Source organism: Streptomyces sp. NPDC048057 (genome assembly GCF_040653095.1).
In the GTDB taxonomy this organism is placed as follows: Bacteria; Actinomycetota; Actinomycetes; order Streptomycetales; family Streptomycetaceae; genus Streptomyces.
Window position 1 is genome coordinate 113,879 of sequence record NZ_JBEZNF010000003.1, and the last position, 112,148, is coordinate 226,026.

Here is a 112,148-nt window from a genome sequence, read left to right on the forward strand (position 1 = left end):
GGCGTAGGGGGCGTACGCCTCGCCCCGGGTGGCCTGTCCGACGACCGCGTCCGCGGCGTCGACGACGTCGATCCATTCCTGGTCAGAGCTCATGGCCCCATTCCACCACCGGGGCGCGGCGCCCGACCCGTTGACTTGTTACCGGGCCGTACCGAGGATCGGGACCGACATCGGACAAGGGTGGAATCCATGGCGTACGACGCTGACGTGATCGTGATCGGGGCGGGGCTCGCGGGGCTGGTGGCCACTGCCGAACTCGTCGCCGCCGGGCGCACGGTCATCCTCCTCGACCAGGAGCCCGAACGGTCGATGGGCGGTCAGGCCCACTGGTCCTTCGGAGGGCTGTTCCTGGTCGACTCGCCCGAGCAGCGCCGCATGCGGATCAGGGACAGCCGGGACCTCGCCTACCAGGACTGGCTCGGCACGGCCGGCTTCGACCGCGAGGAGGACCGCTGGCCCCGCCAGTGGGCCGCGGCGTACGTCGACTTCGCGGCGGGCGAGAAACGGGCCTGGCTGCGCCAGCGGGGCGTGCGGTTCTTCCCCGTCGTCGGCTGGGCCGAACGCGGCGGCTACGACGCCACCGGACACGGCAACTCGGTGCCCCGCTTCCACATCACCTGGGGCACCGGACCCGGCCTGGTCGCCCCCTTCGAGCAGCGGGTGCGCGAGGGCATGGCCCGCGGGCTGGTCCGCCCGGCGTTCCGGCACCGGGTCACCGGCCTCGGCACCAACGGGGGCGTCCTCGACACCGTCAGCGGCGAGGTGCTGGAGCCCTCGGACGCCGAACGCGGCACCGCCAGCAGCCGTGAGGTCGTGGGCGCCTTCGAGTTCCGCGCCCAGGCCGTGATCGTCGCCTCGGGCGGCATCGGCGGCAACCACGAACTGGTCCGCGCCCAGTGGCCCGGCCGCCTCGGCGCCCCGCCGCGCAAGCTGCTCTCCGGCGTGCCCGCCCACGTCGACGGACTGATGCTCGGCATCGCCGAGCGCGCCGGCGCCAGCCACGTCAACCGCGACCGGATGTGGCACTACACCGAGGGCATCGAGAACTGGAACCCGATCTGGGCCCGGCACGGCATCCGCATTCTGCCCGGGCCCTCGTCGCTCTGGCTGGACGCGCGCGGCCGGCGGCTGCCCGTCCCCCTCTTCCCCGGCTTCGACACCCTCGGCACCCTCGAACACATCGTGAAGTCGGGGTACGACCACACCTGGTTCGTGCTCGACCAGAAGATCATCGGCAAGGAGTTCGCCCTCTCCGGATCCGAGCAGAACCCGGACCTGACGGGGAAGTCGGTGCGCGGGGTGTTCGACCGCGCCCGCACCGACGTGCCGGGGCCGGTCCGGGCCTTCATGGAGCACGGCGCGGACTTCGTCGTCGAGAAGGACCTCGCCGCGCTGGTCCGCGGCATGAACGCGCTCACCGGGGAACCGCTGATCGAGGAGGCGGAGCTGCGCCGGGAGATCGAGGCCAGGGACCGTGAGATCCGCAACCCCTTCACCAAGGACCTCCAGGTGACGGCGGTGCGCGGCGCGCGCAGGTACCTCGGCGACCGGCTGATCCGCACGGCCGCGCCGCACCGCATCCTCGACCCGGCGGCCGGGCCGCTGATCGCGGTCCGTCTGAGCGTCCTCACCCGCAAGTCGCTGGGCGGTCTGGAGACCGATCTGTCGTCCCGGGTGCTGGGCGAGGACGGCGCCCCGGTGAGCGGTCTGTACGCGGCGGGCGAGGCGGCCGGCTTCGGCGGCGGCGGCGTCCACGGCTACCGCTCCCTGGAGGGCACCTTCCTCGGCGGCTGCCTCTTCTCGGGCCGCGCGGCGGGACGGGCCGCGGCGAAGGCGGTGGGCTGAGCGGGCCCGTCGCCCTGGCCGTACTCGGTACGACATGCGGACGTCCCGCGGTGGGCCACCCCACCGCGGGACGTCCGACGCTTCCGGCTCCCGTGCCTACAGCACCAGCGACAGCAGCAGGATGAAGACGATGCCGACGACCGAGATGATCGTCTCCATCACCGACCAGGTCTTGATCGTCTGGCCGACGTTCATGCCGAAGTACTCCTTCACCAGCCAGAAACCGGCGTCGTTGACGTGGCTGAAGAAGAGGGAGCCCGCGCCGATCGCCAGCACCAGCAGCGCCGACTCGGTCGTCGACATCCCGGTGGCCAGCGGCGCCACCAGACCTGCCGCGGAGATCGTCGCCACGGTCGCCGAACCGGTCGCCAGTCGGATGGCCACCGCGATCAGCCAGGCCAGCAGCAGCGTCGGGATCGCCCAGTCCTCGGAGAAGTCCAGGATCATCTGTCCGACGCCGACGTCGATCAGGGTCTGCTTGAAACCGCCACCGGCACCCACGATCATCAGCACGCCCGCGATCGGGGCGAGCGACTTCTCGACGGTGGAGGAGATCCGCTCCTTGGTGAAGCCCGCGGCGCGGCCCAGCGTGAAGAGTCCGACGAGGACCGCGGCCAGCAGCGCGATCAGCGGCGAGCCGATCACGTCCGTGACCTTCTGCACCGGGTTCGACGGGTCGTCGACGACGATCTCGACGAGCGCGTTCGACAGCATCAGGACGACGGGCAGCAGCACCGTGAAGACGGTCGCGCCGAAGCCGGGGCGCCGGTCCAGCTCCTCCGAGGGCCGGGCCGGGATCATCGTCTCGGGCGCCGGGATGTCCACCCAGCGGGCCGCGTACTTGGCGAAGAGCGGGCCGGCGATGATCACGGTGGGGATGGAGACCAGCACGCCGAGGCCGAGCGTGACGCCCAGGTTGGCGTCGAGCGCGTCGATCGCGACCAGCGGACCGGGGTGCGGCGGGATCAGTCCGTGCATCACCGACAGACCGGCCAGCGCCGGGATGCCTATCCGCATCAGGGAGTAGTTGCCGCGCTTGGCGACCATCAGCACCACCGGGATCAGCAGCACGATGCCGACCTCGAAGAAGAGCGGCAGCCCGATCACCGAGGCGATCAGCACCATCGCCCAGGGCATCGTCGAGCCCTTCGCCCTGGCGAGGATGGTGTCGACGATCTGGTCACCGCCGCCGGAGTCGGCGAGGAGCTTGCCGAGGATCGCCCCGAGCGCGATGAGCACGCCCACGCCGGCGACCGTGGAGCCGAGGCCCTTGGAGAAGGACTCGATGGCCTTGCCGAGCGGCGCGCCCGCGAAGGCCCCGAGCGCCAGCGACCCGATGGTCAGCGCCAGGAAGGCGTGCAGTTTGAACTTGGTGATGAGCAGCACGATGACGGCGATGCCGGCGAGCACGGCGATGCCGAGCTGGGCGTTGCCGGCCGAGGTGATCGGCGCCAGCGGGTCCGCTGCCAGCGTCTCGACGCTGAGACTGGTCACGGTGGTTCCTTACAGACGTACGGGGGATCTACGGGTGGGGACGGGGGTGCGGTGGATGCGGGGGCGCGCGTGCGCGCGGGAGCGGTCAGCGCTCCAGGGACCGCAGCGCGGCGAGTGCCCGCGCGGTGATCTCCTGCGGCGTACCGGACACGTCGACGGTCACGCCCGCCTCGTCCGGCTCCAGCGGCTGGAGCGTCGCGAACTGCGAGTCCAGCAGCGCGGTCGGCATGAAGTGCCCCTTGCGCTCGGCCATCCGGCGCTCGATGAGCTCGCGGTCGCCGGCGAGGTGGAGGAAGACGGCGCCCGGTGCGGCGGCCCGCAGCCGGTCCCGGTAGGAGCGCTTCAGCGCGGAGCTGGAGACCACCCCGCCGAGCTCCGCCCGACCGTGCGCCCACTGCCCGATCGCATCGAGCCAGGGCCAGCGGTCCGCGTCCTGAAGCGGCGTTCCGGCGGACATCTTGGCGATGTTCGCCGGCGGATGGAAGTCGTCGCCCTCGGCGTACGGGACGCCGAGGTCGGCGGCGAGCAGGGGACCGATCGTGGTCTTGCCGGTCCCTGCCACGCCCATCACCACGACGACGTGTGGGGTGCTCATCTACGTGCCTCGCTGTCTGACGTCCACCTCGGTGTCGACCTCGGTGTCGACCTCGGTGTCGACAGTGGTGTCGCGACACTGAAACCCATTAGGTATGACTTATTCAAGAGGGTGAGATCTAAACGTCATATTTATTGGGTGTGATCCTCGCCCCGTAGGCTGGCCCCATGACCACAGCGGGCCAGGGCCTCCATACACACGTGCTGGACACCCTGGGCCTGGAGATCACCGCGGGCGAGTCCCCGCAGGGGAGCGTGCTGCGCACCGACGAGATCGCCCAGCGCTTCGAGGTGTCGCGGACGGTGGTCCGCGAGGTCGTCCGCGTCCTGGAGTCGATGCGGCTGGTGGAGTCCCGGCGCCGGGTCGGCGTGACCGTGCGCCCCATCGAGGAGTGGAACGTCTACGACCCGCGCGTCATCCGCTGGCGGCTCGCCGGCGCCGACCGCCCCCGCCAACTGCGCTCGCTGACCGTGCTGCGCTGTGCGATCGAGCCGGTCGCGGCCGGGCTCGCGGCCCGCAACGCCACCGCCGAGCAGTGCGCCGAACTCACCGCGTGCGCCCTCGGCATGGTCGCCACCTCGCGCGGACAGCAGTTGGACGCGTACCTGCGGCACGACGTCGCCTTCCACCGGATCGTGCTGAACGCCTCCGGCAACGAGATGTTCGCGCGGCTGGGCGACGTGGTGGCCGCGATCCTCACCGGGCGCACCCACCACCAGGTCATGTTCGACGACCCCGACCCCGCGGCCGTCACCCTGCACGTGCAGGTCGCCGAGGCGGTGCGCGAGGGCGACGCGGAGCGGGCCGAGCGGGTCACCCGCGAGATCACCGTGGGCGCCCTCGCCGAACTGGACGTCCTGGCACCCGACGTCGTCGCCCCGCCCCGGGCCTGACCTCCCCTGCGGCCGCCCCGCCCCGGCGAGGGTCGGCCGTGTTGGCCGGGTCGGTCGTGCCGGTGAGATCGTGATTTACTGCCACCTTGGTTTACAGGTGCGCAACCTCAGATCTCCCTCAGATCTATCGCTGAGTGACCTGGAACACAGCTAAGTTCGCAGGCATGCGTCGATGAAGTGTCGTCGGGCAGGCATGTCCCGGCGTACTTGGCGTCCCCCCATCGGAAGTCAGGGCCCGGCGCGCGACCAGCCCCCGCACCCTCACGAAGGCGAACCCATCCCCCCATGAGTGATCGCACCATCACGTCCGCGGACGCGGACGCCGGGGCCACGGCGACCGGCTCCCCCCAGACCTCCACCCACGTGGACGCCGGAGACGCCGGATACAGCAAGGACCTCAAGTCCCGGCACATCAACATGATCGCCATCGGTGGTGCGATCGGTACGGGACTCTTCCTCGGCGCCGGCGGCCGGCTCGCGGAAGCCGGCCCCTCCCTGGCGATCGCCTACGCCGTCTGCGGCGTCTTCGCCTTCTTCGTCGTCCGCGCACTCGGCGAACTGGTGCTCTACCGGCCCTCGTCCGGCGCCTTCGTCTCGTACGCCCGTGAGTTCATGGGCGAGAAGGGCGCCTACACGGCCGGCTGGCTGTACTTCCTGAACTGGTCCACCACCTGTGTGGCCGACATCACGGCCGCCGCGACCTACGCCCACTTCTGGTCGATGTTCAGCGACGTCCCACAGTGGATCCTGGCGCTCATCGCCCTCGCGGTCGTCCTCGCCGCGAACCTCATCTCGGTGAAGTATTTTGGCGAAACCGAGTTCTGGTTCGCGATCATCAAGGTCGCGGCCCTGCTCGCCTTCATGCTCGTCGGCATCTTCCTGCTGGTCACCCAGCAGGACGTGGGCGGTCACCAGCCCGGCTTCGGCACCGTCGCCGACAACGGCGGCATCTTCCCCGTCGGCATGCTCCCGATGCTGCTGGTGATCCAGGGCGTCGTCTTCGCCTACGCCTCCGTCGAGCTCTGCGGCGTCGCGGCCGGCGAGACCGCCAACCCGGCGAAGGTCATGCCCCGTGCCATCAACTCGATCATGTGGCGCGTCGGCATCTTCTACGTCGGCTCGGTCGTGCTGCTGGCGCTGCTGCTGCCGTACACCGCCTACTCCGGCGACGAGAGCCCCTTCGTCACCGTGATGGACAAGCTGGGCGTCCCGGGCGCCGCCGGCGTGATGAACCTGGTCGTGCTCACCGCCGCGCTCTCCAGCCTCAACGCCGGCCTGTACTCCACCGCGCGCATCCTGCGCTCCATGTCGATGGCCGGCTCCGCACCCCGCTTCACCGGTCGGATGAACAAGGGCCAGGTGCCGTACGGCGGCGTCCTGCTGACCGCCGCCTTCGGCGTCGCGGGCGTGGGCCTCAACTACGTCATGCCCGGCCAGGCGTTCGAGATCGTGCTCAACTTCGCCTCCATCGGCATCCTCGGCACCTGGAGCATGATCATGATCTGCTCCCTGCTGTTCTGGCGCCGTGCGAAGGAGGGCAAGCTCAGCCGGCCCTCCTACCAGCTGCCCTGGGCCCCGTACACCCAGATCGTCACGATCTGCTTCCTCGCCTGCGTCGTCGTGCTGATGTGGTGGGGTGGCGGCGTCGGCCGCACCACCGTGATGTTCCTGCCGCTGATCGCCGCGGCCCTGGTCGGCGGGTGGTACGTGGTCCGCGGCCGGGTGAACGCGATCGCGGCGGAGCGTGAACGATCCTGAGCCGGCGTCCGTGAGGTAGATCGAGCAGGGCTCGTGGAGTCGGCGGACTCCACGAGCCCTGCTCGCTGCCGTCAGCTGGATCAATGGGGTCCCCCCCCCACGCCCTTCGGGCGTAGGGGGAGGGGTCAGTGCCCGCCGTGACCTCCGCCGTGGTCGAACTTCAGCACCTCGGGCGGCAGCACGACGAAGGGCCGCATCATGCCCATGTCCTCGTGCTCCAGCAGATGGCAGTGGTACATGAACCGGCCGTACGCCCCGTCGAAGTGGCCCATCACCCGCACCAGCTCGGCCGACCTGACCTGGAAGACGTCCTTCCAGCCCCGCTCGTTCGGCGGCACCTCCCGGGGGCGTCCGGCATCGTGCGCGACCGGCCGCCGGGTGCCGCCGAGCGCCGGGTCGAAGCCCGAGACCTCGTACGACTCCCGGGCCAGCACCTGGAAGTCCGCCAGGTGGATGTGCATCGGGTGCACCGGCGCGCCCAGGTTGAGGAAGGACCACTGCTCGAACGCCCCCTCGCCGACGGTGAAGCCCAGGCCGTCGTTGAAGGTGCGGGAGATCCTCCGGTACGTCTTCAAGGCGCCGTCCGAGCCGCGGAGCTGGAGCGCGCCCGCGGCCGGGACGTGCGGATCGACGGTCGGCACCTCGACCATCTCCCATATCTCCGGGTGCCCTCCGCCGCCGACGGTCCCGGGCGGGGTGAGCACCACCAGCCGGTGCCCGTGGTGCAGATCGTCGTGGGCGTACCGCCGGAAGGAGCCCGAGAGCACCTTCGGCAGCACGAAGCCGCCGCGCGCATCGGGCCCGGGCCGTGCTTCCGGCCCGCCCCGCACCTCGGCGGGACGACCGCCGCGCTTGCCCACCCGGAACTCCATGACCTGCGGATACGGGATGTTGTCCGCCAGGTCCGCGACGCCCGAGGGCTGATTGCGCCCCTTGTTCACCAGCCGCAGCCGGCGCCCGGCCAGCTTCCGGAAGTCCACCAGCAGGTCGAACCGCTCGGCGGGCGCGACCGACAGCGGCGCACCGGCCGCGAAGTCCACCGGGACCGGGCGGGGCAGCAGCCCGCCGTCGCTGCCGATCTGGTGCACCACGCCCGGCACCGGCTGGTCGTCCTCGTCGACCAGGACCAGGTTGTAGATGCGCGCGTTCGACGCGTTCAGCAGCCGGAAGCGGTACCAGTCGGGGGCCACGTCCAGATGCGGCCAGATCGTGCCGTTCACCGTCGAGTACGGGCCGACGAAGGGCGTCGTCACCGGCCGGCCCGTCTCCGGGTGGCTGGGAACGACGATCACGGTCTTGTGCAGCAGCCGGCCGTTGAGCCGGCCGTCGTCGTCGGTGTCCAGATTGCGGTCGGCGAGGACCAGCGGCACCTCGCGGTCCCCGGCCGGCAGCCCGAGCGCGTCCTCCTCGTCGTCCCGCACCAGATAGGTGCCGACCAGGCCCGCGTACACGTTGAAGCGGGTGACGTGCATCGCGTGGTCGTGGTACCACCAGTGGACCGCCTGGTGGTCGTTCGGGTACTCGGACAGCTGGGCGTCGCCGAAGCCGACGGAATTGTCCGCCCAGCCGTCGTTCCCCCCGCCGGTCTGGGCGCCGTGCAGATGCGTCACCGACCAGGCCGGCAGCGCCGCCACGTCCTCGCTGGGCTTGACGCCGTCCCGCCCCGGGCGGTTGTGGGGGAGGGGCTGGCCCGCGGTGCGCGCCACCTCCACCGCGGTGACGGGGTACGTGCTGCCGCGCGGGATGCGGTTGGTCCAGGCGATCCGGACGCGCTGGCCGCGCCGCACCTCGATCGTCGGCCCGGGGAACTCGCCGTCGTACCCCCACACCAGGGTCGGCGGCAGCTCCGAGTGCAGTCGCACCCAGGCGGGGCGCAGGGCGACCTCGACCTCCTGGGTGACCTCGGTGACCGCCGGGCGCAGCATGCGCGGCACGGTCAGGGCGTCCACGAACGGCGTTAACTCCTGGCCGGCTTCCGTCGCTTCCCGTAGGTCCTCCTCCGTCGCTGCCGGTGCCCCGACGGTCTCCATCGTCTCCGTCATGTTCCATCCCCCGTTTCCTGACTTCTCACGAAACTCGCGCTCTTGGTGAGAACTGCTCTCACAGCAGATGACTTGTGGCCCTCTGCCGGAGTTTCTGATTCCGCCAAAGGTGGCGCGAAACGTTCGCTCACCGTCCGAAGTGCACCTGATGGCCCCGGTCCGCACCTCCTGCCCACCCGGTCCGCACTCGTCCGTAGATGGTCCGTACAGTCAGTCCGTGCGGCGCGTGCGGATCACCGCGACACGCCCGCGCGACGGTCCATAGTGGTGCTGGAACCCCAGCGCGAAGAAGGGCGGATGTCGATGTCTCAGCAGGTCCTCGGTGTGATCGCACCGGGCAAGGACGAGCCGGTGCGGGTGGAGACGATCGTGGTCCCCGACCCCGGCCCGGGCGAGGCCGTGGTGAAGGTGCAGGCGTGCGGCGTCTGCCACACGGACCTGCACTACAAGCAGGGCGGCATCAACGACGACTTCCCCTTCCTGCTCGGCCACGAAGCTGCCGGCGTGGTGGAGTCCGTCGGACCCGACGTCACCGACGTGGCCCCCGGCGACTTCGTCGTCCTCAACTGGCGTGCCGTCTGCGGGCACTGCCGGGCCTGTCTGCGCGGACGCCCCTGGTACTGCTTCGACACCCACAACGCCCGCCAGAAGATGACCCTCGCCGACAGCGGCAAGGAGCTGAGCCCCGCCCTCGGCATCGGTGCCTTCGCCGAGAAGACCCTGGTGGCCGCGGGCCAGTGCACCAAGGTCGACCCCGCCGTCGCCCCGTCCGTCGCCGGCCTCCTCGGCTGCGGCGTGATGGCCGGCATCGGCGCCGCCATCAACACCGGCGGCGTCACCCGCGGCGACACCGTGGCGGTCATCGGCTGCGGCGGCGTGGGGGACGCGGCCGTCGTGGGCGCCCGCCTCGCCGGCGCGGCCCGGATCATCGCCGTCGACATCGACGACCGCAAGCTGGAGACGGCGCAGACGATGGGCGCCACCCACACCGTCAACTCCCGCTCCACCGACCCCGTCGAGGCGATCCGCGAGCTGACCGGCGGCTTCGGCGCGGATGTCGTCATCGAGGCGGTCGGCCGCCCCGAGACGTACCGCCAGGCGTTCTACGCGCGCGACCTCGCCGGCACCGTGGTCCTCGTCGGCGTCCCCACCCCCGAGATGAAGCTGGAGCTGCCGCTGCTCGACGTCTTCGGCCGCGGTGGCGCGCTGAAGTCGTCCTGGTACGGCGACTGCCTGCCCTCCCGGGACTTCCCGATGCTCATCGACCTGCACCAGCAGGGCCGCATCGACCTCGGGGCGTTCGTCACCGAGACCATCGGCCTCGGCGACGTCGAGCAGGCGTTCGCCCGGATGCACGAGGGCGACGTGCTGCGTTCGGTCGTGGTCCTGTGAGCGCGCGCATCGACCACCTGGTCACCTCCGGCACCTTCTCCCTCGACGGCGGCACCTGGGACGTCGACAACAACGTCTGGATCGTCGGCGACGACGAGGAGGCGATCGTCATCGACGCCGCCCACGACGCCGCCGCCATCGAGACGGCGCTCGCCGGACGCACCCTGCGGGCGATCGTGTGCACCCACGCCCACGACGACCACATCGACGCGGCCCCCGCGCTCGCCGCCGCCACCGGCACGCCGATCCTGCTGCACCCCGACGACCTGCCGCTGTGGAAGCTGACCCACCCCGACCGCGCCCCCGACGGCGAACTCGCCGACGGCCAGCGGATCACCGTCGCCGGCACGGAACTGACCGTGCTGCACACCCCCGGCCACGCCCCGGGCGCGATCTGTCTGTACGCCCCCGACCTGGCCACCGTCTTCACCGGCGACACCCTCTTCGCCGGCGGCCCGGGCGCCACCGGCCGCTCCTTCAGCCACTTCCCCACGATCGTCGACTCGATCCGCGGCAAGCTGCTGACCCTGCCGCCGGCGACCGAGGTCCGCACCGGCCACGGCGACGGCACCACCATCGCCGCGGAGGCGCCCCACCTCGACGAGTGGATTCAGCGCGGCCACTGAGCCAGCGCCAGCCGGCTCTCGAAGCGGAACGGCTCACCGGTCACCGGATCGGTGAACGCCAACACGCGCGCGAGCAACTGGAGGGGCCGGGCGTAGTCGTCCGGCGCCGACTCCTGGACGACCGGATACAGCGGATCGTCCAGGAGCGGCACCCCCAGCGCGTTCATGTGCACCCGCAGCTGGTGCGTCCGCCCGGTCACCGGCACCAGCCGGTACCGCCCCAGCCCGCCCCGCCGCTCCACCAGCGCGATCCGACTCTCGCTGTTCGCCTCCCCGGCCACCTCCCGGGCCGTGAGCACCCCGCGCTCCTTCACGATCCGGCTCCGCACCGTCCGCGGCAGCTCGACCCCCGGGTCGTACGCCGCCACCCCCTCGTACTCCTTCACCACCCGTCGGTTCCGGAACAAGGTCTGGTACGCCCCCCGGTCCCGCGCGTGCACCACGCACAGCACGAGCCCCGCGGTCAGCCGGTCCAACCGGTGCGCCGGCTGCAACTCCGGCAGCCCCAGCTCCCGCCGCAACCGCGCCTGCACCGTCTCCCGCACGTGCTGCCCGCGCGGCGTGGTGGCGAGGAAGTGCGGCTTGTCCACGACCACGATCCGCTCGTCCCGCCACACCACCCCCACCTCGAACGGCACCCGCTCCTCGTCCCCGAACCCCCGGTGAAACCACAGATACCGCCCCGCCTCATAGGACTCACCCCCGTCCACACCCCCCTCAACCCCCACCACGCCCCCCGCGGCGAGCAACGCCGCCGCCCGCTCCACCCCGTACCGCGACGCCAGGTAGTCCCCCACGGTCCCCCAAGCTCCGTCGGGGTCCTGGGGCAGCCGCACCCGCACGGGATCGATCCCGTCACGCGGGGGCAGGGGGGATGCCGGCGGCTTCCTTCTCCGTGTCACGCCGGCGACACTACCGAGCGGACTTCCGCTCCGACGGCGTCGGTGCCGGGCGCGACGACGATGGTCACAGGGATCCCCACAGCAGCCGGAAAACCAAAAAACCCCAGGTTACCTGGGGTTTTCTTAAGTGTCCGAGGGGGGACTTGAACTCTTCCCTTGGGCACCAGCACTCTAAGCCCCTGACCAGGGGAAACGCTGGCAACGCGCCGTATTGCTTGACAGATTCTATGGGTCATGCGTTGCCAGCGTTTCCGCCCGTTTCGGACCGCTGCGGGTCACGCGCGGGTCATACGCGGGTCATGCGGTCCAGAGCCCACGCCGGGGCGTAGATACAAGAGCGCTCCCGCCACTCACGGCGGGAGCGCGCCCATTCCTGCTGAACCAGCTAACCAAGCTCACCACTCCTCAGCGCGTTGACGAAGGTGGACCACTGCACTGCACTGTAGGTCTGCTGCCCGGCCCCAAGGTCCTTGCTGTCCCGCACGGCCATCCCATACGTGCCGGCGGGCGCTACCTCGACGCAGTTGCCGTTGGCCGCGCTGTAGGAACTCTTCCGCCAGGGGCCGTGGGTTCGAGGGGTGCTCATGTTCCTTCTCCCTTTATTTCCTTCATGACCTGATGAATCAGGTCCAACGAGTCCGCGGGGTTCTTCGCCGCAGCCCTCAAGTGATCAAAGATCTCGCCGTAGGCGGTGCGCTCACCGGGCTCGTCCATGTAGAGAGTTCCCGTCTGGGTCTCGACGCACACGATGTCGGTCTCGCGCTCGCTGGGGAACTGGAGGACCACGAAGGCTCCAGCAAGACCAGCGTGGGCACCTGCACTGTGCGGCAGGACTTGGATGGTCACGTGCGGGAGGGCCGTCATCGTCTCCAGGTGCGCGAGCTGCTTCAGCATCACGGCGGCGCCTCCGACCGTCTGCCGGATTGCCGACTCACCGATGATCGCCCACAGGCGTGGCGGTTCGTCGCCCGTCAACTTCGCACTTCGGTCCAGCTTGATCTTGACCAAGCTCTGGATGTCCGCCGGAGGCAGGATCGCGGGATTGGCCCCGATGACCGCGTGAGCGTACTCAGGCGTCTGAAGGAGCCCCGGAAGAACGATCGGCTCGAAGTTACGGATCTCCTTCGCAGTCGCCTCCAGCTCGATGAAGTCGGCGTATTCCCGAGGCAACGAGTCGAGATACCGCTGCCACCACCCCGCCTTCCGCGCCTCCCTGGCCGCGGCAACGAAGTGGTCGACCTGGGCGGGGTCGTCCACCCCGTACACGTGCAACAAGGCTCGGAGGTCGTTGAGCGAGACCTTGTTTTCACCCGACTCGATGCGGCTCAGCTTCGGTCTGGAGAAGCCCATGTCCTGCGCGACGGCGTCAGCCTTGAGCCCCTTGGCCTCGCGCAGTTTGCGCAGGTCGGCGCCAAGTCGGCGACTCCGTACCGTACTCGCCATCCTTGGCTCCCCTCCGTCGACTGCACACAGTTTGCCCGACCTCGCCGGGTCGGGACCACTCAACCAAATCTGCACCAGTGCAGATTGAGCACTTGCCATGCGTACTGGCGCAGGTCTACCTTGTGCATGTCGGTAACACCTTGTGGTGACCACTTGACTCTCCGCTTCATCGCGGCAGCCGCGTGCCGTCTCGGAGGAGCGGCAGGGGGGAAATACACGTGCACTTATCCGCCTTCGGGGGGCGCGTTGCCTGACTCACCCAGCACCACTCCTGGACTTCGCATCCCCATCACGCGGGCCGCAGGCGAACTTTTCTGCCTGACATTCGGACCGCCTAACGACCCGAGGCGCGAACTGGTAAGTCCCGCCCAACTGATGACCTTGGTCACGGATGGCGCGGAAATCTTGGGAATGAGCGTTGGGCCACCGATCCAGCCCCGAGGAAGCTAGTCGGAGCTGATTCGGCCCCACCTTGCGGTATGGGAGGTTGGCTGGTGTCGTCTTTCGTCTGGCGAAGTTACAGCTTTCTCGCTAGTAGAGAAGCCCCTCGGTTCGCGCGGAAGTCTCTTCGTAACGCATTAGATGCGTGGGAATGCGATGTTGATGTCGCCGAGACGGCTGAACTCCTCGCCTCGGAAGTGGTCACCAACGTGATCCTCCACGCTAAGACCACGCGACGGGTACAGATCGACTTCGGCGTCGCCGAGGACGAGTTCACCTTCGCGGTTGTCGACAGCAACCCCATGCCGCCCCAGGCCCGACAGGGCTGTGACGAGCGCTCAACCAGTGGTCGCGGCCTGCCGCTGCTGATGGGCATGTCATCGGACTTCGGGTACCGGTCGGCCGGGGGTGGGAAGGTCGTCTTCTTCCGCCTCAAGGTTCAGCCGATCCCTGTACATGTGTTTCAGCGTGAACTGTGCAGCGCGTTCCCGCCCAGTCCGCACGTACGCCTTGCGTCACTCCGTGGGGGGCCGGATGCTGATTGATACAAGCTCCGTTCGCCAGTCGGGTTCCAACCAGCCGCACGCGCATCACTGCGAGGCGTTCGCCGTATTCCCGAGCGAGCAGAGTCAATTCTCTGAACTGACCTGGCTGGACCAGGCTCTCGTTCCCAGCACCTTCCAAGCGGTCGAATGGCTATGCAGCGCCCTCCAGTCCATTGCCCGCGATCTCCATGGGCCGGTTCAGCAGAAGGCGAGGCTCTGGCTCGACCTCCCGGAGGGCCGAAGCACCGCAGCGTCGCGGCTGTACTCCGGTGAGGGGTTCAAATTCGAGGCCCCGGATTCGAACGGCACGGTCTACTTCCTGTCGGTCTCGCCGGAATGCCGCTCGACCCGGCCGAGGAGATACGACGCATCGCACGCCCCCGTACCTCGTCGGGTCACCGACGACTTCTTTCTCCGCCCCGGCGTGAGCCCTGTCGCCCCGGAACCGGGGCGGGCTCGAAGCAGACCTGCCGGCCGGGGCGGTCTTCTGCCAGTCACCTTCGCCCGCGCGGCGCACACCGTGCCGTGGCGCCCCTGAGCACCCTGCCGAGTACGGCCGTCGACCGAATCCGTCATGAGGGCACGGACGCGTGATGACGCTGCCGATTCGGCAGGGCAAGAGCCCGCCCCCCCGCTCGATGCCGCCGAGGGGCCGGCCGCCCGTGACGGAGCGGCCTGCCCCGGCTCCCGCCGGGGGCGGTCCAGCACACCCCTTCCGGGGTGTGGACGAACACCGAGAGATCGGAGACCAACATGCCGAGCACCATCGACCCGGCCACGGAGACGGAGGACCGGGACTCCGAGGCGTCCCGCTGCGGGGGGCTGGTTCGGGCCCGCCGTGACATCCATGTGGCCCGCGACCGCAACAGTCTCCTCGGGGACGGCGGCGGAACCGGCCGCAGTGACGGCAACGACTAGCGAGGAAGCTCCCCTTGTCGCCTTTTAGCCTGGCGACGCACCTCGGCCAGGAGAACTTCCTGGCCGAGGTGCTGCATCGCCAACACCTCCACATCCCCGGCGCCATCAGCGCCCCTCAGCAAATGCTGACCTGGGACGGGGTCAACGAGATCATCGGCACCCATCGCCTGGAGCCGCCACGGATGCGGCTGACGATCCATGGCGAGCCGATCCCCCTGCACCGGTACGCCGAGGCCGTGACCACGAGCCGGAACACCGTGTGGCACAGGGTCCACCCCGCAAGGCTCCATACGTGCCTTGCAGAAGGCGCTTCTCTGGTCCTCGACTCGATGGACGAGATCTGCGGATCACTCGGCAGCGCCGCCATCGAGATGGAACGACTGCTCCGCACCCGAGTGCAGACCAACGTCTACGCCTCGTTAAAGCCGCTTCCCGGATTCAAGACCCACTGGGACGACCACGATGTCATCGTGATCCAACTCGACGGCAAGAAGCACTGGAAGATCTACGGGCCGACCAGGCCAGCCCCCTTGTTCCGGGACGCTGTCGACCCGGAGGAGCCGACCGGGGGCCCGCTGGAGGAGCTGACCCTTGAGCCCGGCGACCTCCTGTACCTACCGCGAGGGTGGTGGCATTCCGTCACGGCCACCGAGGGCGTTCCGTCCCTCCACGCCACCTTCGGCCTCATGCCCGCGACAGGGGCCCACCTTCTCGGTTGGATCACCGACGCACTTCGCGGAGAGGAGATCTTCCGTATGGACCTACCCATCCACCGGCCCGAGAGTGAGCAGAAGGAGCACGTACAGCGCCTCGCGGGCCGGGTCACCGAGTTCTTCGACGGAATTCAGTTGCTCCGGCGCTACGTGGAGAACCGCGACAGGACGGCGCTCAACCGACTGCGAACGAGCCTGCCCCACGTCTCGGAGATCCCGCGAGATCCCGGCCTTCGCGTTCAGCTCCTCACGGGCAGGCCCGTGCTGGACGAGTCGCGGCCGGACGGCGTGCTGTTCCGGGCCTGTAGCAAGGAATGGGACCTGGATCCCGCAGTCAGCCCTCTGCTGCATGCTCTGATCGACGCCGGGCCGGGGTCAATCTCCCTGGGCGAACTGGTGAAGGCATCAGGGCTCACCCTCTCGGGCGTGGTGGAAGTGGTCCAGAATCTCGTAGACGGCCAGGCCGCCGCAGTCGGGAGGGACCTGCCGTGATGGCGCGACTCGGACTCGGCACCTACCGCATCAAGCCGAACGCGGTCAGGCGCATGGTGGCCGTCGCGGGGGACAACCCTGACACGGCCTGGGTGGACACTGCTCCGAACTACCTCGACAACAGCGCGCACTCGCTCTTGAGGAACCCGCTCGGGCAGCCGGAGATCAGCGTCTCCACGAAGGTCGGGTACGTCGGCAAGTCGATGGCGGAAGCGGCCCAGAAGGACGGGTCACTCCCGACGTCGCTGGTCTCGGGCCACTGCCTCAACCCCGCCTACGTCGGGTGGCAATGCGATCGGAATCGTGCGGAGTTGGGCCGGGAGCAACTGGATCTGGTCTTTGCGCACAACCCGGAGATCAGCAACCTCGATCCGTATGACGCGCTGCGCGGCGCCTTCACGGCACTGGAGGAACAAGTCGCCGCGGGGCACATCAGCGCCTACGGGGTGGCGACCTGGAGCGGGTTCGACAGCGACCTGTTCAACGTTCCCGAGCTGGACAGCCTGGCGGCGGAGGTCGCCGGTACCCGCGATCACCACTGTCGGGCGATCCAGCTCCCGGTCTCCCTCGTCAACGCGGCCCCGATCGAGCAAGCGCTCACCGGGCAGGGCCCCGTGGCCGATGCGGCTCACCTGGGTTGGGAGGTCTACGCTTCGTCACCGCTCCACGGCGGTGCGCTGCCGGAGATCGTGACGCCCGAACTGAGGGACCTCATCGACCGGCGACTCAGTCCGGCCGAGGCCAGCATTCTCGTCGCTGGCTCCTGTCCCGGGGTGAGTAGAGTCCTCCTCTCCACTTCCAGCGTGACGCACTGGTACGAGGCCCGCGGTGCCCTCAACCAGCCGCTCACCGCTTCGACGCTAGCGAGGGTGCTCGATGTACTCGCCTCCGACTGACCCCCGGGTCGAGCTGAAGATGCGCAGTGCCTTCACTCGGTCCACCGCGAAGTTCGGTGTGACCGTCTCCGGTGATCTCACCTGGGGGTGGCTCGGCCGATCGCTCAGTGGCCGGGTGCACCACCCTCAGCAAGGCGACTGCTGGCTGAGGCTGCTCGGCGCCCCGCCGAGCAGGGCCACGGGCAAGCTGTGGGAGGGCACGAGGGTGGCCGCGGAACTGTTCGACGGACGAGTAAACAAACCGCGGATGATCGCATCTGCCACGCACGTACGGGACGGATACGCCTACCTTGCGGAACTGTCCGAGGCGGTCAACGAGCCCGTATGTTCCGACGAACCGGTGCTCAGACAGCCGCTGCAACTCCCGGGCAGATGGTGGGCCGCCCTGCGCAACGACCTCGACACCGTTGCGCGAAGCACCACGGACCGTGTCGCGGTCCGCCAGGAGTGGATCGACCGTTCGGTCCCCCGATTCCTCGGTATCGATGCCCCGCAGATCGAGGTCTGGACCGTGGCCCACGGCGATCTCCACCTGGCCAACATCACCATGACCACCCCCTTCCTGCTCGACTGGGAGGGGTTCGGACTGGCACCGCGAGGCTACGACGAGGCCCTGCTCGCCGCGTACGGCTGCCAGGTCCCGGGGTTCATCAGGAAGGTTTTTGAGGTCTTCCCCACGTTGCAGAGCGAGGACGGCCAAGCCGCCCTCCTGGTGGTGATCGCCGACCTGATGCAGTCAGTTTCCCGGGGCGATCACCCGGAGCTTGCTCCGGCGCTCCACGAGCTGGCCCGCACCTGCATCTGACGGACCGTCACATTCCGGTAAAACGGCGGTCTCCACCGACACCGGTCGTGCTGCCCACCCGGAGACATTCCCGGATGGTTGGCACGGCCGGGTTCCGCACCGCCAGCCGGGAACAGAACCGGCAGAACGAAAGCAGCCCCCATGGCCTCCTACACCTACGCCGGCCTCCCCGTCCCCTACATCACCCGATGGGAGCACGAGCGCACGATCTTCCCCGATCTGATCAACACGCCGGGGCGTGTCACGCGCCTCGGTTTCGCCGACGAATCGATGTACGACCGCGATAGCCACGACGTCCTGTGGCTGCGGCAGACCCTCCAGCCCGGCAAGGGGCGGGCCGTCTTCGAGGACGTCCACGCACTGCGGCAGCGGCGGGCGGTGCTCGACCTGCTGTGTCAGATCTGCGGAGTCCCCACGTACCAGGCCGAGCGGCAGCTCTGGGTCGTCGCGGGGGCGGGAGGAGTACCCATCCGCGAAGACGAGGTGACCTCCTCTCCGCCCGTGTGCCCGCCGTGCGCCCCCAAGGCCATCCAATACTGTCCGCGCCTCCGCCGGGGACACGCGGCTGCCTGGGTGCGAAGGCCGTACGGCTGGGGCGTAGAAGCCTTCCTCTTCGAGCCTGGCACTCTCCGGGCGATCAGCAAAGAACCCCAGCAGATCCGCTACGAGGACCCGATGGCGCCCTGGGCGGTCGCCTACCGCGCCCTCACCTCTTTGCGCGAGTGCACCCCGGTGGACATCAGAGAACTCGACACCTCGGGATGACTCCCGGCCCCGGACCGCGCAGAGCCGGCCGCGCGGAAGAGTAGCTACAGGCCGATACCCGACAGCTTCGACATGCGCGTGAGGGTCGGATTAGCCCGCCGGTGCAGTGACGAGAGCACGCGGAACACTTCCCTGCCCATGGGATGGATGCGCGCCATCTGCGGGGCGGTGTCCCACGCGATGCCCAGATGCTTCAACGCCCCGTCGCGGTCCCCGATGTCGAGCTGGGCGCGCGCCACGCTGATATAGGTCGGGGCCACCCGGGTAGCGGGAAGGCCCTCCAGCGCGGCAGGCAAGTCGTCCAGGAGTTCCAGCGCGTCCCGCGGCCGGCCGAGATCGACATATGTCGCCAACCTGTGCAGGACGGTGTTCTGCGGGCCGACCGTCAGGCCCAGCACCCAAGTATCGCGGCTGCCGAGCCCTTCCGCCGACGAGGCCGCCGAACGGATGTGGCGCGCGGCTTCCCGCCGAGCTTCCTTCTTGTCGGGAAGCCGTCCCGCCAGCGTCATGCCGCGCAGAGTGAGAACGTTGACCGCCGTATCCCGGGCCTGCCCGCTGAGAGCCCGCTCCGCCTCCGACACGGCGTGATCGATCACGTCGAGCCCCCGCTCGACGTCCCCGAAGTTCAGATAGGTGCCGGCGCGGTCCCGGGCCGCGACTGCGAGGGCCAGCGGGGTGGGCCGCTGCTCCACCGCCCACCGCTGCCGGGCGACCGCCAGCTCGGCGAGGTCCATCCACCGATACCGGGCCGCGATCCAGTAGACCGTGCTGTAGACCTGGCACAGTGCCGCCCACGCCGCATCGGTGTTGGCCGTCAGGGCGTTGGTCGTCGCGTTCCGAAGCAGTCCGGGGAGCGCTTCCAGAAGCTGAACGACCTTCACGTCCTTCCGGAACCCGTGCGCAAGGGCCATCTCCGCACCGAGCTGGCCCTCCGGGAGCCGTGTCCCGCCGGGAACGTCGTAGTCGCGCAGCGCGGCTCGCAGGTCGGTGAGCGACTGCGCCCCGGTCTCTGCGACAGTCGCCTTGCCCATGACCTCGGCCATGGTGATACCCATGGCCCGGCCGACCACGGCGGCCACCGCTGGCGTCAGAGTCCGGTCCCCCACCTCGATCTTGGCCAGCAGGGAGAGCGAGATGTTCGCCCGCTGCGCCAACTGCTTCTGCGTCAGGCACCGGGCCTTCCGCAGTAGGGCCAGGTTCTCACCGGGCGCGAGGCCGGTCGCGCCCCCGTCTGGGGTAGTACTCATGGGCTAAGTCTTCCTCACGAAGTCGCGGCTACTCTCCATGCTCGCAGGCGCCCAGGCCCCAAGAGCCCGGTGTGCATTTCCTGTGCAACTTACGCGTCCAGCAATGAGGTTGACTAAACGTCAGAGGCAGTCGGGAGACAACAGCAGGCGGGCGTGATGGTCCAGCTACTGACCTGGGAGCAGGGCGCGGCGGTTTACGACACCAAGGCGCAACTCGTCGGCAATGTCCATGAGCAGCACGGGCACGTCGTGACTATCAGACGCCCGTCCGGGTTCACCTGGAGTGCGCCCGCTGTGTTCCTGCGCATCGCAACCGATTGGGAGCGACACCAGCTCCAGGCGCTCGACGCACACCACGGCCGCGCAACCGGCCGCACCGCGCTGATCCTCTACCTCCGGCGTATCAACCGCGCTAGCGATCCCGCAGCACGGACGTCTCGAACTCCCGGCTCCCCGGATCGGCCCCGTGAGTAGCCAGTCCGGGGAGTCGGGTCACGACACCCGGTTCCAGCGCTCGGCCGGCTCCCTCACGCCGACCGGGAGGTACAGCCCCACCTGTACGCCGCTCGCGCCGGAACCGGGGCAGTTCCCCGCCCCCCGCTCGACGCCGCCACGGGCCCCGTTCGCCCTCACTCAGGGCGGGCGACCCGGCTCGCGCGGAAGGCGGGTTCCAGAGCACCACCCATTCCACAGAGAAAGGGCAAGGTCATGGAAACCACCAAGGAACTGCTCGTCACCCGCTTCGGCGGCGACGAGGACGACAGCGACGGCAAGGGCGGAAACGAAAGTGGCGGCTGCGGCGACGGGCAGGGCTGCGGCCGACGCTGATCCGCTAGTCTCCGCACACCAGTGAACGAAGGGCGGTCCCGTTCCCGGGGCCGCCCTTCTCGGGTTGGAGGAAAGATCGTTGGCATCACCAGTCCACCACCATGCTTACGTCTGGGTCGGCAGTGGTAGCGACTACGGGACGGATTCTCTGCGCAGACCGACGAACCCGCAGTTCAGCTCACTGTCCATCGCCCCCATCGAGCCCGCGAACTGGCTCCTCAAGTCCCCAAAGATGATCAGAGGGACTTTCACCGAAGAGGGGCCCGCCATCGCGTGGTACGAAGAAACGATCAGGAACTACGCCCCCCAGTTCGACTCGCACCATGCGAGGTCGGACGAGTCGATCGGGGTCTATCTCGCAGGCGCGCGGGACTCCCTCGCCAACCGGCGGGACGCAGTCGGCGGATGGTGGATCAACGGAGGATCGTCCTTCTGTTCGGTCCAACTCGTCGCCTGCCCGAACTTCTTCCGGCCTGAGCACGGATGCCCGCAGCCGCCGCAGTGAAGCCAGCCCCCTGAGCGGATGCCCCGGGCCCGCCGAGGGGGCGTCGACCCACGCAGAGCGGGGGCCGGGAACGGCCCCCGCTCTTTCAGCCCACCTTCTCGTCATCCTTGAGCTTGCCCGCTAGCGCCGCCTTGTCGTAGGCGGCCCGTACAGCGTTGGGGATACGGGCCCGCGGCGCGACCTTGTGCCCGGCCCGCTCCGCCCAAAGACGGATCTTATCCCGGTCCGCAGGGGTGGTCTTCGGTTCCTCGGCAGGCCGGACACCAATCCCTTCGAGGACCGTGATGAGCCCGGCCGCGGCCTCTTCCCTTTTCGAGGCCGCCTCGGCGAGATCCCTCTCGGCCGCCTCGTATGCCTCGAACAGCTTCTCCACCGTTCGCTGCTGCTCCTCATCGATTTCGACCAAACCCACGTAGGGCCGACCGAGGACCGATGCGAACTCCATCTTGATGACGGGCGTCAACTTCACGTGCGCACCCTCCTGACCTGACCGGTACTTAAGTCGAGCTAACCATACGCTCAAACCCTCTGCAAGCTGTATGGATGTCAACTTGTAAACATGATTTGAAAGTGTTCACTAATTTACCTCGAATGATTTCTGGAAAACATTTTCAGCATCATTTCCCAGCCAGACGACGCGGCTGATTCCGGCCGCCTCGACAAGGGTCCAGCAGGCGGGGCAGGGCTCTCTCGTGGAGTACAGGGTCGCTCCGCGAAGCTCATGCGGCGGGCACCTCCGGATCGCGTTCCGCTCGGCGTGGTCGCTGATGCAGTTGCTGTAATCACTGTCCCTGGGGCACTCCTCCAGAGACAGCTTGCCCCGGGGGCAGGCACCCCGTGACGCGCAGCCCGGCACACCGGCCGGGGCTCCGTTGTATCCGGTCTTGATGACCTCGTTGCGATGGTCGACCAGCAGGGCGCCAACCTGGGAGCGGACGCAGTCGGCTCGCGTGGATGCCCACTGCGCGCCCGCGAGGAAGTACGTGTCCCAGTCGGGCCGGGACGGCTTCGAGTTCAAGATGGTCTCCGTGTTGTGCAGCGCCGATCACGCGGCAACCGCGTATGTCTCGGGGTGCCGGCGGCGGTCGTCGGCCAGCGCCTGGTCGGGATGCTCCCGGTAGTAGTCGTCGTGCCGGGTGAGGGTGTCGACGCCCTTCATATAGAGGGATCCCCAGGACGTACCGCCGCGGTCCGGGTCGGTGGGGATCTCCAGCCCGCGCACCGTCTCCCGCATCAGCTCATCGGCCATCCGGGCGGCGGTGTCGGCATGCTCGGCCGGTACCGAGAACAGCACCTCGTCGTGGATCGGGAGGAGGAGATGGGGGGTGAGCCGGGCGTGATGGAGCCGGATGAGAGCCCGGCACGTGACGTCACGGCTACCGGACTGGACGAAGTAGTTGGTGCCCCGGAAAGCGAACCGCTTCTCCACATACAGGCGTCGGCCGGAAGGCGTGGTGACGTACCCGGCCCGGCGGGCCACGCTGGTCATCTCCTTCATGAAGCGGGCGACGCCCGGGTAGGTCTCCATGAAGATCTCCATGATGCGCTCGGCCTCGGCCTTCGAGATACCGGCCTGCTCCGCCAGAGCGCCGGGGCCGCCGCCGAACACGATCAGGAAGTTGGTCATCTTGCCGATCTTCCGGCTGACGCCCGCCGCGTCTGCGGTGATCTGGTGCAGATCCTCGCCGTCACGAAAGGCGTTGAGCATTCGGCGGTCGTTCGCGTAGGCGGCGAGGAACCGCAGTTCCATGTTGACGTAGTCGGTCGAGAGGATGATCTCGCCCTCGTTGGCGACGAAGCAGGCTCTGATCTCCCAGTCCCCGGCAGGAAGCGTCTGGGCGGGGATGCCCTGGATACTCTGGCGGGCCGTGCGCGCCTGGATGGAGTTGATCGACGGGTGCACCCGCCCGGAGGAGTCCACGGACTCCAGGAAGGAACGCAGCCACGTTGCGCGCTTCTTCCTCGCGGCCTTGGCCTGGTGAATCGTTTCTGCAAGCTCATCGCCCGCTTCCCTGCGGGCGTCGAGAAACCGTTTGTCGATCTTGCGGTTCCCGGTGGGAGTGCGGTCGAACCGGTGGACACCCCGGGCTTCGAAGGCATCGGCGCACTGCTCGGTACTCCAAGGGTTCCCGCACCCCAGCTCTTGGGCGCGCTGGGTCCAGCGGCTCTCTTCGAGCGCGAGTCGGGCCTCCAGGCGCAGGGTGTAGTCCCGGTCCAGCCGGATACCGGCCCGGCTCATCAACGCGCAGACCTCAGCCACCTTGTGCTCGAACTCGACCAGATTCATCGGCGGGATGCCGGGGCCGATCTCGGTCTTCCGATAGACCGTGCTGGGCAGCTTGGCGATGAGACGCCGACCGAGCCGGAAGGCGAGGACGGGGTCAAGTCCGGCGTACGCGAGAAAGCCGCCGTGGTCCCACGGGACCTTCTTCCACACCTCGGCCTTGGTGGCCTTGAGGGACTTGGCGATCTCCGTCATGGAGCCCTTGACCCGGGCTGCCACGCCGCTGTCGACATGGTGTTTTGTGAGCGCGGCAAGACTGTGCCCGACTCCGCCGTCCGCTTCCCCGCGGCTGTCCACGAGGTGCGCGACGATCTTCGTGTCCAGCACCTTGGGCCAGATCTCTTCCACCGTGAGATCGGTCGTGGCATCGAGGGCGAGCGCATCGTAGGTGCCGTGGTGGAAGATCAGTTTCTCTGCGTGGCGGATGGCTCCGACCGCTGCCGCCAGCAGCTCGGTGCCCAGCTCGACGGGCACGACGTAGCTCGTGTCCTCGGTACCGAACTGCACCAGCCGGAGACGGAAACTCTCGGACCACCAGTCCAGACCCGTGGTCTCCACGTCACAGCCGAGAGCGGCCCGGTGGCGTCGGACCCAGCGCACGAACTCCTCTATGTCCTGTGCGCGTTCGAGCACGTTGATGACAACCGGCGTGTCGGCAACCTTCACGCACATGCGGATCATCTGAAGTGGTTCTCCAAACCCCAAAAAAGAAGGGGCCCGCCGAAGCGGGCCCCTATGTATGTCAAGTGCTAGTGCGCGGTGAAGCGGCCTCGCTCGTCGCGGCGGGGAACCCTTCGCTGGAGCTTTCGAAAGTCCTCTTCGAGCTGGGCGTAGGCGTGTTCCAGGTCACGCTTCTCGGCGAGGAGACGGCTGTACGCGCCGCGCAGGCGGGGGTTGAGGAGGTACATGTCACTTCTCCGCGGTCGTGGGGTGGACGTGAATGGCCCTGGTGTGGCCGTGGTTGATGCGGTGACTGACGCCGCCCGCCTCGTAGATGAGGGTGGCTTCCCGTTCGTAGACGACTTCGCCGTGGAACTCGTCCACCGTGCTGTCGGGGTACTCAACGAAGATCGCAGCATCGGTCACTCGGTACCCCCGGAGACCATGCGGTCGATGAAGGCGACGGCGATCTCCTCGGCTACGCCCTCGCTGAAACCGGCGGCTCGGGCGTGCTTCTTCAGCTCGCCGCCCTTGGTGATGACCTGGGCGATCACCTCGGTGGCCTCGTTCATCTGTGCGTCCAAAATGTTGAAGCCTGCCTGCCGCAGGTACTCGGCGAACTCGTCGGGGTCGGGCAGGGTGCTAGACACGTGTCATCTCCAGGTGGACGCGATGGGACTTGAGTGCGCGGTCGAGCTGCTGGTGCAGTTTCTCGGCCGCTTCGAGGGTGAGGTGGACGGTTGTATCGGAGGTGGACGTCCCGTCGCCGCGATAGGTGCCGGTGACGGCCACGGTCGCCCTGCCGGCGGTGTCGATCCGCGGGTGGGCCTCGGCGTCTTGGTGGACGAGGGCCCGCTCCTCCCGGATCTCGGCAAGGCCCGCGAGCAGCCAGCCGGGCATGGCGTTGTTGAAGCTCACCGGCGCTCCCCCCTGGAGTCCTTGTTCTGGCGGGCTCCGAGGACGACCCCCGCTGAGAGTAGGAACAGGAAAGCGATGTTGGCGCCGACGAGGATGGCGATGAGGGTGTTCACGCGGCCTCCCCGAAGAAGCGCAGCAGCCGGTCAAGGGACTGTTCGCCCTTGATCTTGCGCTGGCCGTTGCAGATGGTCGGCGCGATGGTCACGCCCTCGGCGGCGAGGTCTTCAGGGGAGCGGGTCTGTGCGTTGATGAACAGGATGTCCTTCCCGGTCCGTTCGGCGGCGGTGATCGCCAGCGGCTTGGTCGCCTCGCACGGGCCGCAGTCGGGCAGGTAGTAGAACTTGATCAAGAGGTCTCCTTGGGGGTTATGAACCGGCTGGACACGTCGCAGCGCTCTCCGGCGACGAAAACGGCGGCGTCGAGTTCGTGTCCGTACCGGGAGAACAGGCCGCGGAGGATGCGGCGGACATGCTGGTCGTCGCGGGCGAACCGGAACTCGGCACCGTTGTTCCAGCCCCAGCGGGACGAGTACACGATGAAGCGGGGGAGGTGGGGGGTCTCGCTCACGGGGCCACCCGCCCGTGCTTGTCGAAGGCCGCGAACGCCTCGGGCGCGACCTCCCGCGCCAGCTCCTCCACCAGGCCAGCGGCCTGGTCGATCTCGTACAGGGGGTACGTCGGCACAGTCGTTGCCTCGGTGACCCGGCGCAGGGACAGGAAGTTCATGAGCGAGCGCGCGTTCACGGTCCAGTAGAACGAGGTGTAGAGCGACAGCGGGAGAACGTTGCGGGCGACCTCGCGGGCGACGCCAAGGGCGAGCTGGTCTTCGTACGCGGTCCACGCCGTCTCGGCGACCTGGCGGTGCGCGACACGCGAGTGCCGGGCCTGCGTGACGGTGCCCGGCTCGAACCGATACGCCCCGGGCTTGCCGAGCTGCGTCATCGGTCGGCCCTCGGCGGGCTCGTAGAAAACGGGCTCCAGGACCGTGTACCGGCCAGACACCTCATTGAAGCTGCTGACGCGGTGACGGAACCACTCGCGAGCCACGAACAAAGGCACGCCGATCTTGAACTGGAGCACGGCGGCCTCGAAGGGGCTGCCGTGGCGGTCCCTCATAAGGAAGTTGATCAGCCCGCCGTCCCTAACCGGGTCTCCGGTCTTGGAGCCGGAGGACACTCGGGCCGCGCGGACGATGCTGTGGTCTCCGCCCATGGCGTCGATCAGCTCGACGCCCATGTCTGATCGGAAACGGATCGTGCTCAATGTGAACCTCTCGACGGGGGCCCGGCACTCGGCCGGGCCCCGATACGGCGTCTGCCCCTACTTGGCCCGGTAGCTCCCGTCCTTCTGACGCCACAGGGGCGGGCACTGATCGGACTTCTGGACGCCCTGCGGGGCGCCGCAGAACTGAGCGGCCCAGGTCCCGCCGTCCTTGAAGTTGCGGCGGCCGTGCTCGCAGATGTACTCGCCCGCGTCTGCGGGCGTCGTCTGGTGCTGGACCTTGCCGCCCGCGAACTTCGGCTGCCCCTTCGGCGTCTCCGGCGCGATGTGCTGGGCCCGCATGTAGCCCGCGGCCTTGGCTGTCAGGTCGATCAGGCCCACATCCTGCATGGCGACCAGGAGGTCACGGCCGCGCTCGGCGGTCTCCACAGCCGTCGCCCCGTACACGGCCGGGGTCAGCCACTCGCCACTGAACTTGTCGCTCGCCTTGAGAGTGAAGCCGATCTTGAAGGGGTTCGGGGCGGCTGCCACGGCCGCTGGCACTTCCGAGTTGACGGTCCCCGGCACGGCGGGAGTCTCGGACGGAGCGGGATCGAACGGGTTGTACGTCATAGTTTCTCCTCGTCAGTATGTATGTGAAGTGGAAGGGCTGGTGGAGCTACTTGATCGGGCACGCTCCCTGGGCGCAGTCGACGTCGACCGCGTCCCCGGACTCCTTTGCCGTGGCGGCGGCGAACTCGGCCTCGTTGATCCGCTCGTAGGGCGCCTGGGCGTAACTCCCTTCGGGGAGCACGGTCGTGCCCTTGATATCGGGCAGGTACTTGAGCAGCGCTGCACGAAGCTGGTCCCGGCTCACCTTCGCGGGGTCGAAGTTGACAGTGAACGAGATGGCGGAATCCACGAACGCCCGCTGGTAGGCAGCCTGTACGGCGAGCATTTGCTCCACGGTCAGGTCGTCAGCGCTCTCCACCAGGTCCCCGGCCTCCCGCCAGCCCAGGCCCAAGTTGACGACTTCCTGAATCAGAGCGTCCTCGGTCGGGATGGTGACGACCTTGGTGAACGGGGCATAGAGGCAGTCTTCGACGTGATAGCCCCGCTCCTCATAAGCCTTGAGCTGCCCCACCTGCTTGGGGTCGATGGCCGAGTAGCGGATCCGGCGGCGGAACCACTTCCCGTAGATGGGGTGCAGCCCCTCGGACACACCGCTGAGCTTGGCCACCGAGCCGGTGGGGGCGATCGTCGTGAGCTTGACCGGTACCGGGATCCGCAGCTCACGGGCGTACTTTTCTGCGGTCTCCCTGACGTGCTGATACAGCTCCTTGAGCAGGTGCTCCATCCAGGAATCCGGGATCTCGGAGAACTTCAAACCGTTGAGCACCGCGTACCACTGCACCCCCATATGCCCCAGCCCGATGCGGCGGTCCCGCTCCATCACTTCCTTCTGCTTCGGATAGGTGATGTCGCCGTACGTTGCCCGGATCAGGTACCGCGTCATGAGGCGGTGAGCCTCGAACAGCCTGTCCTCGTCCTCGGGCCGCCACAGCGCACCGAGGTTGACATGCCCCAGGGTGCACGACCCCATTTCGGGGAGCGGCTGTTCGCCGCAGGGGTTGGTGGCCACGGTGGCGTTGGGTTCGTCCCGGTTGGACAGCTCCTCGTTCCAGAAGCCGGGCTCGCCGTTCACGTACATGGCGTCCAGCACGGCGTCGAAGACCTGCGCGGCGGACTCCGCAGCGTCATCACCGCGGCCGACCTCGCGCACGAAGTCGCCGTCAGTGATCACCGAGAGGTTCGTCGTCCACATCCCGCCGCTCTTCTTCGCGTTGATGAAGTCCATGATCTCGTGATCGGTCCAGTGCATCATCGACATGCGGGCGGAGCGGCGGTTACCTCCGGAGACCACGCACTCGGCAACAAGGTGGTCGATCTGCATAGCCTCCAGCCCCGACACCGGACGACGGGCGGAGCCAGCCGAGTTCATAACCCGCCCAACCTCGACCAAGAGCTTCACGAGCGGGAGAGGGCCGCTCGCGGTCCCACCGAAGGACCGCAGCACCGCCCCTGCCGGGCGGACCCGTGACACGTCGTAGACACGCTTGCGGTTCCTCACATCGGGACGGAGGAAGGTCTCGATGAGATCCACCAGTGCCGACGCCCAGCCCTCGCGGGAATCTTCCACGGTGTAGGCGCCGGGCCATCCGGCCGCGTACTCCGCAGACAGGTAGCCCGCTTCGGTGAGGGCCTGGTGGTCCTGGTGCTCGGGGGCACAGACGATGTGCACTTCCAGCTCCTGCTTCACCGTCTCTGCCGGCTGGGCGTCGCGGCCGTACCGAGAGCCGACACCTCCGCCCTCCATCAGCCGCATGAAGGTGAACTCGACATGATCGGCAAGACCGGCGGACCAGGGCGCGACGTGGCAGTTGTAGAGGAACTGACGGCCCGGGACTCCGGAGGCCCACAGGTGACGGCCGGCAGGAACGATTTCAAGACTGGTCAGCATCTCGACCAGAGCCTCGGCCTCGCCGGGCTCGATGTGTCGTTCGTCCACCAGCTCGATGTTGCCGCGCACGACACGCGCAACGGTCTGCGGCCAGGTCTCCAGCGTCCCGTCCGGGAGAGGACGGGCGTAGGTGCGCTGGTAGACCTCGCGGCCGGTCTGGGTCATCTTCACGCGGATACTCCTTGGTCTGGGTGTCCTGCTGATGTTCGTAGTCGTCCGCGTCGCGCAGATCCCCCCACGGGGTCAGCCAGCGGTCATCCGGCATAGGCCATCCCGCTGGTCAACCGAGCATGCGCGCTGCTGACGGCCCGACGACTGCCAGGACCGTCGTGGTCGGCGCGGGATACCGCGGCGCGCCCGTTCATCCGGAGCGTCAGGGCCTCGACAGCCCGGAACAGTTCCTTGCGCTCGCCGCCGTCGAGGGCGTCGCCATCGACGTAACGGCGGACGAGGATGCCCCTCTGAGCGGGGGTGAGCTGACGCATCCCGCGCTCCAGGTCGATCCGGTCGTCCACGGTCACGCGGACAGCGAAGTCGGACTTGGACCGGCGCCCGGTGGAGAGGGCGTTGAGCTGAGCCTCGAACATGCTGCTCCGCTCCTCGCGGCACAGGAGCCCACCAGCCAGCAGTTTGCGGACGTGGTCCGTGGTGTAGGTGAAGGTGCCGTGGAACTGCCGGTGCCGGGAGACCTCCCCGGCGGCGACCTGATTCGCCATGATGAGCAGGGCCCTGAACACAGGCCCGTTGCCGTGGACGTCGCCGGAGTCGAGCAGCTTGCGGGCGGCACCCTCGGACCGGATGAATCGCTCCATCACCCCCTGGGTGAGGTCGTCCGGCTCGACGGATCCGGGGAACTTGCGGGCCACGGCTCGCCCAGCCCTGACCGATGCCGTGTAGAGCTTGTCCCACTCGTCGGCGGTGATCTCGTGCATTCTCTTCTTTCTCTATGTATGACAAGCCCGGGAGCTGCGAGAGGTCACGCCGCGCGGACGAAGTGACCTTGCGCGTTGCGCGCGAGAGCCCCGTAGCGCTGGCCCTCGACCACGAACGAGCCGTCGTCCTCGACGGGGATCGCGTACGGCGTCGCGCCATACTGGCCGCCGTAGAGGACACCGAAGCCCCGCTGCCAGTTCGCGGGACCGCCCTGGAGATAGGTCATCTTGCGCGGATCGCAGAGGTGCCCGACCTCGAACCCGTAGGTCACCTTGAACTTGCCCCCGTAGCCGGTACTCGTCGGGCAGACGGCGAGCTTGTGGGTGTGCCCCATGACCAGCGACTTACCCGCCTTCACAGCCTTGGAGGCTGCGGTTCGGCCCGGGATGGGGCTCATGCCCTTGCTCTCATGTCCGTGGATCGCCACCCATCCGGGCGCGATCGGGTGATAGGCCGGCAGCAGCTCGACGCCGAAGCCGTCGAAGTCCAGGAGCTGATCGACATCGAAGTGCTTGGCGTCCGCGAGGGCCGGTGCGTTCTTCGCCAGATACGTCCGCGGCCGGAGGTCGTGGTTGCCTTCGAGCACTCCGACCGGCCCGTCGTAGACATCCCGCAGCGGGGCGAGGAACTTCCGCTTCGCATAGTCGGAGTCCCGCAGGACGTTGGTCTGGAACTCGGTCCGGGTTCCGGTGTTCCACCGGCTCGGCTCCGGGTAGTCCATCAGGTCGCCGATCTGGATCACGGCGTCCGGCTGGTAGTCCCCCACGAAGTTGATGACGTTCCGGAGGGCCCGCGAGTCCTCGTAGGGCATTTGCGTGTCGCTGATAACGACGATGCGTCGCATTACTTACTCCTCGCAATCTCTCGGTCGATGTAGAACCGCGCCTTCTGAAGGTCCTGAACTGTCTTGTCCGAGTCCTTCAACCCGGCTCTCCAGAGGTACTTGACGGCGTTTCCAAGATTGAAGTTCATGTGCTCCGTGACCTGGATGCACTCCACTCCGCTCGGGTGGCTGGTGTAGTGGGAGGGGTGGTTCACCGCATCCCGCTCCCCTTCGCCCATGTATGACAAGCCCGGTACCGCTCGACGTACCGACGTCCTGGACGTACGCCACTCCCTGTACGGGCGGCCCGGTTCGGGCCTGATGGCGAGCCTCATGATTTCCTGCGCCCGGGTCAGCGGACGGCCGTTGTCGTCCTTCACTTGCCCACCTTGTTGAGTACGGCCTCCGGCCCGAGGCTCCGGAAGGTCTTGTTCACGTCCAGCCCCTTGTCCATCGGGACGATCAGGCCGCTCGGAATACGGGCGGCCACCTGCTCGGCGAAGTTCCGGCCCGCGTCGTCGCCCTGGGCTAGGATCCAGACGCGCTTGTACCCGACGAACAGCTTGTCGAAGTGCCCCTTCCAGCCGTTGACGCCCGGGATCCCCACGGTCGGGATGCCGCACTGCGCGCTCGTCCAGGTGTCGGGCTCGCCTTCACAGACCGCGATCTCGTCGGAAGCCTCTTGAATCGCCAGCGTGTTGTAGATCCGGTGAGTGTCGCCGGCCATGCTCTGGACCTTGCCGTGACCTACATGGATCTCGTCGTCTCGGAAGGACCCGTCCTCGTGCTTCACGCACTCCGGGCGCACGCACCGGAACCGGATCGACATCACCGACCAGGCGCCGAGGGCTCCCCGGCGCAGGTACGGGATAGCGACGCATCCGCGGTACTGCTCAAGACCGCGCGGTACCGAACCGTCGCCGACGTACCCCAGACGAAACCTTTCCACCGTCGACGGGGCGAGGCCGCGATGGCTGACCAAATACTCTTCGGCCGGAGACCCGCCCACCTGGCTGTAGAAGACTTTCGTCGCGTCCATCAGCCAGCTCTTCCGCTCGTTGCTGAGCCTCACGGAAGGTGCACCTGTCTTTCTTCATGATGATCGAATAGGCCGAGCCTCTGAATCCGCAAGCCTGGCAACACACTGCGCCCTCGTCGTAGTTGACGCTCGCGCTCGGCGTATGCTCGACGTGCGCGGGGCACAGGCATGACACCCATCCCGGCCGGTAGACAGGCGGAACCCACTGCGGGTAGTAGCGGAGGAGGACCGCGCCGATCGGGCCGGGAACGGCGTCAGGACCGCGGCGCGCGAAGCGGGCCATGACCAGCCTCTCTGTAGCGCACCGTCACCGGGAACCGGCGATGAGCCTCGCTCATGAGGGACCAGGTCGGATCCAGGGCTCCTGATGGAACCCGGTCCAGCCGCTGGCTGACCCCCGACCGGGATGGACCAGTTGTTTCGTTCTGCATCATGCCCTCCGTATGAATGACAAGTCAGAGTCAGTAGGAAGCCGAGAACGGGTCACCGGATCGTTCTTCCTGAAACTTGAAGTGACGCTGGAAGGTCACATTTACCGGAGCCTCAGTCATCCCTTTGAGCAGGGTCGTCATGATGAGTGCGATCTCGTGAACCTTTTGGTCACACAGGCCCGCATCGACGCTAACGACGAAGCTTGCACGCGGTGTTGCCTTCATCTTCACTATGACTTCCGAATCGTATGTATGTCAAGTCGATTTGTTGTGGAAGCGCTTCCCGAGGATCTGGACCGCAGGCGGATTCTCCAGGTAGGCCGCCGCCGCGCGAGCGATGGCGGGATCATCGCGGAGACCTCTCGCCAGGAGCTGCCGATTGCATCGCGCACAGCACAGACCCCGCACGATGCCCGTCCTGTGGCAGTGGTCCACGTCGAGCCGCCGGGCCCGTGACTGCTGGCAGATGGCGCAGACTCCGCCCTGAGCCGACAGGAGGCGCTCGTACTCACCGGGGCCGAGGCCGTAGGTCGACTGGACCCGGGCCGCGTGCGCCGACTGGGAGCGTGTCTTCTTCTGGCAAGGCAGGCAGATCCGCCCGCGGGGGCCCGTGAAGAACCGCACGGCCCGGCACCGGCCGCAGCGGGAGCACAGCCGCGTGCTCGTTCTGCACGCCCCCATCAGTAGGTCACCGTCGAAAACGCCGTGTCCGTGATCTGCATGGTGTCGCCATCGAAGCCCAGCTCTACGAAGGTCTGCCCGCTCGGATCGCTCCGCCCGGCCCGGTCCTTCACCTTGCTCACCCCAAGGGTGTTGCCGTCTGGCTTGTGCAGCGTGAGCACTAGTGCCGGAACGCGGGTGATCTGCCCCTTTACCCCGGACATCGGAATCGGGGCGCCTCCATCGTTGTGCGGGCCCGTGGCGTGGTGCAGGCCGGCCACGTGGGCGCCGGTCGTCCTCGCCATGTCGCTGGCCCAGTCCATCAGGCTCTCCAGCCCGCCGAAGGGGTCGTCATCGTTCGCGCTGGTGCCTCCGCGGATATTCGTGATGTTGTCCAGGACGATCATGTGGGCGTCCTCGCCGTACAGCTCGTACCAGGCGGCAACGGTGTCCTCGATGTCATCGATCGTCGGTGAGGCGGCGTAATCGAACCGGACGGGCACATCCAACTGCCCGGCGTACGGGCTGATGTCGTTGCGGCGCACTGCGGCCGTCGACACCGCCATCGGAGTGCCGGTGAGGATCGAGATCGCCCGCGAGATCTGAATGTCCGCCGACGAGTCGGCCGAGAAGTAGATGGTCGGGATCGGACAGGCAGCCTTGAGGATCCTGGCCAGCGTGAAGGCCGACTTCCCGATGCCGCCGGCGGCCACGGTCAGCGAGAGCTGACCACGGAGGAAGCGGGTCCCCGCCTGCTCCAGGGCCTTGAAGGCCGGAGGCAGGGGCTCCCCGGAGTTCCCCCGCGCCCGAATCGATTGACTGAGCGTATACATATTCCTACCCGAGTATCTATATCCGCGATTGGCTGGGGGAAGTCGCCTGCTCCAGCACGGTCATTCGCCGCGTGAGCTGCTTCAGCTCCTCAACCAGGTCCGCGATGCGGTCATCCATGTCCGCCTGGAGGCAGACCAAGAGCCGAGCGTGTTCGGCATCCATGCCTCTTTGCGTCACGATCGCATCACCATCCGGACAGTGACGCCGGGCGACCGCGGCAGCCGAATCCGTATCGCAGTTAGACACCATCGCGGATGTGATGTGGTGAACGAAATCCCTGATCATATGCCCCCCTGGGCATTCCTTCCCGCCTCCGTTCATGACGGAAGACGGGCTCCATGGAGCCGAGTTGGTGTGCTCGGCTCGCCCCTCTGAATTATTGACGACCGGCGACCGGAACGACGTTTCCGGAACCGCAGTTCCGGAGGGCTCGTTCCGGAGGGCCCGTTCCCGAACGATCACTCCGGGTACTCGACAGTCGACCCCTTTCTCGTCCCTTTGCGATTCAAAGGCCACCCCTTTGCGATCAAGGAGGGAGCTGACGTACCGTCCCATCTGCTTATCCCGTAAACGAGAGGAACCAGGTGTCGCACGAGATCAATCCGCTGAATCCCCATACAGCGGAAGCACCTGACCCCACATCAGGGCTGCCGCGCTTCCTCCGGGCCTGGCGCGCGGCTGCGGGGCAGAAGATGGGGCAGAAGCGCCCCATGTCCCAAGCCCTCGTCGCAGCCCGCTGCGGGATGACCGACCGGTGGTACCGGGACCTCGAAAAGGGGTACGCGCCCCGTCCCGACCGTGACGTCATGGAGCGCCTGGCGGACGCCCTGCTCCTTGAGCCGGACCAGCGGCTGACCCTCTTCCTCTACACCATCGGGTGCAACCCCCCGGCCGGCGTCACCGCCGCCCCCGACTACGACAGCCCGGAGCACCGGGCCATCCAGCTCGTCCTCGACCAGCAGGATCCGCGGCCGGCCTACGTCTCCGACGCGGACTGGAACATCGTCGCGTTCAATCGCGCGATGGGCGAGTGGTGGCCCTGGACCACCGAGGACGGCGCCAACCTGATGCGCTGGGGACTCATCAACCCGCAGTCGCGTGGACAACTGGTGAGCTGGGACTCGCACGCCCGTGTCTACCTGAGCATGATCCGGCTGGAACTGGCCAGGAAGCGCCCAGGGAGCATCCTCCCGAAGATCCTGGAAGAAGCCCTCGAAGACCCGATCGTACGTGGCTTCTGGAACGAGGACACCACCGTCCTGGCGAACCGCGATGGACACCACTTCCGGCTTCGGCTTCCCCGTTTCCAGCAGGAAATCGACATCATCTCTCAGGTCTTCGTTCCTGCGAAGTACGACAACCTTCGGCTGGTACTCCTGACGTGGCCGGACGAGGACGAGAGCCCCTTCGGGTTCAACGTCCCACCTGCCACCTTCCTCATCTGACACGTCTCCAGCAAAGAATCACCGCCATGGCCCCCTACGTTTTCCCTTGTCGACTTCGCTGGTCAGACATGGACATGAACCGGCACATCAACAACGCGTTGCACTCCACGTTCCTGGAGGAAGCCCGGCTGTCAATGTTCGCCGACCTCGTCCCAGAAGATCCCCGCGTCCGGCTGGTCAACAACTTCGTTGTCGCCGAGCAGTCGATGAAGTTCACCAGACAGCTCGTCTACCGGCCGGAACCGATCTCCGTCGTCTTGTCGGTGAGTGAAGTCAGAGCTGCGGCCTTCACTCTCGAATGCGAGATTCGTGATGAGCAACACGCCTATCTGACGGCGAAAACGCTGATCGTGGCATTCGATCTGGCAATGAACAGCGTGCGGCGACTGACCGACAGCGAGCTTCGATCGCTGTCCCAGTACCAGCTCTAGATTGACGCGAATCGGCAACTCCGCTGGACTGGGCATCGCGCACATGTCTCCGGCGCGGGTGTGGGGGTGTAGTTTCCGGACTTCACCCCCTCATCCATTTCCCTAAACCGATCCACGACGGAGTCCCGGTCGACACCGAGCTTCCGAGCCCTGCTCGGTCGTCCCGTCTTCCCGGACCAGTAGTCCCCGATCCGGCACTCCACTCCGTACTCCAGCTCCAACGCGAGAGCGTAGGTGTCGAGCTGGAACGTGTCGTCCATCGTCGGCAGGACACCCGTTTTGATGTCCCGGACAACCGGACCATGCTTCGAGTGGTCGATGACCTGATCGATATACCCGACGACCGGCACGCCGTCGATCTCGATATCGAAGCGCTGCTCGATGGCCGGGACACCGTCCGGCGACTTCCAGACCACCTCGTCGGGGTGCTTCTCGTACCAGGCCACGTACCGCTCAACCTGCTCCCGGCCAAGATGCCACCGCCGTTCCAGGTCGGCGAACCCCGGATACGGCCCGCTGGCCTGCCAACCATCCTCGGCCGGCTCAGCCGCCAGGGCTGCATTCGCCATCCGGACATACACCCGCCCGAACACCTCCTGGGCCGCAGCGACGGACATGACCCGCTCACTCCGCTCCCACTCCTCGGCTGCCGCGTGCACCGCCACCCCCTGCGCCAGCCAGGCGGCCTGAAGCTCCGGCTCGCGGGCGATCCGCGTGAGGAAGTAGCCATAGGGACACTGTTCGTACTGCTTGACCTGAGATACCGAACGTGGCCGTGTCCGGTACGCCTCGGCGCGCGCCTCGACCGTCGTGGGCATCGGGAACTCCATTCCGTCGTATGTATGTCAAGTCGCAAGGGTGAAGCAGGCCCCCGAAGGGGCCTGGCTCCGCAGTGAGGTTGAGGCTCAACTCCGCCCCAGTGCTTCCTCGATCCTCTCCCAGCTCAGCACCCGGCGCTGTTCCTCGGTAGGCGTGCCGTGCGGGCGGACGACCATGTCGCCATCGGATTCCACTCGGTCATCGAGGCGCCATCCCCCGCAGTGCGCGAGCGATGTGCCGGTTTCCGCCGGGTCGTACACGATGACGTACTCGCGCGACAGGGTGCCCCACCAGCTCAGCAGTACATCCCGTCGTTCATCGCTCAGCCCCGTTGGCCCCGCGAGCACGTACTTGATGTGGTTCGTCAGGTTGTTGTAGAGCTGGCACTTGCGGTGCCGGTCCGCCACCGTGAACGGCCGGATCCGCGGGATTGCCGTACGGAACGGCTGAGCGAGTTGTGTCGCCTCACCCTTGATGTGGTGGTACACGCCCTGCCGAGTGATCCCGAACAGGTCCGCGATGTCCTGCACCGACAGTGTCGGCGTGTCGGTTCGCAGTCGCCTGATGGAGTCAGGGCTTGCGCCCTCCACGGCCATCCGCCGCAGGGAGGTGATCCTTGCCGCGGAGGCACCCTTCGCCTTGAGCTTTTCGAAGAGCGCTTCACGCTTCTCGTCTGCACTCTGGTTCATGGATCGACTCTATTCACTTGATATATGTGTGTCAAAAGACACCATTGCCACCCCTCCCCACTTTCCGACTTCTCCACGCCAATAGCGGAACTGCGACGTGCAGAGCAGCCCAGGCGTACGGGTGGATCCCGAAGGAGATAGCCGCGATTACTCCTGCGACTACGGCAGCCGCGGAAACGGTTCCCGCGTCGACGTTGTGGCGCGCGAAGTAGTACGCGACCACAATGCAGGCGGGAGCGGACCAGGCCAGTGCTTTCACTTGCCCTCTCACTTTCAAGCTACGCAACCCGGATATGTATGTCAAGTTGGGCGGGGAGGGGTTACCTCCCCGCCCTGACTACCCGTAGACGCGTGTCGAGAACTTCACCCAGAGCAGGGTGCCCCATGCCTCTTCGATCTGCGCAAGGGCACGGTCACGGTCATCGGGAGCCGAGATCGAGACGGCCGCCAGCTCGGTGCCTCCTGCGGAGTAGAGGACCGCACGATCCGCGCCCCGAGTCCAGCAGGCGAAGGACATGGAACCCGAGTCGTTGACCCGGTCCTGGAAGTACACGACGAGCTGGGCGAAGCCGGACTCGTACTGCCGGTCCAGGAACTCCGGCCCCCCGCTCATGGCTCCACCCGCTTGAGCACCGCACGGGCGGGGGCCCACCAGACACGGGACGCCAGGGTGCAGTTGAGCAGGACATCGCGGCTGTCCGCGTCCCAGACCTCGTAGCGTCCCTCACCGGTGTAGGAGACACCTGCCAGCACCACGGGTTCCGCCGGCGCCTTGCTCCGGATCCCTCCCCGGCCCCCGAAGTGGATCCGGAGCTGATGGTTCGACGGCCCGACCCCCGGGACCTCCCGCAGCGGAGTGTTCCGCCAGACTCCGGGATCGAACTCATCCTGCTTCTTCGATTCGGCTTCCATCCTGTTCCTGTTCCTGTTGGTCAACCCGCGCCAGTACACGGGTATGTCGTCTAGTACGTGAAGCCCAGGGGCCTTGATCTGGCCGGTGCACACACCGCAGTCGCATTCGTGACAGCAGCGGGGGCACAGCAGTACATCGCAATAGGGATCCGGCCCGTGATAGTGCCCCGGGTCCGGATCCGGGCACTCCCACGACTCGCATGTCCGGTCCAGATCGACGGGATGGACGAGATGATCCCGGGTCCCGGGGAGACCATGGACCAGGGCCTCCCCGGGGCACGAGAAGCGGGAGGCCAGGACGGCGCCCTCACTGGAGAACGCCGCCCGACACCTACGGCATTGGAGGCGGCCCTCCGGACGCCGCCTGACGGTGTGATTCACAGCCCGGATGCGATGAGCCTGGCGAAACGGGCCTGGTGCTCCTCCGGGACGAAGGGCATAGCGACCCCTACCACGTCCCAGGTCGTCGTGGTCTTGGCGGCCCGGTTGGGGACCTTGACCTCCCTCACGATCCGGAGGGCCTGGTCCCCGCTGTGACCTTCGAGGTGTACGCCCCGAGGCAGGTGAGCGGCCCAATCTGCGGGGATCAAGACGGGCTCACCGTTCACCCTGCCAACCTGCTGGAATCGGCCTCTGGCCATACACCCCCAGGCGGTCCAGCGGATCCGCTTCCACGTACCGGCCTGCTCGCCCGAAAGTTTCGCCATCTGCCGTTGTATTGCTGCCTGGTCCGGTCGGACACTCCCTGCGGTCGGCACTGCGGGGCGTGTGGCCTTCAGTTCATACATGCCGTCGCCATCCACGCCACGCGGCACTCGCACGGACAACTTGGACACGTCCCACAGCACACGGTTGTCGGTGACGTAGGGCCCGGCGAATCGGACGGCGCACGGACTGATCATGAGATCGAAGAGGCGACCACTCAACGCGGATCGCCCTTCGGCAGGGCAGCCGCGAAGCAGGCGTCATCACTCATGAGCGCATGTCGCTGCACCAGCTCGGCATTGCGCCCCATCAGTTCACGCAGCAGCGTGCTCACCTCCCGGTGCTCCTGGTCTAGGGCCGCGAGTCTCCGGGAACGCTGGTATCGGGCGAACTCGACAGCCTTCTCCTGGACGAGGACCGCATTCTGCCGGTGCAGCTCGACCAGGTCCCGCACGACGGTCCGGGTCGTGTCACGGGCGCCTGCTGGGGCTTCCTCGACTCCTCCGTGCTGGTTGGGCCGACACACCCGGAAGCTCTCCGTGTCGACGCTCCCCGGGCGCCAGACCAGCCCCCCATCCAGCGCCACTCCGTTGACGACCAGGCTGCCCTGGCCATCTCCGTGCCATGAGGGCTTCCCCCCGTAGGTGATGGAGAAGGCCGACGGAAGAAACTCCCACTTTCGTTGGATCGGTCTACCGCTCCGGGACCAGTCCCGCTCCACCACGGGCTCGTCGTAGTAAGGCAGAACCTGCACCCGGCCGGAGACGCGATTACCGGTCAGCTCGTACTCCGTGATCCACGGTTGAGACTCCGGCCCCTTTGTCCGCCGGGCACGGACGCCTCCCGGGAGCGTTCCGACGAGGGCGCCCTCCTCGCGTTCTTCCGTCACTTGATCTCCCTGACTCTCATGGTGTGGAACGGGTCGTTCAGCTCCCAGTCGCCGTGATCGGCGCAGTAGGCCGTGGATAGAAAACGCGGATTCCCGTAGCGCTCCATGTCGATCCACCTGGTTGCCGGGCCGTCGCAGCCCCACTGATTGCAGCCGACGACACCCCCCTCCAGCTTTGCGTAATGCTGCACGTTCCCCTTGGTTCCACCCTTTCTCATGTCGCCTGCTCCGCCCGCTTGAGAGTCATCGCAGGGAAACCGATACCTCCGCCATACATGCGCTGGGCGTTCCTGTCACGGGTGCGCAGAACGAAGTTCCGGCTGCCGTTCTCCCACTCGATGACCTCCACCACGCGGAAGTTGATGGGATGGCCCTTCTCGTCCGACATCACCCCGCCAGTCATGTTCCGGAGATACACGCGGTCCCCCTCCGAGTACTCGCTCACGCCTCCAACTCCTCGACCTCGGTGTCCGGGAGGACCGTCACGAAATTCTGTCGAGAAGGTGACGCCATCAGATCCTTGTCGACGTGCAGCCGTATCGCGTCGATCCGCTTCAAGTTCCACTGCGTCTTCACCAGCCGTGGGGCTCCAACGACGTACCCCTCACGGGTTACGTTCCAGCCCCGGGTGTCATGCCCAGTGACCCGGATGCGGTCGCCGATCTCCAACTTGCTTGCTTTCACCGGTACCAAACGTCCTTTCCTCTTTGATCCTTCTGCGTTACGTACTGCGTCCAGGTTTCGACCGTCCGCCCGTGAACCCCGAAGGGGGGCACGTCCCCGGCTACCCCCACCAGGGCGCCAGCCGGGAGGAGTGCGCGTCGAACTCCGCCCTGACCTCTTGCAGGCACTTCCAGCAGCGGCCAAGGGCTTCGTCACTGGCCACGTATCGCCGCCTTCGCTCTCTCCTCGAACAGCACTTCCGAAACGCCGAGGGCTGCCGCCCACGCCGGCCACGTCGTGTAGGAGGGGACCCGGTGGGCGTTCAGGACTCTGCTGACGTTGTAGACCGCCGTGCCCACCGCCGCACTCAGGTCGTTGACGGCACCCGACCGAGGGATGTCCAGCGGGTACCCGGCTCGCAGAGCCCGGCTCCGAACCCACCGGGCGAACTCCTCGTACTCTGCCGCATTGCGTATCACTTCAGATCAGCCCTTCTTGATTCGCACGTTCTCGATGGGGACAACTTCCAGGTCTCTGCATTCCTCGATGAATGTCTGGCGAGGAAGACCATAGTTCCGAGGCTTTATCACCACAGCGGTGATATGGGCCTTCTTCATAGGATTGGCGGAGTAGACGGCGCCCACAACAATGCCGTCGAAGATGTGCCGGTGCGCTCGATAAGCGACCTTCACGCCGTGCCGGATTCTCCGGCTGGATGGCGGGCTTCCCTTCATGTTCTCCGGCCCTTTCCGAACGCTTCCTCGCGCTCCTCGTCTGTGAACTCACTGATCAACTCGGCCATCTGATCGAGCTGTTCGCGTACCACGGCACACCAGGCCCCGGTCTCTCGATTGCACTCTCCGCACGAGGGGGCATCCATGTGCACCTGCTGTTCCCCACAGAGTCGGCGGAACTTTCTCACCTCGTCCGTCGAGGCTCGCCACGATGAAAGAACCTCTGGGTACAGGACCCGCGACCTGTTCACAATTCCCTCGCGGAGTTCGGCCGCATCTTCGGGGGTCCTGCTCGACGGAATCGGAGGCAAGCCCGCCCCTGCCGCCTGTGCATGTCGAAAATACTCGGCACGAGCCGCTGAAACCTCGGCGGTCGTGAAGTGGTCCCGGTGCAATTCCATCAGCCGTACTACCGCCATGCACCAAGCCGCCGCGTCCGCACCTACGCCACGAGTCTCGATCACCAATCCCACCACGTCCTTACCTCTTCCGGTGAATCCTCGTAATGCTCCCTGATCACATCATCCAATTTGCCTCCAGGAGCAGGGTGAAACATTTGGTAGACGATTGCGCATACTGTCAGACCCAGAAGGTCACGATCCCGATCGCCAAGGTCCAATCCGTCCAAGACGACGTCGGCCCCCTCGTTGACGGCTTGCTCGATACGCTCTTTCGTCAGCATCAGACACGACCCTCGTGATAGATGTCCCGCTCGATCCCTCTCAGGAGTCGCCAGGCGTCTTCCGCGCCGATCTCCACGGTGAATTCCTGATCAATCGCATCAGCGGTGTCGACATCAGGGGTGTCTACGACCCACTTCAACTCGATGCCTCGGCAGGTCGATTCCACGGACAGGGTGTGACGCCACTGTCCCTCCTTGCCCACCCAGAATTCACGGATACATCCCTCGTCAATTCCAGAGCCCTCTTCGACCACTACGGTCGCCAGCTCTCTCACACCCGCTCCAGTTCGCAATCCGGGACGATGCCCAGATCCCTCAGTACCTGATCGTGCATTCCGTTGTCAGCAACCCAAGTCCAGTCCTTCCCGACTGTTCCGGGATCGGACGTCCAGCACAGCATGTAGTTGGCGGATGCGGTGCGGGAATCAGAGCAGATCCGCTTGGCCTCCTCCCGCTGCACTTGCCAGAGCACACGCTTTAGCGAGGGTCGGGAATTCCGGCTGACGATGAACACATACACGAAATCGCTCTGGTCTTTCACATTCCGATTTGCCACTAGAGAACCATCTCTTCACGTTGCGCGAATGAAGCCATCTCTTCGAGGAGTTCCAGAGCCACCAGCTCGGAACGTGTTTCTCCGGCATTCCATTCGTACGCCCGAATGATGAACTTCGCTGCGGCTTCGGGGACTCGGCATACGTGGGCTTCGTTCTGGCAGTGCCCGCAGTACACGTCATCGTCCAGACCTATGGCATAGCCGCTTGGGGTGTTCCCAAGATCCATGCGACAGTCAGAGCACTCGACCGTGCCGGTCCAGTGGTTGACTCTCATTGCTCCTCCCATGCTGGCAACAGGCAACCAACTCGCGCGTCATTCCAGGCGAATTCTGTCGACGGACCGGGCTCGCCCTGGTCCTGCTCCAAGAGGCGGATTACGAGATCATCACCCAGGCATTTCGTCATGAGGTGCCTGTATGCCCTCATGAAAGCAGCACTATCGTCGGTACCTGCCGCCACAACCGTCCAGAGGCCCATTTCGGGATTGCCGGGAACGTCGAATGTGAAGGTGAAAGAGGCGCAACGGTAATGGGCGCCATCGAGCTTCTTTCCCGCATCCCATTTAGCGCAAGGGCGTATGAAGAATCCTTCCCGACTCTGCGGAAACTGCTCCGTTTTGAAGTGGGCCGCAGTCATGCCGCCACCGGCACTCGGGTTCTGATCTTGACTACGTCCGCAACATCGAAACCTGTCGAGTCATCGAAATATGAGGCGAGCTGATCTACATCCATCTCGTTCAACAGCTCCCGCGCAACCTCCCCGGCTTCTTCGCGGTCCTCCGCGTCGACCTCGATAACATAATTGACGGACTCCGTGAGCCAGACCCGATGCTTAGCCACGGAACCAGTCCTTTCCACCCGCGCCGTAGATGATTCGATGCACGGCGGAGTCCAATTCGCCATCCGCTTTCTCACCGCACTCGGAGCACGCGACCACGTAGTTACCCTCGGAGAAACCGAAAACCGAGAGGACCGGATTTCCGTCGCCGCCCTTGTCGATATTCAGCCATCCCATGGCGCTTGCCTCGATGACTCCAGTGCAGCCCTCGGCGGCACACACAAAGACACTCTCAGGTGTCTCGACCTCATTGACGTAAGGCACTGTATCTGCTTTCGATGAAGGGATTTCAGGGTGGACTGACAGTCCATGACCAGTCACCCCCGAAGGGGTGTCCGATCAAAGCTCGTCAGGCCGAGAAACGGTCAATCTGAAACGTCAGGACAACAGGGAAGTCGATATTCACGCTATGACCGGCGACTCCGGGAGCCCATTCCTGGCGCATCATGACCTGCCCCGCAAGGAAGTTGCTAGAAAAGGCTGCCGCCTGATGGACGCAAGGGAACTCCACATCCACCCGCCCATGCCGGTCCTCCCCGTGGAGTACTCCTTTATATTTCACTGCCACCGACTTGATTGCTTCCAGGCCCACAGGGCTACCCCATCCTCTTTTCGATGTACACCACTTTGGGTACCGCTTCTGTCGCGTAGCCCAGTTCCCGGAGTTCGCAGAGAACGGCCGTTCCAGCACCCCAGGCATGAAGTCGTGACCACCCCTCTGCGAGATACCAGCCCATGACCAGAGAATGAACCTGATCGTCGGACCGCACATAGAAGGTGTCGTCCTTGACAACAATCCGATAGGCCTCCATTAGCAATACACGACCTTCCCCGCCCCGCAGTCCCAGATGGATATCTCGCCCCGGGTGCGGCCAGCCTCCAGGGCCCGCCCCCGGTCGGCGATGTTCTCGGAGACATCGAGATAGAGAGTCCCGTCCTCCACCCATGAGCCGAACCACAAGGAATCGCTACCGGCGACCCGCAGGACGTGTTCAGCGACGAAGGATGCGATCACCGCAGTGGACCCGTCCCACCCCTTGATGACCCTTTCGCATCCCGGGGTCGCCACCATGAACCCGGTAACCGGATTCGCCCTACTGCGAGCCCACGTGAAACCCCCGCAGGTCATCGTCTCGTTTGCGACATGCTCTAGCGTCAGCACTTACAACCCCTCCCGTGCTCTATGTATGTAAAGTCTCAGGCCGCAAGAAGCGAGTCGATACGACCTCGGTGCGCCGTCGCGGCGGCGCTGATCGCAGATATCCCGAAGAAGGCTCCCGACACCTTGCGCTCAAGCCGGTCGAGAAGGAGGGCGGTAACCGCCTCGGCCCACGCCTGATCGGCGATCTCTTTGTCTACCCACTCCACATGGGCAAGCGTTGCACCGGAGTCCTGGCAGGTGTATCGAGCCATCTTGTAGGGCTCGCCCCATGCTGTTTCATGCCGCTCAATCATGATGTCGTGAGCGGGAACCCACCGGGAGATGCGGGCACTCAGTTCCATGAGGCCCCGGTCGCCGTAGATCAGCGTCCAGCTCTTCAGTCCGTCGTCGTGCTCATTCACAGTGCACCTTCAGGTCTATGTATGTCAAGTCAAAACTTGAGCGGAATGGTCGTCGAGGGATTCACCCTCTCGATGGTCCGCAGTGTCTGCCCTATTCGCTAGGCCGCTCCGTGCGGCTGTCGTTGCGTCGTTGGCGACAACCAGAACATTAGGCGCCGGTTCGTATGTATGACAAGTCGCAATGGTCTGATCGATAGGGGAGGGGGGTACTCATGGGTATCTATCGACGCAGAGAAACCGCAGGTCAGAACCGGTCACCCCTCCTTCTTTGTGCACTGGATCACAGTGCGGGCAACGGCCTGCATCCGCCCCGTTCGCACCCCCTGAGTACCGCCACCCGCTACCGCCACATAACCAGCGGGACGCACCGCGAACGGCCACCCGGACAAGCGGCGCCCGCCACTGGACGGCCCGGCATCCACGCACCGCGCCCGCACGCCACTACACGCCGGGTGCGACAGGGGTGCGCACGCGGCGCGGTATCCGCTGCCGCGCCTACCGCTGGTCAGTGCGCGTACTCGCGCACGCCTCGCGGACTACGGGCGACATGGGTGCAGGCGGGCCGAATGAGTGCGTGATCGAACGCGATGCGATCACTTCAGCCGTTCGATTGTTGAGCGTTTCAACTTCGACCTAAATCATTAAGGATCGAACGGTTCGAGCTGCAACATTTCAGTGCGGAAAAAATTTCGGAGTGAAGGGCATGGAGGGCGGGGGGTGCCTCCGATCGCACTCTCACCCCGACCGATGCGTCATAGAGGCTCACTTTCTGTACGAGTCCATGAACGTAGAGCAGCCTCGATATTCACTCTCCGTGCTTATGCATCCCCGACCGAAACGGCAACCTGGCCGCCCTGTGCCTCCGCCAGTACTTCCCCAGCTCAGCCGCGGAGCGACACCTTCGGACCCAGTCCGGGAGGCGAGTGAACCGGATCACATCTACGAGGTGTCGGCCGCGGCCCCGCTCGACGCGGCCCCTCTACCTAGGTGAGGGAGAGAGTGAGCCCGGCGAGCGAACGACCGAACCCGGACTCATCCAAGCCGCCCCCCAAGGGCGGCCTCTCATGGGACCTCAAGGCAGCCCTCCAAGGGGCTGCCTCGCAGGGGAAAAGAAACGGACTCATCCCTGTCGGTCGAGTCCGCAAAGAAAAGAAGGGACCCCTAGGGCCCCTTTCGGGAAACCAAAAAACAAAGAAAGTACCCCTGGGAGGTACCTTGCCCTGGACTCCTCCCACCTCCGGGTGGGACTCCTCTACGGCGTCGGCCTACCGAGGCGTCTGGGGCCGCCTTCGGTCGCTCGCCTGGCGGCGGGACTCCGGACTGTGCCAGCACTTCCGCTACGACACCGGCCTCCCGTGCCTCGCGGCCGGCGCGGCAGTCGACCACATCGTCCCGGTCTCTCAGGGCGGCCTCACCCGGCTCGACAACGCCCAGGTGCTCTGCCACCACCACCACGTTGAGAAGACCGCCCGGGAGGCTGCGGCGGGGCGGCGCAGGGCTCGCGCGGCCCGGAACCCCCCGGCCCGCGGTAAACGAATACCCGGCGGTCTCAACTAGCCCGTGTCCCACCTCACATCCTGCGCCCGCCTCACGAAGGCCGTTGCGGCCCCTCTTTATAGGTGAGGGAGAAACACCTCCTTCGCGGGCGAGGTCCGGATTGAGTTCGACAGACACTCGCTCATCAGTGAGCCCGTGAGGGCGATGCCGCGGTTGAGGCCCCCAGTTGAGCATCCCGCTCCTGGGGGCTTCCCGCCGACAGACGTAAGGACGGACATGGGCAAGACGCGCGCTGCGCTCTCCTTCGATGACCGGGCGGATCGTCTGCTGCGGGCCCAGGCCCGGCAGCGGCGCGAGGACCACCAGCTCGACCACGACGAACGTAGGCCCGGCAAGCCGGCGCTCTCCGCCGACGAGTTCTGGGGCTCGGCCCACGACCCCCAGGAGGGTGCCTGATGGCGCGCAACGGGCCCTCTGGTCCGGCACCGAAGCGCCCGGAGGAACGACGCCGACGCAACAAGAGCGGTGTCGAGGTCCAGGTCACGCCCCAGCACTACCGGAACGTCGCGGCTGCCCGTGACGGGCTGGACGAGACATGGCATCCGATTGCCCAGCAACTCTGGCGGTCCTTCGGGAACAGCCCGCAGGCGTTCTACTTCGAGCCCTCGGACTGGGCCCAGCTCCGATACGTCATCGAGGCGGCGCACGCGTCCCTCAGCCGTTACGAGGACCGGATGAGTGTGGACAGTCTCACCTCGGTCGTTCAGGCCCTGGAGGACTTCCTCACCACGGAGGCAACCCGGCGCCGCGTCCGCGTGGCCGTCGAGCCCGGCCCGATCGAGTGGCCGGAGCCCCCGGGGCACTGGGGCGACATCCCGTCGCGCTGGTTCCTGAGCCTGCGGGACAGCGGGCAGAGCGCGTTCTACACGCCGACCGATGTCGCCTTCGCGGTGTACGTCGCCGAGGCGATGCATCGGCATTTGGCCCCGGGGGTCCGCATGTCCGGGCGGATGCTCTCGACAGTGATCAAGGCGTGTTCCCTACTCCTCACGACGGAGGCCAGCCGGCGGATCGCGCGGATGGAGCTGACGACGGTGGAGTCCCGCGACATCGACACGCAAGTCACGGCCCTGATGGAGAAGTACGCGAGCGCGATCTAGGAGCACAGCAGTGGTGTGGGACGGAACCTTCGACTGGCGGCAAGACACCAGCGTCTACACCCGGTGCTGGTCCCTGTTCATCAGGCCGGACCGGGAGATCAGGGTCGCCACCGCTGCCGTACTCGACCACGGAACACAGCTCGTCCTGCACAACGACGGCTTCGCGCCGCCCTTCACGGAGTCGATCATCGCCGTCCGCGACCAGGGCGACGGAGAGAAAAACATCGCCGCTGCCAAGCAGCTCGGCGAGCGCTTGGTGAAGGCGCTCTACCAGTAAGGAGGGGCGTGGAAGCCGTCCTGACCATCCGGGACGACTACGTGCCCCAGTGCGGTCCCTGCAAGACCTTCGACGTCCGGATGTGCGAGCACCGCACCCTCGGCTGGGGCATCCTGCGCTGGGCCCGCGAGAACTTCCGGGAGGACTGGGAGTACACCCCTTCCCAGGTGCGGACCATTCTCCGCTGGTACGAGGTTGATGAGCACGGCAAGTTCGTCTGGACGACGGGCTGCCTCCAGCTCGCCAAGGGCACGGGCAAGGGGCCCTTCTTCGCCACCCTGGCGGCGATCGAGTTCCTGGGCCCGGTGCGCTTCAGTCACTTCGATGAGCAGGGCCGCGCGGTCGGCCGGCACGCCGACGAGCCCTGGGTGCAGCTCTACGCCGTCTCAATCGACCAGGTCAAGAACGTCACTCTGACGCTTCACAGCCTGTTCCACCCCGACGCAATGGCCCAGTACAACATCGACCCCGGCCAGGAGCGATACCACGCCCGGCACCCGGACGGCACTTTCTGTCTCCTGGAGGCGAAGACCGCCTCCTACCGGTCCGCGGAAGGCGGCCGGCCGTCGGCTCTGTTCATGGACGAGACGTGGCACTGGAACGAGAGCACGGGCGGCCATCACGTCTACACCACCGCCTCCGCCAACGCGGCCAAGGTCGGCGGCCGGATCCTGATGGCGACCAACGCGTACATTGTCGGCGAGGACAGCGTCGCAGAGCGCGTCCATACCGCATGGCAGCGGCAGCAGGACGGTAAGCAGCGCAGAACCGGTCTCTACTACGAGGCCCGGAGCGCTGACCCGGACTTCGACATCGAGGACGAGGCTTCCCTCCGCGCCGCCCTCAAGGCCGCTTACGGAGATGCCCACTGGGTCGACTTCGATGCCATCGTGGATCAGTGCTACTCGGGTGTCATCACCACCGATGAGATCCTGCGTAAATACTGCAATCTGGTCACAGCGTCCGAGGACGCCCTGATCGATCCGGTGGCCTGGGGCAAATGCCGGATCGACTCCGAGCTGCGTCCGGGCGACATGATCACATTGGGTCTGGACGGCGGCGAAGCCGACGACGCGACAGCTCTGGTAGCGACCCGTGTCAGGGACTCCTTCATCCAGCCCATCGGCATCTGGGAGAAGCCGGACGGCCCCGAGGGTAAATCCTGGCGAGTGGACAAGGACCAGGTCGCCGAGATGGTGGACTGGGCCTTTCGCACCTACCGCGTTCAAGCGTTCTTCAGCGATGTCGCGTTCTGGGAGACGTACGTGGCTGAGTGGTCGGAGAAGTACGGCCCGCGACTCCTGGTGAAGCCTTCCGGGCGGTCGCACGTCGCCTACGACATGCGAGGAAACCAACGTGAGATCACCGTGGCGAACATGTCTCTCGTGGGCGCCATCGAACAGCAGAAGGTCTACCACAGTGGGCACTTCGGCCTGAAGCGGCACGTAGAGAACACCAAGAAGCGGCACAACCAGTACGGGATCAGCTTCGGCAAAGCTTCCCGGGATTCGAAATACAAAGTGGACGGCTACGCTGCCGCCCTCCTCTCAATCATCGCCCGGACACGGCTGATGGAGTCCGGAAAGTACAAGGTGCCCAGCCCTGTAGCAACTCTCCGCACTGTGGGGGGTTTCTAGGAAAGGGCACTTACTACTTGACGAAGACGAACGAAGCGCTCTTTCCCAGCCAGATCACCGACTTCGCCGAGCGCATCACCTATGCGCTGAAGCAGATCGAGAAGGACTATAAGCCGCTCTCGCTCATCGACCGATACACGCGCGGATTGCACACCGCGCCATACGTCCCACGCAAGGCGAACCCCGAGTTCAAGGAACTCGTCAAACGGTCGATCCACAACCTGATCCCGCTTCTGGTGGACGCCCCGACGAACGCCCTGAGCGTGGAGGGATACCGTCGGCCCGACGTGACTGGCAACCCCGGCGAATGGAGACACTGGCAGCGCAACAGGATGGACCAGCGCCAGGCCCTCGTGCACCGTGCGGCGATCGAGACAGGCCAGTCATACGCCTCGGTGACACCGAGCCTGCTCGACCCGAAGGTCCCGGAGATCAGGGCCTACCACCCCATGCGCCTCTTCGCCGGATACGACGACCCCGTCTTCGACGCCTTCCCGATGTACGCGCTCTACATCGAGAACAACACGTACTCGGAAAAGGAACCGACCAGGGCCCGCTTCTGGGACGACCAGATGGTGTACGACCTAGTCCTCGGCGGCACGGAACCGGAGATCGCGAACAAGCGGGCCCACGGCCTCGGCGTCTGCCCGGTCGTGCGCTTCACGCCGAAAATGGACCTGACGGGGCGCGTCACGGGGATGGTCGAGGGGATCATCCCGTACCAGAACAAGTTGAACCAAATGTTCTTGTCCCTGCTGATAGCCCAGCACTACACCGGCTTCGCCATCCGGACAGCGACCGGCCTCAGCCCGGTTGAGCGCGTGGACGAGCACGGGATGCCGGTCCTGGACCAGGACGGCCAGCCCACGTTCGTGCCTCCGGTTCTCGACCCGTCCACGATGCTGGTGAGCCCCAGCCCGGAGACCCGCTTCGGGCAGCTACCGGCCGCCCCCACCGGGGAGTTCCTGGACGCTATCGAGCTGACGACGAGGCACATGTGCGCGGTCACGGAGACCCCACCGCACTACCTCCTGTCGGGCAAGCTGGCGAACCTCTCCGCGGACGCCCTCGCGGCGGCGGAGAGCGCGTTCCAGAGGAAGATCGACGAGATCCGGAACTCCTTCGGTGAGTCCTGGGAGCTGGTGCTCCGCCTCTGCGCGCTGGTCTCCGGCGATCAGACCGGGTACGAGGTCGAGGACGCACAGGTCCAGTGGGCCGACAAGGGCAACCGGTCCCTGGCGCAGGCTGTCGACGCGGGCCTCAAGTTGACTCAAATGGCGGTCCCGGTCGACATTGTCCTCACCAAGATCCCCGGATTTTCACAGCAGGACGTCGACCTCGTACGCGACCGCTTGGGAGAAGACCTCCTCACGCCCCAGGGGCAGGCGGCGATAGGGAAGCAGGACTTGAGCAGCGCCGAACAACCGCCGGACGAGGCGAAGGCCGCGGCGCTGGCCACCCCGGGCGGCAAGCCGAAGGGCTCCAAAAGGCCGGGATCGGGAAAGACCACTACCGGCCCCGGACGGACCGCACGGTCCAGGGGCAGGGTGAGAGCCGATGAGCCGGCAGCTTGATACGGAGAAGGCCCTCGACCTCTACCGGCAGGGCCAGGAACGGCTTGGGCTGCACGCCAAGACGGCGGCCTACACGGCAGTGATGAGCACCAAGCCGAGTGAGATCATGCGCGACCCCAACCTGTTCACGCGGGAGCTGCACGCGCAGCTCTCCGATCTGCGGGGCCGGTCCCGGAGTCTGGCTGTCGCCCTGTATCAGCTCCTCCGGCTGATCTGGACCGGCAGGATCCTGGACGACGGATACGGAACCCGTTGGTCCCGTGGCGACCTCTGGGACCGACTTCATGAAGGCGCGGGTCTGGAGAGGCCGCAGCGCGGCGGCGTGCCGGCCGAGGTCGACAGCGATCCAGCCCCGTGGACGCAGACCGCCCCGTTCGACCGGGACGACACCCGATCCCAGGTGACCGATGCCGTGATCGAGAAGGTCAAGAAGGCCCAGCGGCGCCCGCAGCGGAAATCCGCGGACGCTGATGTCCTGACGCTGGAGGCCCTGGACGAGCTGGACGGACTTCTCGAAGAGATCGCCAACACCGTCCGGGGCCATGCGCAGAAGCTCGTCGCGGACGGCGGACGGGAGACCATCGTGACCGCGGCCCAGCAAGATCGCCGTGCCCTGCGCTGGATGCGCGTTCCGGAGGCCGACGCGTGCGGGTTCTGCCTCATGGTCGCCTCCCGTGGCGCCGTGTACGCCTCCAAGAAGTCAGGAGGCGGCATCAAGGGCGGCGAGTTCCATCTCAACTGTCAGTGCGACACGGCTCCGATCTTCTCGAATCGGTACGAGTACCCCGACGCGGTGAAGCGGGCCCGGACGCTCTGGAAGGACTCCAAGGCCACCAGCGCGGCGGACTTCAGCACGTACATCGACCAGATCCGAAAGGGAGAAGAACCGTGAGCGAGGAAAACACCACAGCCCCCGCGGACGACGCGGAAACCGGAACCGAGGAAGCGGCTCCCGCCGAGGAGCCGCAGAGCGAGACGGAGACCCCGTCTGAGTCCGTCGAGGAGGCCAGGGAGCCGGACGACAGTCCGGCGCCGGACTTCCAGGAACGGTACGAGGCGCTGGCGGCACAGCTCGACGCCCTCACCGCGAAGCTCTCGGACGCGCCTGCCCACTCAGGAGCGGACGAGGCCCGCGACGAGCTGGCGGCAGCGACCGCACGCGTTGCCGACGTCGAGCGCCAGCTCCTACGCCAGACCGTCGCTCACCAGTTCTCACTCCCGGCGGAACTGGCGGACCGCCTTCAGGGGAACGACCACGAGTCGATCAGCGCAGACGCCAAGGCCCTGGCTGCGGTACTTCACACTCCCCGAGGACTCGGCAAGGGCGGCCTCAATCCGTCCGAGCCCGCCTTCGACGCCAAGCAACTGGTCCAGGCGTACCGCCGGGGTGTCAATGGCGGGCTCTGAAAACAGCCCTCCGACTTGACATACATAAGTCAGAGCTTGACAGCCGCACCGCCCCCTCTCGGCTGGGAGGGGGCTTTCTTTATGCCCTAGGAGCCCCACCCTGACTATCACGTCCCCCGCAGATCGCCAGTTCATCAACGCTGACAAGCTTGTCGCTGCATCCCTCGCCAATCTGGAGGCAGCCACTGTTCTGGCCGCCACCGTTCAGAAGCAGGCCAGCGAGCAGTTCGATGGCACGGTCGGACAGGCCGTCTCCATCCGCCGACCTTTCATGCTCGACGGCAACCAGGAAGGTCTTCTTCCCGGTGTCGGTGAGCGACCTGACGGCAAGATCGCAGTCGAGTCGAAGAAGGAGAGCGTCCTCAACATCACGCTCGACCAGCATGTCTACAGCGCCGTGCAGCTCACCGACGCGGAACTCTCCCTGGAGATCGCCGACTTCGCCTCGCAGGTCGCTCTCCCGCAGACGGACGCTGTGGTCAACCGGCTGGAGCGCATCGTGGCGTCGGCGCTGGAACAGTTCTCCCCGGCCGAGAAGACGACTGCGGGCAAGCTCGTCATCGAGCATGCCCCCGGTGATTACCTTGACATTGCCCAGAAGATCCGCTTTCAGATCTCCTTCATGGCCGCGGAGCTGACCGCCAACAACATCCCGGGCGGCGGTCGCTTCCTCGTCCTGGGCGCCAACGTCGCGGGCCTGCTGATGAACGACCCCAACCTCACCCGGGTCTCCGAAGCTGGCACCGACACCGCACTCCGTGAGGCCGTGATCGGCAAGCTCTACGGCTTCACGCTGATCCAGTCGAACCACATCGACCCGGACTCCCTGTACGCATACCACCCGTCCGCGGTCCAGCTCGTCACCCGGGCCCCAATCGTTCCGCCCAGCGTGACCTTCGGTGCCTCGCAGTCCCAGGCCGGCTATGCGCTCCGCTGGATCCGCGACTACATGTCCGAGACCGCCTCCGAGCGGAGCTTCTTCTCCGCCTACTGCGGCATCGCGGTTGTGGACGACACCTACCGCGACAAGCGGACCGGCAAGGTCCAGCCCGCCAAGAAGGTGATCCGCGGCATCAAGGCCAAGGTCGAGCTGAAGCCCACCACCGTGGCGGCAGCGCCGGCCACCGTCAAGTAACCCGACGAGGGGGCCTCTCCCTTCGGAGGGGCCCTCCTTCCGTTCCCGAGGAGGAGCCATGTGCGAGCCCCTGGGCACGCTCTCGGACCTTGAAGCCCGCATGGGCCAGCCCCTCGCGGTCCCCGCCGAGCAGGCGCAGGCGCGGGCAGCAATCACGGACGCTTCGGACATCGTCCGCGCGTACGGAAGTCCGCACTGGGGCTGCGCAGCGGGAGGACGTTCAGTCCCTGTGCCCCCGGCTGTCCGCGCGGTCACTCTGGCCATGGCCGAGCGCCGGATGCGGAACCCCGAGAACTACGTGAGCGAGGGTGCCGGCGAGTACCAGTACCGGTACGCCGAGCAGGGCGCGAACGGGTTCGCCCCGTCACGGGCGGAGGTCATGCTCATCGAGAAGCTGGCCAACAAGTACGGGGTCCGGACGCTCGACGTGATCCGCGCCGTCCAGATCAACAACCGGAACGCGTTCCCCTACGAGGAGAACGCCAGCTCCGTCATCAGCACCGAGTAGCAGGAGGTTCATGGGCATCATCGACCGACCTCCCGTCGAAGTGGTGGTGTACGAGTACGCCGAGGAGGACGACGGCTACGGCGGAACCGCGCCGGGCCGCGGCCGGGCACACCGGATACGGGTGTTCGCCCAGCCGATCGACGCCGACGACAACAGCTCCCAAGGCTGGTCGGAACCCGCGCGCTACAAGCTGATCGCACGTGATCTTCCCGGGTTCCGATGGTCCACCGTCGAGTTCGAGGGCCGCACCTGGAGTGTCAGCGAGTACCCGCGAATCCACCGCGGTTCGTCACGAACGGCGTTCGCCTCCGTTGTGATCGAGAGGAGGGGCGGCCATGGGCTACGTCGACAAGGACATCAATAGAATCGTGGCCGATCTCCCCGGTGTGACTGCGACCCTCAAGGAGGGCGCGGAACGCCAGAAGGCCAAGATCATGGCCAAGGCGACCGGACACGTCGAGACGGGATGGCTGATCAGCCACATCGACATACGCCGCCACAGCAGGGGCTATGCGATTGTCTTCACCGACCCCAACATCATCTCCATCAACTACGGCCACTGGCTCCGGGAGACCAAGCGCGGACCGACGATCCGCTGGGTCGACGGCATCCACATCATCGAGGAGGGGCTGAGCTGAGCTGACCTCCTTCCTTCTCCCTGATTCGGAAGCCATCGTCACCGAGGCCGTACAGCACTACTTGGAGCGCGACTTCGGCGTCCGGCCCTCGATCCATGTGATCATGCCGAACGACTGGTACGACCGGTTCCCTCTCGTCGTCATCCGGCGAAGCTCCGGTACAGCCCGTGTCCCGGCCCACCTGGACGCGGGTGTGTTCACCGTCCACGCCGTCCACTCCACCCGGCGGGACGCTTCACTCCTCGCCCGCCAGGTCCGAGCCGCCCTGCTGGCCGCCTGTGCGGAGCGATTCCGTTCACCTACCGAGCCGGGGCACCCGGGACTGTCCCACGCCCGGGAGGTCACCGGGCCTCTGTACTCGCCCGGCGATTCCCAGTTCGTACACCCGGACGTGCACCGGTTCGTGGCCTCGTACATGGTCTACACCCACCGGTGAGGGGTCCGCCCAAAGAATCCAAAAAACAAAGTAAGGGGCTCCCCGGGACGGGTGGGCCCCTTCTTCCGTTGGCCCGAGTCGGGCTGGAAGGAGGCTCTTTGCCTACCACCGAGGAACTGAAGCCCCTGCACTACGCGCTCGCGCCGAAGACCGGGTACGTCTACGTCGCTCCGGTGAACACCCCTCCGCCCAAGTTTCCCTTCGAGCCGGACGGCCGTGACATCGCCTTCACCTACAAGGAGGGGCTTACCGAGGTCGCCGCCAAGTGGGTGTCCATCGGCAATACGTCGCTGGAGAACGGGATCGAGATGTCGGTGGAGGGGGATGACCCGGAGACCCTGGGCACCTGGCAGGTGCCGGCACTGGAGGTGACCTCCCCTCCGAAGTCGTACTCGATGACGATCAACCTGGCGGACATCTCCCTGGAGACTCTGAAGCTCTACTACGGAGCGGGAGACTCCTCGGTGGTCGGCGGCCAGTTCGTCATCCCCAACACGGCCACCCCCGCGGACCGGGCCGTCTACATCATCGGCACGGACGGCAGGCACGCCGTGGCCTGGTACTACCCGTCCACGCGCATCATCGGCTCGGACTCCATCACGCTCGACCCTGCCGCGCTGACCGAGGTGCCGGTACGGGCATCCATCGTCGCGGGACGGGCCTACGCCGACCTGGACGTGGACAACAAGATCGTCCCGGGCTCGGAGAAGAACGGTCTCGGCCGGGTCTACCCGAAGGTCCGTCTCCCCGAGGTCATCTGACCTCAACAGCCCCGCAGGGCACCCCAGCCACCCCCAGGAGCGTTCCTCCCTTTCCGCTCCTGGGGGTCCATCACTTGACGTACATGAAAGGGAGGAAGTCATCATTGAAAGGGAGAAACATTGGCGATTCTAGACTTCAAGACCCTACTGGACGATGCCGCGAAGGCGCCGGCCGTCGAGCTGAAGGACCTCAAGGGCGGGGTGATCAAGCTCCGGCGTTTCGAGCATCTTCCCGGGTCCGATTTCAAGAACGTCCTCACGTACATCGACATCATCCAGGACGAGAAGGTTTCCGAAGGCGGAAAGATCGACGCCATGGACCGGTGCCTCATCGCCGCGGCAGACCGTAAGGACGCCTTCAAGGAGGCTCTGGAGCTGCTGCCGATGTCGGCCCGTAACACCGTCTTCACCGCCTGGATGGAGGACGGGGACACGGGAAACTCCTGAGTCTCCGGGCTGCTGTCGATGAGTACGGCGGCGAGATCGCCGCGGATCTGCTGCGGTTCTACGGTACTGACATCCGGGGACTGTTCACCGGCAGTCTTTCGCCGGGCTTCTGCCTCGCACTCATCGAACACCTCCCTCCGGAGTCCGCTTTCAAGGGCCGACTCCTCTCCGAAGGAGGCATCCACGACCCGGGATGGGACCGCAACTCGTTCCTTCTCGCGGACCTTCTGGACGCCATTCAGCTGCTGCACACGTCCTTCGTCCGCTCGAAGGTGAAGAACCCGCGCAGCATCCGGCAACCCGACCCCTACCGACGCCCCGGGGCTCCTGCGCATGTGCGGGAGAAGACCTACAACCCGTTCACCAACGCTCTCGATGACGACCTGCCGGAAGTCTCAGACGAGGACCGGGAACTGTACGGCTCATCCGCCCGGAGAACGTTCGCCATTCCCTCCGAGATCTTGACCCGATCGCCGCAGGACGGCAGCGGGGCCCCATTCAAGATCTCCTAGGAGGCCCATGGCCGACAGTCCCGGCGGCACGACCGTTGGATCGGTCAACATCCGCGTTGTCCCGGACACCAGCACCTTCAAGCGGACCGTCTCACGGCTCGTCGCCTGGTTTAACGGCAGGCAACTGAAGCTCGAAGTCGTCGCTGACACGACCAAGTTCGAGTCAGAACTCCGGGCCCTGTCCCGGGACCGCAGCATCCGCGTCCGTGTCGACGCGGACACCACGACCGCCCGCGCCAAGGTGGCCGCCGCGTCGAAGGACCGGAAGATGACCATCGACGCGGTCATCGAAGAGGACAAGCTCGCGGTCGGCGTAGACGACGCCAGCCTCAAGCGGCAGATCCGCCGGGCCCTTCAGACCGAGGAGATCACTCTCCGAGCAGAGGTGGACTCGGTCCGGGCCGAGCTGGATCTCGCCCGCCTCGTCAGCGATCGGACTGTTCAGGTACAGGCCGAGCTGGACGACGCGAAGGCCCGGATCCGTCTGGCAGCCCTGAGCGGAGAGAACCGGCACCGCCGCGTCTTCATCGAGGCCAATCTCGACGCGGCTCGCGCCCGTTCCGAGCTGCGAGTTCTAGAGCAGGGCCGTCAGGTCGACGTCAGCCCCGCTCTCAACGACTCGCGGGTGGCGGCGGTCGCGGCCCGGCTGGCGTGGCTGACGCACCGGCGTGAGGTGGTCATCACCACCAACATCCGCAACAACGGCCTGTACGTCGCGGCCCGCGCGTTCAACGCCCTGTGGCGAGTCGGTGGCGCGTCGCTCAACGTTCTGGCCGGCGCGATGCAGGGTGTCATCGGCGTCGCGGCCGTCCTCGCGGTCGGCGTTCTCAAGGTCGGCGCCTCGGCGACGGCCGCGGCAGCAGAGGGCACGGGCGCGTTCGCCGCGATGGCGGCCCGGGTCACCGGATCCCTGTCCGGGATGGCTGACTCGGCGGCTGGTTTCGCCAGCACGATGGGGCAGGCGTTTATCTCCGCCGTCTCGTCCCTGCCGCAACTCCTGATCACCCTGGCCCTGGTCACCGTTTCCCTCGGTGCAGTCACCTTTGCCGCCGGGGCCCTGATCGGCGTCGTCTCGGCTCTGGCCGCAGCACTGATGTCACTCGTCGGCGCCGCGGTCGGTGTGGTCGGCCTGCTCGGCGCCGTGGCCACCGCGATGGCTGCGGCCGGCGTCGCCGCCTTGGCCCTCGCCACGGTTCCGCTGCTGCCGATGGTTGGCGCGCTCGGCGTACTGCTTCTGGAGACCGACCGGGTCAAGCGCAAGTTCACCGAGTTGAAGTCGGTCCTCCGGTCCGAAGTGCTACCCGCGGCAAGCGGGATGCACGACGCCTTCAGCGCGGCGTTCGACGGGATCGTGAAGTGGATGGGCAGGATGGGCCCCCAGCTCAAAAAGTTCTTCGACGCTGGGGGTACGTACGTACAGCCGCTGGTCGACTCGCTGACCGGCTTTGTCGACGCGGTCCTGCCCCGTGTCACGAACGCCCTCCGTGACTCCGGGATGGTCGCGTTCGCCGATGCGCTCAGGGGCGCGTTTATCGGCCTCGGCCGCACCTTCGGTGACGCCGTCCTACTGCTGGCCTCCCACGGTGAGCAGTTCGGCACCGTGGTCCGGGAGATGGGCCGCGGGATCGATGTCGTGGTGATGGCCGTCGCCCGGTTCATGGTCTCCGTGACCAGTGGGGCGTCCTCGCTCGGCAAGCTCGCGGACGGCATAGCCGGGTTCTTCGATGAACTCGGCAGCCGGATGGGGGAAGCCCTCAGCACGACCGAGTTCGACACCTTCATGACGCACGTCCAGAACGGGATCCGAGTCCTGGGCGAAGGGGTCGGCCGGTGGGTGCAGGAAGCGACCCGGCACGGCGAAGCCTTCGGGACCGCCTTCGAAGCCGTCGCTCAAGCCTTCTCGGATTCGGCAGAGCCGATGGCCCGCTTCATGGCTGCCGGTGCCCGTGTACTGCCGACCGTTCTCGATGGCATCAGCGCCGCGATGGGCACGGTCATGCCACCGCTTCAGCAGTTCATGACCGTCTGGGCCAGCGCGAGCCCGGCGATCATGCAGGCTATCGCCGACGTGGTCGCCCAGGTGCTGACGAACCTGTCCGACGCCTCGGTTGTTGCGGGGATCCAGCGCATGGTTGAAGTCTTCGGACAGCTCGCCATCGAGCTGACGAAGCCAGCGATGATCGATGCTTTGGTGAGTCTCGGTGTCAACTTCGCCAACCTCGCAGCGGCCGTAGGACCCGCGCTGATCGACGGGCTTGCCCGCTTCGTGGACCTGCTGACCCCGCTGGCGGCTGGCATGTCTGCGGCATCTCAGTTCATGACCGGTGACATGCCGGGTGCGATGGGGTCCCTCGGATCGGCCTGGGACTGGCTGAAGGGAAAGTTCACCTCCGACAACGAGGCGACCGCCGAGTCCACCCGGACGATGTACGACAGTGTGCGGGAGACCACGGCTGCGACTCTGCTGGCTATTCGACAGCAGGCTCTTACGACGACTCAGCAGGTGGCCCAGGCCCACGGGCAGATGCAGGCCGGCATCCTGACCAACTGGTCGAGCATCGGCGAGTACACGAACCTGATCAACAGCGGTATCGGGACGAGTGCGCAGAACGCGCAAGCCCGCGTGGATGTGGCGGCTGCTCAGGCCCAGGTGTCGTGGCAGACGCACATGAACACGATGGGCAGCAGCACCGCGACCATGTTCGACACCATGTCGACAGGGTCTGCTTCCACCGCGGATGCCGTCGCCCTCCAGGCCGAGCGCATGGCTCAGATGGCCACTCAGAGTGCCCAGAAGGGCAAGGAGGGCATCAAGTCCAACATGGAGGGCGCCGAAGCGGCCTCGAAGTCCGCGTACGACGGAATGTCGGCGTCCTCCCGCGCGACCTGGGACAAGATCGTGACCGACGCCAAGACCGGCACGTCGAACATGAACGTGACCTCCACTCAGGCGTGGAACGATCTGGCGAAGAAGATCGAGACCACACTCTCCACGGCGAAGTCGAGGATCGACGCGCACAGCAAGGAGGCGACGAAGGCCCTTGGCGCGGTCCCGAAGGACGCAGGCGACAAGTGGCCTACGTACGGGACGAAGGTGCAGGCCGAGGCAACGAGGGCGGCGAACGCCGTTCGTACCGCGGCCAACACCATGAAGTCTGCGCTGAACTCGGTTACCTCGCAGACCTACACGATCAATGTGCGGGTCGCCACGACGAAGACAGTGACCGAGATCAAGCAGGTTGCGACGCAGGCCAAGGCGTCCGCTACCGCCCGCAGCGCCCCCGCGCCCATGACGGCGTTCTCCGCGATGGCACCCCGAACGGCGGCAGCCTTCGACGCCGAGCGGTTCCGGGACGCCCTCCCGGAGGAAGCGACGTACGCCTCGTACCGATCCGGGGAGTCCCTGTCAGCGGCTCTCGATCGGATGCCGGACCGCCGAACCCCGGCCGCAGACAACCGGTCGGCCGGCCCCCAGGTGACGGTAAACGCCAACACCAACGCCGACCCCGTCGTCATTTCACGCGAGGTGGCGTGGCAGCTGAAGCGGATCACCCGCTGACCCTGATCGACGCTGCTCAAGGAGCCCCGGCCCGGGAGGCCGCTCCAAGGAATCAAAAAAACAAAGAAAGTCCGGGGGCCGCCACTGCGGCGGCCCCCGGTACGGGAGGCCCATGCGAGACAGCGCGCGAACAGACTCCTTCCCCGGGGATGAGTGGACACTGTGGTACCGCGGTGTCCTCCTGGGCGGCGACTCACCCCTCGTCCCGCTGGAGATCTCCGGTATCGGTGACATGCCGGAGATCAAGGACTACGACCTGGAACTAGTTGGAACACATGGCCGCTGGCCGGGCCGTGACTGGATGCGCGGGCGGACGATTCACCTTTCGTTCCGCGTTATCGCCAAGGACGCCCGCAGGCTCGCCGACTTGATGGGTGAGGTCAACGCCGCCTTCACCTACGGAGATGACGGAGGGGAGGAGGAGCTTCACTTCTGCATCCCCGGTATCGCCCAGGGCGTCCGGGCCAAGGTCCGCGGACGCGTACGCAAGCGGTCGTTGACGATCGACAGCAAGTACGCGGCCAGTCTCTCGCCGATTATTGACGTGCAGCTCGACTGCACGGACCCGTGGATCAGGGCCACCGGTACCTACCGCCGGGACATGACCGCGGGAAGCTGGGACAAGGGCGGTATCGACCTCACCTCCCCGGGTGCCGCTTTGCTCGACTTCACCCGGTCCGCGGAGGTGGAGATCCCGAACACGGCAAGGATGCGTGATCAGGCACCGGCCGTGGTCGCCAACGGCTCGATGTCGACTGCGGACATGTCCGTACGCATCAGCGGCCCCGCGCACGGCGGGGTGTGGGTGGAGTTCCGCAAGCCCCCCGCCGGGCTTGCGGCCTCGGAGCTGGCAGAGACGCAGGCGGCGCCCTCGGGCGACCTGGTGGGGAAGATCGGGATCACGAAGTACGGTCGGATCCCGCTGGAGCTGTCCCCGGCCGACGTCTTCGAGTTCGACACGAAAATGAAGAGGGCGTTCATCACCCAGCAGGGAAGGCGCACGGACGTGACAGCGGACCTCGCTTTCCGCCAGTGGTGCCGCCTCGATCCGGGGAGCACTGTCCTGTGCTACCTGATGTCCGGTCGCTCCGGGTCCAGCCCCGCTCAGCGGTCGTACGCGTTCGCCCCGAGCCCCCATCTCCGCGGCGAGGTCTCCTGGACGCTCGACAAGTTTATCTAGGGATGACACATGACTGATGTTGTAAATGTCAATTTCACCAACGGTGCGAAGTATGCGGCAGCGGATTTCCGGCGAATGTTCGGCAGCATCATGGACTTCACCAAGGGCATCGAAACCAGGGAATCATTCCTGGTCGACCCGCACGTGAGCGCCACTAACGCGGTTCTGATCGCGCCCGGCCGCGCCTGGGTGAAGGACAACAACGCGGACAACCGTCAGGGCCTGGTCTGGATCGAGCGCACCGAACCGCTTCAGTACACGCTCAACACGACGGCGAGCAGCGGCTTCATCGTCCTCACGGTGACCAGTCCCGAGTTTCACGGGCTGGGTAAGCCGGTCGATATCGTGCCGCAGATCGTCGCGTCCCTTACGGATGCCCCGGATGCCAGTCTGGTGGTGGCTCGCTTCTCGCGGCCGACGCCGAGCACCTGGGCGATCGAGGACTACCGCCTCCACTCGTCGACGGGGCAGTACCTGGTCACGAAGACCGGCCCCGCCCGCGATGGGCTCCCCCCGGCAGCGCCGACAACCGACGACGGCCGGCGCACGTTCTTCCGGCCGGGGACCCAGTACATGGACCTGCTGACCGGAGTGAGGTGGATGCTCCGCGGGGACTATGAGTGGCACCGCGACGGCTCGACCATCCGGCAGGGCACGGGCAGCGCGCCCGGGGACGCCTACGACGGGACGTTCTACATCCAGCGCACCCACACGCCGAATCCCAACACCGAATCCGCCAATTCGTTCGAGTTCTTCGAGCGTCAGGGCGGCCAGTGGCAGTCGATGGGCATCCTGTCGGGCGACAAGTGGTACGCGTCCTCGGCGTCCCCGTCCGAGAGTGAGGGGTCACCGGGTGACATGTACCTCCACACCAGCAGCGGGACGGTGTGGCAGAAGCAGTACCTCAGCCCGGCGACCGGGGAGTCCGGTGACGCTGTGTGGGTCGAGCTGGCCGGACTGATGGGTCCCGAGGGTCCCCGAGGCAGTACAGGCCCGATGGGCCCGGTCGGACCGCAGGGACTCAAGGGTGACCAGGGCCTGAAGGGCGAGAAGGGCGATCTGACGAGCCTGGAGGGCTACACCGGCAATATCCGGCTCACGGGTGCCGGCCGCCTCTACGTCGGCGAGCGGGATGTGGTCAACGAAATCACATCTGCGTCCGACCTCGGACGGCAGGCCGTCGAGAGGGCGACCGAGGCCACCTCGATCGCGTCCGCCACGAAGACCTCCGCCGATACCCTCACCGGCGAGGTCGCCAGAACGAAGACCGAGATATCCAAGCTGGCTACCCGCGTGAGCGGTATTGAGCAGGGAGCCCCGGCCTACTCGCGCGGTGTTTTCAAGAAGTTGACGGTCGGAAGTGCCTGGAAGGCAATCCCGCTGAAGAGCAAGTGGTACGGCACTGATGCCGATTTCGACTACCCGGCCGGTATCGCCAAGGCCCGTGTCAGCGGCTACTACCAGGTGATGTGCACGGTCAGCGGCAGCAGCAAGTATGCCCGGAGTGGTTCTTTCTTCGCCGAAATCAAGCGTAAGAGCGACGGGCACATTGTGAGCGGCCAGACGCATTCGACCCACGAGACCAGTGGCGATTGGCGGCTCTCCTGCTCCGGACTCGTCTACCTCACGGCAGGTGACGGCGTCTACGCATATGCCCGCTCGGTCGGCGGTGACGCCACCGTGCTGGATGACGTCAGCTCCGGTATCTCGCTGGTCCAGGTGACCTGACTCCTGGGAATCAGGAAGACGAAGAAAGTCGTGAAGGGCAGCTCCTTCGGGCGGAACGGAGGGGTTTGCGCACCTACGAGATCAGGATCTACCGGTGGACCCCTGCGGGTGATTGGCAGTACGACGACCCCGCTCACAAGCTGCACAAGACACACAGTCTCAAGGTGAAGGGCTTCCGGCCGACGATCGTCGCGAGCGGAGTACCGGCTGCGGACATCACCTACTCACGGCGGCTCGACTCGATTGGCCAGGCCCAGGTGACAATCCCGCTCGACGGGCCCGAGGAGTGGAGTCCCACCCTCAGCCGACTCGCGGACATCGAGCCCTATCGGTACTGCCTGGGCATCGTCCGCACCGACGAGGCCGCCGACGGCCGCACGACGAGCCAGCTCGTGTGGGCCGGGATCATCTGGAGTATGCGGATGGACCTGGAGACCCGCGTCCTCCAGCTTTCCGCGAGGGACTGGCTGTCCTTCTGGGAGAACCGCCACCACACCGGACGGATCACCAACATCGAGCAGGCGGAGATCATCCGGCAGGTCGTTCTCAGCGGCAATAGAAACTGGGGCATCAACACGGAGGTTGCCGCTGCGACCACCGGCCGTACCCGGGACTGGCAGGCCGGACCCGGCGAGTGGCGCGAGGTCGCCACCGACTTCTACGACATGGCTGACGACCTCAGCGGATTCTTTCTGACGGTGGACTCCGTGATCGTCAACGAGGGAACAGCAGGCGAGTACCTGCGGCACATCGTGCGGACCACCAAGGACCGCACACCGGTCTGGGCGACCGGGCGTGACGGTGCCCGCCTGCCGGCCCTCACTGATCGGGTCAACTGCGAGATACCCGAGATTTTCTTCGACGGCTCACAGATCACCAACGTCTCGTACGCCATCGGCCGGTCCGGGAACCTGCCGATCCGGCGAAGGAGAGACAACTTCCTCCTCCGCCGAGACGTGCCTGTACGGGATGTGGTGGGCCGTTACGACAGCCTCGGAGACACCAAGACGCTGGATTCCCGGGCGGAGACACAGCTCGCGTTCGGAGCCAAGGGGATACGCGTTCCCCGCGTCATCACCTATCCGAACGCCTACAGGGACCCCCACCGCTTGGACCCGAACCTCGGAATCAAGATCCAGGTCGAGGCCGACACCGGATTCCTCAACATCGAGGAACCCTTCGTCGTCACCGAGACGCGCGTGCAGGTCGAGGGGGACGGGTCCGACCGGTGCGAGCTGACGCTTGTCCAGGAGTCCCTGTTCCAGAAGGGGAAGTGGGAGTGACACATGGCCAATGAACGTGCCTACGCAGGCGGGCTTGACACCTCTCTCGCTCTCATCGAGAAGCGCCTCCGCACCCTGGAGTTCCCGCCCCCGGACGCGACGATCGACCGCTACCCGGTCGTCCAGGTCGCCGCCTCGCCCTACTTGGCCGCCTGGCAGCCGCTTCGGCACCAGCAGTTCAGCGGGAGCATGTCCGTCAACTATCCGACATCCGTCTCCGCGCACGGCTCGGTGGGTACACCGGGAGTCACCACGGCCGCCGCCCTCACCTCCGCCACGGCGAGCCGCGCGTTCGTGACCGGGGTGAAGAAGCCCAGCCTGAGCGTAGGCGCAAGCCTCGGAGGTTGGACCTCCCGGGCCCTGTCGTACAACATCACCGCCCACCAATGGAGGGCCCTGGTCAACTCGGACGGCTGGCGCCCCTGGTACATCGTCCAGGCCCACGGCAGCAGGACCGATCTCCTGAGATTGGAGTTCGAGTTCGCCGGGTCCCCGCACCACCAGATCGGTGTAGGCGTCACCCGCGAGCACGGGGCCTCGCCTCCCGAATGGCGATCGGACATCGCGGGCCGAGGTCCGAGCTTCCTCTTCAAGGCCGGAACCGCATCGAAGTTGCACCGCTTCGAGATGGAGTGGCAGCACATGAGCCTCGATGACGGTCTCCACCCGGACCAGCAGATTGACTCCAAGCGCTGGTTCGTGGTCTGGGCCAGGTCGATGAACAGTGACCTGCTCGGCGAGAGCGGGTCCGGTGCTGGTTCCCGTACACGCGATAAGGCGCAGATCAGGCCGCCGGATGTCGCCTTCAGCGTCTACCGGACCGCGTCCAACGCATCACTGCTCGACCTGAAACACGACCCCGCCAAGGGCACCCACCGCCAGGGCGACTGGGGAGCCCGGGTCTACAGCCTGAATCGAGAACCAGGCCCCGGATAGCGGGGCATGGAGGGAGCCTCTTTGGAAATTGTCAAGATCTTCGGCACGTACCTGAATCCCATGGGTGAGCCCCACCGGGGCCGCGTGCGTTTCATGATTCCGGATAAGCAGGTCTACCGACTCGATCAGACCCTCGTCGGTGGCTCGTCCCGGGTGACCGACCTCGATGCGACCGGCACATTTCACACTGAGGTGCTAGGCGGCCTCTCGTACGAGGTGATCGAGGAGATCGCGGGCTTGGCCGTCCGCCGGTACTTCGTGGATGTCCCCTCCGACCAGGAGGAGTGGAACATTAAAGATCTCCAGGACGTGTCCGACCCGAACCGGCCCACGGTGTTCTACACCGGTCCGGCAGGGCCTCCCGGAGAGCCTGGTCTCGACGGGGAGCCCGGCATCCCGGGCGAACGTGGCCCCCAGGGCAACAGGGGGGACACCGGAGCCCCCGGGCCGCAGGGCCCGCAGGGGGTTCCCGGTCCAGAAGGCCCCCCTGGATCGATCGCGGCGAACAGCGGTGCCCGCATTGACGGTGACCTCGTGGTGCGGGGGTCCACCGTCCTCCATCAGACCGTCGAAACGGTCCCCGCGCTGTCCGTGCACAACACCGCCGGTCACGCCGTCGCCAAGGTCGACCCGGCCGGCAACCTCGAAGTGGACGGCGGCTCCATCGTCCTGCGCGACACCGAGAGCCCGCCCCCCAGGCCCGTGCCCGGAACGGCCATCCTGTATTCGCAGGGCGGCGGCCTGCACGTCTTCGACAACGGTGGTGAAATCCGTCTCTCCGTCCTGTCCAGCAAGATGATGCAGAGCGAGCAGACCGATGCCGCCCACGAGGCGCGGATCGCCTCGGTCGAGCGGAAGACCATGGGTGTGCAGAACGCGGCCGGCGAGGTCCAGGTCGCCGCCCCCGCTGGGATTTACAAGGCTACCGGGGCGCCGTATCTCCAGGTGGGACGCCTCCCCGAAACCTCCTCGTACCGGAGCGCCACCGTACGCGTCATTTCGCAGCCCGGCGATGCCGTCTATCCATTCCAGGTCATCGACTCCAATTCGAGCATGGCGTTCGGAGTGAGCGGCGCCGGAAACACATTCATCGGCACGACGAACCTCCGTGACTGGATGACCCGCCAGGAAACGAAGATCGCTGCCATCGAGCAGAACCCCGGCGTTCCTGCGGACCTTGAGGCTTTCATGTCCGAGACCCGGGCCGCCGATGACGCTCTCCGAGTCAAAGACCATGGGCAGGACTCGTCCATCAGCGCCCTTGAAGCGGCGCTCGTCGCCCTGAAGGCCGAGGTGGCGAAGATCCCAAAATGATCGAGGGTCAGGCTCGGTCAAAGCCCGGCCCGTTCAAGACGAGCACGGCCGCCCCGGTGAAGTGGACGGCCTCGAAGCAGGACCGCATCAGCCTCAGCGGCGAGACGTCGTGGACCGCGAAGGTCACCGGCCGCTACTCGATCAGCTCACAGGTGGAGTGCTCCGGTATCTACAACGCTGGCATCCGTAGCGGGATCGACAACCACAGGGGGACCCAGACGATCCCGGTCGTCGGCGAGGTCTACACCGCGAACGCCGGGACGACCACGAAGTCCAAGGTCATGTCGAACAGCAACGTCTCCCTGGCCGCAGGGGACCAGATCCGAGTGTGGGCGCGCGTGAATATCTCCGGCGTCGACCCGAGTCATACAGGCAACGGAACTTTCTCCATGAAGTATCTGGGGAAGTAGCGGATCCAACGGATTCGAAGGGGGTGGAAATGCAGATTCTGGAAATTGTCATCGCCGTTTTCGGAGCGGGTGGACTCGCCTCTCTCGGTGTCGTCGTCAAGGCGGCCCAGTCGAAGAAGGAAAGCTTCAACCGGGCTCGGGCGCAGCACATTACCGATCTGGAGCGCTGGCGGCGGGAAGCCCAGGAGGCCCTTCGGCAGATGCAGGAGGTCGCCGACTACTGGCGGCGGGTGGCCGCCGACTTCGAGCACCAGCTCCGGGCTCTCGGTGTCACCCCGCAGACGACCGCGGTCAAGCCCGACGAGGACTGATCAGCGCTGCACAACCGGAACCGCCGACCGGGCGTCCGGATCAACCGCGAACCGAACCATCAAAACGTGGGCCGTCCCAGCCGGGGCGGCCTTCGGCATGCCCCACGGGGGCGAGAGAGGAGGCTGAGTGGCGAACACCGCACGGTCGATGATCGAGAGAGCGCGCACCCAGCTCGGATACCGCGAAGGACCGAACAACCGAACAAAGTATCCAGCCGAAGTTCCCGGACTCGGTTGGGCCCAGAACCAGCCGTGGTGCCAGACCTGGATCTCTTGGCTGGCGGTGAAGACCGGCAACACCGACGTGATACCGCTGACCGCGAGCTGCCTTGCGTGCACCAGCTACTTCAAGCAGCGCAAGCAGTTCCACCGGTCGCCCCGTCCCGGTGACCTGGTGATGTACGGCCCCTCGGGCGGTACGCACGTCGACCTGGTGACCGAGGTCTCCGGCAACCGGATCCGAGTGATCGGAGGAAACACCGGAGGCACCTTCGGCGGCGCCTACTACAACGGGAACGGCGTCTACGAGAAGTGGACGGAGGTCAGCAACCCCAAGATCCACGGGTTCGCTCGGCCGTCGTACAAGACGGCTCCCAACGACCAGACCACTGTGCTCCCCGGTGTTGGCGGGGGGCAGAAGCCCCCGGTCAAGGGGAAGTTCACGGTCAGGAAGGGCATGACCCTCCTCGGTGTCTGCGCCCTCCTCGGCGTCACCCTCGGAGAGCTGCTGACCGCTAACCCCGAGATCAAGAACCCCGACCTGATCCGCGAGGGCCAGGAGCTGAACATCCCGGACAAGAAGGGGACACCTGCCCCGAAGCCGACCTCCGCGCCCCGCCCGTCCACGCCGGAGCCGGACAAGAAGAAGACCGCGATCCCTCAGACGCCGGCACCGGCCAGGACGCAGCAGAACCCGATCGTGAAGCCGGAGACGGACGGTACGGACCGCCCGACGACCCGGTACACCGTCCAGCGCGGCGACTCCTTGTCGGGGATCGCCGTGAAGCACGGCATCACTCTGGCAACGCTGCTCGACCTCAACACCGATCGGTGGCCTGACCCGGACCTGATCCATTCCGGTCAGCACGTGCACCTCCCCGGCGATGTCCAGGTCCCGGACACGGTCAACAAGTCCGCGCCCTGCTCCTGCAAGGCGAACACGGCGCCGAAGCCGTCCAAGCCCGTACGGCCCGCCGCCCCGGCGACTCCGATCGTCACGGCCCCGCAGGCGGGAGCGGTGTCTCTTTCTGAGGTCATGCCCCTCAAGCCTCCGGTCGTCCAGCGCGGCTGGGACCGGCCTCTTACTGCGGCGGAGCAGGCGAACGCCCGCGTCATCTACGACCAGGCCCTCGTCGCCTTCGGCCGCCAGGACGGACCCCGGGCAGCCGTCATCGGTATCGCTACCGCCTACCAGGAGAGCCGTCTCCGGAACCTCCCGGGCGGGCATCTCGACTCGGCCGGACTGTTCCAGCAGCGGCCGTCCATGGGGTGGGGCACTCACGCCCAGGTGACCGATCCGGCCCGCGCGGCGGCCAAGTTCTTCTCCACGATGAAGCAGGTCGCTCCGGCTTGGAAGTCGATGCCGCTGTGGGAGGCGTCGCACAAGGTGCAGCAGTCGGGGTCGCCGATGGCGCCGGCAGCTTTCGAGCTGGCAGCGGCCAAGCTCGTCGTGGAGTTCTCCGGAGGGTCCAGCGGCCGGCACGCCAAACCGTACGACCCGGCGAAGGACCAGCCGATCACCCCGGCACCGCAGACACCTACCGAGACCGCCACCCCGTCCTCTGACTGGGTCATGCCCGTTTCGGCCGACCCCGGCACGGCGTTTGGCACGAAGGGCTCGATATGGGCCTCCGGTCAGCACACCGGCACCGACTTCCCCGCCCCGCAGGGCACGCCCGTCGTGGCGGCTGGCGTGGGCACGGTCGTTGAAGCGGGCTGGGCAGGCGCCTACGGACAGTCTGTGGTGATCGAGCACGACGGCGGCGTGCGAACGCGCTACGCGCACCTGTCCGCGATCGAGGTCAGCGTCGGCCAGACGGTCCGGGCCGGTGACGCGATCGGGGCAGTCGGCTCCACCGGCAACTCGACCGGCCCGCACCTGCATCTGGAATTCATCGTGAACGGCGTTGCCGTCGACCCGATGACCTACCTCCGCGGCTGACGGAACAGAAGGGAACATCATGCTCGACAAGCTCAAGGCGACCCCGGCGAAGACGCTCGGCCTCGTGAGTGCGCTCCTCGCGCTACTCGCCGTGTACGTCCCGGGCCTGCCCCAGGAAGCGATCCTCGGTGTCGTAGCCACCGCCCTACTCGGCGGCTATCAGGCCCAGAAGATCGAGAACCGCAAGACGGAAGAGGCCCTGGAAGAGACGCCCGATCTTGAGGGCTTCGACCGGCAGCTCGTGCTTCTCCTGAAGGAGAACGCGGCGCTGCGGAATCCTTCGACTTCCAGCGGCTCCACTCAGGAGACACCCAAGGTCGCTGACGTGGACCTCGACACGGGCACCTTCCAGGTGACCCGATAAAGAAAGCCCCCCGGCTGACGTGATGACTCGATCATCCTGTCAGGCCGGGGGGCTTTCTCTTGTTCACTCTGAAGGGGTCCGGTCCTTGGCCCGCCGAAAGCCCAGTCTGCGCAGCCAACGATGCGCGTGCTCCTGCTTCATCGTCACCACCACGGTTGAGACCGAGGAAGCGAGCAGGGCAAGCAGGGACAAGATCCAATCGTTACTCATGGCCGTGTCCCTCCCACGCAAATCCATGTACTGCTACCAGCAGAGAGTAGTGCCGCGACAAAGAGCATCAGTGACTGCTGCCCGACCACCGAGGCGATCTTGTCCGGTCCGTCCGCTGTGGAGGCGAGGAGAGCTGCCACGACGAGGACCAGCGCGTTGGCGACCGTGATCAACGCCAACCTGAACGACGCCGCCTTGAGGAGGTGCCCAATCGCCTGGCCCAGCGCTTGCGCGGTCAGCCCCATGGCCACGAGGTAGAGCTGGGCTTTGCTGGCCATCTCCAGGAAACCAGGCGCTTCGTACCCCACCGTCTGACGGCCGTTCAAGTACTGGATGGCCGTGGGAAGTACCGCGAAGATCACGGCGAAGACGAGCCACATTACGAACTGGAGGATCGCGTGCTTCTTGGCCTCCCGGCGGGCCCTCTCCTCTTCCTGCTGTGCCTGTGAACCGTCTACGGATGGTTCGTTGGCGGGGAGTTGAGGTGGTTCGGCCGTCGCGGGGGCGTTCCCGCCTTCAGCTGAAGGCGCTGCCGTTACGGTCATGCTTCTCTCCCGTGCGGCGGGTCGACAGTGAGGTTCCCTTTCTACAGCACGGGTCCGACAGCTACGCCACCATCTCGAACTCCGCCCCGCACTCGCCGCAGATCACCGGAGCTTCTTCGAGGGTCCGGTGCGCGGTCCAGATGTACCGGTCGGGGCAGCCGCAAGCCGCCTTCGGCTTGGTGTTCTTCGACTTCGGCTTCGCCTCGTCAGCGGGCGCGATCACCAGCTCCCGCCACGCCGCCCGGCCCGCACGCAGCGCCCTGATGGTGGACGCGTACCGAGTGGCGGTCTCCGGTTTCATCGTGACGGCAGAGAACCCGCGCGTCGTGTCGGGGGCCCGCCCGTCAGGCCAACCGAGCCCCAGCTCCATGGCGAGCTGGACGAACTTCTGGTTGTGATACTGCCCCCTTCGGCTGGTGTTCTTGACGCCCCGCTCGTACCCGATGCCGTGTGCGGCTTCATGGAGGAGGGTCGTCATGGTCTCTTCCGGTTCCCGGTTAAGGGCCTCGCCCGAGATGAACAGTTCGTGCACCCGGCCGTTTTCGGTGAGCCACTGGTTCGCATGGAAGTGACCCCAGGTGACATTGGCCCCGTCGGCTCCCTTGCCGATGATGAAGATGACGCCAGGTACATCGGGGTGGCGCTTGCGAATGTCTCGCCATGCCTTCTCCAGGGTGTGAACGATGAGACTGCCGGGTTCCTTCTTGGTGCTCATGGAGCCTTTCTTTGGATTATGAATGTCAAGTGGCAGGCTGAAGAGAGGGTGGAACCGCCGAGCGGTGTCCACCCTTCACTCTTGATGGCAGGGGCTAGCGGGTGAGGCCCGTAGCGCTCTCGTAGACCTTCACGAAGATGCCGAGATCACTTTCGTCGCGGATGTGTCGGGCTTCGCGGTAGCGGTCTGCGAGCCAAGTCCCCCGATTCTCGAAGTGCTCCCAGAGGAGTTCCATAGTCCTCTGGTGGTCTTCTCGGCTGCTCTCGTAGTCGTGGCGGGCGATGCGGCCAATCTGTTCCAGTAGCGCGTCCCAGTTCTGTTCGTCGGTGCGCTCTGCGCGGGCCCTGACGGTTCGAGCGAGCACGGGATCCTGTTTGCTGGTGTTGTCGTCGTTCACTTGTTTGCGTTGTCTCCGGATGTCCTGGCTTTGCCAACTGTCGCCGTGTTGGTCGCGGGTGCATGGTCGGAGTGGTAGACGCGTTCCGATGGACGTCCACCCGTGCTGGGGAGCTTGACGATGACCGCCCCCAGGTCGTTGGCGAACGACTCGATCTCGGCCTTCTTGCGGCGGTACCCCAAGATCTCCTGTTGGAGGACGCTTTTGCCCACGCCCTCCTCGCCGGCGGCCTTGAGGGCGTCGTGCATGATCTGCTTGTCCCGGGCCTCGCGCGCTTCTGCGGACTGGGCTGGGGACCGGCCCCCGGGAGTGTGGGATGCGAGGACGAAACGGGCCGATTCGATGGCGTAGTCCACGACAGCCTTGGCTGCCTTGAGGTCGCCCAGCGAGACCAGGGAACGGCCGTTCATGAGTGCGTAGGTCCCTGCTACCCGGACGAGGTGAGGCAGGCGCCGCTGGGTGAACTGCTTCATAGTCTCGGAGTCGCCGGAGGCGTCCGCGTACTGCGGGTAGACCTCCTTCCGGTAGAAGATCTGTGCCTCCTTGCTGAACTCCACGACAGCGCCCTGCGATCCCGCCTTGAACGCCGCAGTCCGCAGCCGGTCGGCGAACTCGGCCAGCTCCTCGTCCCACCCCTCCGGTTCCTCCGGCCACGGGATCTCGTGCGGCTTGTGTACGAAGATCGGCAGGAACCTGTTCCAGGTGCCACCCGCCATCTCCGAACTCTTCTGCCGGTCGGCGAACTCCTGCGGTGTCACATGACCCAGCACGGTGATGTGAGGGTTGCTGGCAACCTCGGCGTCCATCGAGTGGATGTTGAGGCTCTTACCGTCCCAGGCATCCCGCAGGACCGGCCCCAGGGTGCTGCCCTGGGTCTTCTGCATGATCGTGGCGAACTCGGAACTCTGGACCAGGAGGCGCTTGTCCTCGACCCCGTAGTCCACCTTCTGACCGTTCTCCTCGCGCCGGGCGATCTCATCGCCGTCCATCCCGTCGCGTACCGAGTAGATCAGCCCTTCACCGGAAGACAGTGACGAGGTGGTGTTGGACTTGAAGAAGTCGGAGGAGACGCGCCGCATAACTTCCATGGCGCGGTCGGCTGCGGTCCCCTTGCGGCCGTCTCCGGTTTCGCCGATCAGGATGTGCCACACGTTGATGTGCTGCTTCACCGGTCCGCGTGCGACGCGGTCATGTCCGACCATGCACGAGAAGGCGCTGAGCATGGTGACGAGGATGCCCGCCGGATCCGCTTCGACATCGGAGCTGACGTAGTCCAGGATCTCCCCGGCGATGCCGTGGTGGGCGGCCCGGTCCAGCCAGGGGCGTCCGGCCGGCCCCTCCACAGGGGTCCGGTAGGGGAGTTCTTCCAGTTCGGCGTCTACGGGATCGACGTCCGCGTCTCCCTTCTCGATTTCGTTCGGGATGGCGTTGTCAACGCTCACCGGCGCCCCTTCCGCTTGTTCCTTCATTTCTTGCAGGAGGAGAGCATAGTCCGCGGTCTGGAGGGTCCTGTCCGACACTGAGGTGTTTGACCTAACCCACGCCTGCACGTCTTCGATGAAGTGTTCGAGTTCGGTCAAATTCATCGCCAGGCCAACCCTGCCGACGCCGAGGACATCGGCATTGAGGGTCTTCCGGATGGTTGCCGTGGAGCGCTGCGAAGGCATCTGCCTCCCCCTTTGAATGTGAACTCTGGGTGAACTGGGACAAGCGTGCGAAACGGGACGTTTGGGTCGTCGGCGAAGAGGTGCGTGATCACCCCCAGGAATCAAAAAAACAAAGAAAGCTACCCCGGGCGGGTGCCGTGCGCCCTCAGTCGTCGCGGTCGAGCCATCGTTCGAGGTCATTGGGTCGACAGCGGAGGCTCTGCCCTACCTTCCGGAAGGGGATCTCCTCCGCCTTCCAGTTGCCGTACACCCACGACCGGGGCTTCTTCAGGTACTCGGCGACGTCTTCGATCGTCATAAGTGGTGCTCGCACGGGTCTCCTTGCTGGCGAGTGGGGCGCATTTCGGCCCGCTGCTGTCCGGCGTGCCATCAGTCTTACTCATTCCGAACTCATTGCGCCAGGTTCCGAATGGTGGCCCTCGTCACAGTTCGGAACTTGCTGCATCTTGTTCCGATCCTGCTAGTATCTGCACCGTGAGCACACCAACACCACAAGAACCCGGTCAGCAGTGGCGGCGCGAAGGCGCCGAGCTGGTCTGGCACCGCACGTACGGCCCCTGGCTCGTCACCGCACACTGTCCCGTGGCCGCGCCCTTCACCGGCCCCTCCGAACTGTCGATCCGCCTCACGGTCGGCGGGAGCGGCGAGGAGATCACACGCGCCATGGCGGAGGCTCTGGAGACGGACGGCATCCCGGCCAGCCTGCTCCGCCAAATCCCACTCGCCGAGATCAAGGCCGGCGCCCGTGCCGCCCTCGCCCAACAGGGCGACCGGGCGATGAACACCCCCTACCCGGTGCCCGCCCGCTGCCGCACCGAAGAGGACTACGCCCTCTTGGTCGGGGAGCTAACCCGGATGCACGCGACGGGCACCACCGCCCCGCAGGGCGAACTCGCCGCCCGGCTCGGAATCAGCAAGGGCACCATGTCCGACCGCATCAGGAGGGCCAAGGAGATGGGCCTCTGGGACGGGGGCCTCACCGAGAAAGCATCGGCCGTCCTGGCGGCATGGCGGAATCACAACGACGAGGAAGGCAACTAGCAGTTGGCACGACGCGGTAATGGTCTCGGCGGCACGCCCATCGAGATCAAGAGGGAGGGGCGCCCGAACACCTGGGGTGTAAGGACACCGCGCCACATCAACCCGGCAACCGGGAAGGAAGACCGGTACTGGATAGGCCGGGACTTCAAGAACAAGACCGCAGCGGAGAAGGCGCTGCGCAAGTGGCACACCGACCGCGAAGAGGGCAATCTCGCCCCCCGCTCGGACATGACCATGGGGCAGCTCCTGGATGGCTGGCTCGCCAAGCACCGCGGGGAGGGCACTACCAAAGAGGGGTACGAACCGAAGATCCGTCTCCACATCAAGCCCCACATCGGAACCGAGAAGGTCGCGGAGATGACGGACGACCGCCTTGACGATCTTTACAAGCTGCTGGAGTCGACGCCTATCGAGGCCAACGACGGCAAGCCGCTCGGTCCCAAGAGCGTCCGCCACATTCACAACATCATCTCGGCTGCACTCGATTCCGTTACCGGACCGAAGAAGCTGCTCACGGCCAACCCCGCGCATACGGCCAACCCGCCGACTGAGCGGCAGATCAAGGCGGCCACGCCGGACTTCCCCACCCTCAACGACAGCGAGACCGCGCACTTCCTCAAGAAGATCTGGACGCCGTGCGGCAACCGAGCCTGCGACGGCGGACTGACCCACCACTGCCTCCGGGACGCCCCGCTGTGGACGGCATACGCGGCGACCTCGTGCCGCCGCAGCGAGGTGCTGGGGTGGAAGTGGTCGCTCATCCGCTGGGACGAATGCGCCATCGAACTGGCCTGGGTCGTGATTGAGGAGGGCAACACCTATCGGTTGCGGAAGCTGACGAAGGACGGCGACGACGGCGCTCTGATCTACGTCGACCAAGCCCTGATGAACGTCCTGAAGTGGCAGCAGGAGCGCCAGCAGGCAGAGAAGGATCGTCTCGGTGATCTCTGGGTGGATCATGACCTGGTGTTCGCCCGGGACGGCTTCAAGCTGTACCGCGGAGAGGCTGGCGGGCCGCAGGATCCTGAGAAGGTTTCTGCCCGGTGGCGGACCGCTCGAACTCGTCTGGGTCTCCCGAAGGACTTCCGCCTGCACGACTGGCGGGCCTCGAAGATCACGAATGATCTTGATGCCCACGAGAACCCGGTAGAGGTCTCTGCCAACGCGCGGCATCACTCGCCGGGCTACACGATGACCCGGTACGGCCGTCGCCGTGCCGAGGGAGCGAAGAAGCTGGCCGCGTCGAGCGCCGGCAGGATCAACCTGGGTGGGCTGGTCTAAAAACTCGCTGGTGCGCGGGTCACGCTGCGGGTCACGCGGCTACCCTGCAAAGCAAAAAACCCCAGGTCAACTGGGGTCTTAGCTGGTGTCCGAGGGGGGACTTGAACCCCCACGCCCGATAAAGGGCACTAGCACCTCAAGCTAGCGCGTCTGCCATTCCGCCACCCGGACCAGGTGTCTGCCGCTCGGCCTGGGCCGTTCCGACGTGGAAAACCATAGCAAACATTCGGGGCGCCGGATCACGCTCCGGCCCCCGCCCGCCGGCCCGCGGAACCGGTGGGGGAATCGAGGGGCGACGACCCTTGGGGGAGCGGGCGGGGCGGGGCAGGATGAGGGGGAGCACCAGCACGACAGCGGGAGGAAGCACGTGAGCGAGCCGAACACGGTCCGTAACGTCTCGGGCGAGGACGAGGTCGTCGATCTGTGCCGGGAGCTGATCCGGATCGACACCAGCAACTACGGGGACCACTCGGGCCCGGGCGAGCGCGCGGCGGCCGAGTACGTCGCGGAGAAGCTCGCGGAGGTGGGGCTCGAACCGAAGATCGTGGAGTCGCACCGGGGGCGCGCCTCCACCGTGGCGCGGATCGAGGGGGAGGACCCGTCCCGGCCCGCCCTGCTCATCCACGGGCACACCGACGTCGTCCCCGCGAACGCCGAGGACTGGACGCACCACCCGTTCTCCGGGGAGATCGCGGACGGCTGCGTGTGGGGCCGGGGCGCGGTCGACATGAAGGACATGGACGCGATGACGCTGGCCGTGGTGCGCGACCGGATGCGCAGCGGGCGCAAGCCCCCGCGCGACGTCGTGCTGGCCTTCGTCGCCGACGAGGAGGCGGGGGGCGCGTACGGCGCCCGCTACCTCGTCGACAAGCACCCGGACTTCTTCGAGGGCGTCTCGGAGGCGATCGGCGAGGTCGGCGGCTTCTCGTTCACCGTGAACGAGAAGCTGCGGCTGTATCTGGTGGAGACCGCCCAGAAGGGCATGCACTGGATGCGGCTGACCGTCGACGGCACCGCGGGCCACGGCTCGATGACCAACGACGACAACGCGATCACCGAGCTGTGCGAGGCGGTGGGGCGGCTCGGGCGGCACCGCTGGCCGGTGCGGATGACGAAGACCGTGCGGTCCTTCCTGGACGAGCTGTCCGACGCGCTCGGGACCCCGCTCGACCCCGAGGACATGGACGCCACGCTCGCCAAGCTCGGCGGCATCGCCAAGATGATCGGCGCGACCCTGCACAACTCGGCCGCGCCCACCATGCTCGGCGCCGGGTACAAGGTGAACGTCATCCCCGGACAGGCGGTCGCGCACGTCGACGGGCGTTTCCTGCCGGGGTACGAGGACGAGTTCCTGACCGAGCTGGACCGGCTGCTCGGGCCGCGGGTGCGGCGCGAGGACGTGCACGCCGACAAGGCGCTGGAGACCAGCTTCGACGGGGACCTGGTGGACGCCATGCAGTCGGCGCTGCGGGCCGAGGACCCCATCGCGCGGGCCGTGCCGTACATGCTCTCCGGCGGTACGGACGCGAAGTCCTTCGACGACCTCGGCATCCGCTGCTTCGGCTTCGCGCCGCTGCAACTGCCGCCGGAGCTGGACTTCGCGGGGATGTTCCACGGCGTGGACGAGCGCGTGCCGGTCGACGGGCTGAAGTTCGGCGTGCGCGTGCTCGACCGCTTCCTCGACCAGTGCTGACCCGGCCCGGTCGGCCCGCGCGTCGGTCCCGCATTCGTTCCTGTGTGCGCGGCTGACTGGAAAGAGTGAAAGCCTCCTTCGTCTCGTAGCCCTCGGTGAGCCCTCCTCGTTACAGCTGTTGCGGTCCGCGGCTGGGACCGCATTGCCTACGAGGAGGAATCATGATCAAGAAGGTCGTCGCTGCCGCAGCAGTCACTGGTGGTCTGGTGCTCGCCGGCGCGGGTGTGGCCACGGCCGACGCGGGTGCTCAGGGTGCCGCCGTGAACTCTCCCGGTGTGCTCTCGGGCAACGTCGTCCAGGTCCCGATTCACATCCCGGTGAACGCCTGTGGCAACACCATCAACGTCATCGGGCTGCTGAACCCCACCTTCGGCAACACCTGCATCAACGGCTGACTGAAGTGACTCGACCCCCGCGGGTTCGAGGGTGAACCCGGGCGGTCCCGGAGCGCGCAGCACGCGTTCCGGGACCGCCCGGCCTTTCCCCCCGGGCGATCGGCCCGGAGGAGATCCCGTACGAGCGAAGAAGGCAGGAAACACCTATGAGACAGGTCACTCGGAAGGGCCTGATCACCATGGCTGCGGCGGGCGGGGCTCTCGCGCTCGGCGGGAGCTACGCCCAGGCGGACTCGGGGGCGTACGGAGCCGCCACCAACTCCCCGGGCGTCGCCTCCGGCAACAACGTCCAGGTCCCGGTCAACGTGCCCGTGAACGCCTGCGGCAACTCCGTCGACGTCGTGGGGCTGCTCAACCCGGCGTTCGGCAACGAGTGCGCCAACACCTCCGCCAAGCCCAAGCCCGTGTCGAACCCCGCGCCGGCCGCGCCCCACCCCGGCACGGCGACGCCGGTCGGCGGCGGTTCGCAGACCGGTGGCGGCGCCCACGCCGGCGGCGGCACGGCGAACTCGCCCGGCGTCGGCTCCGGCAACAACGTCCAGGTCCCCGTCGACGTCCCCGTGAACGCCTGCGGCAACACCGTCGACGTGGTCAGCCTGCTCAACCCGGCCTTCGGCAACGACTGCGCCAACGACAGCTCGATCACCCGGCCGCACGTCCCCGCGCAGCCCGGCGAGCCCAGCAAGCCGCCGACCCCGAGCAAGCCCACCACCCCGGCCACCCCCACGACCCCGCCGACCGCGGTGAAGGGGACCGACCGCGAGCCCAACCGGCCCGTGGCGCACTCCGCCGACCGTCCCGTCGAGACCCTGGCGCAGACCGGTGCCGACTCCCTCGGCCTGATCATCCCGGTGGGCGCCGGGATGCTCCTCGCGGGCGCAGTGCTCTACCGACGGGCGCGCGCCTGAACGCGTGCCCCGGGCACGCGCCGTACGCCCCCGACTGACTCCGGCCGCCCCTTCCTGTCGCGCTCAGGCCGCGCCGCCCGCCGGCCGCACCGCGAAGGGGCGGCACGATCGAGCGGGCCCCGCCGAGGCAGGGCCCGCTTCGCGCTGATCACCACGTGGCGCGCAGCTGACGGATGATGCGTCGACGCAGCCGCACCCTGCGGCTGCCGTCCCTCAGCAGCGTCAGTCGGTCCAACTCCCAGTGTCCGTACTCGGCATGGTCGGTCAGCAGACGGGTCGTCTCCTTGCGGGGAACCCCGCGCGGGACGTACACATCGACAAATTCGTATTCCGGCATCGCATCTATTGTGCGGGCACGGGCCCAGGACGGATAGCGTCTGCACTATGTCTGATGCTGCGCAGCCCACCGCCGCCGAGGTACGTGCCGCCGCCGAGGCGGTCAAGGCCGCCCTCGACCGCCACCTCGCGGCTGTCGAGAACCGCACCGGAGAGGACGACCCGGCCGTCTACGAAGCGTTCAACTCCCTCGCGATGGCGGCGGAGGCGTACGACGAGCACCTCTACGACCGCTACGACGAAGTCACGCCCTTCGAGATCCCGGGGGTGGACGACGCGCTCCCGCCGTACGCGGGCCCCGAGAACCCCAACGCCCTCAGCGTGCTCATCCGCCGGGACTACGCCGTCGTCGAACCGCAGCGGCTGCTCTCGCAGGCACAGCGCCTCGCCGACCTCGACGCCGGCGACCCGGAGCGGGCGCAGGCCGTGGGCGCCAGCCTCCACGCGGCGCTCGGGGTGCTCTTCGGGGAGTACGAACCGGACGAGATCGCCTCCCGGCACAAGGAGTTCGGCCTGGAGGAGGGGGACTCCACGCTCTGGGTGTCCGCCGCCGACGAACTGGCCGAGCCGGGCGAGTGGCTCAGCGCTCCCTTCGAGGCGGACACGCAGCGGGTGGTCTGCCGCTTCGACGTCAGCTCCGTCTTCGACGAGGACGACCTGGGGGAGGAACTGGACGAGGTGCGCCGGTAGGGCGTGTCCGGTGCGGTGAACGGGCCCCGTACCCCTGCTTCGGCAAGGGGGTACGGGGCCCGGGCCGTCACGTCAGCGGGGCTCTCGCCGGACCGTTGACCGGGGTGGCGTCACCTCAGCCGCGGTGCGTCAGCAGCGCCGTGGCGATCGCGACCTGCGCCGGCTCCAGGGCGGACTTGCCGTCCTGGACGTCCCACAGGCCGTTCTGCAGGACGCGGCCGAGGGTCCAGCCCAGCGCCCGTCGCCGGTCCGTGTCGACGGCCTCCGTCAGCACGTCGAAGCGGCGCAGCACCGCGCGCGTGACGTCACCGGACGCCACCACGTCGTCCCACCGGTCGTCCAGTGCGGGCAGCAGGTCGAACCCGGGATCGCCGGCGAGCGGTTCGGGGTCGATGGCGAGCCACGGCTCCCGCTCCCCGGCCAGCACGTTGCCGCTGTGCATGTCCCAGTGGAGCAGTCGGTCCCCGGCGTCGTCGACCAATTCGCGGACGGTGGCCGCGCAGGTCTCCAACAGCTTCCGCTCGACGGGGTCGTGCAGCGCCGGGGCGGCCTGCGGGGTCGCCTCGACCATCGCGGCGGCGATGTCGGACAGCCGGCGCACGCCCTGCGGCGCGGGGACCGCGGTGAGCCGCGCCATCAGTTCGGCGAGCACCTTCAGGGCCGTCTCGCCGTCGGTGAGCGACGACAGGGGACGGGTCGCGTCGAGGCGCTCCAACAACTGGGTCGCGGACGTCTCGTCGTGTTGCAGCAGTCGTACGATGCCGTCGCCGCGCCACGTCCGCAGCCCGTCGGCGACGCCGACGGTCTCCTCCCGGAGCTGTTGGAGCTTCAGGGCGGCGGGTGTGCCGTCGGCCTGGAGCACGGGCAACACCAGGGAGGCCATGCCGTGGGCCGCCGTGCCGTCGAGGCGCAGCTCCCAGCGCTCCAGGAAGCTGTGGCCGAGCCGCGGCAACCCGGCGAGCCAGCGCTGCCTCTCGGGGTTGCCGGCGCCGTAGGTGGCGACGAACGTCTCGGGGACGTCGATCGTCGTCGGTGCGTGCATGAAAAGGGTCTCCTTCGCAGGAACGTCGTCGCACAGCGCGGTTCGGCTGGCGATGCGGGGCGAAGGAGTGGCGGGGGTGCCCGGATGTCGGGCAGGCGTCAATTCATCGGTTCACCGTAACGAACGCGATCACGACGCGCCTGCGATTTATCGGGCGGGGACGCTGCGGACACCCCCCTGGGCGGGTCCGGAAGGCCCCGCGTGGCCCTTCCGGAAGTGCGGCGGCGTGGCGGGCGCCGTCCGGCCGACGGGGCTTCGGGACGGGCAGGGCCTACGACGGCTGGGCCAGCAGGCCCTCCAGGAGGGAGCGCAGGCGGGTCGTACGGGGCTGGCCGGGGGCCGTGGCGACGGCCTGCGGCAGGGCCCGGTCGACGCCGTGGACCACGGAGAGGTGGCGCTCGGCGCGGCCGAAGGCCGTGTACACCCACGGGCGGGTCAGGGCGCCGGCGGTATCGCCGGGCAGCACCACGACCACGGCCGGCCAGCGCAGCGCCGCCGCCTGATGGGCGGTGAGGGCCCAGCCGTGGCGCACCGCGGACTCCACGCGCTCCTTGGGCACGGTCACCGCGGTGCCCGAGCAGTCCAGGTGGAGGCCCCGGGCGTCCGCGGAGACGACCGTGCCGGGCAGGGTGCGGCCGGGGGCGGGGACGTACGCCACCCGGTCGCCCGGGTCGAAGCCGCCGAAGCGGCCCGGGCCCGGATTCAGCCGCTCCTTGAGGGCGGTGTTGAGCGCGCGGGTGCCGGCGGGGCCCTGGTGGGCCACGGTGACCACCTGGGTCTGTTCGGTGGGGACGCCGATGGCGCGGGGCACGGAGTCCGCGACGAGCTGGACCGTGCGGTGCACGGCCTCGCCGGGGTCGCGCACGGGCACGATGACGACTTCCTTCTCCGGCGCCGCCACCTCCGTCAGCTCGCCGATGCCGATGCCGGAGACCAACTCGCCGATCGGGCCCGCGTCCGGAACGCGGGAGGCGACCTTGGGGCACACCCCGGCGGCCAGCAGATCGGCGAAGACCTGGCCGGCGCCGGCCGGGCCGAGCTGACCCGGGTCGCCGCTGAGCAGCAGCCGGGCGCCGTCGGGCAGGGACTCGACGAGGGCCGCGGCGCCCTCCACGTCCAGCCGGGGCGCGTCCAGCACGACGAGCAGGTCCAGCGCGAGGGCACCCTCCTCGTCACGGCCCGGACCGGCGCTCCCGGACAGCAGGGCGGCGACGGTGACCGCGGCGGGGCCCAGGGCGCGGGCGGCCTGCTCGCTGTGGACGGCGACGAGGGCCCGCAGCCCGAGCCCCGCGGCGGTCGCGGCGACGGCGACCGGCTCCGCGCGGGCCGCCTCGCCGCCGGTGTGCGCCACCAGGCCGTGGGCGGCGATCGCACGGGTCAGCTCGGTGGCTTCGGGGGTGGCTTCCCAGCGCTCGTCGGCGCCGGCCTTGGCGATCCGGGCGAGCCCGTCGGCCAGGCTCTCCTCGGCGAGCGCGTACCGGTCCAGCCCGAGCAACAGCGGGGCCGCCGCCCCGGCGGTGCCGTCAGCGGTGTCCCCCTCGTCGGAGGCTTCGCCGGCGTCGCCGCCCTGTTCGTCACCCTGTTCGCCGGAGGGCGCGGCGTCGTCCTGGAACGCGAGTACGGCGCCGTCGGCGACGGCCTGCCGCAGCGCTTCGTCGGGCGCGGGGACCGACCGCTCGGCGAGCCCGGCCAGCACGGCGGAGGCGTCCAGCGCGGTGTGTCCGTGCAGCGCCGCGCGCTCCAACTGCCAGGCGATCAACGCGGCCGTACGCCGCTCGTCGCCCGGTCCGCACGCGTCGCCGAGGAGGGCGCGCGCGAAGCCGTCGGCCTGCTCGGGACGTACGCCGGGCACGCTCAGCAACTGCCAGGGGTCCTCGCGGAGCACCTCGGCGGCCTGCTCGCCCAGCTCCGCCACGGCGCGCGCGGCCACCTCCTGCGGTGCGCCGCCCGCGGCGAGCACGGACCGCACCGCCGCGACGGCCTCCGGCGCCGGGGCGGCGGGCGCCTGCGCCTGCTGGGGAACGGCCGCGGCGCCGCTCGACGGCGCGGGCTCGGCACGCCGCTCGGCCGGACTCGGCGCGGCGGGGGCAGCAGGGCGCGCCGGGGCGGTGTAGAAGGCGCTGGACTTCTCGCCGCTCTCCACGGCCCGTACCGCCGCGAGCAGGTCGGCGGCCGTGCCCGTCAGCTTCGTACCGCTGTCGACCGGGCCGGACTTGTGGGCCTTGCGCTCTTGGATGCGGGCCCTCAGCTCCCGCTGCGCCGCCAGTTCGGCCTGGGCCTCCGACAGCTCCGGGGCGGCGTCAGTCGTGCCGTCGACGTCAGCCCTGTCCTCAGCGTCGGTCGTGCCCTCGGCATCCGCTGCGTCCCCGGCGTCCCCGGCGTCCGTGTCGGTTGCGACGGGGGCGTCGGCGGCCGGCGGCTCGGTCTCGGGCGCGGGCTCGGTGTCGGCCGGGGACGGTCCCCGGGAAGACGCAGTCACAGCGTGCTCCAGTCCTGGTCGGGATAGCGGTGCACGGGCGCCGACACGTCGTCGAGCGCCTGGCAGATCTCGTCGGGAAGCGTAAGCGTCTCCACTGACAAAGCGGTCGTGAGCTGCTGTGCGTTGCGCGCGCCGACGATGGGGGCGACCACGCCGGGGCGGTCCCTGACCCAGGCGAGCGCCACGTGCAGCGCGGAGGTGGCGAGCCCGTCGGCGGCGGTGACCACGGCGTCCACCACGCCGGCGGCCGCCTCGTCCAGATACGGATCGACGAAGGCGCCCAGCCGCTCGGACGCTCCCCGGGAGTCCGACGGCACACCCGTCCGGTACTTCCCCGTCAGCACGCCGCGGCCCAGGGGCGAGGACGGCAGCAGCCCCACCCCGAGGTCCAGCGCCGCGGGCAGCACCTCGCGCTCCACACCGCGTTGGAGGAGCGAGTACTCCATCTGGGTGCTGGCGAGCCGGGTGCGGGTGCCCGGGGCGGCCAACTGCCAGGTCGCGGCCTTCGCGAGCTGCCATCCGCAGAAGTTCGACACGCCGGCGTACCGCGCCCGGCCGCTGCTGACGGCGATGTCCAGCGCCTGGAGGGTCTCCTCCAGCGGGGTCTGCGGATCGAAGGCGTGCACCTGCCACAGGTCGACGTAGTCCGTGCCGAGGCGCTGGAGGGAGTCGTCGAGCGCGGCGAGCAGATGCCCGCGCGAGCCGTCGAAGCGCCGGTCGGGGTCGGGGACGCCGCCCGCCTTCGTCGCGATCACCAGATCGCGCCGGGGCACCAGGCGCTCCACCAACTGCCCCAGCACGTACTCGGCATCGCCGCCGCCGTACACGTCGGCGGTGTCGACGAGCGTGCCGCCCGCCTCCCAGAACGCCTTCAGCTGATCGGCGGCGTCGTGCTCATCGGTGTCCCGGCCCCAGGTCAGGGTGCCGAGTCCGATCCGGGACACGCGCAGGCCGGTGCGGCCGAGATGCCTCTGCTCCATGAGGGCTGAGATTACTGGCCAAGGGCACACGCCGAGAGAGCCTGTGGACAACCGTCGTGGCGCACACCACCACCGGGCACCCCGCACTGCCCCTGACGCCGTGGGGCAGCGCGCGCTAGAGTCCCCCGGACAAGCGACGTTACTGATCGGTAAGGGGAGTGGTTATGCGGCTCGGCATCAACCTCGGTTACTGGGGCGCGGGCATGGACGGCGACAACCTGGCCGTCGCCCAGGAGGCCGACAGGCTCGGCTACGACGTCTGCTGGGCCGCGGAGGCGTACGGCTCCGACGCCCCCACCGTGCTGAGCTGGGTCGCCGCCCGCACCGAACGCATCGACGTGGGCTCCGCGATCATGCAGATCCCGGCCCGCCAGCCCGCCATGACGGCGATGACCGCCGCCACCCTCGACTCGCTGTCCGGCGGTCGCTTCCGGCTCGGCCTCGGCGTCTCCGGCCCGCAGGTCTCCGAGGGCTGGTACGGCGTGAAGTTCGACAAGCCGCTCTCCCGCACCCGCGAGTACGTCGAGATCGTCCGCAAGGCGATGGCCCGCGAGCGGCTGACCCACGAGGGCGAGCACTGGACCCTCCCGCTCCCCGGCGGCCCCGGCAAGCCGATCAAGCTCACCGTCCACCCCCAGCGCGAGCACATCCCGCTCTACATCGCCGCCATCGGCCCCAAGAACCTGGAGCAGACCGGTGAGATCGCCGACGGCGCGCTGCTGATCTTCCCCTCGGCCGCCCACCTGGAGGAGACCGCCCTGCGACCGCTGCGCGCGGGCCGCGAGAAGGCCGGCAAGACCATGGAGGGCTTCGACGTCTGCCCCACCGTCCCGCTCGCCCTCGGCGACGACGTCGCGGCCCTCGCCGACACCTTCCGCCCGTACACCGCCCTGTACGTCGGCGGCATGGGCAGCCGGAAGCAGAACTTCTACAACCAGCTCGCCCAGCGCATGGGGTACGAGAAGGAGGCCGCCGAGATCCAGGACAAGTACCTGGCCGGGGACAAGGACGGCGCCGCCGCGGCCGTACCGCAGCAGCTGATCGACTCCACCACCCTGCTCGGACCGGTGGAGCGGATCGCCGAGGGGATGCGGGCCTACGCGGACGCCGGCGTCACCACCCTCACCCTCGCCCCCGCCGGCTTCACGCTCGACGAGCGGATCGCCGGACTCCGCGCGGGCACCGAGGCACTGGAGCGCGCCGGGCTGGCCTAGGGCCTTTCTTTCGGATCAGGCTGGATCAGGGTGGGGGTGCCCCCACGCCCTCCACGCCCTCCGGGCGTAGGGGGAGGGGTCTGGTGCCGTGGATCTCAAGGCGGAGGATGGGGGTACTCCCCCACGGCTACGCGTGGGGGCGCCCCCACCCGGGCCGCTAGGCCCAGGGGGAGAGTCAATGCGGTGGGGGTACCACCGTGCCCGCAGGGCACAGGGGGCTATTGGCGACCGACGACAACGCGGAGTGGGGTCACCTCCCGGGCCGAAGGCCCAGGGGGAGAGGCACCAGGGCACGCGAGCCCAGCAAGACCCGTAAGACAGGCCCTAGCCGCGGCGGACGACGGCAGGGCTCGCCCGAAGCGATCGGGCAAGCCCTGTGGTCCGTGGCCGTGGTGGGGGCTCGGGGGCACCTCCCCGCCACGGCCGTCACGCGTACAACGCCCGTGCTCCCGCACCGGTTACTGCTTCCCGCAGGGGCACGGGTGAGCGACCGCCTGGAGCACGCCGTACCCCGTTCGGCGGATCCGCCCGACCTGAGCTGTTGCCACCTCGGCCGCACCGCACTTGACTCGTTCTTTGCGGATGCCTTCAGGAGGTGCCAGTCATGCTCTCGGCCCGAAGCCTGTTCCAGGAAATCATCGACAACGACGACTCCTACCAACTCTTCTGCTCCATCGCGGCCAGCGGCGAGGCCCAGGGCGGTTGGGAGAACGCCCGGATCGCCGCCCTGGTGCCCCCCGAACTCCAGGAGCTGGGCCCCAGGATCACCCGCCACGGCGCCGACGAGGACAAGCACGGCCGGATCTTCAACGCCCTCCTGAAGAAGCGCGGGCTCGAACCCGTCCCCGTACCGCCGGAGGCCGACTACACCATGCTCCTGGAGGGCCGGGGCATCGGACTGGCACACGAGAAGCTGGGCCGCGACGAACCCCTGAGCGAAGAGGACATCGTCGTGTACCTCTCCCACAGCAGGGTCACCGAACAGCGCGCGGCCGACCAGATGGACATGCTGCTCACCTTCTTCGGGGACCACCCCGAGGTCGGCAAGGCCATCAAGATGATCTCCAACGACGAGACCAACCACCTCGCGTACTGCCACGAGGAACTGCTGCGCCTCGCCGCTGCCGGACACGGCCGCACCATCCACCGCGTACTGCGCCAGTGCGCACTTGCGGAGATCGCGATCTACCGCGACGTCAGCCTCGCCGTGATGGCCCACATGGGCCGGCTGCTGGGCTGGCCGCGGTCCAAGTCGGCCGTGCTCGCCACCGGCATCCGCGGGCTGTACGCGTACGAGCGGCTGGGCGGCTGGCGGCGCATGGTCAGCCTGGCGATGCCGGAGCGCCGCGGCGCGTTGGACGGACCCGCGACCGCGGCCCCGGCGATCTGACGGCCCCGCACCGGCCGCGGACCGCCGGCCGGTGCGCTCAGAGCCAGCCGCGGCGCTTGAAGAGCCGGTGCAGGCCCCACACCACCACGGCCATCAGCACCAGGACGGTCGGATAGCCGCCCACCCACCTCAGCTCCGGCATGTGGTGGAAGTTCATCCCGTAGATGCCCGCGACCATCGTGGGCACCGCGGCCATCGCCGCCCACGCCGAGATCTTCCGCATGTCGTCGTTCTGCCGCACCCCCTGCTGCGCCAGATGGGCCGCCAGGATGTCCGACAGCAGCCGGTCCAACGCCTCGACCTGTTCGTTCGCCCGCGTCAGATGGTCCTCGACGTCCCGGAAGAAGGGCCGGGAGCGCTCGTGGACGAACGGCACGCCGGTGCCCGCCAGCCGGGACATCGGGCCCACCAGCGGCCCGCTGGCCCGCCGGAACTCCAGCAGCTGCCGCTTGAACTGGTAGATCCGCGCAGCCGTCGGCCGGCCCGAACCGCCGTCCCCGCCGGGCGAGAAGACCTCCGTCTCCAACTCCTCCAGGTCCAACTGGAGCTCCCCGGCGACCTCGATGTAGTCGTCGACGACCGCGTCGCTCACCGCGTACAGCACCGCCGTCGGACCGTGCGCCAACACCTTGGGGTCGCCCTCCAGCCGGCGGCGCACCGCCGCCAACGGCGCCCCCGAGCCGTGGCGGACGGTCACCACGAAGCAGTCGCCCATGAAGAGCATCAGCTCGCCCGTGGTGACGACGTCGGCCTCCGGCTCGTACACCACCGGCTTCAGGACCACGAACAGCGAGTCGTCGTACACCTCCAGCTTGGGGCGCTGATGGGCCCGCAGCGCGTCCTCCACGGCCAGCGGATGGAGCCCGAAGGCGTCCCGCACCAGGTCGAACTCGCCCTCCGTCGGCTCGTGGACCCCCACCCACAAGAAGGCGTCGCCGCTGGCCCGGGCCGCGGCCAGGGCGGCGGAGAAGTCGTCGGGGGCCGCCACGCGGCGGCCCTTGCGGTAGACGGCGCAGTCCACGATCACGGCGTGCTCCCTTCCCCGCGCGCGCTCCGCGCACACGTGTCGTCGGCCGGGCGGGCCCCGTGCGTCCCACGCGTCGGCCCCGTGCGCCTACCCTGGCGGGCATGGCCACGCTGATCCTCGTACGTCACGGACGTTCCACCGCCAACACCGCGGCGGTGCTCGCCGGCCGCACCCCCGGGGTCCACCTCGACGAGCGCGGCGGCGCGCAGGCGGCGGGCCTTCCCGGGCGGCTCGCCGGAGTGCCGCTCGCCCTCGCGGTCAGCAGCCCGCTGGAGCGCTGCCGCGAGACCCTGCAACCCCTCCTCGACTCCCGGCCCGGGCTCGACCTGCGCGTCGACGAGCGGATCGGGGAGTGCGACTACGGCGACTGGTCCGGGCGCAAGCTGGCGGAACTCGCCGGCGAACCCCTGATGGAGGTCGTCCAGCACCACCCGTCGGCCGCCGCCTTCCCCGGCGGGGAGTCCCTGCGCGGCATGCAGCAGCGCGCCGTGGAGGCCGTGCGCGACTGGAACGACCGGGTGGACGCCGAGCACGGCGAGGACGCCCGCTATCTGATGTGCTCGCACGGGGACGTCATCAAGTCCGTCGTCGCCGACGCCCTCGGCCTTCACCTCGACCTCTTCCAACGCATCCACGTCGAGCCCTGCTCCGTCACCGTCGTCCGCTACACCCGCACCCGGCCCTTCCTGGCCCGCCTCGGGGACACCGGGGACCTCGGTCCGCTGGTGCCGAACCCGGCGGGCGAGGCCCCGGCCGGAGCCGGCGCGGAGGGCGACGCGGTCGTCGGAGGCGGCGCGGGCGCCCCGTGATCGTCGGGCGCAGTAGGGTTGGACGGGCCCGGCCCGATCCGTAAGACAGGCCCTAGTGCCTGAACGGCAGCAGAGTCCACCCCACATTTCCCCGTGGGCGTTCCCGAATCTTGAGGGAGTCAGAGCGTGTCCCGTCAGGTGTTCCTCTACGACCCGCCGGACCGGTTCGTCGCCGGTACGGTCGGGCTCCCCGGACGCCGTACGTTCTTCCTCCAGGCGTCCGCCGGAGGGCGCGTCACCAGCGTCGCGCTGGAGAAGACGCAGGTCGCAGCACTTGCGGAGCGAATCGACGAACTGCTCGACGAAGTCGTGCGCCGCACCGGGGGCAACGCCCCGGTGCCCGCGGTCGCCCCCACCGACATCGCCGACACCGCGCCGCTGGACGTGCCGGTCGAGGAGGAGTTCCGCGTCGGCACCATGGCCCTGGCCTGGGACGGCGAGGAACAGCGCATGATCGTCGAGGCGCAGGCGCTGGTCGAGTTGGACGCCGACTCCGAGGAGGACCTGGCCGAGGCCGAGGAGCGGCTGCTCCAGGACGAGGAGAACGGCCCGCCGATGCTGCGCGTCCGCCTCAGCGGGGCCCAGGCGCGCGCCTTCGCCAAGCGGGCCCTGGACGTGGTGAACGCGGGCCGCCCGCCGTGCCCGCTGTGCAGCCTCCCGCTCGACCCGGAAGGACACGTATGTCCGCGCCAGAACGGATACCGCAGGGGAGCGTGACCGGCCCCGACCTGCTGACCTTGCTCACCGACGGCGAGCTGACCGTGCGCGGCCGGATCCGTGAGGCGTCCAACGCCGCGCTGCTGTGCACGGTCGCCCACGAGGGCCGGGAAGCCTCCTGCATCTACAAGCCCGTCGCCGGCGAGCGCCCGCTGTGGGACTTCCCCGACGGCACCCTCGCCCAGCGCGAGGTGGCCGCGTACGAGGTCTCCGAAGCGCTGGGCTGGGGGCTCGTACCGCCGACCGTGCTGCGCGACGGCCCCTACGGCGAGGGCATGGTGCAGCTCTGGATCGACGCCGACCCCGGGGCCGAACTGCTCGCCCTGGTCGAGGGCGAGGAGCCGGGCGAGGGGTGGAAGGCGATCGGCTTCGCCGAGGTCGGCGAGGGCCGCACCGCGCTCCTGGTGCACGCGGACGACGAACGGCTGCGGCGGCTCGCCGTCCTCGACGCGGTGATCAACAACGGCGACCGCAAGGGCGGACACCTGCTGCCCGCGCCCGACGGCGCGCTGTACGCCATCGACCACGGCGTCACCTTCAACGCGGACGCCAAGCTGCGCACCCTGCTGTGGGGCTGGGCGGGGGAGCCGCTGCCCGCCGACGCCCTCGCGGCCCTGGAGGAGCTGGCGAGGGCGCTGACGCCGGGGCGGCAGCTCGCCACCCGACTGGGGGAACTGCTCACCCCGGCCGAGGTCGACGCGATCCGCGCCCGGGTGGAGCGACTGCGCGACAGCGGACGGCACCCCGCGCCCTCGGGGGAGTGGCCGGCCATTCCCTGGCCCCCGATGTGATGTCCCCCGCCCCCGGTTAGGGCCTCTCGTTTGGATCGGGCTGGATCAGGGTGGGGGTGCCCCCACGCCCTCCGGGCGTAGGGGAGGGGTCTGGTGTCGTGGATCTCAAGGCGGAGGAGGGAGTCAATGCGGTGGGGGTACCACCGTGCCCGCAGGGCACAGGGGGCTATTGGCGACCGACGAGAACGCGGCGTGGGGGTACCTCCCGGGCCGTAGGCCCAGGGGGAATGGTGCCAGGGCACGCGAGCCCAGCAAGATCCAAACGAAAGACCCTAGGTCCCGACACCGCCCCGGCCTGCGGCGAGGGCCCGCGGGGCGGGGCCGGAGCCAAGTCGTTGTACCCCACACGCGCACATGGACGTGGCCTACGGTTAGGCTCGAAGGCATGCATGCCTGGCCCGCTTCTGAGGTCCCCGCCCTGCCCGGCAAGGGCCGCGACCTCCGGATCCACTCCACCGCGGACGAGGGTCCCGTCACCCTCGTCCCCGGCCCCGTCGCCCGTATCTACGTCTGCGGCATCACGCCGTACGACGCGACCCACCTGGGTCACGCGGCGACCTACAACGCGTTCGACCTCGTGCAGCGCGTGTGGCTCGACACCAAGCGGCAGGTTCACTACGTCCAGAACGTCACCGACATCGACGATCCGCTCCTGGAGCGCGCGGTGCGGGACGGCGAGGACTGGACCCTCCTCGCGGAGCGCGAGACCGCGCTCTTCCGCGAGGACATGACCGCCCTGCGGATGCTGCCGCCGCAGCACTACATCGGTGCGGTGGAGTCGATACCCGGCATCGTTCCGCTGGTGGAACGACTGCGCGACGCCGGCGCCGCCTACGAACTCGACGGCGACACCTACTTCTCCGTCGAGAGCGACCCCCACTTCGGCGAGGTCTCGCACCTGGACGCGGAAACGATGCGGCTGCTCTCCGCCGAGCGCGGCGGCGACCCCGAGCGCCCCGGCAAGAAGAACCCCCTCGACCCGCTGCTGTGGCTGGCCGCCCGCGACGGCGAGCCCCACTGGGACGGCGGCAGCCTCGGCCCCGGCCGCCCCGGCTGGCACATCGAGTGCGTGGCCATCGCCCTGGAACACCTCGGCATGGGCTTCGACGTGCAGGGCGGCGGCTCCGACCTGGCGTTCCCGCACCACGAGATGGGCGCGTCGCACGCCCACGCCGTCACCGGCGAGCACCCCTTCGCCAAGGCGTACGTCCACGCCGGCATGGTGGCGCTGGACGGCGAGAAGATGTCCAAGTCCCGGGGCAACCTGGTCTTCGTCTCCGCGCTGCGGCGCGACGGCGTCGACCCGGCGGCCATCCGGCTGGCGCTGCTCGCCCACCACTACCGGGCGGACTGGGAGTGGACGGACGAGGACCTGACGGGCGCGGTGGCGCGGCTCGACCGCTGGCGCGCCGCGGTCTCGCGCCCCGACGGGCCGTCTGCCGACGACCTGTTGGAAGAGGTCCGGGAGGCGCTCGCGAACGACCTCGACGCCCCCGCCGCGCTCGCCGCGGTGGACCGCTGGGCGGAGCGCCAGCAGTCCGAGGGCGGTACGGACGAGGGCGCGCCCGGGCTGGTGTCCCGCACCGTGGACGCCCTGTTGGGCGTGGCGCTCTGACGACGCGTTGACGGCCCTCTTCCCGAGGGCCGTGGCCGAACCGGGTCGCCGGGGGTGTGTCGCCCCCGGCGACCCGCTGACTTTCGGTCAGCGCGGGGTGTGACGTCCACGGGTGTGGCAGGTTGTCGGTGTTCCTTGGGACATCGACCGGAAGGACGCTCCATGCAACGCTCCTTCGCGCGAAGAGGGGTCCTGGGCGCTGCCGCCGCCCTCGGCGGCGCGGCCCTCCTCGCACCGCTCGCTCCGGCCGCCGCGGCGGCGGGGACCGCCCGCGCCCCGTGGCCCACCCGCTTTCCGCTGCCCCGCGGCTTCCGGCCCGAGGGCATCGCGATCGGCGCCAGCCCGTACGCCTACTTCGGCTCGCTCGCCGACGGCTCCGTCTACCGGGTCGCCCTCGCCACCGGCCGCGGCCGGATCGTCGCCCCGCCGCTCGGGCCGGAACACAACGTCGTGGGGCTCAAGATCGACCGCCGCGAGCGTCAACTCTTCCTCTGCGGCGGCTGGAACCGGGAGATCCGCGTCGTCGACGCCAGGACGGGCGGCCCGCTCGCCGCGTACACCGGCCTCGGCGCCCCGGACACCGGGATCAACGACGTGGTGCTCGCTCCCGGCGCCGCCTGGTTCACGGACTCCTTTAACGCCCATCTGTTCCGGCTGCCGCTCGACCGGCACGACGAACCGACCGGCCCCGTCGAGACGGTGGCGCTGACCGGGGAGTGGGAGCAGGGCCCGGGCTTCACCACCAACGGGATCTCCCGCACCCCCGACGGCCGCGCCCTGCTGGTGGCGAACACCGTCATCGACGGCGGCGGGCTGGTGCGGGTGGACCCGGGGACCGGGCGCTGCCGCCGCGTCGACCTCGACGGGCTGCGACTGCCCTTCGCCGACGGGCTGTTGTTGCTGGGGCGGCTCCTCTACGTGGTGCAGCAGCAGCTCAACACGGTCAACGTGGTGCGGCTGGACGACGCCGGTACGCGGGGGACGGAGGTCGCCCGGATCACGGACGCGCGCTTCAGGATCCCGACGACCGCCGCGGCGTACGGGAACCGGATCTATCTGCCGAACGCCCGCTTCGACGTCGAGCCGACGCCGGACACCGAGTACGACGTGGTCGCGGTGCGACGCGTACGGGACTGAACAGACGGGAAGGGGCGGCGCCCGCACTGCCGGGCACCGCCCCTTCCTTCTCGCCTCACGCGTCGGCGCCGTGCCTCACTCGTCGGCGTCCGACTCGCGGGACCGACCCGACCCTCCTGATTCGCCGGACCGACCCGACTCGCCCGACTCCCCGGACCTGTCGGCCGGTCCCGGTCCCTCGGAACCTTCGGCTCTCTCGTCCCCGTCGGACTCCGCGGTCGAGTCCGCGTCCGCAGCGCCCTGGTCGTCGTCGGACCGGCCCTGCTCCGGCTCGTCCCGCTCGGGCCGCCCCGCCTTCGGCGGTCGGTTCGCCCCGCCGGTCACGTCCCGCAGCCCCGAGGTGTCCCTCAGGTACGGAGCGCCGGGGCCGCCCGCCGTCGGGCCGCCCTCACCGCCGTCCGCGACGATGCCGGGGCCCGTGCCCGGTCCGCCGTCCCGCCGCCGCAGATAGCGCTCGAACTCGCGCGCGATGGCCTCGCCCGACGCCTCCGGCAGCTCCGCGGTGTCCCGGGCCTCCTCCAGCGTCTGCACGTACTCCGCCACCTCGCTGTCCTCGGCGGCCAGTTGGTCCACGCCGAGCTGCCACGCCCGGGCGTCCTCCGGCAGTTCGCCCAGCGGGATGTGCAGCTCGATCAGGTCTTCCAGGCGGTTGAGCAGCGCCAGCGTCGCCTTGGGGTTCGGCGGCTGCGACACGTAGTGCGGCACCGCCGCCCACAGGCTCACCGCGGGAACGCCCGCGTGCGTGCACGCCTCCTGGAGGATGCCGACGATCCCGGTGGGGCCCTCGTAGCGGGTCTCCTCCAGATTCATCGTCCGGGCGAGGTCCGGATCGGAGGTGATGCCGCTGACCGGCACCGGGCGGGTGTGCGGGGTGTCACCGAGCAGTGCGCCCAGGATCACCACCATCTCCACGCCCAACTCGTGGGCGATGCCCAGGATCTCGTTGCAGAACGAACGCCACCGCATGGACGGCTCGATGCCGCGCACCAGGACCAGGTCCCGCGGTTTGTCGCCGCCGACCCGCACCACCGAGAGCCGGGTCGTGGGCCAGGTGATCTTCCGTGCTCCGCCGTCCAGGAACACCGTGGGCCGGTTGACCTGGAAGTCGTAGTAGTCCTCGGCGTCGAGCGCCGCGAACACCTCCCCCTTCCACTCCCGCTCCAGGTGTGCGACCGCGGTGGAGGCTGCGTCGCCGGCGTCGTTCCAGCCCTCGAACGCGGCCACCATGACCGGGTCGATCAGCTCGGGTACCCCCTCGAGCTCGACCACCCAGTGCCTCCTTCCTACGTCTTCTTCCGTACGCCCCAACCTTACGGCTTGCGGGCCGGGCCGCCGCAGTCCCGTGCACGCCAGGGTGAACTTCGGCTGATCTTGAGCAACGATGGAACCAACGCGGATTCATCCGAGCTGTCGCCTTGGAAGTCCGCCCCGACTCCGGTGAATTCGGTCGTACCTCTGGACTCCCCATGCGCTGCGGCGCTATACATCGGACGATCAAGAGGTCGGATCACCCCGGGATCCCTGTGGCGTCGCGCTGCGCGAGCGACCGGAGCCAGGAGCGGACGGGCCGGCCGGGGTGACCGGGGCCTCGTCACCCCGGGTCATGGCGAGGAGCGCAGCCACTGCTCCACGCTGGCGACGTGCACCGTGGCCCAGGAGCGGGCCGCCTCCGCGTCGCCGTCGCGCAGCGCTTCGAGTATGGCGCGGTGCTCGTGGAGCGTACGGCTGACCGCGTCCTGCTGGGTCAGTCCCCGCCAGATCCTGGCCCGGGTGGTCGGCCCGGAGAGCCCGTCCAGGAGGGAGCACAGGACGGAGTTGCCCGACCACTGGACGATCCCGCGGTGGAATGCGAGATCGGCGGCGACCAAGTCCTCGACGGAGGGCGCCGGCCCCAAGGCGTCCAGCTGCGAGCCGAGTTCGTCCAACCCGGCGTCGGTGATCCGGCCCGCGGCGAGCGCGGTGGCGGCCGGCTCCAGGATGCGGCGCACCGCCAGGAACTCCAGCACGGTGTCGTCCCGGTGGAAGTCGACGACGAAACTCAGCGCTTCCAGCAGGAGTTGGGGATCGAGGCTGGTGACGTACGTCCCGTCACCCTGGCGGACGTCGAGGATCCGGATCAGCGAGAGCGCGCGCACGGCCTCCCGCAGGGAGTTGCGCGACAGCCCCAACTCGGCGGCCAGCTCGCTCTCCTTGGGGAGCCGGTCCCCGGGGCGCAGCGCACCGGAGACGATCATGCCCTTGATCTTTTCGATCGCCTCGTCGGTGACGGCCATGTCGGCCTCCTCGCCCCTTGAGTCATCGGAGGTCTGATGGTGTCCGAGAGTACAACGTGGGCGGCTCCGTCGGAGCCGCCCACGTCTCCCGTGGGGGGAGGGTGTGCCGGCGGCGTCAGGCCCGCTTCTCCAGCAGGTCCTCCACCTTGCCGCGGACCTCGTCGGTCGCCAGGCCCCGGATGGTCAGGGTGGTGCGGCGGCGCAGCACGTCGTCCGCGGTCTCGGCCCACTCGTGGTCGCGGGCGTACACGACCTGTGCCCAGATCTCGGGTGCGTCCGGGTGGACCCGCTCGGCCAGCGCCGGGTCGTCGTTCGCCAGCCGGGCGATGTCGAAGGCGAGCGAGCCGTAGTGGGTGGCGAGGTGGCGGGCGGTGTCCGCGGCCATCCGCGGCCCCGGTGCCGGGCCGTCGACCAGCAGCCGGTGCTCGACGGCCCGCGGGTTGGCTATGCCGGGCAGCGGGAGCTTCTTCGGCAGCGTGGAGATCGGCTCCATGTCCTCGCCCAGCGGACCGCCGGGCAGGGCGGCGAGCTTGGTCATCACGGTGCGGCCGATGTGGCGGAAGGTGGTCCACTTGCCGCCGGCCACCGACAGCATCCCGCCGCGGCCCTCGCTGACCACGGTCTCCCGCTTGGCCTTGGAGGTGTCGCCGGGGCCGCCCGGCAGCACCCGCAGGCCCGCGAAGGAGTAGGTGATCAGATCGCGGGAGAGCTGCTGGTCGCGGATGGAGTACGCGGCCTCGTCGAGGATCTGCGTGACGTCCGCCTCGTTGACCGCGACCTCGCCCGGATCGCCCTCGTACTCCTCGTCCGTCGTGCCCAGCAGGAGCATGTCCTCCCAGGGCAGGGCGAAGGTGATGCGGTACTTGTCGATCGGGGTGGCGAGCGCCGCCCGCCACGGCGAGGTGCGCTTGAGCACCAGGTGGGCGCCCTTGGACAGGCGGATCGAGGGGGCCGCCTGCGGGTCCTCCATCCGCCGCAGGTGGTCCACCCAGGGCCCGGTCGCGTTCAGCACCAGCCGGGCACCGACGCCGAACTCGGCGCCGTCGAGCCGGTCCTTGAGCTCCGCGCCCGTCACCCGGCCCTTGGTGAACCGCAACCCGGTGACCTCGGCGTGGTTGAGCACGGTGGCGCCCGCCGCGACGGCCGCGCGGACCGTCATCAGCGCCATGCGGGCGTCGTTCATCTGGTCGTCCCCGTAGACGGCGACGGCCTTCAGGTCCTCGGTGCGCAGCTCCGGCACGTCGCGCCGGGCCTTCGCCGGGCTGATGACGTGGCCGACGCCGTCCCCGAAGGCGGAGAGCGCGGAGTACGCGAAGACGCCCGCGCCCAGCTTCGCGGCGCCGTGCGGACCGCCCTTGTACACGGGCAGGTAGAAGGTGAGCGGGTTGGAGAGGTGGGGGGCCACCTCGCGGGAGACCGCGCGCCGCTCGAAGTGGTTCTCCGCGACCAGCTTCACCGCGCCGGTCTGCAAGTAGCGCAGTCCGCCGTGGAGCAGCTTGGAGGAGGCGGAGGAGGTGGCGCCGGCGAAGTCGCCGGCGTCCACCAGGGCCACCCGCAGCCCGGCCTGCGCGGCGTGCCAGGCGGTGGAGATGCCCAGGATGCCGCCGCCGATCACCAGGAGGTCGTAGGTCGCCTGGGCAAGCTGCTCCCGGGTCTCGGCGCGGCTCGGCAGCGAACCGGCGGCCGGGTGCGTCCCAAGAGCCGGGACGCTCTGCAGGGTGGTCATGTCGCTTACTCCTCGTGCTCGATCCAGCCCATGGTCCGCTCTACGGCCTTGAGCCAGTTCTTGTACTCGCGCTCACGCCGGTCGGCGTCCATGCGCGGGGTCCATTCGGCGGCCCGGCGCCAGTTGGCGCGCAGCGCGTCCGTGTCCGGCCAGAAGCCGACGGCGAGGCCGGCGGCGTAGGCCGCGCCGAGGCAGGTCGTCTCGGCGACCATGGGGCGCACCACGGGTGCGTCCAGGACGTCGGCGAGCGTCTGCATCAGCAGGTTGTTGGAGGTCATGCCGCCGTCGACCTTGAGCGCGGCCAGTTCGACGCCGGAGTCCTTCGTCATCGCGTCGGTGATCTCGCGGGTCTGCCAGGCGGTGGCCTCCAGCACCGCGCGGGCGATGTGCGCCTTGGTGACGTAGCGGGTCAGCCCGGCGATCACGCCGCGGGCGTCGGAGCGCCAGTACGGGGCGAAGAGTCCGGAGAACGCGGGGACGACGTAGGCGCCGCCGTTGTCGTCCACCGACAGGGCCAGGGTCTCGATCTCGGCGGCCGAGTTGATCAGGCCCAGCTGGTCGCGCATCCACTGCACCAGCGAACCGGTGACGGCGATGGAGCCCTCCAGCGCGTACACCGGCTCCTGCTCCCCGATGCGGTAGCCGACGGTGGTCAGCAGCCCGTTGTAGGAGTTCACCGGGGTGCCGCCGGTGTTCATCAGCATGAAGGTGCCGGTGCCGTACGTGGACTTGGCCTCGCCCTCGGAGAAGCAGGTCTGGCCGAAGAGGGCGGCCTGCTGGTCGCCGAGCGCGGAGGCGACGGGCACCCCGTCGAGGACTCCGCCCTTGGCGGTGCCGTACACCTCGGAGGACGAGCGGATCTCGGGCAGTAGCGCCGCCGGCACCTCCATGGAGGCGAGGATCTTGTCGTCCCAGGTCATGGTGTGCAGGTTCATCAGCATGGTGCGCGAGGCGTTGGTGACGTCGGTGACGTGGACGCCGCCGTCGACCCCGCCGGTCAGGTTCCAGATGACCCAGGAGTCCATGGTGCCGAAGTGGATCTCGCCGCGCTCGGCGCGCTCGCGCAGGCCCTCGACGTTGTCGAGCAGCCAGCGCACCTTGGGACCGGCGAAGTAGCTGGCGAGCGGCAGGCCGGTCTCGCGGCGGAAGCGGTCCTGGCCGACGTTGCGACCGAGCTCCTTGCACAGGGCGTCGGTGCGGGTGTCCTGCCAGACGATGGCGTTGTGGACCGGCTCGCCGGTCTTCTTGTCCCACAGCAGCGTGGTCTCGCGCTGGTTGGTGATGCCGATCGCCTTGACGTCGTCACGGGTGATGCCCGCCTTGGCGAGGGCGCCGGCCACGACCTCCTGGACGTTGGCCCAGATCTCGACGGCGTTGTGTTCGACCCAGCCCGGCTTGGGGAAGATCTGCTCGTGCTCCTTCTGGTCGACGGAGACGATCCGGCCGTCCCGGTCGAAGACGATGCAGCGGCTGGAGGTGGTGCCCTGGTCGATGGCGGCGATGAAGGGGCCGGCTGTGTGCGTGTCGGTCACGGGAAGCTCCTGCTCGAAGGTGGGTGGATGACGGGGCCCGCTCGCCCGGTGTCAGACGAACGCGAGGTCGTAGATACCCGCTGCGAGGGCTCCGCCCGCCAGCGGTCCGACGACGGGGATCCAGGCGTAGCCCCAGTCGGAGCGGCCCTTGTTGGGCAGCGGAAGCAGGGAGTGGACGATGCGGGGGCCGAGGTCGCGCGCCGGGTTGATGGCGTAGCCGGTCGGGCCGCCGAGGGAGAGGCCGATGCCGACCACGACGAAGGCGGTGATCAGTCCGCCGAGGACGCTCAGGCCCTTGCCGCTGTCGTTGAGGCCCTGGGTGAGCACGGCCAGCACCAGCACGGCGGTGCCCAGGATCTCGGTGGCGAGGTTCTGCCAGACGACGCGGACCTCGGGGCCGGTGGAGAAGATGCCGAGCACCGGGCCGGCCTTGGTGCCGCCGTGCGGTCCTTCGATGGGCTTCTCGTCGACGTCGCCGACGATCTCGGGGTCCCGCAGGTGGGACATGAACTGCCCGTAGTACGCGACCACGACCAGCGCGGCGCCGATCATCGCGCCGAGCAGCTGTCCGGCGATGTACGTGGGGACGTCCGACCAGCTGTCGTCCTTGATGGCGATGCCCAGGGTGACCGCGGGGTTGAGGTGGGCCCCGGAGAGCGGGCCGGTCATGTACACGGCCGTCATGACGGCGAAGCCCCACCCGAAGGTGATGGCCAGCCATCCCGCGCCGCGCGCCTTGGAGTTCTTCAGACTGACGGCGGCGACGACACCGCCGCCGAGCAGGATGAGTACGGCGGTACCGATGATTTCGCCGATGAAGATGTCGGAGCTGGACACCGTGACTCCTTTGTCCTTAGTCCAGGAATGGCGAACCCCGGTTCCTCCGGTGGTTCGTGCCCTCGGCGGGGGCCGAGGGTGTTCCGGTCCTTGGCGCAGTGACACTCTAACGCGATTTTCCGTTAGGCGTTCGACAATGCCGACCGTTGAACGGCAGTTTTCCTGTACGTCAACATGCCGTCAAGGTCTGTGGCTCAAGAAGCTCGGGAAACCTCGGAGGGGCCCGTGCGTACTGGCTCGACGTCCTCGTTGCTGGATGCATGGTGCTCCGATGATGCACCCAATATGTCCGAGCTGCCCGATTCCGTAGGCCGGCAGTCGGGCACGGCCGGCGTCGGGGCGGGTACCCGGATGGACGTCGGGGGGTGCGCCGGGTGTGCGGAACGGGGTGTACGCGCGGGGCGTGTGAACGGGGCGCGTACGGGCGGGCGTACGAGGGTGCGGGCAGGCGGGCTCGCGGGCGGCCTACGGGTCAGAACCGCCCGGCGCCCAGGTCCCGCGAGACCGCCCGGGCGCACTCCCGTACCGCCGTGATCAGCTCGGGCCGCAGCTCCCGGCCCTCCTCGCCCGCCGTGCAGATCCGCTCCACCGAGCCCGTGATGGCGACCGCGCCCACCGGCATCCGCCGCCGGTCGTGGACGGGGGCCGCGACCGCGGCGACGCCCTCCCAGGTCTCCTCCACGTCCGCCCCCCAGCCGCGGGCACGGGTGAGGGCGAGGACCCCCTCGAAGTCCGCCAGGGACGTCAGCGTCGCGGGGGTGAACGCCTTGCGCTCCGCCTCCACCGCCTCCGAGTGCGCCACCGGGTCGTACGCCGCCAGCACCTTCCCCAACGCCGTGGAGTGCAGCGGCTGCATCGCCCCCACCTCCAGCACCTGGCGGCTGTCGTCCGGGCGGAAGACGTGGTGGACGATCAGCACCCCGTGCTGGTGCAGCACGCCCAAGTGGACGCTCTCGCCGCTGGAGCGGGCCAGGTCGTCGGTCCACACCAGGGCGCGGGCGCGCAGCTCGTGCACGTCGAGGTAGCTGTTGCCGAGCCGCAGCAGCTCGGCGCCGAGCTGGTAACGGCCGGAGGCCGGGTCCTGTTCGACGAAGCCCTCGGCCTGGAGGGTGCGCAGGATGCCGTGGGCGGTGCCCTTCGCCAGATCGAGCGACGAGGCGATGTCCGACAGGCCCAGTCGGCGCTCGCCGCCGGCGAGCAGCCGCAGCATCGCCGCCGCCCGCTCAAGCGACTGGATGTTCTTCGCCATCGGATCGGCCCTCTCCGCTGCTGTTCGACAATGCTGAACACTATCGGCCGATGCCGACCTTGCCCGCTGCCGAGTGAGTATCCCGCGCCCGGAAGTTTCACAGGAACCCCACGAACCTGGGACATGTTCGCCCCGAGCGCCCCCTGAACGGCGACGATCACCCGGCTCCCGGCCCGCGGGTCCGCCGCCGACCCCATCACAACTTCTGATGGTCCCGTTCTCCGGGGCGCATCACCCCAGGTGGCGCGAGCCGTCCGAGGCGTCCGGGAGATGGACCACCCCTCTCCTCAGACGCCGTACCCGGTTACCCTGACTCCGTGCGCGCCCCACCGGGCGGTGCAAAGCCGACAGCCGTCGCATCCCAGGGAGCCCGTCCATGGCCTCGTCGCCCACCCCTTCCGCACCCTCCGCCGACATCCGGACCCGGGTCGCCGCGCTTCGCGAGGCCCTGGCCACGCGGGTCGTCGTCGCCGACGGAGCGATGGGCACCATGCTCCAGGCGCAGGACCCCAGCCTCGAAGACTTCCAGGACCTCGAAGGCTGCAACGAGATCCTCAACGTCACCCGCCCCGACATCGTCCGTTCGGTGCACTCCGCCTACTTCGACGCCGGCGTCGACTGCGTCGAGACGAACACCTTCGGCGCCAACCACTCCGCGCTCACCGAGTACGAGATCCCGGACCGGATCCACGAGCTGTCCGAGGCGGGCGCCCGCGTCGCCCGCGAGGTCGCCGACGAGTACACCGCCGCCACCGGGCAGCAGCGCTGGGTGCTGGGTTCCATCGGCCCGGGCACCAAGCTGCCGACCCTCGGTCACATCGGATACGCCCCGCTCCGCGACGGCTTCCAGGCGAACGCCGAGGGCCTGATCGCCGGCGGCGCGGACGCGCTGCTCGTGGAGACCACCCAGGACCTGCTCCAGACAAAATCGTCGATCCTCGGCGCCCGGCGCGCCATGGCCGCGGTCGGCGTCGAGGTGCCGCTGCTGTGCTCGATGGCGTTCGAGACCACCGGCACGATGCTGCTCGGCTCGGAGATCGGCGCGGCGCTGACCGCGCTGGAGCCGCTGGGCATCGACATGATCGGGCTGAACTGCTCCACCGGCCCGGCCGAGATGAGCGAGCACCTGCGCTATCTGGCTCGCCACTCCCGCATCCCGCTGCTGTGCATGCCGAACGCCGGTCTGCCCGTGCTCGGCAAGGACGGCGCGTACTTCCCGCTGGACGCCGAGGGGCTGGCGGACGCCCAGGAGACCTTCGTCCAGGAGTACGGCCTCTCCCTGATCGGCGGCTGCTGCGGTACGACCCCGGAGCACCTGCGCCAGGTGGTGGAGCGGGTGCGCGACCTCACGCCGCCCGAGCGCGAGCCGCGCCCCGAGCCCGGCGCCGCCTCCCTCTACCAGACGGTGCCGTTCCGTCAGGACACCTCGTACATGGCGATCGGGGAGCGGACGAACGCCAACGGCTCGAAGAAGTTCCGCGAGGCCATGCTGGCCGCCCGCTGGGACGACTGCGTGGAGATGGCCCGCGACCAGATCCGCGAGGGCGCCCACATGCTCGACCTCTGCGTGGACTACGTGGGCCGCGACGGCGTCGCCGACATGGCGGAGCTGGCCGGTCGGTTCGCCACCGCCTCCACCCTGCCGATCGTGCTGGACTCCACCGAGGTCGACGTCATCCGCGCCGGCCTGGAGAAGCTCGGCGGCCGGGCCGTGATCAACTCCGTCAACTACGAGGACGGCGACGGCCCGGACTCGCGCTTCGCCCAGGTCACCCGACTGGCCCAGGAGCACGGCGCCGCCCTGATCGCGCTCACCATCGACGAGGAGGGCCAGGCCCGTACCGTCGAGACCAAGGTCGCCATCGCCGAACGGCTGATCGACGACCTCACGGGCAACTGGGGCATCCACGAGTCGGACATCCTCATCGACACCCTGACCTTCACCATCTGCACCGGTCAGGAGGAGTCCCGCAAGGACGGCATCGCCACCATCGAGGCCATCCGCGAGCTGAAGCGGCGCCACCCCGACGTCCAGACCACGCTGGGGCTCTCCAACATCTCCTTCGGCCTCAACCCGGCCGCCCGGATCCTGCTGAACTCGGTCTTCCTCGACGAGTGCGTCAAGGCCGGCCTGGACTCCGCGATCGTCCACGCGTCAAAGATCCTGCCGATCGCCCGCTTCGACGACGAGCAGGTCAACACCGCCCTGGACCTGATCTACGACCGCCGCGCCGAGGACTACGACCCGCTCCAGCGGCTCATGGAGCTGTTCGAGGGCGTCGACACCAAGTCGCTGAAAGCCGGCAAGACCGAAGAACTGCTGGCCCTGCCCCTGGAGGAGCGGCTCCAACGGCGGATCATCGACGGCGAGAAGAAGGGCCTGGAAGCCGACCTCGACGCGGCGCTGGCCGAGCGGTCCGCGCTCGACATCGTCAACGAGACCCTCCTGGAGGGCATGAAGGTCGTCGGCGAGCTGTTCGGCTCCGGCCAGATGCAGCTGCCCTTCGTGCTCCAGTCCGCCGAGGTCATGAAGAACGCGGTCGCGTACCTGGAACCGCACATGGAGAAGTCCGACGCCGAGGGCAAGGGCACGATCGTGCTGGCCACCGTGCGCGGCGACGTCCACGACATCGGCAAGAACCTCGTCGACATCATCCTCTCCAACAACGGCTACAACGTGGTCAACCTGGGCATCAAGCAGCCCGTCTCCGCGATCCTGGAGGCCGCCGAAGAGCACAAGGCCGATGTGATCGGCATGTCCGGCCTGCTGGTGAAGTCCACGGTGATCATGAAGGAGAACCTGGAGGAGATGAACCAGCGGAAGATCGCGGCCGACTACCCCGTGATCCTCGGCGGCGCCGCCCTCACCCGCGCCTACGTCGAGCAGGACCTCCACGAGATCTACGAAGGAGAGGTCCGCTACGCCCGGGACGCCTTCGAGGGGCTGCGCCTGATGGACGCCCTGATCGGCGTCAAGCGCGGCGTCCCCGGGGCCAAGCTGCCCGAGCTGAAGCAGCGCCGGGTGCGGCCCGCCGCGGCCGTCGCGGTCCAGGAGCAGGCCGAGGAGGGCTCGGCGCGCTCCGACGTGGCCGTCGACAACCCCGTACCCGAGCCGCCGTTCTGGGGCACCCGGGTGATCAAGGGCATCCAGCTCAAGGAGTACGCCTCCTGGGTCGACGAGGGCGCGCTCTTCAAGGGGCAGTGGGGGCTCAAGCAGTCCCGCGCCGGTGACGGCCCCAGCTACGAGGAACTGGTCGAGAACGAGGGCCGGCCCCGGCTGCGCGGTCTGCTCGACCAACTGCACACCCGCAACATGCTGGAAGCCGCCGTCGTCTACGGCTACTTCCCCTGCGTCTCCAAGGGCGACGACCTGATCGTCCTGCATGAGGACGGCTCCGAGCGGACCCGCTTCTCCTTCCCGCGCCAGCGGCGCGGGCGGCGGCTGTGCCTCGCGGACTTCTTCCGCCCGGAGGAGTCCGGCGAGGTCGACGTGGTCGGACTCCAGGTCGTCACCGTCGGTTCGAAGATCGGCGAGGCGACGGCGGAGCTGTTCGCCGCCGACTCCTACCGCGACTACCTGGAGCTGCACGGGCTCTCCGTCCAGCTCGCCGAGGCGCTGGCCGAGTACTGGCACGCCCGGGTCCGCGCCGAACTCGGCTTCGCCGGCGAGGACCCCTCGGACGTGACGGACATGTTCGCGCTGAAGTACCGCGGCGCGCGGTTCTCGCTGGGCTACGGGGCCTGCCCCGACCTGGAGGACCGGGCGAAGATCGCGGACCTGCTGGAGCCCGAGCGGATCGGGGTGCGGCTGTCCGAGGAGTTCCAGCTCCACCCGGAGCAGTCCACCGACGCGATCGTGATCCACCACCCGGAGGCCAAGTACTTCAACGCTCGGTAGTCCGTTCATCACACCGTCAACGGGTGTCGGTGGGCAATTGCCAGCACGTTTGTCCGACGAGTCGTAAACTGGTCGGTCCAACGCAGGCCGGTCGCCAGTCCCAGCGGGGAAGCCGTGGGGAAGGGGCGGCCGGCCTTCTCGTCCCTTCCGGAGGTGTGCCGATGACCAGCACGATCCCCACGTCCCCCACCCAGACGGCGGACGGCGCGGCCCTCCAGGCCGTTCTGCTGGACATGGACGGCACCCTGGTCGACACCGAGGGCTTCTGGTGGGACGCCGAGGTACGGGTCTTCGCCGAACTGGGGCACGAGCTGGACGAGGCGTGGCGCGAGGTGGTCGTGGGCGGCCCGATGACGCGCAGCGCGGGCTATCTGATCGAGGTCACCGGCGCCGCCATCGCCCTCCCCGAGCTGACCGTGCTGCTCAACGACGCCTTCGAGAAGCGCATCAGCGAGGGCGTGCCGCTGATGCCGGGGGTGCAGCGGCTGCTGGCCGAGCTCGCCGCCCAGCAGGTCCCCACCGCCCTGGTCTCCGCCTCGCACCGCCGCATCATCGACCGGGTGCTGGACGCCGTGCCGCACGACTTCGCGCTCTCCGTCGCCGGGGACGAGGTCCCGCGCACCAAGCCGCACCCCGATCCGTATCTGCTGGCCGCCCGGGGCCTGGGCTTCGAGCCGGCCCGCTGCGCCGTCATCGAGGACACGGCGACCGGGGTCGCCTCCGCCGAGGCCGCCGGCTGCCCGGTGGTCGCCGTGCCCTCCGTGGCCCCCATCGCGCCGGCTCAGGGCCGGGTGGTGGTGGACTCCCTGGAGGCCGTCGACCTGGCCTTCCTGCGCCGCTTCACGGCCTCGGCGAACTGAGGCGCAGGCCGGCCCGACCCTGCGCGCTACTGTCCTTGCATCATGAATGCAAGAAACGATTAGGTCGTTCTGATTTCGGAGCATTCTTTTCGGTAATCCGGGTTGGTTGAATCCGGGTCCAATTTCCCCGGGTCGTTGCATTAGATTTTTCGCGTGACGTTCGTCACTCAGTGTGTCCTGGGCGGGGGTGTCGACGGGGAGCATTTCGCCCTTACGAAACATTCCGCAGGGCCTTCGTCGACTCACAGACATGAACGATCACTGAGCGAAATCGCCCCAACTGCGGGCCGGTCAAACGCACCTGACACATCCGACTACTGTCTTCGCGGGTCTTCGCACCCGTAGTACCCAGTGCCGGATGAGGAGAACGTCCAGGATGAACCGTAAGACTTTGGCGCTGCCGGCCGTGGTCGGGCTGCTCGCGCCCGTGCTCGTCGCCTGCGGCGATTCGGGGGGCGACGCCAAGGGCGGCGGCACCATCGTCGTCGGCACCACGGACCAACTCGCCGCGGGCAAGGACAGCCCGGCGCCGCTCGACCCGGCGTACGCGTACGACACCGGCGCCTGGAACGTGCTCCGCCAGACGGTCCAGACGCTGATGCACGCGCCCCGCGGCGGCGGCCAGCCCGTCCCCGAGGCCGCCAAGAGCTGCGGCTTCACGGACAAGTCCAGCGAGAGCTACCGCTGCAAGCTGCGCAGCGGGCTCACCTTCGCCGACGGCACCCCGATCACCGCGGAGGACGTGAAGTTCTCCCTGGAGCGGGTGCAGACCATCAAGGCGGACAACGGCACGGCCACCCTCCTGTCGACCGTCGACACCATCGAGACCAAGGGCGACGACGAGGTGGTCTTCCACCTGGCGTCCCCGGACGCGACCTTCCCGTACAAGCTCTCCACGCCGGCCGCCGGCATCGTCAACAAGAAGCAGTACGACGGCAAGAAGCTGCGCGAGGGCTTCCAGGTGGACGGCTCGGGCCCGTACACCATGAAGGCCGAATCCACCGACTCCAAGCTCACCAAGGTGGTCTTCACCCGGAACGAGTCGTACACCGGCGACGTCAAGGTGCGGAACAAGAAGGTCGAGTTGCGCGTCTTCCCGGACGCCGACGCCATGGGCGAGGCGCTGGAGAAGGGCGACATCGACGTGATGACCCGGGAGATGTCCCCGAGTCAGATCAAGGCCATGGAGGAGAAGCCCAAGAAGGGCATCGAGCTCATCGAGATGCCGGGGCTGTCGATCCGCTACCTCGCCTTCAACACCGACCACCCCTCGGTGAAGAACAAGGCGGTGCGACAGGCCATGGCGGCCGTCGTCGACCGTGGCCAGATCGCCGGACAGGTCTACGGGGCCACCGCGCAGCCGCTGTACTCGCTCATCCCGGCGAACATCGGCGCGCACAAGAACTCCTTCTACAACCAGTACGGCGAGCCCAGCGTCGCGAAGGCCGCGAACATCCTGGAGAAGGCGAACATCAAGGCCCCGGTGGAGCTGAAGCTGCACTACACCACCGACCGCTACGGCGCCGGCACCGCCCGGGAGTTCGAGCTCCTGCGGGACCAGCTGAACGCCTCCAAGCTCTTCTCCGTCACCATCGAGGGCGCGGAGTGGTCCTCCTTCCGCACCGCCCAGAAGCGCGGTGACTACCCCGTGTACGGCATGGGTTGGTTCCCGGACTTCCCCGACCCGGACAACTACGTCGCCCCGTTCCTGGAGAAGGGCAACTTCCTCAACTCGCCCTACGTCAGCGCCGAGGCGCGGGCCCTCATCCCGCAGTCCCGCCGCCAGGCCGACCGGGGAGCCGCGTCGAAGGAGTTCACCCAGATGCAGGACATCGTCGCCACCGACGTGCCGGTGCTGCCGCTGTGGCAGGGCAAGCAGCACGTCGCCGTGCGCTCCGGCATCCAGGGCGGCGACACGCTGCTGAACGCCAGCTCCGACCTCCAGCTCTGGGAGCTGAGCACCGGCAACTGAGCGCCGCTGCGTTCGCCCGTACCCAGGGCACGAGCACATGGAGAAGCGGCGGCGGGCCCCGGCCCGCCGCCGCTTCTCCATGTGCCACAAGGCCCGTCGGGCCGGCGGCTACTGCGCGCCGGGACGGACCAGACCGCTCTCGTACGCGTACACCGCGGCCTGCACCCGGTCGCGCAGCCCCAGCTTCGTCAGCACATGGCCCACGTGCGTCTTCACCGTGGTCTCGCTGACGAACAGGTCCGCGGCGATCTCCGCATTGGACAGGCCGCGCGCCACCAGCTTCAACACCTCGACCTCGCGGTCGGTGAGCGTGTGCAGCGTGTCCGGCACCGGCTCGTCACCGGACGGCAGATGGCCCGCGTACTTGTCGAGCAGCCGCCGGGTGATGCTGGGGGCGAGCATCGCCTCGCCCGCCGCGACCACCCGGATCGCCTGCACCAACTCGTTCGCCGGGGCGTCCTTCAGCAGGAAGCCGCTCGCCCCGGCACGCAACGCCTCCACCACGTACTCGTCGAGATCGAACGTCGTCAGCACCAACACCTTCGCCGGACCGTCCCGGCCGGGGCCGGTGATCTGGCGGGTCGCCTCCACCCCGTCCATCCGCGGCATGCGGATGTCCATCAGCACCACGTCGGGCTGGAGCGCCCGCACCTGGTCGAGTGCCTGGAGGCCGTCGCCGGCTTCGCCGACGACCGCGATGTCCTGCTCCGCTTCCAGAATCATCCGGAAGCCGGTGCGCAGCAACGGCTGGTCGTCGACCAGCAGGACGCGGATAGCCACAGGAACTCCTCACATTGGGTCAGGGGCCATTCTGCCCTGACCACCGTCGGCCGACGCGTCCGGGGAAACGCTCAGCGGATAGACCGGGGGAGTCCCGCCGAATTCGGGGCAGAACGCCTGGTGGTCGCACCAGCCGCACAGCTTGGTGGGCCGCGGGCGCCAGTCGCCCGACTCCGTCGCCAGCCGGATCGCCTCCCACAGCGCCAGCAGCTTGCGCTCCACCCGCTCCAGATCGCTCGGGACCGGGTCGTAGGTCACCACGTCGCCGCTGCCCAGGTACACCAGCTGGAGCCGGCGCGGCACCACCTTCTTCAGCCGCCAGATCACCAGCGCGTAGAACTTCATCTGGAACAGCGCGCCCTCGCTGTACTCGGGGCGGGGGGCCTTGCCGGTCTTGTAGTCGACGATCCGGACCTCGCCGGTCGGCGCCACATCCACCCGGTCGATCACTCCGCGCAGCCGCAGCCCCGAATCCAGCTCCGCCTCCACGAACATCTCCCGCTCCGCCGGCTCCAGGCGCGTCGGGTCCTCCAGCGAGAACCAGCGCTCCACCAGCGCCTCCGCCTCGCCCAGCCAGCGGGCCAGCCGATCGCCCCCCTCGTCCGCGGCGAACAGCTCGCCCAGCTCGGGACGGCCCTCCAGCAGCCGGTCCCACTGGCCCGGCACCAACGACTTCGCCTTCGGCGGCGTACGCTCCGCCGCCGGCGCGTCGAACAGGCGCTCAAGCACCGCGTGCACCAGCGTGCCCCGGGTGGCGGCCTCGCTCGGCTTCTCCGGCAGCCTGTCGATCACCCGGAACCGGTACAACAGAGGGCACTGCATGAAGTCGCTCGCCCGTGACGGCGACAACGACATCGGCACAGCACCCGCCCCCGGTGCCCTCTGGACCTGTTCACTCGTCCTCATGACGCAGACCCTACGGCCCGCCACTGACAGCGAGCGCAATACCATCGACGTCAGAGGAGACAGCACTGCATGATCGAAGGACCGACCCTCCTGCGACCTCGCGACGAAGGGACCCCGTGAACGAGGACCACTCCAGCAGCGAGCGCTCGCGCGCGTCATCGTCCGCGGGCGGCACGCCCCCGGACGACGGCAAGAAGCGCCGGCGCCCCGACGGCCCCGGAGGCGGCATCCTCATGGGCCGCCCCTTCGGCGTGCCCGTGTACGTCGCACCCAGCTGGTTCCTCGTCGCCGCACTGATCACCTGGGTCTTCGGCGGCCAGCTCAACCGCGTGCTCCCCGAGCTCGGCGGGCTGAGCTATCTCGTCTCCCTCTTCTTCGCGGTCGCCTTCTACGCCTCCGTACTCGTCCACGAACTGGCCCACACCGTCGTCGCCCTCCGCTACAAGCTGCCGGTGCGCCGCATCCAGCTCCAGTTCTTCGGCGGCGTATCGGAGATCGAGAAGGAGTCCGAGACCCCCGGCCGCGAATTCATCCTCGCCTTCGTCGGACCGCTGCTCTCCCTGGTCCTGGCCGGCGTCTTCTACCTGGGCATGCAGGCCGTGGAGCCCGGCACGGTCCCCGGCGTGCTGCTCGCCGGACTGATGATCTCCAACCTCATCGTGGCGATCTTCAACCTGCTGCCCGGCCTCCCGCTGGACGGCGGTCGCATGCTGCGCGCCGTCGTGTGGAAGATCACCGGCAAGCCCATGAGCGGCACCGTCGCCGCGGCCTGGGTCGGCCGTGCGCTCGCCGTCGCCGTCCTCATCGGCCTCCCGCTGCTCACCCACACCGGTGCCCTCGGCAACCCCAGCCAGGAGATCGGCGGCACCGAGACCGTCACGGACGCCCTGCTCGCCGCGATCCTCGCCGCGATCATCTGGACCGGCGCCGGCAACAGCCTGCGCATGGCCCGACTGCGCGAACACCTCCCCGAACTCGCCGCCCGCACCCTCACCCGCCGTGCGGTGCCCGTGGAGTCCGACACCCCGCTCTCCGAAGCGCTGCGCCGGGCCAACGAAGCAGGCGCGCGCGCCCTGGTCATCGTCGACGGCCAGGGCCACCCCACGGCCCTCGTCCGCGAGACCGCGATCGTCGGGATCCCCGAGCACCGCCGCCCCTGGGTCGCGGTCAGCGGCCTCGCCCAGGACCTCACGGACGGCATGCGCGTGCCCGCCGACCTCGCCGGCGAACCCCTCCTCGACCGACTGCGGGCGAACCCGGCGACGGAGTACCTGGTCGTCGAGGACAGCGGCGAGATCTACGGAGTCCTGTCCACCGCCGACGTGGAACGCGCCTTCGTCGCCGCAATGGCCCGATGACCTTCCCCGCGGCCCGGCCCGGCCGGGCCGCGGATGGTCATCGACGGGGTGCGCGGGCCGGTAGGCTGGTCACATGTCCGAACCGACCGGTGCCGCCCGCCGACGCGGGCCCTTCAAGGTCGGGGACCAGGTCCAGCTCACCGACCCCAAGGGTCGCCACTACACCTTCACGCTCGAAGCCGGGAAGAACTTCCACACCCACAAGGGGTCCTTCCCGCACGACGAGCTGATCGGCGCTCCCGAGGGCAGTGTTGTCCGCACCACGGGGAACGTCGCCTACCTCGCGCTGCGCCCCCTGCTCCCCGACTACGTCCTGTCCATGCCCCGCGGCGCCGCCGTGGTCTACCCCAAGGACGCGGGTCAGATCCTGGCCTTCGCCGACATCTTCCCCGGCGCGCGCGTCGTCGAGGCGGGGGTGGGCTCGGGCTCGCTCAGCGCCTTCCTGCTGCGCGCCATCGGCGACCACGGGATGCTGCACTCGTACGAGCGCCGCCAGGACTTCGCGGAGATCGCCCAGCAGAACGTCGAGCGCTACTTCGGCGGGCCGCACCCCGCCTGGGAGCTCACCGTCGGCGACCTCCAGGACAACCTCTCGGACACCGACGTGGACCGGGTCATCCTGGACATGCTCGCGCCGTGGGAGTGCCTGGACGTCGCCTCCAAGGCGCTGGTCCCCGGCGGCATCCTGTGCTGCTACGTGGCGACGACCACCCAGCTCGCGCGCACCGTCGAGGCCATCCGCGAGATCGGCTGCTTCGCCGAGCCGCAGCCGTGGGAATCGATGATCCGCAACTGGCACGTCGAGGGCCTGGCCGTCCGCCCCGACCACCGGATGATCGGCCACACCGGCTTCCTGGTCACCGCCCGCCGCCTCGCGGACGGAGTGGAGCCGCCGATGCGCCGCCGCCGCCCGGCCAAGGGCGCCTACGGCGAGGACTACGTCGGATGGGGCGGCGACAAGGACGCCCAGGGCAAGGGCTGACGAAGCCCCGTCCCACCCGGTGCCGACCCCGTCCGACCGGTGCCGGCACCGGCCCACCGACAACCGAACGGCGCCGCGCGCGAGTTCCCCACCGGAAACGGGAACTCGCCCGCGGCGCCGTCGCATTGGCGGCCCTCGCGCGGGCACCCGTGTTCGCCCCCGCTGTTCCGGGCCCCTGTGACGTGTGGCACGATGCAAACCACCCCGCACACCGCCGCCACGGGCCGCCCCTTCGCCGGCCCTTCCGGCGGATCGCCCAAGCCCTTCACGATCCCTGTTCTTCGTTCCACCGTCGCCACAGGAGACTTCCCGCGTGCAGCCCTCCGCAGTCCCGGAACTCGCGCACACCCGGACCCGACCGGTCCACTGGCTCGCCACCGCCGCCGCGATGGCCGGCGTCGTGGCCCTCGCGGGACTGTTCCAGCCCGACGGCGCCACCGCCAACCAACCGGAGCGCCGGGCGACCACGACCGCGCCCGACCCCGCCGACGTGCGGCTTCCGCTGGAGTGTCCCGGGACCGTCGGTGTCGTGACGGAGAAGGCGATCGGCGACCTGGACGGCGACGGCGGACAGGAGGCGGCCGTCACGGCCCGCTGCGACGCGGGTTCGGGCAGTCCGCCCGGCGGGATCTACGTGCTGAACCGGGCGAAGGGCGGGCAGCCGAGGGTCGTCGCCACCCTGCTGACGCCCAAGGACGGCTTCAGCGTCAGCGACCTCGCCGTGCGCGACGGCGCGGTGCGCGCGACCCTGTTCGGCTACTCGTCACCGGACGTGCCGACCTGCTGTCCTGACAAGGAGGAGCGGGTCTCCTGGACGTGGCGGGGCGGCTCGTTCGTCCGGGCCGTGCAGGGGGAGTCGGACACCGCCGCGATGTGAGACGGACGTCCACGGACCGACCGTCACGGCGGAGGGTGACCGAATCGTTACTCCACGTCAGGGCCGTAGACTTCGACGCCGTCCGCGGCCCGGCGGACGTGGATGCAGTCGCCCGGACACTCCTTGACGGAGTCCACCACGTCGCGCAGCAACGGCAGCGGCACCCGGGTCGTCGCACCGGGCTCCTGGAGCAGCTCGTCGTCGGCGCTCT

122 protein-coding genes, 1 tRNA gene and 2 pseudogenes (2 of these 125 running past the window's edge) are annotated in these 112,148 nt (G+C 68.1%); 58 read left to right on the forward strand and 67 right to left on the reverse strand.

What is annotated here, in order from left to right:
• Positions 1–93: pseudogene (locus tag AB0E05_RS04160) on the reverse strand (NUDIX domain-containing protein); it reaches 489 nt to the left of the window's first position.
• 96 nt (positions 94–189) lie between these two features.
• Between AB0E05_RS04160 and AB0E05_RS04165 the strand changes: the two are divergent.
• Complete coding sequence (locus tag AB0E05_RS04165; protein ID WP_361958445.1) at positions 190–1,845, forward strand: FAD-binding dehydrogenase; 1,656 nt, start codon at positions 190–192, stop codon at positions 1,843–1,845.
• Positions 1,846–1,941: 96 nt separating this feature from the next.
• On the opposite strand, the gene AB0E05_RS04170 is transcribed toward AB0E05_RS04165, so the two are convergent.
• Together AB0E05_RS04170 and AB0E05_RS04175 are read right to left on the reverse strand one after the other, a co-directional pair.
• Positions 1,942–3,339 (reverse strand): gluconate:H+ symporter, encoded by a 1,398-nt coding sequence (locus AB0E05_RS04170; protein ID WP_361958448.1) that lies wholly within the window; start codon positions 3,337–3,339, stop codon positions 1,942–1,944.
• Between the two features lie 85 nt (positions 3,340–3,424).
• A complete protein-coding gene (locus AB0E05_RS04175) occupies positions 3,425–3,934 on the reverse strand; it encodes a gluconokinase (RefSeq protein ID WP_361958451.1) in 510 nt (169 codons plus the stop codon).
• 167 nt (positions 3,935–4,101) lie between these two features.
• Here AB0E05_RS04175 and AB0E05_RS04180 point away from each other — a divergent pair, with 167 nt between their 5' ends.
• Both AB0E05_RS04180 and AB0E05_RS04185 read left to right on the forward strand, forming a co-directional pair.
• Positions 4,102–4,827, forward strand: a complete 726-nt coding sequence (locus AB0E05_RS04180; RefSeq protein WP_361958454.1) for an FCD domain-containing protein — start codon at positions 4,102–4,104, stop codon at positions 4,825–4,827.
• A 285-nt stretch (positions 4,828–5,112) separates the two neighbouring features.
• On the forward strand, positions 5,113–6,585 hold the full coding sequence (locus AB0E05_RS04185; protein WP_361958457.1) for an amino acid permease: 1,473 nt from the start codon (positions 5,113–5,115) through the stop codon (positions 6,583–6,585).
• A 125-nt stretch (positions 6,586–6,710) separates the two neighbouring features.
• On the opposite strand, the gene phsA is transcribed toward AB0E05_RS04185, so the two are convergent.
• Complete coding sequence (phsA, locus tag AB0E05_RS04190) at positions 6,711–8,627, reverse strand: O-aminophenol oxidase PhsA (protein WP_361958460.1); 1,917 nt, start codon at positions 8,625–8,627, stop codon at positions 6,711–6,713.
• A 303-nt stretch (positions 8,628–8,930) separates the two neighbouring features.
• On the opposite strand from phsA, the gene AB0E05_RS04195 reads away from it, so the two are divergent.
• Both AB0E05_RS04195 and AB0E05_RS04200 read left to right on the forward strand, forming a co-directional pair.
• Positions 8,931–10,019 carry an S-(hydroxymethyl)mycothiol dehydrogenase gene (locus AB0E05_RS04195; RefSeq protein WP_361959081.1) on the forward strand — a complete coding sequence of 363 codons (1,089 nt, stop codon included), beginning with the start codon at positions 8,931–8,933 and terminating at the stop codon, positions 10,017–10,019.
• Positions 10,016–10,645, forward strand: coding sequence for an MBL fold metallo-hydrolase (locus tag AB0E05_RS04200; RefSeq protein ID WP_361958463.1), 630 nt, complete (start codon positions 10,016–10,018; stop codon positions 10,643–10,645). The genes AB0E05_RS04195 and AB0E05_RS04200 overlap by 4 nt, the downstream gene beginning before the upstream one ends.
• Here the strand turns inward: AB0E05_RS04200 and AB0E05_RS04205 are convergent.
• The 3 genes from AB0E05_RS04205 to AB0E05_RS04215 all read right to left on the reverse strand — a co-directional run bounded on the left by AB0E05_RS04205 (position 10,630) and on the right by AB0E05_RS04215 (position 12,990).
• Positions 10,630–11,547 (reverse strand): pseudouridine synthase, encoded by a 918-nt coding sequence (locus AB0E05_RS04205; protein WP_361958466.1) that lies wholly within the window; start codon positions 11,545–11,547, stop codon positions 10,630–10,632. The genes AB0E05_RS04200 and AB0E05_RS04205 overlap by 16 nt on opposite strands.
• Positions 11,548–11,932: 385 nt before the next feature.
• Complete coding sequence (locus AB0E05_RS04210) at positions 11,933–12,133, reverse strand: DUF397 domain-containing protein (protein WP_361958469.1); 201 nt, start codon at positions 12,131–12,133, stop codon at positions 11,933–11,935.
• On the reverse strand, positions 12,130–12,990 hold the full coding sequence (locus tag AB0E05_RS04215) for a helix-turn-helix transcriptional regulator (RefSeq protein ID WP_361958472.1): 861 nt from the start codon (positions 12,988–12,990) through the stop codon (positions 12,130–12,132). The genes AB0E05_RS04210 and AB0E05_RS04215 overlap by 4 nt, the downstream gene beginning before the upstream one ends.
• A gap of 494 nt (positions 12,991–13,484) precedes the next feature.
• On the opposite strand from AB0E05_RS04215, the gene AB0E05_RS04220 reads away from it, so the two are divergent.
• The 6 genes from AB0E05_RS04220 to AB0E05_RS04245 all read left to right on the forward strand — a co-directional run bounded on the left by AB0E05_RS04220 (position 13,485) and on the right by AB0E05_RS04245 (position 18,565).
• Positions 13,485–13,976, forward strand: a complete 492-nt coding sequence (locus tag AB0E05_RS04220) for an ATP-binding protein (protein WP_361958475.1) — start codon at positions 13,485–13,487, stop codon at positions 13,974–13,976.
• A 753-nt stretch (positions 13,977–14,729) separates the two neighbouring features.
• Positions 14,730–14,894 (forward strand): hypothetical protein, encoded by a 165-nt coding sequence (locus AB0E05_RS04225; RefSeq protein WP_361958478.1) that lies wholly within the window; start codon positions 14,730–14,732, stop codon positions 14,892–14,894.
• 122 nt (positions 14,895–15,016) lie between these two features.
• A complete protein-coding gene (locus AB0E05_RS04230; protein WP_361958481.1) occupies positions 15,017–16,099 on the forward strand; it encodes a cupin domain-containing protein in 1,083 nt (360 codons plus the stop codon).
• Entirely contained in the window at positions 16,099–16,995 is an 897-nt protein-coding gene (locus AB0E05_RS04235; RefSeq protein WP_361958484.1) for an aldo/keto reductase, read from the forward strand. Before AB0E05_RS04230 ends, AB0E05_RS04235 begins: the two co-directional genes overlap by 1 nt.
• A 247-nt stretch (positions 16,996–17,242) precedes the next feature.
• Positions 17,243–17,800 carry a phosphotransferase gene (locus tag AB0E05_RS04240; RefSeq protein ID WP_361958487.1) on the forward strand — a complete coding sequence of 186 codons (558 nt, stop codon included), beginning with the start codon at positions 17,243–17,245 and terminating at the stop codon, positions 17,798–17,800.
• Positions 17,801–17,941: 141 nt separating this feature from the next.
• Complete coding sequence (locus AB0E05_RS04245) at positions 17,942–18,565, forward strand: hypothetical protein (protein WP_361958490.1); 624 nt, start codon at positions 17,942–17,944, stop codon at positions 18,563–18,565.
• Positions 18,566–18,609: 44 nt separating this feature from the next.
• Here AB0E05_RS04245 and AB0E05_RS04250 read toward each other — a convergent pair whose 3' ends face one another.
• Positions 18,610–19,812 (reverse strand): helix-turn-helix transcriptional regulator, encoded by a 1,203-nt coding sequence (locus AB0E05_RS04250; protein ID WP_361958493.1) that lies wholly within the window; start codon positions 19,810–19,812, stop codon positions 18,610–18,612.
• Positions 19,813–20,872: 1,060 nt separating this feature from the next.
• Between AB0E05_RS04250 and AB0E05_RS04255 the strand changes: the two genes are divergently transcribed.
• Entirely contained in the window at positions 20,873–21,145 is a 273-nt protein-coding gene (locus AB0E05_RS04255) for a hypothetical protein (RefSeq protein WP_361958496.1), read from the forward strand.
• A gap of 85 nt (positions 21,146–21,230) precedes the next feature.
• Here AB0E05_RS04255 and AB0E05_RS04260 read toward each other — a convergent pair whose 3' ends face one another.
• The 21 genes and pseudogenes from AB0E05_RS04260 to AB0E05_RS04360 all read right to left on the reverse strand — a co-directional run bounded on the left by AB0E05_RS04260 (position 21,231) and on the right by AB0E05_RS04360 (position 33,732).
• The gene (locus tag AB0E05_RS04260; RefSeq protein WP_361958499.1) at positions 21,231–21,614 is read right to left on the reverse strand and encodes a histone-like nucleoid-structuring protein Lsr2; all 384 of its coding nucleotides are present in this window, start codon (positions 21,612–21,614) and stop codon (positions 21,231–21,233) included.
• 108 nt (positions 21,615–21,722) lie between these two features.
• A complete protein-coding gene (locus tag AB0E05_RS04265) occupies positions 21,723–22,163 on the reverse strand; it encodes a deaminase (protein ID WP_361958502.1) in 441 nt (146 codons plus the stop codon).
• A 27-nt stretch (positions 22,164–22,190) separates the two neighbouring features.
• On the reverse strand, positions 22,191–24,110 hold the full coding sequence (locus tag AB0E05_RS04270) for a DNA polymerase (RefSeq protein ID WP_361958505.1): 1,920 nt from the start codon (positions 24,108–24,110) through the stop codon (positions 22,191–22,193).
• A gap of 68 nt (positions 24,111–24,178) precedes the next feature.
• Positions 24,179–24,337 (reverse strand): hypothetical protein, encoded by a 159-nt coding sequence (locus tag AB0E05_RS04275; protein ID WP_361958508.1) that lies wholly within the window; start codon positions 24,335–24,337, stop codon positions 24,179–24,181.
• 1 nt (position 24,338) lies between these two features.
• Positions 24,339–24,515 (reverse strand): hypothetical protein, encoded by a 177-nt coding sequence (locus AB0E05_RS04280; RefSeq protein ID WP_361958511.1) that lies wholly within the window; start codon positions 24,513–24,515, stop codon positions 24,339–24,341.
• Positions 24,512–24,739, reverse strand: coding sequence for a hypothetical protein (locus AB0E05_RS04285; protein ID WP_361958514.1), 228 nt, complete (start codon positions 24,737–24,739; stop codon positions 24,512–24,514). Before AB0E05_RS04285 ends, AB0E05_RS04280 begins: the two co-directional genes overlap by 4 nt.
• Positions 24,732–25,007, reverse strand: a complete 276-nt coding sequence (locus tag AB0E05_RS04290; RefSeq protein WP_361958517.1) for a hypothetical protein — start codon at positions 25,005–25,007, stop codon at positions 24,732–24,734. Before AB0E05_RS04290 ends, AB0E05_RS04285 begins: the two co-directional genes overlap by 8 nt.
• Positions 25,008–25,116: 109 nt before the next feature.
• Positions 25,117–25,356 carry a thioredoxin domain-containing protein gene (locus AB0E05_RS04295; RefSeq protein WP_361958520.1) on the reverse strand — a complete coding sequence of 80 codons (240 nt, stop codon included), beginning with the start codon at positions 25,354–25,356 and terminating at the stop codon, positions 25,117–25,119.
• On the reverse strand, positions 25,353–25,574 hold the full coding sequence (locus AB0E05_RS04300) for a hypothetical protein (protein ID WP_361958523.1): 222 nt from the start codon (positions 25,572–25,574) through the stop codon (positions 25,353–25,355). Before AB0E05_RS04300 ends, AB0E05_RS04295 begins: the two co-directional genes overlap by 4 nt.
• Positions 25,571–26,242 carry an FAD-dependent thymidylate synthase gene (gene thyX, locus AB0E05_RS04305; protein ID WP_361958526.1) on the reverse strand — a complete coding sequence of 224 codons (672 nt, stop codon included), beginning with the start codon at positions 26,240–26,242 and terminating at the stop codon, positions 25,571–25,573. Before thyX ends, AB0E05_RS04300 begins: the two co-directional genes overlap by 4 nt.
• Before the next feature lie 84 nt (positions 26,243–26,326).
• A complete protein-coding gene (locus tag AB0E05_RS04310; RefSeq protein WP_361958529.1) occupies positions 26,327–26,839 on the reverse strand; it encodes a hypothetical protein in 513 nt (170 codons plus the stop codon).
• 46 nt (positions 26,840–26,885) lie between these two features.
• Positions 26,886–28,892: a ribonucleoside-triphosphate reductase, adenosylcobalamin-dependent gene (nrdJ, locus tag AB0E05_RS04315; protein WP_361959084.1), complete on the reverse strand. Its 2,007-nt coding sequence runs from the start codon at positions 28,890–28,892 to the stop codon at positions 26,886–26,888.
• An 89-nt stretch (positions 28,893–28,981) separates the two neighbouring features.
• The gene (locus tag AB0E05_RS04320; RefSeq protein WP_361958532.1) at positions 28,982–29,659 is read right to left on the reverse strand and encodes a hypothetical protein; all 678 of its coding nucleotides are present in this window, start codon (positions 29,657–29,659) and stop codon (positions 28,982–28,984) included.
• A 44-nt stretch (positions 29,660–29,703) separates the two neighbouring features.
• Positions 29,704–30,504 carry a metallophosphoesterase gene (locus AB0E05_RS04325; RefSeq protein ID WP_361958535.1) on the reverse strand — a complete coding sequence of 267 codons (801 nt, stop codon included), beginning with the start codon at positions 30,502–30,504 and terminating at the stop codon, positions 29,704–29,706.
• Positions 30,504–30,863: a DUF3310 domain-containing protein gene (locus AB0E05_RS04330; protein WP_361958538.1), complete on the reverse strand. Its 360-nt coding sequence runs from the start codon at positions 30,861–30,863 to the stop codon at positions 30,504–30,506. The genes AB0E05_RS04325 and AB0E05_RS04330 overlap by 1 nt, the downstream gene beginning before the upstream one ends.
• Positions 30,860–31,555: a hypothetical protein gene (locus tag AB0E05_RS04335; RefSeq protein WP_361959119.1), complete on the reverse strand. Its 696-nt coding sequence runs from the start codon at positions 31,553–31,555 to the stop codon at positions 30,860–30,862. Before AB0E05_RS04335 ends, AB0E05_RS04330 begins: the two co-directional genes overlap by 4 nt.
• A 40-nt stretch (positions 31,556–31,595) precedes the next feature.
• A pseudogene (locus AB0E05_RS04340) lies at positions 31,596–31,805 on the reverse strand (hypothetical protein); the annotation flags it as partial.
• A gap of 178 nt (positions 31,806–31,983) precedes the next feature.
• Positions 31,984–32,184, reverse strand: a complete 201-nt coding sequence (locus tag AB0E05_RS04345) for a hypothetical protein (protein WP_361958541.1) — start codon at positions 32,182–32,184, stop codon at positions 31,984–31,986.
• 24 nt (positions 32,185–32,208) lie between these two features.
• Complete coding sequence (locus AB0E05_RS04350; RefSeq protein WP_361958544.1) at positions 32,209–32,634, reverse strand: endonuclease domain-containing protein; 426 nt, start codon at positions 32,632–32,634, stop codon at positions 32,209–32,211.
• Complete coding sequence (locus tag AB0E05_RS04355) at positions 32,634–33,446, reverse strand: AAA family ATPase (RefSeq protein ID WP_361958547.1); 813 nt, start codon at positions 33,444–33,446, stop codon at positions 32,634–32,636. The genes AB0E05_RS04350 and AB0E05_RS04355 overlap by 1 nt, the downstream gene beginning before the upstream one ends.
• A gap of 16 nt (positions 33,447–33,462) precedes the next feature.
• Positions 33,463–33,732: a hypothetical protein gene (locus tag AB0E05_RS04360; RefSeq protein WP_361958550.1), complete on the reverse strand. Its 270-nt coding sequence runs from the start codon at positions 33,730–33,732 to the stop codon at positions 33,463–33,465.
• A gap of 299 nt (positions 33,733–34,031) precedes the next feature.
• On the opposite strand from AB0E05_RS04360, the gene AB0E05_RS04365 reads away from it, so the two are divergent.
• Positions 34,032–34,892 carry a helix-turn-helix transcriptional regulator gene (locus tag AB0E05_RS04365; RefSeq protein ID WP_361958553.1) on the forward strand — a complete coding sequence of 287 codons (861 nt, stop codon included), beginning with the start codon at positions 34,032–34,034 and terminating at the stop codon, positions 34,890–34,892.
• Positions 34,893–34,960: 68 nt separating this feature from the next.
• Positions 34,961–35,323, forward strand: a complete 363-nt coding sequence (locus AB0E05_RS04370) for a thioesterase family protein (RefSeq protein WP_361958556.1) — start codon at positions 34,961–34,963, stop codon at positions 35,321–35,323.
• Here AB0E05_RS04370 and AB0E05_RS04375 read toward each other — a convergent pair.
• From AB0E05_RS04375 to AB0E05_RS04460, 18 genes are all read right to left on the reverse strand, one after another.
• Positions 35,320–36,141, reverse strand: a complete 822-nt coding sequence (locus AB0E05_RS04375) for a PD-(D/E)XK nuclease family protein (RefSeq protein ID WP_361958559.1) — start codon at positions 36,139–36,141, stop codon at positions 35,320–35,322. The genes AB0E05_RS04370 and AB0E05_RS04375 overlap by 4 nt on opposite strands.
• A gap of 87 nt (positions 36,142–36,228) precedes the next feature.
• The gene (locus tag AB0E05_RS04380; RefSeq protein ID WP_361958561.1) at positions 36,229–36,831 is read right to left on the reverse strand and encodes a hypothetical protein; all 603 of its coding nucleotides are present in this window, start codon (positions 36,829–36,831) and stop codon (positions 36,229–36,231) included.
• A gap of 337 nt (positions 36,832–37,168) precedes the next feature.
• Positions 37,169–37,444: a hypothetical protein gene (locus AB0E05_RS04385; protein ID WP_361958564.1), complete on the reverse strand. Its 276-nt coding sequence runs from the start codon at positions 37,442–37,444 to the stop codon at positions 37,169–37,171.
• Positions 37,441–37,743 (reverse strand): hypothetical protein, encoded by a 303-nt coding sequence (locus AB0E05_RS04390; protein ID WP_361958566.1) that lies wholly within the window; start codon positions 37,741–37,743, stop codon positions 37,441–37,443. Before AB0E05_RS04390 ends, AB0E05_RS04385 begins: the two co-directional genes overlap by 4 nt.
• A gap of 377 nt (positions 37,744–38,120) precedes the next feature.
• Entirely contained in the window at positions 38,121–38,252 is a 132-nt protein-coding gene (locus tag AB0E05_RS04395; protein WP_361958569.1) for a hypothetical protein, read from the reverse strand.
• Positions 38,253–38,665: 413 nt separating this feature from the next.
• Positions 38,666–39,337: a hypothetical protein gene (locus AB0E05_RS04400; RefSeq protein ID WP_361958571.1), complete on the reverse strand. Its 672-nt coding sequence runs from the start codon at positions 39,335–39,337 to the stop codon at positions 38,666–38,668.
• On the reverse strand, positions 39,334–39,528 hold the full coding sequence (locus AB0E05_RS04405; RefSeq protein WP_361958573.1) for a hypothetical protein: 195 nt from the start codon (positions 39,526–39,528) through the stop codon (positions 39,334–39,336). The genes AB0E05_RS04400 and AB0E05_RS04405 overlap by 4 nt, the downstream gene beginning before the upstream one ends.
• Positions 39,529–39,551: 23 nt before the next feature.
• Positions 39,552–39,782 (reverse strand): hypothetical protein, encoded by a 231-nt coding sequence (locus AB0E05_RS04410; RefSeq protein WP_361958575.1) that lies wholly within the window; start codon positions 39,780–39,782, stop codon positions 39,552–39,554.
• Positions 39,779–40,021 carry a hypothetical protein gene (locus AB0E05_RS04415; RefSeq protein ID WP_361958577.1) on the reverse strand — a complete coding sequence of 81 codons (243 nt, stop codon included), beginning with the start codon at positions 40,019–40,021 and terminating at the stop codon, positions 39,779–39,781. The genes AB0E05_RS04410 and AB0E05_RS04415 overlap by 4 nt, the downstream gene beginning before the upstream one ends.
• 464 nt (positions 40,022–40,485) lie before the next feature.
• Entirely contained in the window at positions 40,486–40,734 is a 249-nt protein-coding gene (locus tag AB0E05_RS04420; RefSeq protein WP_361958579.1) for a hypothetical protein, read from the reverse strand.
• Positions 40,731–41,198, reverse strand: coding sequence for a hypothetical protein (locus AB0E05_RS04425; RefSeq protein ID WP_361958581.1), 468 nt, complete (start codon positions 41,196–41,198; stop codon positions 40,731–40,733). The genes AB0E05_RS04420 and AB0E05_RS04425 overlap by 4 nt, the downstream gene beginning before the upstream one ends.
• 217 nt (positions 41,199–41,415) lie before the next feature.
• Complete coding sequence (locus AB0E05_RS04430; protein ID WP_361958583.1) at positions 41,416–41,691, reverse strand: hypothetical protein; 276 nt, start codon at positions 41,689–41,691, stop codon at positions 41,416–41,418.
• Positions 41,688–41,957, reverse strand: a complete 270-nt coding sequence (locus AB0E05_RS04435; protein ID WP_361958586.1) for a hypothetical protein — start codon at positions 41,955–41,957, stop codon at positions 41,688–41,690. The genes AB0E05_RS04430 and AB0E05_RS04435 overlap by 4 nt, the downstream gene beginning before the upstream one ends.
• A gap of 14 nt (positions 41,958–41,971) precedes the next feature.
• Entirely contained in the window at positions 41,972–42,247 is a 276-nt protein-coding gene (locus AB0E05_RS04440; RefSeq protein ID WP_361958588.1) for a hypothetical protein, read from the reverse strand.
• A gap of 358 nt (positions 42,248–42,605) precedes the next feature.
• Complete coding sequence (locus AB0E05_RS04445; RefSeq protein WP_361958590.1) at positions 42,606–42,812, reverse strand: hypothetical protein; 207 nt, start codon at positions 42,810–42,812, stop codon at positions 42,606–42,608.
• The gene (locus tag AB0E05_RS04450; protein ID WP_361958593.1) at positions 42,805–43,074 is read right to left on the reverse strand and encodes a hypothetical protein; all 270 of its coding nucleotides are present in this window, start codon (positions 43,072–43,074) and stop codon (positions 42,805–42,807) included. The genes AB0E05_RS04445 and AB0E05_RS04450 overlap by 8 nt, the downstream gene beginning before the upstream one ends.
• Before the next feature lie 85 nt (positions 43,075–43,159).
• Positions 43,160–43,402 (reverse strand): hypothetical protein, encoded by a 243-nt coding sequence (locus AB0E05_RS04455; protein ID WP_361958595.1) that lies wholly within the window; start codon positions 43,400–43,402, stop codon positions 43,160–43,162.
• Between the two features lie 605 nt (positions 43,403–44,007).
• On the reverse strand, positions 44,008–44,373 hold the full coding sequence (locus tag AB0E05_RS04460; RefSeq protein ID WP_361958597.1) for a hypothetical protein: 366 nt from the start codon (positions 44,371–44,373) through the stop codon (positions 44,008–44,010).
• Between the two features lie 999 nt (positions 44,374–45,372).
• Here AB0E05_RS04460 and AB0E05_RS04465 point away from each other — a divergent pair.
• The 25 genes from AB0E05_RS04465 (at position 45,373) to AB0E05_RS04585 (ending at position 69,608) form a co-directional block, all read left to right on the forward strand.
• Positions 45,373–45,930 (forward strand): HNH endonuclease signature motif containing protein, encoded by a 558-nt coding sequence (locus tag AB0E05_RS04465; protein ID WP_361959087.1) that lies wholly within the window; start codon positions 45,373–45,375, stop codon positions 45,928–45,930.
• Positions 45,931–46,146: 216 nt separating this feature from the next.
• Positions 46,147–46,326, forward strand: coding sequence for a hypothetical protein (locus tag AB0E05_RS04470; RefSeq protein WP_361958599.1), 180 nt, complete (start codon positions 46,147–46,149; stop codon positions 46,324–46,326).
• Positions 46,326–47,030: a hypothetical protein gene (locus AB0E05_RS04475; protein WP_361958602.1), complete on the forward strand. Its 705-nt coding sequence runs from the start codon at positions 46,326–46,328 to the stop codon at positions 47,028–47,030. Before AB0E05_RS04470 ends, AB0E05_RS04475 begins: the two co-directional genes overlap by 1 nt.
• Positions 47,031–47,040: 10 nt before the next feature.
• On the forward strand, positions 47,041–47,307 hold the full coding sequence (locus tag AB0E05_RS04480; RefSeq protein WP_361958604.1) for a hypothetical protein: 267 nt from the start codon (positions 47,041–47,043) through the stop codon (positions 47,305–47,307).
• 8 nt (positions 47,308–47,315) lie between these two features.
• Positions 47,316–48,944 (forward strand): terminase, encoded by a 1,629-nt coding sequence (locus tag AB0E05_RS04485; RefSeq protein ID WP_361958607.1) that lies wholly within the window; start codon positions 47,316–47,318, stop codon positions 48,942–48,944.
• A gap of 17 nt (positions 48,945–48,961) precedes the next feature.
• On the forward strand, positions 48,962–50,518 hold the full coding sequence (locus AB0E05_RS04490) for a phage portal protein (RefSeq protein ID WP_361958610.1): 1,557 nt from the start codon (positions 48,962–48,964) through the stop codon (positions 50,516–50,518).
• Positions 50,502–51,410, forward strand: coding sequence for a hypothetical protein (locus AB0E05_RS04495; protein ID WP_361958613.1), 909 nt, complete (start codon positions 50,502–50,504; stop codon positions 51,408–51,410). The genes AB0E05_RS04490 and AB0E05_RS04495 overlap by 17 nt, the downstream gene beginning before the upstream one ends.
• Positions 51,407–51,925 carry a hypothetical protein gene (locus AB0E05_RS04500; RefSeq protein WP_361958616.1) on the forward strand — a complete coding sequence of 173 codons (519 nt, stop codon included), beginning with the start codon at positions 51,407–51,409 and terminating at the stop codon, positions 51,923–51,925. The genes AB0E05_RS04495 and AB0E05_RS04500 overlap by 4 nt, the downstream gene beginning before the upstream one ends.
• 172 nt (positions 51,926–52,097) lie before the next feature.
• Positions 52,098–53,060, forward strand: a complete 963-nt coding sequence (locus AB0E05_RS04505) for a hypothetical protein (protein WP_361959090.1) — start codon at positions 52,098–52,100, stop codon at positions 53,058–53,060.
• A gap of 262 nt (positions 53,061–53,322) precedes the next feature.
• Positions 53,323–53,568, forward strand: coding sequence for a hypothetical protein (locus tag AB0E05_RS04510; RefSeq protein WP_361958619.1), 246 nt, complete (start codon positions 53,323–53,325; stop codon positions 53,566–53,568).
• Positions 53,569–53,578: 10 nt separating this feature from the next.
• Complete coding sequence (locus AB0E05_RS04515; protein ID WP_361958622.1) at positions 53,579–53,932, forward strand: hypothetical protein; 354 nt, start codon at positions 53,579–53,581, stop codon at positions 53,930–53,932.
• A complete protein-coding gene (locus AB0E05_RS04520; protein WP_361958625.1) occupies positions 53,904–54,206 on the forward strand; it encodes a DUF5403 family protein in 303 nt (100 codons plus the stop codon). Before AB0E05_RS04515 ends, AB0E05_RS04520 begins: the two co-directional genes overlap by 29 nt.
• A 103-nt stretch (positions 54,207–54,309) precedes the next feature.
• On the forward strand, positions 54,310–54,642 hold the full coding sequence (locus AB0E05_RS04525; protein ID WP_361958628.1) for a hypothetical protein: 333 nt from the start codon (positions 54,310–54,312) through the stop codon (positions 54,640–54,642).
• Positions 54,643–54,740: 98 nt separating this feature from the next.
• The gene (locus tag AB0E05_RS04530) at positions 54,741–55,403 is read left to right on the forward strand and encodes a hypothetical protein (RefSeq protein ID WP_361958631.1); all 663 of its coding nucleotides are present in this window, start codon (positions 54,741–54,743) and stop codon (positions 55,401–55,403) included.
• A gap of 120 nt (positions 55,404–55,523) precedes the next feature.
• Positions 55,524–55,850, forward strand: a complete 327-nt coding sequence (locus tag AB0E05_RS04535) for a hypothetical protein (protein WP_361958634.1) — start codon at positions 55,524–55,526, stop codon at positions 55,848–55,850.
• Positions 55,851–56,369: 519 nt separating this feature from the next.
• Positions 56,370–59,921: a hypothetical protein gene (locus AB0E05_RS04540; protein WP_361958637.1), complete on the forward strand. Its 3,552-nt coding sequence runs from the start codon at positions 56,370–56,372 to the stop codon at positions 59,919–59,921.
• A gap of 112 nt (positions 59,922–60,033) precedes the next feature.
• A complete protein-coding gene (locus tag AB0E05_RS04545; protein WP_361958640.1) occupies positions 60,034–61,101 on the forward strand; it encodes a hypothetical protein in 1,068 nt (355 codons plus the stop codon).
• A gap of 9 nt (positions 61,102–61,110) precedes the next feature.
• Positions 61,111–62,829, forward strand: a complete 1,719-nt coding sequence (locus AB0E05_RS04550; RefSeq protein ID WP_361958643.1) for a hypothetical protein — start codon at positions 61,111–61,113, stop codon at positions 62,827–62,829.
• Positions 62,830–62,894: 65 nt separating this feature from the next.
• Entirely contained in the window at positions 62,895–64,112 is a 1,218-nt protein-coding gene (locus tag AB0E05_RS04555; RefSeq protein ID WP_361958646.1) for a hypothetical protein, read from the forward strand.
• 3 nt (positions 64,113–64,115) lie between these two features.
• A complete protein-coding gene (locus AB0E05_RS04560) occupies positions 64,116–65,048 on the forward strand; it encodes a hypothetical protein (protein ID WP_361958649.1) in 933 nt (310 codons plus the stop codon).
• A gap of 21 nt (positions 65,049–65,069) precedes the next feature.
• Positions 65,070–66,362 (forward strand): collagen-like protein, encoded by a 1,293-nt coding sequence (locus AB0E05_RS04565; protein WP_361958652.1) that lies wholly within the window; start codon positions 65,070–65,072, stop codon positions 66,360–66,362.
• Positions 66,359–66,772 carry a hypothetical protein gene (locus tag AB0E05_RS04570; protein WP_361958655.1) on the forward strand — a complete coding sequence of 138 codons (414 nt, stop codon included), beginning with the start codon at positions 66,359–66,361 and terminating at the stop codon, positions 66,770–66,772. Before AB0E05_RS04565 ends, AB0E05_RS04570 begins: the two co-directional genes overlap by 4 nt.
• Before the next feature lie 29 nt (positions 66,773–66,801).
• Positions 66,802–67,083: a hypothetical protein gene (locus AB0E05_RS04575; protein WP_361958658.1), complete on the forward strand. Its 282-nt coding sequence runs from the start codon at positions 66,802–66,804 to the stop codon at positions 67,081–67,083.
• A gap of 148 nt (positions 67,084–67,231) precedes the next feature.
• Entirely contained in the window at positions 67,232–69,244 is a 2,013-nt protein-coding gene (locus AB0E05_RS04580; RefSeq protein WP_361959093.1) for a peptidoglycan DD-metalloendopeptidase family protein, read from the forward strand.
• Positions 69,245–69,263: 19 nt separating this feature from the next.
• A complete protein-coding gene (locus AB0E05_RS04585) occupies positions 69,264–69,608 on the forward strand; it encodes a hypothetical protein (protein WP_361958661.1) in 345 nt (114 codons plus the stop codon).
• A 206-nt stretch (positions 69,609–69,814) separates the two neighbouring features.
• Here the strand turns inward: AB0E05_RS04585 and AB0E05_RS04590 are convergent, their stop codons facing one another.
• The 5 genes from AB0E05_RS04590 to AB0E05_RS04610 form a co-directional block, all read right to left on the reverse strand.
• Positions 69,815–70,363, reverse strand: a complete 549-nt coding sequence (locus AB0E05_RS04590; RefSeq protein WP_361958664.1) for a hypothetical protein — start codon at positions 70,361–70,363, stop codon at positions 69,815–69,817.
• A 61-nt stretch (positions 70,364–70,424) separates the two neighbouring features.
• Complete coding sequence (locus tag AB0E05_RS04595; protein WP_361958667.1) at positions 70,425–71,078, reverse strand: hypothetical protein; 654 nt, start codon at positions 71,076–71,078, stop codon at positions 70,425–70,427.
• A 94-nt stretch (positions 71,079–71,172) separates the two neighbouring features.
• Complete coding sequence (locus AB0E05_RS04600) at positions 71,173–71,475, reverse strand: hypothetical protein (protein ID WP_361958670.1); 303 nt, start codon at positions 71,473–71,475, stop codon at positions 71,173–71,175.
• A complete protein-coding gene (locus tag AB0E05_RS04605; RefSeq protein WP_361958673.1) occupies positions 71,472–73,142 on the reverse strand; it encodes a hypothetical protein in 1,671 nt (556 codons plus the stop codon). The genes AB0E05_RS04600 and AB0E05_RS04605 overlap by 4 nt, the downstream gene beginning before the upstream one ends.
• Positions 73,143–73,287: 145 nt before the next feature.
• A complete protein-coding gene (locus AB0E05_RS04610; protein WP_358825309.1) occupies positions 73,288–73,455 on the reverse strand; it encodes a helix-turn-helix domain-containing protein in 168 nt (55 codons plus the stop codon).
• Positions 73,456–73,616: 161 nt separating this feature from the next.
• Between AB0E05_RS04610 and AB0E05_RS04615 the strand changes: the two genes are divergently transcribed.
• Positions 73,617–74,183 carry a winged helix-turn-helix domain-containing protein gene (locus AB0E05_RS04615; RefSeq protein ID WP_361958676.1) on the forward strand — a complete coding sequence of 189 codons (567 nt, stop codon included), beginning with the start codon at positions 73,617–73,619 and terminating at the stop codon, positions 74,181–74,183.
• 3 nt (positions 74,184–74,186) lie between these two features.
• Positions 74,187–75,464 carry a hypothetical protein gene (locus AB0E05_RS04620; RefSeq protein WP_361958679.1) on the forward strand — a complete coding sequence of 426 codons (1,278 nt, stop codon included), beginning with the start codon at positions 74,187–74,189 and terminating at the stop codon, positions 75,462–75,464.
• Positions 75,465–75,547: 83 nt separating this feature from the next.
• Here AB0E05_RS04620 and AB0E05_RS04625 read toward each other — a convergent pair.
• Positions 75,548–75,635: transfer RNA gene (locus AB0E05_RS04625), tRNA-Leu, on the reverse strand.
• A gap of 196 nt (positions 75,636–75,831) precedes the next feature.
• On the opposite strand from AB0E05_RS04625, the gene AB0E05_RS04630 reads away from it, so the two are divergent.
• The 3 genes from AB0E05_RS04630 (at position 75,832) to AB0E05_RS04640 (ending at position 78,460) form a co-directional block, all read left to right on the forward strand.
• Positions 75,832–77,157 carry a M20/M25/M40 family metallo-hydrolase gene (locus tag AB0E05_RS04630; RefSeq protein ID WP_361958682.1) on the forward strand — a complete coding sequence of 442 codons (1,326 nt, stop codon included), beginning with the start codon at positions 75,832–75,834 and terminating at the stop codon, positions 77,155–77,157.
• A gap of 161 nt (positions 77,158–77,318) precedes the next feature.
• Positions 77,319–77,552 (forward strand): chaplin, encoded by a 234-nt coding sequence (locus AB0E05_RS04635; protein ID WP_361958685.1) that lies wholly within the window; start codon positions 77,319–77,321, stop codon positions 77,550–77,552.
• A 146-nt stretch (positions 77,553–77,698) separates the two neighbouring features.
• On the forward strand, positions 77,699–78,460 hold the full coding sequence (locus AB0E05_RS04640; RefSeq protein ID WP_361958688.1) for a chaplin: 762 nt from the start codon (positions 77,699–77,701) through the stop codon (positions 78,458–78,460).
• A 148-nt stretch (positions 78,461–78,608) separates the two neighbouring features.
• Here AB0E05_RS04640 and AB0E05_RS04645 read toward each other — a convergent pair whose 3' ends face one another.
• Complete coding sequence (locus tag AB0E05_RS04645; RefSeq protein WP_361535552.1) at positions 78,609–78,797, reverse strand: DUF5703 family protein; 189 nt, start codon at positions 78,795–78,797, stop codon at positions 78,609–78,611.
• 47 nt (positions 78,798–78,844) lie between these two features.
• On the opposite strand from AB0E05_RS04645, the gene AB0E05_RS04650 reads away from it, so the two are divergent.
• Positions 78,845–79,486 carry a hypothetical protein gene (locus AB0E05_RS04650; protein ID WP_361958693.1) on the forward strand — a complete coding sequence of 214 codons (642 nt, stop codon included), beginning with the start codon at positions 78,845–78,847 and terminating at the stop codon, positions 79,484–79,486.
• Positions 79,487–79,601: 115 nt separating this feature from the next.
• On the opposite strand, the gene AB0E05_RS04655 is transcribed toward AB0E05_RS04650, so the two are convergent.
• The 3 genes from AB0E05_RS04655 to AB0E05_RS04665 form a co-directional block, all read right to left on the reverse strand.
• Complete coding sequence (locus AB0E05_RS04655; protein WP_361958696.1) at positions 79,602–80,528, reverse strand: aminoglycoside phosphotransferase family protein; 927 nt, start codon at positions 80,526–80,528, stop codon at positions 79,602–79,604.
• Positions 80,529–80,799: 271 nt separating this feature from the next.
• Positions 80,800–83,007, reverse strand: coding sequence for an ATP-dependent RecD-like DNA helicase (locus tag AB0E05_RS04660; RefSeq protein ID WP_361958699.1), 2,208 nt, complete (start codon positions 83,005–83,007; stop codon positions 80,800–80,802).
• A complete protein-coding gene (locus AB0E05_RS04665) occupies positions 83,004–83,987 on the reverse strand; it encodes an aldo/keto reductase (protein ID WP_361958702.1) in 984 nt (327 codons plus the stop codon). Before AB0E05_RS04665 ends, AB0E05_RS04660 begins: the two co-directional genes overlap by 4 nt.
• Before the next feature lie 164 nt (positions 83,988–84,151).
• Here AB0E05_RS04665 and AB0E05_RS04670 point away from each other — a divergent pair, with 164 nt between their 5' ends.
• Together AB0E05_RS04670 and AB0E05_RS04675 are read left to right on the forward strand one after the other, a co-directional pair.
• The gene (locus AB0E05_RS04670) at positions 84,152–85,201 is read left to right on the forward strand and encodes an LLM class F420-dependent oxidoreductase (RefSeq protein WP_361958705.1); all 1,050 of its coding nucleotides are present in this window, start codon (positions 84,152–84,154) and stop codon (positions 85,199–85,201) included.
• A gap of 604 nt (positions 85,202–85,805) precedes the next feature.
• Positions 85,806–86,591 (forward strand): ferritin-like domain-containing protein, encoded by a 786-nt coding sequence (locus tag AB0E05_RS04675; protein WP_361958708.1) that lies wholly within the window; start codon positions 85,806–85,808, stop codon positions 86,589–86,591.
• 37 nt (positions 86,592–86,628) lie between these two features.
• Here AB0E05_RS04675 and AB0E05_RS04680 read toward each other — a convergent pair whose 3' ends face one another.
• Positions 86,629–87,618: a magnesium and cobalt transport protein CorA gene (locus AB0E05_RS04680; protein WP_361958711.1), complete on the reverse strand. Its 990-nt coding sequence runs from the start codon at positions 87,616–87,618 to the stop codon at positions 86,629–86,631.
• 101 nt (positions 87,619–87,719) lie between these two features.
• Here AB0E05_RS04680 and AB0E05_RS04685 point away from each other — a divergent pair, with 101 nt between their 5' ends.
• The 5 genes from AB0E05_RS04685 (at position 87,720) to AB0E05_RS04705 (ending at position 92,687) form a co-directional block, all read left to right on the forward strand.
• Complete coding sequence (locus AB0E05_RS04685; protein WP_361958714.1) at positions 87,720–88,427, forward strand: histidine phosphatase family protein; 708 nt, start codon at positions 87,720–87,722, stop codon at positions 88,425–88,427.
• A 126-nt stretch (positions 88,428–88,553) separates the two neighbouring features.
• On the forward strand, positions 88,554–89,144 hold the full coding sequence (locus AB0E05_RS04690) for a DUF3090 domain-containing protein (protein ID WP_361958717.1): 591 nt from the start codon (positions 88,554–88,556) through the stop codon (positions 89,142–89,144).
• Entirely contained in the window at positions 89,108–89,935 is an 828-nt protein-coding gene (locus tag AB0E05_RS04695) for an SCO1664 family protein (protein WP_361958719.1), read from the forward strand. Before AB0E05_RS04690 ends, AB0E05_RS04695 begins: the two co-directional genes overlap by 37 nt.
• Positions 89,936–90,320: 385 nt before the next feature.
• Positions 90,321–91,550, forward strand: a complete 1,230-nt coding sequence (gene mshC / locus AB0E05_RS04700) for a cysteine--1-D-myo-inosityl 2-amino-2-deoxy-alpha-D-glucopyranoside ligase (protein ID WP_361958721.1) — start codon at positions 90,321–90,323, stop codon at positions 91,548–91,550.
• Positions 91,551–91,712: 162 nt separating this feature from the next.
• Positions 91,713–92,687 carry a superoxide dismutase gene (locus AB0E05_RS04705; protein ID WP_361958724.1) on the forward strand — a complete coding sequence of 325 codons (975 nt, stop codon included), beginning with the start codon at positions 91,713–91,715 and terminating at the stop codon, positions 92,685–92,687.
• 75 nt (positions 92,688–92,762) lie between these two features.
• On the opposite strand, the gene AB0E05_RS04710 is transcribed toward AB0E05_RS04705, so the two are convergent.
• The 6 genes from AB0E05_RS04710 to AB0E05_RS04735 all read right to left on the reverse strand — a co-directional run bounded on the left by AB0E05_RS04710 (position 92,763) and on the right by AB0E05_RS04735 (position 100,304).
• Positions 92,763–93,956, reverse strand: a complete 1,194-nt coding sequence (locus AB0E05_RS04710) for a PAC2 family protein (protein WP_361958727.1) — start codon at positions 93,954–93,956, stop codon at positions 92,763–92,765.
• A gap of 332 nt (positions 93,957–94,288) precedes the next feature.
• A complete protein-coding gene (locus AB0E05_RS04715) occupies positions 94,289–94,960 on the reverse strand; it encodes a FadR/GntR family transcriptional regulator (protein WP_361958730.1) in 672 nt (223 codons plus the stop codon).
• Positions 94,961–95,075: 115 nt separating this feature from the next.
• Complete coding sequence (locus AB0E05_RS04720; RefSeq protein WP_361958732.1) at positions 95,076–96,686, reverse strand: glycerol-3-phosphate dehydrogenase/oxidase; 1,611 nt, start codon at positions 96,684–96,686, stop codon at positions 95,076–95,078.
• Positions 96,687–96,691: 5 nt separating this feature from the next.
• Positions 96,692–98,218 carry a glycerol kinase GlpK gene (glpK, locus tag AB0E05_RS04725; RefSeq protein WP_361958735.1) on the reverse strand — a complete coding sequence of 509 codons (1,527 nt, stop codon included), beginning with the start codon at positions 98,216–98,218 and terminating at the stop codon, positions 96,692–96,694.
• Positions 98,219–98,269: 51 nt separating this feature from the next.
• The gene (locus tag AB0E05_RS04730; protein ID WP_361958739.1) at positions 98,270–99,055 is read right to left on the reverse strand and encodes an MIP/aquaporin family protein; all 786 of its coding nucleotides are present in this window, start codon (positions 99,053–99,055) and stop codon (positions 98,270–98,272) included.
• A 472-nt stretch (positions 99,056–99,527) separates the two neighbouring features.
• A complete protein-coding gene (locus tag AB0E05_RS04735) occupies positions 99,528–100,304 on the reverse strand; it encodes an IclR family transcriptional regulator (protein WP_361958742.1) in 777 nt (258 codons plus the stop codon).
• Between the two features lie 376 nt (positions 100,305–100,680).
• Here AB0E05_RS04735 and metH point away from each other — a divergent pair, with 376 nt between their 5' ends.
• The 3 genes from metH to AB0E05_RS04750 all read left to right on the forward strand — a co-directional run bounded on the left by metH (position 100,681) and on the right by AB0E05_RS04750 (position 107,034).
• Positions 100,681–104,202 (forward strand): methionine synthase, encoded by a 3,522-nt coding sequence (gene metH, locus AB0E05_RS04740; protein ID WP_361958745.1) that lies wholly within the window; start codon positions 100,681–100,683, stop codon positions 104,200–104,202.
• A 161-nt stretch (positions 104,203–104,363) separates the two neighbouring features.
• Entirely contained in the window at positions 104,364–105,062 is a 699-nt protein-coding gene (locus tag AB0E05_RS04745) for an HAD family phosphatase (RefSeq protein WP_361958748.1), read from the forward strand.
• Positions 105,063–105,438: 376 nt separating this feature from the next.
• Positions 105,439–107,034 (forward strand): ABC transporter substrate-binding protein, encoded by a 1,596-nt coding sequence (locus AB0E05_RS04750; protein WP_361958751.1) that lies wholly within the window; start codon positions 105,439–105,441, stop codon positions 107,032–107,034.
• Between the two features lie 108 nt (positions 107,035–107,142).
• Here AB0E05_RS04750 and AB0E05_RS04755 read toward each other — a convergent pair whose 3' ends face one another.
• Complete coding sequence (locus AB0E05_RS04755) at positions 107,143–107,814, reverse strand: response regulator transcription factor (protein WP_030356234.1); 672 nt, start codon at positions 107,812–107,814, stop codon at positions 107,143–107,145.
• 9 nt (positions 107,815–107,823) lie between these two features.
• A complete protein-coding gene (locus AB0E05_RS04760; protein WP_361958754.1) occupies positions 107,824–108,720 on the reverse strand; it encodes a RecB family exonuclease in 897 nt (298 codons plus the stop codon).
• A gap of 116 nt (positions 108,721–108,836) precedes the next feature.
• On the opposite strand from AB0E05_RS04760, the gene AB0E05_RS04765 reads away from it, so the two are divergent.
• The 3 genes from AB0E05_RS04765 (at position 108,837) to AB0E05_RS04775 (ending at position 111,937) form a co-directional block, all read left to right on the forward strand.
• Positions 108,837–110,078, forward strand: coding sequence for a site-2 protease family protein (locus tag AB0E05_RS04765; protein WP_361958757.1), 1,242 nt, complete (start codon positions 108,837–108,839; stop codon positions 110,076–110,078).
• 73 nt (positions 110,079–110,151) lie between these two features.
• Positions 110,152–111,060, forward strand: a complete 909-nt coding sequence (locus tag AB0E05_RS04770) for a tRNA (adenine-N1)-methyltransferase (RefSeq protein ID WP_361958760.1) — start codon at positions 110,152–110,154, stop codon at positions 111,058–111,060.
• 313 nt (positions 111,061–111,373) lie between these two features.
• The gene (locus AB0E05_RS04775; RefSeq protein WP_361958763.1) at positions 111,374–111,937 is read left to right on the forward strand and encodes a hypothetical protein; all 564 of its coding nucleotides are present in this window, start codon (positions 111,374–111,376) and stop codon (positions 111,935–111,937) included.
• Between the two features lie 47 nt (positions 111,938–111,984).
• Here AB0E05_RS04775 and AB0E05_RS04780 read toward each other — a convergent pair whose 3' ends face one another.
• Positions 111,985–112,148: the 3' portion of a ferredoxin gene (locus AB0E05_RS04780; protein WP_361958766.1), read on the reverse strand. It continues 148 nt past the right edge of the window; 164 of the gene's 312 nt are visible here — the last part of the coding sequence; its start codon lies off the right edge, out of view — the gene reads right to left on this strand; its stop codon occupies positions 111,985–111,987.

Bases quoted from the DNA above. Each gene is read 5' to 3' on its own strand.
- AB0E05_RS04165 (WP_361958445.1), top strand. From the start codon at position 190: ATGGCGTACGACGCTGACGTGATCGTGATCGGGGCGGGGCTCGCGGGG.
- AB0E05_RS04175 (WP_361958451.1), bottom strand. From the start codon at position 3,934: ATGAGCACCCCACACGTCGTCGTGGTGATGGGCGTGGCAGGGACCGGC.
- AB0E05_RS04180 (WP_361958454.1), top strand. From the start codon at position 4,102: ATGACCACAGCGGGCCAGGGCCTCCATACACACGTGCTGGACACCCTG.
- AB0E05_RS04185 (WP_361958457.1), top strand. From the start codon at position 5,113: ATGAGTGATCGCACCATCACGTCCGCGGACGCGGACGCCGGGGCCACG.
- phsA (WP_361958460.1), bottom strand. From the start codon at position 8,627: ATGACGGAGACGATGGAGACCGTCGGGGCACCGGCAGCGACGGAGGAG.
- AB0E05_RS04195 (WP_361959081.1), top strand. From the start codon at position 8,931: ATGTCTCAGCAGGTCCTCGGTGTGATCGCACCGGGCAAGGACGAGCCG.
- AB0E05_RS04210 (WP_361958469.1), bottom strand. From the start codon at position 12,133: ATGAGCACCCCTCGAACCCACGGCCCCTGGCGGAAGAGTTCCTACAGC.
- AB0E05_RS04215 (WP_361958472.1), bottom strand. From the start codon at position 12,990: ATGGCGAGTACGGTACGGAGTCGCCGACTTGGCGCCGACCTGCGCAAA.
- AB0E05_RS04225 (WP_361958478.1), top strand. From the start codon at position 14,730: ATGCCGAGCACCATCGACCCGGCCACGGAGACGGAGGACCGGGACTCC.
- AB0E05_RS04230 (WP_361958481.1), top strand. From the start codon at position 15,017: ATGCTGACCTGGGACGGGGTCAACGAGATCATCGGCACCCATCGCCTG.
- AB0E05_RS04235 (WP_361958484.1), top strand. From the start codon at position 16,099: ATGGCGCGACTCGGACTCGGCACCTACCGCATCAAGCCGAACGCGGTC.
- AB0E05_RS04240 (WP_361958487.1), top strand. From the start codon at position 17,243: ATGATCGCATCTGCCACGCACGTACGGGACGGATACGCCTACCTTGCG.
- AB0E05_RS04245 (WP_361958490.1), top strand. From the start codon at position 17,942: ATGGCCTCCTACACCTACGCCGGCCTCCCCGTCCCCTACATCACCCGA.
- AB0E05_RS04250 (WP_361958493.1), bottom strand. From the start codon at position 19,812: ATGAGTACTACCCCAGACGGGGGCGCGACCGGCCTCGCGCCCGGTGAG.
- AB0E05_RS04255 (WP_361958496.1), top strand. From the start codon at position 20,873: ATGATCAGAGGGACTTTCACCGAAGAGGGGCCCGCCATCGCGTGGTAC.
- AB0E05_RS04270 (WP_361958505.1), bottom strand. From the start codon at position 24,110: ATGATCCGCATGTGCGTGAAGGTTGCCGACACGCCGGTTGTCATCAAC.
- AB0E05_RS04275 (WP_361958508.1), bottom strand. From the start codon at position 24,337: ATGTACCTCCTCAACCCCCGCCTGCGCGGCGCGTACAGCCGTCTCCTC.
- thyX (WP_361958526.1), bottom strand. From the start codon at position 26,242: ATGGGCGTCGAGCTGATCGACGCCATGGGCGGAGACCACAGCATCGTC.
- AB0E05_RS04310 (WP_361958529.1), bottom strand. From the start codon at position 26,839: ATGACGTACAACCCGTTCGATCCCGCTCCGTCCGAGACTCCCGCCGTG.
- nrdJ (WP_361959084.1), bottom strand. From the start codon at position 28,892: ATGACCCAGACCGGCCGCGAGGTCTACCAGCGCACCTACGCCCGTCCT.
- AB0E05_RS04320 (WP_361958532.1), bottom strand. From the start codon at position 29,659: ATGCACGAGATCACCGCCGACGAGTGGGACAAGCTCTACACGGCATCG.
- AB0E05_RS04325 (WP_361958535.1), bottom strand. From the start codon at position 30,504: ATGCGACGCATCGTCGTTATCAGCGACACGCAAATGCCCTACGAGGAC.
- AB0E05_RS04350 (WP_361958544.1), bottom strand. From the start codon at position 32,634: ATGGGGGCGTGCAGAACGAGCACGCGGCTGTGCTCCCGCTGCGGCCGG.
- AB0E05_RS04355 (WP_361958547.1), bottom strand. From the start codon at position 33,446: ATGTATACGCTCAGTCAATCGATTCGGGCGCGGGGGAACTCCGGGGAG.
- AB0E05_RS04360 (WP_361958550.1), bottom strand. From the start codon at position 33,732: ATGATCAGGGATTTCGTTCACCACATCACATCCGCGATGGTGTCTAAC.
- AB0E05_RS04370 (WP_361958556.1), top strand. From the start codon at position 34,961: ATGGACATGAACCGGCACATCAACAACGCGTTGCACTCCACGTTCCTG.
- AB0E05_RS04375 (WP_361958559.1), bottom strand. From the start codon at position 36,141: ATGCCCACGACGGTCGAGGCGCGCGCCGAGGCGTACCGGACACGGCCA.
- AB0E05_RS04380 (WP_361958561.1), bottom strand. From the start codon at position 36,831: ATGAACCAGAGTGCAGACGAGAAGCGTGAAGCGCTCTTCGAAAAGCTC.
- AB0E05_RS04385 (WP_361958564.1), bottom strand. From the start codon at position 37,444: ATGAGCGGGGGGCCGGAGTTCCTGGACCGGCAGTACGAGTCCGGCTTC.
- AB0E05_RS04390 (WP_361958566.1), bottom strand. From the start codon at position 37,743: ATGGAAGCCGAATCGAAGAAGCAGGATGAGTTCGATCCCGGAGTCTGG.
- AB0E05_RS04420 (WP_361958579.1), bottom strand. From the start codon at position 40,734: ATGAAGGGAAGCCCGCCATCCAGCCGGAGAATCCGGCACGGCGTGAAG.
- AB0E05_RS04440 (WP_361958588.1), bottom strand. From the start codon at position 42,247: ATGAGAGTCAACCACTGGACCGGCACGGTCGAGTGCTCTGACTGTCGC.
- AB0E05_RS04470 (WP_361958599.1), top strand. From the start codon at position 46,147: ATGGGCAAGACGCGCGCTGCGCTCTCCTTCGATGACCGGGCGGATCGT.
- AB0E05_RS04475 (WP_361958602.1), top strand. From the start codon at position 46,326: ATGGCGCGCAACGGGCCCTCTGGTCCGGCACCGAAGCGCCCGGAGGAA.
- AB0E05_RS04495 (WP_361958613.1), top strand. From the start codon at position 50,502: ATGAGCCGGCAGCTTGATACGGAGAAGGCCCTCGACCTCTACCGGCAG.
- AB0E05_RS04510 (WP_361958619.1), top strand. From the start codon at position 53,323: ATGGCCGAGCGCCGGATGCGGAACCCCGAGAACTACGTGAGCGAGGGT.
- AB0E05_RS04515 (WP_361958622.1), top strand. From the start codon at position 53,579: ATGGGCATCATCGACCGACCTCCCGTCGAAGTGGTGGTGTACGAGTAC.
- AB0E05_RS04520 (WP_361958625.1), top strand. From the start codon at position 53,904: ATGGGCTACGTCGACAAGGACATCAATAGAATCGTGGCCGATCTCCCC.
- AB0E05_RS04525 (WP_361958628.1), top strand. From the start codon at position 54,310: ATGCCGAACGACTGGTACGACCGGTTCCCTCTCGTCGTCATCCGGCGA.
- AB0E05_RS04540 (WP_361958637.1), top strand. From the start codon at position 56,370: ATGGCCGACAGTCCCGGCGGCACGACCGTTGGATCGGTCAACATCCGC.
- AB0E05_RS04545 (WP_361958640.1), top strand. From the start codon at position 60,034: ATGCGAGACAGCGCGCGAACAGACTCCTTCCCCGGGGATGAGTGGACA.
- AB0E05_RS04550 (WP_361958643.1), top strand. From the start codon at position 61,111: ATGACTGATGTTGTAAATGTCAATTTCACCAACGGTGCGAAGTATGCG.
- AB0E05_RS04560 (WP_361958649.1), top strand. From the start codon at position 64,116: ATGGCCAATGAACGTGCCTACGCAGGCGGGCTTGACACCTCTCTCGCT.
- AB0E05_RS04570 (WP_361958655.1), top strand. From the start codon at position 66,359: ATGATCGAGGGTCAGGCTCGGTCAAAGCCCGGCCCGTTCAAGACGAGC.
- AB0E05_RS04575 (WP_361958658.1), top strand. From the start codon at position 66,802: ATGCAGATTCTGGAAATTGTCATCGCCGTTTTCGGAGCGGGTGGACTC.
- AB0E05_RS04580 (WP_361959093.1), top strand. From the start codon at position 67,232: ATGATCGAGAGAGCGCGCACCCAGCTCGGATACCGCGAAGGACCGAAC.
- AB0E05_RS04585 (WP_361958661.1), top strand. From the start codon at position 69,264: ATGCTCGACAAGCTCAAGGCGACCCCGGCGAAGACGCTCGGCCTCGTG.
- AB0E05_RS04590 (WP_361958664.1), bottom strand. From the start codon at position 70,363: ATGACCGTAACGGCAGCGCCTTCAGCTGAAGGCGGGAACGCCCCCGCG.
- AB0E05_RS04595 (WP_361958667.1), bottom strand. From the start codon at position 71,078: ATGAGCACCAAGAAGGAACCCGGCAGTCTCATCGTTCACACCCTGGAG.
- AB0E05_RS04605 (WP_361958673.1), bottom strand. From the start codon at position 73,142: ATGCCTTCGCAGCGCTCCACGGCAACCATCCGGAAGACCCTCAATGCC.
- AB0E05_RS04635 (WP_361958685.1), top strand. From the start codon at position 77,319: ATGATCAAGAAGGTCGTCGCTGCCGCAGCAGTCACTGGTGGTCTGGTG.
- AB0E05_RS04640 (WP_361958688.1), top strand. From the start codon at position 77,699: ATGAGACAGGTCACTCGGAAGGGCCTGATCACCATGGCTGCGGCGGGC.
- AB0E05_RS04645 (WP_361535552.1), bottom strand. From the start codon at position 78,797: ATGCCGGAATACGAATTTGTCGATGTGTACGTCCCGCGCGGGGTTCCC.
- AB0E05_RS04650 (WP_361958693.1), top strand. From the start codon at position 78,845: ATGTCTGATGCTGCGCAGCCCACCGCCGCCGAGGTACGTGCCGCCGCC.
- AB0E05_RS04655 (WP_361958696.1), bottom strand. From the start codon at position 80,528: ATGCACGCACCGACGACGATCGACGTCCCCGAGACGTTCGTCGCCACC.
- AB0E05_RS04665 (WP_361958702.1), bottom strand. From the start codon at position 83,987: ATGGAGCAGAGGCATCTCGGCCGCACCGGCCTGCGCGTGTCCCGGATC.
- AB0E05_RS04670 (WP_361958705.1), top strand. From the start codon at position 84,152: ATGCGGCTCGGCATCAACCTCGGTTACTGGGGCGCGGGCATGGACGGC.
- AB0E05_RS04675 (WP_361958708.1), top strand. From the start codon at position 85,806: ATGCTCTCGGCCCGAAGCCTGTTCCAGGAAATCATCGACAACGACGAC.
- AB0E05_RS04685 (WP_361958714.1), top strand. From the start codon at position 87,720: ATGGCCACGCTGATCCTCGTACGTCACGGACGTTCCACCGCCAACACC.
- AB0E05_RS04695 (WP_361958719.1), top strand. From the start codon at position 89,108: ATGTCCGCGCCAGAACGGATACCGCAGGGGAGCGTGACCGGCCCCGAC.
- mshC (WP_361958721.1), top strand. From the start codon at position 90,321: ATGCATGCCTGGCCCGCTTCTGAGGTCCCCGCCCTGCCCGGCAAGGGC.
- AB0E05_RS04705 (WP_361958724.1), top strand. From the start codon at position 91,713: ATGCAACGCTCCTTCGCGCGAAGAGGGGTCCTGGGCGCTGCCGCCGCC.
- AB0E05_RS04715 (WP_361958730.1), bottom strand. From the start codon at position 94,960: ATGGCCGTCACCGACGAGGCGATCGAAAAGATCAAGGGCATGATCGTC.
- AB0E05_RS04720 (WP_361958732.1), bottom strand. From the start codon at position 96,686: ATGACCACCCTGCAGAGCGTCCCGGCTCTTGGGACGCACCCGGCCGCC.
- AB0E05_RS04735 (WP_361958742.1), bottom strand. From the start codon at position 100,304: ATGGCGAAGAACATCCAGTCGCTTGAGCGGGCGGCGGCGATGCTGCGG.
- metH (WP_361958745.1), top strand. From the start codon at position 100,681: ATGGCCTCGTCGCCCACCCCTTCCGCACCCTCCGCCGACATCCGGACC.
- AB0E05_RS04745 (WP_361958748.1), top strand. From the start codon at position 104,364: ATGACCAGCACGATCCCCACGTCCCCCACCCAGACGGCGGACGGCGCG.
- AB0E05_RS04750 (WP_361958751.1), top strand. From the start codon at position 105,439: ATGAACCGTAAGACTTTGGCGCTGCCGGCCGTGGTCGGGCTGCTCGCG.
- AB0E05_RS04760 (WP_361958754.1), bottom strand. From the start codon at position 108,720: ATGAGGACGAGTGAACAGGTCCAGAGGGCACCGGGGGCGGGTGCTGTG.
- AB0E05_RS04770 (WP_361958760.1), top strand. From the start codon at position 110,152: ATGTCCGAACCGACCGGTGCCGCCCGCCGACGCGGGCCCTTCAAGGTC.